The sequence below is a fragment of the Paenibacillus methanolicus genome (assembly GCF_008124765.1).
GTDB lineage: Bacteria > Bacillota > Bacilli > Paenibacillales > Paenibacillaceae > Paenibacillus_Z > Paenibacillus_Z methanolicus.
This window is the reverse complement of the sequence record NZ_VNHS01000001.1, coordinates 864,422-979,764: the sequence shown is the minus strand read 5'-3', so window position 1 is coordinate 979,764 and position 115,343 is coordinate 864,422. Positions and strand designations below refer to the sequence as shown.

General features: G+C 57.8%; 107 protein-coding genes, 1 pseudogene and 2 riboswitches (1 of these 110 cut by a window edge). Of the genes and pseudogenes, 73 read left to right on the top strand and 35 right to left on the bottom strand.

Annotated features, from left to right (window positions below; genetic code table 11):
• Both BCM02_RS03765 and BCM02_RS03760 read left to right on the top strand, forming a co-directional pair.
• A protein-coding gene (locus BCM02_RS03765; protein ID WP_148927687.1) for a response regulator crosses the window boundary here: on the top strand, window positions 1-931 show its 3' portion. Its footprint begins 623 nt before the window's first position; the window shows 931 of its 1,554 coding nt (coding positions 624-1,554); its start codon lies off the left edge, out of view; the stop codon is at window positions 929-931.
• Between the two features lie 22 nt (window positions 932-953).
• Entirely contained in the window at window positions 954-2,720 is a 1,767-nt protein-coding gene (locus tag BCM02_RS03760; protein WP_148927686.1) for a sensor histidine kinase, read from the top strand.
• Window positions 2,721-2,814: 94 nt separating this feature from the next.
• On the opposite strand, the gene BCM02_RS03755 is transcribed toward BCM02_RS03760, so the two are convergent.
• From BCM02_RS03755 to BCM02_RS03740, 4 genes are all read right to left on the bottom strand, one after another.
• A complete protein-coding gene (locus BCM02_RS03755) occupies window positions 2,815-3,282 on the bottom strand; it encodes a RidA family protein (protein WP_148927685.1) in 468 nt (155 codons plus the stop codon).
• A gap of 62 nt (window positions 3,283-3,344) precedes the next feature.
• Entirely contained in the window at window positions 3,345-4,955 is a 1,611-nt protein-coding gene (locus tag BCM02_RS03750) for an N-acyl-D-amino-acid deacylase family protein (RefSeq protein ID WP_148927684.1), read from the bottom strand.
• 26 nt (window positions 4,956-4,981) lie between these two features.
• Window positions 4,982-6,124, bottom strand: a complete 1,143-nt coding sequence (locus tag BCM02_RS03745) for an alanine racemase (RefSeq protein ID WP_148927683.1) — start codon at window positions 6,122-6,124, stop codon at window positions 4,982-4,984.
• A 2-nt stretch (window positions 6,125-6,126) separates the two neighbouring features.
• Window positions 6,127-6,783: a helix-turn-helix transcriptional regulator gene (locus tag BCM02_RS03740; protein WP_148927682.1), complete on the bottom strand. Its 657-nt coding sequence runs from the start codon at window positions 6,781-6,783 to the stop codon at window positions 6,127-6,129.
• 468 nt (window positions 6,784-7,251) lie between these two features.
• On the opposite strand from BCM02_RS03740, the gene hemA reads away from it, so the two are divergent.
• Window positions 7,252-8,586: a glutamyl-tRNA reductase gene (gene hemA, locus BCM02_RS03735; protein WP_148927681.1), complete on the top strand. Its 1,335-nt coding sequence runs from the start codon at window positions 7,252-7,254 to the stop codon at window positions 8,584-8,586.
• A 301-nt stretch (window positions 8,587-8,887) separates the two neighbouring features.
• The gene (locus BCM02_RS03730) at window positions 8,888-10,063 is read left to right on the top strand and encodes a M20 metallopeptidase family protein (RefSeq protein ID WP_148927680.1); all 1,176 of its coding nucleotides are present in this window, start codon (window positions 8,888-8,890) and stop codon (window positions 10,061-10,063) included.
• A 50-nt stretch (window positions 10,064-10,113) separates the two neighbouring features.
• On the opposite strand, the gene BCM02_RS03725 is transcribed toward BCM02_RS03730, so the two are convergent.
• Window positions 10,114-12,381 (bottom strand): glycoside hydrolase family 127 protein, encoded by a 2,268-nt coding sequence (locus BCM02_RS03725; RefSeq protein WP_148927679.1) that lies wholly within the window; start codon window positions 12,379-12,381, stop codon window positions 10,114-10,116.
• 137 nt (window positions 12,382-12,518) lie between these two features.
• Between BCM02_RS03725 and BCM02_RS03720 the strand changes: the two genes are divergently transcribed.
• On the top strand, window positions 12,519-13,412 hold the full coding sequence (locus BCM02_RS03720) for a helix-turn-helix transcriptional regulator (protein ID WP_148927678.1): 894 nt from the start codon (window positions 12,519-12,521) through the stop codon (window positions 13,410-13,412).
• Window positions 13,413-13,502: 90 nt separating this feature from the next.
• On the opposite strand, the gene BCM02_RS03715 is transcribed toward BCM02_RS03720, so the two are convergent.
• Complete coding sequence (locus BCM02_RS03715; RefSeq protein WP_148927677.1) at window positions 13,503-13,835, bottom strand: hypothetical protein; 333 nt, start codon at window positions 13,833-13,835, stop codon at window positions 13,503-13,505.
• A gap of 214 nt (window positions 13,836-14,049) precedes the next feature.
• Here BCM02_RS03715 and BCM02_RS03710 point away from each other — a divergent pair, with 214 nt between their 5' ends.
• Window positions 14,050-14,832 (top strand): squalene/phytoene synthase family protein, encoded by a 783-nt coding sequence (locus tag BCM02_RS03710; RefSeq protein ID WP_148927960.1) that lies wholly within the window; start codon window positions 14,050-14,052, stop codon window positions 14,830-14,832.
• Window positions 14,833-14,995: 163 nt separating this feature from the next.
• Here BCM02_RS03710 and BCM02_RS03705 read toward each other — a convergent pair whose 3' ends face one another.
• From BCM02_RS03705 to BCM02_RS35805, 10 genes are all read right to left on the bottom strand, one after another.
• Entirely contained in the window at window positions 14,996-15,256 is a 261-nt protein-coding gene (locus BCM02_RS03705; RefSeq protein WP_148927676.1) for an HPr family phosphocarrier protein, read from the bottom strand.
• Window positions 15,257-15,258: 2 nt separating this feature from the next.
• On the bottom strand, window positions 15,259-16,983 hold the full coding sequence (gene ptsP / locus BCM02_RS03700; protein WP_148927675.1) for a phosphoenolpyruvate--protein phosphotransferase: 1,725 nt from the start codon (window positions 16,981-16,983) through the stop codon (window positions 15,259-15,261).
• A 23-nt stretch (window positions 16,984-17,006) separates the two neighbouring features.
• Complete coding sequence (locus BCM02_RS03695; protein WP_148927674.1) at window positions 17,007-18,167, bottom strand: mannitol-1-phosphate 5-dehydrogenase; 1,161 nt, start codon at window positions 18,165-18,167, stop codon at window positions 17,007-17,009.
• Window positions 18,164-18,601, bottom strand: a complete 438-nt coding sequence (locus BCM02_RS03690; RefSeq protein WP_148927673.1) for a PTS mannitol transporter subunit IIA — start codon at window positions 18,599-18,601, stop codon at window positions 18,164-18,166. The genes BCM02_RS03695 and BCM02_RS03690 overlap by 4 nt, the downstream gene beginning before the upstream one ends.
• 2 nt (window positions 18,602-18,603) lie before the next feature.
• On the bottom strand, window positions 18,604-20,664 hold the full coding sequence (locus tag BCM02_RS03685) for a BglG family transcription antiterminator (protein ID WP_187434006.1): 2,061 nt from the start codon (window positions 20,662-20,664) through the stop codon (window positions 18,604-18,606).
• A 75-nt stretch (window positions 20,665-20,739) separates the two neighbouring features.
• Window positions 20,740-22,197: a PTS mannitol transporter subunit IIBC gene (locus tag BCM02_RS03680; protein ID WP_148927671.1), complete on the bottom strand. Its 1,458-nt coding sequence runs from the start codon at window positions 22,195-22,197 to the stop codon at window positions 20,740-20,742.
• A gap of 236 nt (window positions 22,198-22,433) precedes the next feature.
• On the bottom strand, window positions 22,434-22,592 hold the full coding sequence (locus BCM02_RS03675) for an aspartyl-phosphate phosphatase Spo0E family protein (RefSeq protein ID WP_148927670.1): 159 nt from the start codon (window positions 22,590-22,592) through the stop codon (window positions 22,434-22,436).
• A gap of 613 nt (window positions 22,593-23,205) precedes the next feature.
• A complete protein-coding gene (locus BCM02_RS35815; protein WP_246183178.1) occupies window positions 23,206-23,784 on the bottom strand; it encodes a zinc-dependent alcohol dehydrogenase family protein in 579 nt (192 codons plus the stop codon).
• A gap of 35 nt (window positions 23,785-23,819) precedes the next feature.
• The gene (locus BCM02_RS35810) at window positions 23,820-23,966 is read right to left on the bottom strand and encodes a hypothetical protein (protein ID WP_246183177.1); all 147 of its coding nucleotides are present in this window, start codon (window positions 23,964-23,966) and stop codon (window positions 23,820-23,822) included.
• Window positions 23,967-23,978: 12 nt separating this feature from the next.
• Window positions 23,979-24,218 carry an alcohol dehydrogenase catalytic domain-containing protein gene (locus tag BCM02_RS35805; RefSeq protein WP_246183176.1) on the bottom strand — a complete coding sequence of 80 codons (240 nt, stop codon included), beginning with the start codon at window positions 24,216-24,218 and terminating at the stop codon, window positions 23,979-23,981.
• Between the two features lie 103 nt (window positions 24,219-24,321).
• Between BCM02_RS35805 and BCM02_RS03665 the strand changes: the two genes are divergently transcribed.
• Entirely contained in the window at window positions 24,322-24,732 is a 411-nt protein-coding gene (locus BCM02_RS03665) for a winged helix-turn-helix transcriptional regulator (protein ID WP_148927669.1), read from the top strand.
• Between the two features lie 84 nt (window positions 24,733-24,816).
• Here the strand turns inward: BCM02_RS03665 and BCM02_RS03660 are convergent, their stop codons facing one another.
• Window positions 24,817-25,659: a helix-turn-helix transcriptional regulator gene (locus tag BCM02_RS03660; RefSeq protein ID WP_148927668.1), complete on the bottom strand. Its 843-nt coding sequence runs from the start codon at window positions 25,657-25,659 to the stop codon at window positions 24,817-24,819.
• Between the two features lie 122 nt (window positions 25,660-25,781).
• Between BCM02_RS03660 and fabF the strand changes: the two genes are divergently transcribed.
• The 5 genes from fabF to BCM02_RS03635 all read left to right on the top strand — a co-directional run bounded on the left by fabF (window position 25,782) and on the right by BCM02_RS03635 (window position 31,581).
• Window positions 25,782-27,023 carry a beta-ketoacyl-ACP synthase II gene (fabF, locus tag BCM02_RS03655; protein WP_148927667.1) on the top strand — a complete coding sequence of 414 codons (1,242 nt, stop codon included), beginning with the start codon at window positions 25,782-25,784 and terminating at the stop codon, window positions 27,021-27,023.
• A gap of 165 nt (window positions 27,024-27,188) precedes the next feature.
• Window positions 27,189-28,097 (top strand): NAD(P)/FAD-dependent oxidoreductase, encoded by a 909-nt coding sequence (locus BCM02_RS03650; protein ID WP_148927666.1) that lies wholly within the window; start codon window positions 27,189-27,191, stop codon window positions 28,095-28,097.
• Window positions 28,098-28,286: 189 nt separating this feature from the next.
• A riboswitch (FMN riboswitch) is annotated at window positions 28,287-28,437 on the top strand.
• Between the two features lie 164 nt (window positions 28,438-28,601).
• Window positions 28,602-29,561, top strand: a complete 960-nt coding sequence (locus tag BCM02_RS03645; RefSeq protein WP_148927665.1) for a DMT family transporter — start codon at window positions 28,602-28,604, stop codon at window positions 29,559-29,561.
• Window positions 29,562-29,709: 148 nt separating this feature from the next.
• Window positions 29,710-30,555, top strand: a complete 846-nt coding sequence (locus tag BCM02_RS03640) for an alpha/beta hydrolase family protein (RefSeq protein WP_342791295.1) — start codon at window positions 29,710-29,712, stop codon at window positions 30,553-30,555.
• Between the two features lie 36 nt (window positions 30,556-30,591).
• Window positions 30,592-31,581 carry a Gfo/Idh/MocA family protein gene (locus BCM02_RS03635; RefSeq protein WP_148927959.1) on the top strand — a complete coding sequence of 330 codons (990 nt, stop codon included), beginning with the start codon at window positions 30,592-30,594 and terminating at the stop codon, window positions 31,579-31,581.
• Window positions 31,582-31,897: 316 nt separating this feature from the next.
• On the opposite strand, the gene BCM02_RS03630 is transcribed toward BCM02_RS03635, so the two are convergent.
• Window positions 31,898-32,671, bottom strand: coding sequence for an alpha/beta hydrolase (locus tag BCM02_RS03630; protein ID WP_246183175.1), 774 nt, complete (start codon window positions 32,669-32,671; stop codon window positions 31,898-31,900).
• 258 nt (window positions 32,672-32,929) lie between these two features.
• On the opposite strand from BCM02_RS03630, the gene rnhA reads away from it, so the two are divergent.
• The 3 genes from rnhA to BCM02_RS03615 all read left to right on the top strand — a co-directional run bounded on the left by rnhA (window position 32,930) and on the right by BCM02_RS03615 (window position 35,890).
• Window positions 32,930-33,553, top strand: coding sequence for a ribonuclease H (gene rnhA / locus BCM02_RS03625; RefSeq protein WP_148927662.1), 624 nt, complete (start codon window positions 32,930-32,932; stop codon window positions 33,551-33,553).
• Window positions 33,554-33,656: 103 nt separating this feature from the next.
• Complete coding sequence (locus BCM02_RS03620) at window positions 33,657-35,597, top strand: ATP-dependent DNA helicase (RefSeq protein ID WP_148927661.1); 1,941 nt, start codon at window positions 33,657-33,659, stop codon at window positions 35,595-35,597.
• A complete protein-coding gene (locus BCM02_RS03615; RefSeq protein ID WP_148927660.1) occupies window positions 35,591-35,890 on the top strand; it encodes a DUF6509 family protein in 300 nt (99 codons plus the stop codon). Before BCM02_RS03620 ends, BCM02_RS03615 begins: the two co-directional genes overlap by 7 nt.
• Window positions 35,891-35,997: 107 nt before the next feature.
• Here the strand turns inward: BCM02_RS03615 and BCM02_RS03610 are convergent, their stop codons facing one another.
• Both BCM02_RS03610 and BCM02_RS03605 read right to left on the bottom strand, forming a co-directional pair.
• A complete protein-coding gene (locus BCM02_RS03610) occupies window positions 35,998-36,162 on the bottom strand; it encodes a mechanosensitive ion channel protein MscL (RefSeq protein ID WP_148927659.1) in 165 nt (54 codons plus the stop codon).
• Window positions 36,163-36,650: 488 nt separating this feature from the next.
• Window positions 36,651-36,947, bottom strand: a complete 297-nt coding sequence (locus BCM02_RS03605; RefSeq protein WP_148927658.1) for a putative quinol monooxygenase — start codon at window positions 36,945-36,947, stop codon at window positions 36,651-36,653.
• A 131-nt stretch (window positions 36,948-37,078) separates the two neighbouring features.
• Here BCM02_RS03605 and BCM02_RS03600 point away from each other — a divergent pair.
• The 4 genes and pseudogenes from BCM02_RS03600 to BCM02_RS03585 form a co-directional block, all read left to right on the top strand.
• Window positions 37,079-37,403 (top strand): annotated as a pseudogene (locus tag BCM02_RS03600) (SDR family oxidoreductase); the annotation flags it as partial.
• 235 nt (window positions 37,404-37,638) lie between these two features.
• Window positions 37,639-39,828 (top strand): PAS domain S-box protein, encoded by a 2,190-nt coding sequence (locus BCM02_RS03595; protein ID WP_187434005.1) that lies wholly within the window; start codon window positions 37,639-37,641, stop codon window positions 39,826-39,828.
• 113 nt (window positions 39,829-39,941) lie between these two features.
• Entirely contained in the window at window positions 39,942-45,665 is a 5,724-nt protein-coding gene (locus BCM02_RS03590; protein WP_148927656.1) for a HAMP domain-containing protein, read from the top strand.
• A gap of 70 nt (window positions 45,666-45,735) precedes the next feature.
• Window positions 45,736-46,584, top strand: a complete 849-nt coding sequence (locus BCM02_RS03585) for an SDR family oxidoreductase (protein WP_148927655.1) — start codon at window positions 45,736-45,738, stop codon at window positions 46,582-46,584.
• Window positions 46,585-46,706: 122 nt separating this feature from the next.
• On the opposite strand, the gene BCM02_RS03580 is transcribed toward BCM02_RS03585, so the two are convergent.
• Window positions 46,707-47,615: an AraC family transcriptional regulator gene (locus BCM02_RS03580; protein ID WP_148927654.1), complete on the bottom strand. Its 909-nt coding sequence runs from the start codon at window positions 47,613-47,615 to the stop codon at window positions 46,707-46,709.
• Between the two features lie 167 nt (window positions 47,616-47,782).
• On the opposite strand from BCM02_RS03580, the gene BCM02_RS03575 reads away from it, so the two are divergent.
• From BCM02_RS03575 to BCM02_RS03545, 7 genes are all read left to right on the top strand, one after another.
• Entirely contained in the window at window positions 47,783-48,631 is an 849-nt protein-coding gene (locus BCM02_RS03575; protein ID WP_148927653.1) for a sugar phosphate isomerase/epimerase family protein, read from the top strand.
• Window positions 48,632-48,674: 43 nt separating this feature from the next.
• The gene (locus BCM02_RS03570; RefSeq protein WP_148927652.1) at window positions 48,675-49,703 is read left to right on the top strand and encodes a Gfo/Idh/MocA family protein; all 1,029 of its coding nucleotides are present in this window, start codon (window positions 48,675-48,677) and stop codon (window positions 49,701-49,703) included.
• A 185-nt stretch (window positions 49,704-49,888) separates the two neighbouring features.
• A complete protein-coding gene (locus BCM02_RS03565) occupies window positions 49,889-50,536 on the top strand; it encodes a carbohydrate-binding family 9-like protein (protein ID WP_148927651.1) in 648 nt (215 codons plus the stop codon).
• A gap of 226 nt (window positions 50,537-50,762) precedes the next feature.
• A complete protein-coding gene (locus tag BCM02_RS03560; protein WP_148927650.1) occupies window positions 50,763-51,518 on the top strand; it encodes an ABC transporter ATP-binding protein in 756 nt (251 codons plus the stop codon).
• Window positions 51,515-52,537: an ABC transporter permease gene (locus BCM02_RS03555; RefSeq protein WP_148927649.1), complete on the top strand. Its 1,023-nt coding sequence runs from the start codon at window positions 51,515-51,517 to the stop codon at window positions 52,535-52,537. Before BCM02_RS03560 ends, BCM02_RS03555 begins: the two co-directional genes overlap by 4 nt.
• Window positions 52,538-52,601: 64 nt before the next feature.
• Window positions 52,602-53,261, top strand: a complete 660-nt coding sequence (locus tag BCM02_RS03550; RefSeq protein WP_148927648.1) for a TetR/AcrR family transcriptional regulator — start codon at window positions 52,602-52,604, stop codon at window positions 53,259-53,261.
• A gap of 179 nt (window positions 53,262-53,440) precedes the next feature.
• Window positions 53,441-54,037, top strand: a complete 597-nt coding sequence (locus tag BCM02_RS03545) for a spore coat protein (RefSeq protein ID WP_148927647.1) — start codon at window positions 53,441-53,443, stop codon at window positions 54,035-54,037.
• Between the two features lie 198 nt (window positions 54,038-54,235).
• On the opposite strand, the gene BCM02_RS03540 is transcribed toward BCM02_RS03545, so the two are convergent.
• On the bottom strand, window positions 54,236-54,538 hold the full coding sequence (locus tag BCM02_RS03540; protein ID WP_148927646.1) for a DUF3817 domain-containing protein: 303 nt from the start codon (window positions 54,536-54,538) through the stop codon (window positions 54,236-54,238).
• A 417-nt stretch (window positions 54,539-54,955) separates the two neighbouring features.
• On the opposite strand from BCM02_RS03540, the gene BCM02_RS03535 reads away from it, so the two are divergent.
• Window positions 54,956-56,671, top strand: a complete 1,716-nt coding sequence (locus tag BCM02_RS03535; protein ID WP_148927645.1) for a proline--tRNA ligase — start codon at window positions 54,956-54,958, stop codon at window positions 56,669-56,671.
• A 35-nt stretch (window positions 56,672-56,706) separates the two neighbouring features.
• Window positions 56,707-57,456 (top strand): SDR family NAD(P)-dependent oxidoreductase, encoded by a 750-nt coding sequence (locus BCM02_RS03530; RefSeq protein WP_148927644.1) that lies wholly within the window; start codon window positions 56,707-56,709, stop codon window positions 57,454-57,456.
• 72 nt (window positions 57,457-57,528) lie between these two features.
• Here BCM02_RS03530 and xerS read toward each other — a convergent pair whose 3' ends face one another.
• Together xerS and BCM02_RS03520 are read right to left on the bottom strand one after the other, a co-directional pair.
• On the bottom strand, window positions 57,529-58,629 hold the full coding sequence (xerS, locus tag BCM02_RS03525) for a tyrosine recombinase XerS (RefSeq protein WP_148927643.1): 1,101 nt from the start codon (window positions 58,627-58,629) through the stop codon (window positions 57,529-57,531).
• A 109-nt stretch (window positions 58,630-58,738) separates the two neighbouring features.
• Window positions 58,739-58,885: a DUF4023 domain-containing protein gene (locus BCM02_RS03520; protein ID WP_148927642.1), complete on the bottom strand. Its 147-nt coding sequence runs from the start codon at window positions 58,883-58,885 to the stop codon at window positions 58,739-58,741.
• Between the two features lie 390 nt (window positions 58,886-59,275).
• Between BCM02_RS03520 and BCM02_RS03515 the strand changes: the two genes are divergently transcribed.
• The 12 genes from BCM02_RS03515 (at window position 59,276) to BCM02_RS03460 (ending at window position 72,684) form a co-directional block, all read left to right on the top strand.
• Window positions 59,276-59,680 (top strand): hypothetical protein, encoded by a 405-nt coding sequence (locus tag BCM02_RS03515; RefSeq protein ID WP_148927641.1) that lies wholly within the window; start codon window positions 59,276-59,278, stop codon window positions 59,678-59,680.
• A 232-nt stretch (window positions 59,681-59,912) separates the two neighbouring features.
• On the top strand, window positions 59,913-62,720 hold the full coding sequence (locus BCM02_RS03510; RefSeq protein ID WP_148927640.1) for a glycoside hydrolase family 3 protein: 2,808 nt from the start codon (window positions 59,913-59,915) through the stop codon (window positions 62,718-62,720).
• Window positions 62,721-62,974: 254 nt separating this feature from the next.
• Entirely contained in the window at window positions 62,975-63,340 is a 366-nt protein-coding gene (locus BCM02_RS03505; protein ID WP_148927639.1) for an ArsR/SmtB family transcription factor, read from the top strand.
• Window positions 63,337-64,161 (top strand): hypothetical protein, encoded by an 825-nt coding sequence (locus tag BCM02_RS03500; RefSeq protein ID WP_187434004.1) that lies wholly within the window; start codon window positions 63,337-63,339, stop codon window positions 64,159-64,161. The genes BCM02_RS03505 and BCM02_RS03500 overlap by 4 nt, the downstream gene beginning before the upstream one ends.
• A 28-nt stretch (window positions 64,162-64,189) precedes the next feature.
• Window positions 64,190-64,612 carry a GNAT family N-acetyltransferase gene (locus tag BCM02_RS03495; protein ID WP_148927637.1) on the top strand — a complete coding sequence of 141 codons (423 nt, stop codon included), beginning with the start codon at window positions 64,190-64,192 and terminating at the stop codon, window positions 64,610-64,612.
• Window positions 64,613-64,851: 239 nt separating this feature from the next.
• Window positions 64,852-65,916 (top strand): XdhC family protein, encoded by a 1,065-nt coding sequence (locus BCM02_RS03490; RefSeq protein WP_148927636.1) that lies wholly within the window; start codon window positions 64,852-64,854, stop codon window positions 65,914-65,916.
• Complete coding sequence (locus BCM02_RS03485) at window positions 65,852-66,460, top strand: nucleotidyltransferase family protein (RefSeq protein ID WP_187434003.1); 609 nt, start codon at window positions 65,852-65,854, stop codon at window positions 66,458-66,460. Before BCM02_RS03490 ends, BCM02_RS03485 begins: the two co-directional genes overlap by 65 nt.
• Before the next feature lie 115 nt (window positions 66,461-66,575).
• A complete protein-coding gene (locus BCM02_RS03480) occupies window positions 66,576-67,535 on the top strand; it encodes an FAD binding domain-containing protein (protein WP_187434002.1) in 960 nt (319 codons plus the stop codon).
• A gap of 13 nt (window positions 67,536-67,548) precedes the next feature.
• Window positions 67,549-69,843: a xanthine dehydrogenase subunit D gene (gene pucD / locus BCM02_RS03475; RefSeq protein WP_148927633.1), complete on the top strand. Its 2,295-nt coding sequence runs from the start codon at window positions 67,549-67,551 to the stop codon at window positions 69,841-69,843.
• Complete coding sequence (locus BCM02_RS03470) at window positions 69,840-70,337, top strand: (2Fe-2S)-binding protein (RefSeq protein ID WP_148927632.1); 498 nt, start codon at window positions 69,840-69,842, stop codon at window positions 70,335-70,337. Before pucD ends, BCM02_RS03470 begins: the two co-directional genes overlap by 4 nt.
• A gap of 118 nt (window positions 70,338-70,455) precedes the next feature.
• On the top strand, window positions 70,456-71,109 hold the full coding sequence (locus BCM02_RS03465) for a cell wall hydrolase (protein ID WP_246183174.1): 654 nt from the start codon (window positions 70,456-70,458) through the stop codon (window positions 71,107-71,109).
• Between the two features lie 180 nt (window positions 71,110-71,289).
• Window positions 71,290-72,684: an immunoglobulin-like domain-containing protein gene (locus BCM02_RS03460; RefSeq protein WP_148927631.1), complete on the top strand. Its 1,395-nt coding sequence runs from the start codon at window positions 71,290-71,292 to the stop codon at window positions 72,682-72,684.
• Between the two features lie 77 nt (window positions 72,685-72,761).
• On the opposite strand, the gene BCM02_RS03455 is transcribed toward BCM02_RS03460, so the two are convergent.
• Window positions 72,762-73,370, bottom strand: a complete 609-nt coding sequence (locus BCM02_RS03455) for a P-loop nucleotide/nucleoside kinase family protein (RefSeq protein WP_148927630.1) — start codon at window positions 73,368-73,370, stop codon at window positions 72,762-72,764.
• A gap of 387 nt (window positions 73,371-73,757) precedes the next feature.
• On the opposite strand from BCM02_RS03455, the gene BCM02_RS03450 reads away from it, so the two are divergent.
• The 4 genes from BCM02_RS03450 to ytxJ all read left to right on the top strand — a co-directional run bounded on the left by BCM02_RS03450 (window position 73,758) and on the right by ytxJ (window position 78,865).
• The gene (locus tag BCM02_RS03450) at window positions 73,758-76,652 is read left to right on the top strand and encodes a 2-oxoglutarate dehydrogenase E1 component (RefSeq protein WP_148927629.1); all 2,895 of its coding nucleotides are present in this window, start codon (window positions 73,758-73,760) and stop codon (window positions 76,650-76,652) included.
• A gap of 86 nt (window positions 76,653-76,738) precedes the next feature.
• Entirely contained in the window at window positions 76,739-78,001 is a 1,263-nt protein-coding gene (odhB, locus tag BCM02_RS03445) for a 2-oxoglutarate dehydrogenase complex dihydrolipoyllysine-residue succinyltransferase (protein WP_148927628.1), read from the top strand.
• Window positions 78,002-78,209: 208 nt separating this feature from the next.
• A complete protein-coding gene (locus tag BCM02_RS03440; protein ID WP_148927627.1) occupies window positions 78,210-78,422 on the top strand; it encodes a cold-inducible protein YdjO-related protein in 213 nt (70 codons plus the stop codon).
• A gap of 107 nt (window positions 78,423-78,529) precedes the next feature.
• The gene (ytxJ, locus tag BCM02_RS03435) at window positions 78,530-78,865 is read left to right on the top strand and encodes a bacillithiol system redox-active protein YtxJ (RefSeq protein WP_148927626.1); all 336 of its coding nucleotides are present in this window, start codon (window positions 78,530-78,532) and stop codon (window positions 78,863-78,865) included.
• A gap of 81 nt (window positions 78,866-78,946) precedes the next feature.
• On the opposite strand, the gene BCM02_RS03430 is transcribed toward ytxJ, so the two are convergent.
• Window positions 78,947-79,558, bottom strand: a complete 612-nt coding sequence (locus BCM02_RS03430) for a LysE/ArgO family amino acid transporter (RefSeq protein WP_148927625.1) — start codon at window positions 79,556-79,558, stop codon at window positions 78,947-78,949.
• A gap of 129 nt (window positions 79,559-79,687) precedes the next feature.
• Here BCM02_RS03430 and BCM02_RS03425 point away from each other — a divergent pair, with 129 nt between their 5' ends.
• Window positions 79,688-81,145, top strand: coding sequence for an aminotransferase-like domain-containing protein (locus BCM02_RS03425; protein ID WP_342791294.1), 1,458 nt, complete (start codon window positions 79,688-79,690; stop codon window positions 81,143-81,145).
• A gap of 33 nt (window positions 81,146-81,178) precedes the next feature.
• Here BCM02_RS03425 and BCM02_RS03420 read toward each other — a convergent pair whose 3' ends face one another.
• Complete coding sequence (locus BCM02_RS03420; protein ID WP_148927624.1) at window positions 81,179-81,514, bottom strand: L,D-transpeptidase; 336 nt, start codon at window positions 81,512-81,514, stop codon at window positions 81,179-81,181.
• Between the two features lie 145 nt (window positions 81,515-81,659).
• Between BCM02_RS03420 and BCM02_RS03415 the strand changes: the two genes are divergently transcribed.
• The 3 genes from BCM02_RS03415 to BCM02_RS03405 all read left to right on the top strand — a co-directional run bounded on the left by BCM02_RS03415 (window position 81,660) and on the right by BCM02_RS03405 (window position 84,819).
• On the top strand, window positions 81,660-82,397 hold the full coding sequence (locus BCM02_RS03415; protein WP_148927623.1) for a GTP cyclohydrolase II: 738 nt from the start codon (window positions 81,660-81,662) through the stop codon (window positions 82,395-82,397).
• Window positions 82,398-82,442: 45 nt separating this feature from the next.
• Window positions 82,443-84,002 carry an FAD-dependent oxidoreductase gene (locus BCM02_RS03410; protein WP_148927622.1) on the top strand — a complete coding sequence of 520 codons (1,560 nt, stop codon included), beginning with the start codon at window positions 82,443-82,445 and terminating at the stop codon, window positions 84,000-84,002.
• A gap of 142 nt (window positions 84,003-84,144) precedes the next feature.
• Window positions 84,145-84,819: an NAD(P)H-dependent oxidoreductase gene (locus BCM02_RS03405; protein WP_148927621.1), complete on the top strand. Its 675-nt coding sequence runs from the start codon at window positions 84,145-84,147 to the stop codon at window positions 84,817-84,819.
• A gap of 108 nt (window positions 84,820-84,927) precedes the next feature.
• Here the strand turns inward: BCM02_RS03405 and BCM02_RS03400 are convergent, their stop codons facing one another.
• A complete protein-coding gene (locus tag BCM02_RS03400; protein WP_148927620.1) occupies window positions 84,928-85,878 on the bottom strand; it encodes an L-lactate dehydrogenase in 951 nt (316 codons plus the stop codon).
• A 175-nt stretch (window positions 85,879-86,053) separates the two neighbouring features.
• Here BCM02_RS03400 and BCM02_RS03395 point away from each other — a divergent pair, with 175 nt between their 5' ends.
• The 4 genes from BCM02_RS03395 to BCM02_RS03380 all read left to right on the top strand — a co-directional run bounded on the left by BCM02_RS03395 (window position 86,054) and on the right by BCM02_RS03380 (window position 88,589).
• A complete protein-coding gene (locus BCM02_RS03395; protein WP_148927619.1) occupies window positions 86,054-86,458 on the top strand; it encodes a Fur family transcriptional regulator in 405 nt (134 codons plus the stop codon).
• A complete protein-coding gene (locus tag BCM02_RS03390) occupies window positions 86,428-87,168 on the top strand; it encodes a winged helix-turn-helix domain-containing protein (RefSeq protein ID WP_148927618.1) in 741 nt (246 codons plus the stop codon). Before BCM02_RS03395 ends, BCM02_RS03390 begins: the two co-directional genes overlap by 31 nt.
• A 171-nt stretch (window positions 87,169-87,339) precedes the next feature.
• Window positions 87,340-88,284, top strand: a complete 945-nt coding sequence (trxB, locus tag BCM02_RS03385) for a thioredoxin-disulfide reductase (RefSeq protein ID WP_148927617.1) — start codon at window positions 87,340-87,342, stop codon at window positions 88,282-88,284.
• Between the two features lie 56 nt (window positions 88,285-88,340).
• The gene (locus BCM02_RS03380; protein ID WP_148927616.1) at window positions 88,341-88,589 is read left to right on the top strand and encodes a glutaredoxin family protein; all 249 of its coding nucleotides are present in this window, start codon (window positions 88,341-88,343) and stop codon (window positions 88,587-88,589) included.
• A gap of 113 nt (window positions 88,590-88,702) precedes the next feature.
• Here the strand turns inward: BCM02_RS03380 and BCM02_RS03375 are convergent, their stop codons facing one another.
• Window positions 88,703-89,476, bottom strand: a complete 774-nt coding sequence (locus BCM02_RS03375; RefSeq protein ID WP_148927615.1) for an SDR family oxidoreductase — start codon at window positions 89,474-89,476, stop codon at window positions 88,703-88,705.
• 204 nt (window positions 89,477-89,680) lie between these two features.
• On the opposite strand from BCM02_RS03375, the gene BCM02_RS03370 reads away from it, so the two are divergent.
• Window positions 89,681-90,262: an HAD-IA family hydrolase gene (locus tag BCM02_RS03370; protein ID WP_222870984.1), complete on the top strand. Its 582-nt coding sequence runs from the start codon at window positions 89,681-89,683 to the stop codon at window positions 90,260-90,262.
• 99 nt (window positions 90,263-90,361) lie between these two features.
• On the opposite strand, the gene uraA is transcribed toward BCM02_RS03370, so the two are convergent.
• The gene (gene uraA / locus BCM02_RS03365; protein ID WP_246183173.1) at window positions 90,362-91,645 is read right to left on the bottom strand and encodes a uracil permease; all 1,284 of its coding nucleotides are present in this window, start codon (window positions 91,643-91,645) and stop codon (window positions 90,362-90,364) included.
• Window positions 91,646-91,781: 136 nt separating this feature from the next.
• Here uraA and BCM02_RS03360 point away from each other — a divergent pair, with 136 nt between their 5' ends.
• The 3 genes from BCM02_RS03360 to BCM02_RS03350 all read left to right on the top strand — a co-directional run bounded on the left by BCM02_RS03360 (window position 91,782) and on the right by BCM02_RS03350 (window position 94,469).
• Window positions 91,782-93,050, top strand: coding sequence for an erythromycin esterase family protein (locus tag BCM02_RS03360; protein ID WP_148927613.1), 1,269 nt, complete (start codon window positions 91,782-91,784; stop codon window positions 93,048-93,050).
• Window positions 93,051-93,252: 202 nt separating this feature from the next.
• Window positions 93,253-93,444 carry a hypothetical protein gene (locus tag BCM02_RS03355; protein WP_148927612.1) on the top strand — a complete coding sequence of 64 codons (192 nt, stop codon included), beginning with the start codon at window positions 93,253-93,255 and terminating at the stop codon, window positions 93,442-93,444.
• 89 nt (window positions 93,445-93,533) lie between these two features.
• Entirely contained in the window at window positions 93,534-94,469 is a 936-nt protein-coding gene (locus tag BCM02_RS03350; protein WP_148927611.1) for a manganese-dependent inorganic pyrophosphatase, read from the top strand.
• A 122-nt stretch (window positions 94,470-94,591) separates the two neighbouring features.
• Here BCM02_RS03350 and BCM02_RS35800 read toward each other — a convergent pair whose 3' ends face one another.
• Window positions 94,592-95,074 carry a WGxxGxxG family protein gene (locus BCM02_RS35800; RefSeq protein ID WP_148927610.1) on the bottom strand — a complete coding sequence of 161 codons (483 nt, stop codon included), beginning with the start codon at window positions 95,072-95,074 and terminating at the stop codon, window positions 94,592-94,594.
• Between the two features lie 216 nt (window positions 95,075-95,290).
• Between BCM02_RS35800 and BCM02_RS03340 the strand changes: the two genes are divergently transcribed.
• The 3 genes from BCM02_RS03340 to BCM02_RS03330 all read left to right on the top strand — a co-directional run bounded on the left by BCM02_RS03340 (window position 95,291) and on the right by BCM02_RS03330 (window position 97,540).
• Window positions 95,291-96,250, top strand: coding sequence for a hypothetical protein (locus BCM02_RS03340; RefSeq protein ID WP_148927609.1), 960 nt, complete (start codon window positions 95,291-95,293; stop codon window positions 96,248-96,250).
• 75 nt (window positions 96,251-96,325) lie between these two features.
• Window positions 96,326-96,874, top strand: coding sequence for a GNAT family N-acetyltransferase (locus BCM02_RS03335; protein WP_187434001.1), 549 nt, complete (start codon window positions 96,326-96,328; stop codon window positions 96,872-96,874).
• A gap of 222 nt (window positions 96,875-97,096) precedes the next feature.
• The gene (locus BCM02_RS03330; RefSeq protein ID WP_148927607.1) at window positions 97,097-97,540 is read left to right on the top strand and encodes a hypothetical protein; all 444 of its coding nucleotides are present in this window, start codon (window positions 97,097-97,099) and stop codon (window positions 97,538-97,540) included.
• 8 nt (window positions 97,541-97,548) lie between these two features.
• Here the strand turns inward: BCM02_RS03330 and BCM02_RS03325 are convergent, their stop codons facing one another.
• Window positions 97,549-97,842, bottom strand: a complete 294-nt coding sequence (locus BCM02_RS03325; RefSeq protein ID WP_148927606.1) for a hypothetical protein — start codon at window positions 97,840-97,842, stop codon at window positions 97,549-97,551.
• 97 nt (window positions 97,843-97,939) lie between these two features.
• On the opposite strand from BCM02_RS03325, the gene BCM02_RS03320 reads away from it, so the two are divergent.
• The 6 genes from BCM02_RS03320 (at window position 97,940) to BCM02_RS03295 (ending at window position 104,403) form a co-directional block, all read left to right on the top strand.
• Window positions 97,940-99,460, top strand: coding sequence for a spore germination protein (locus BCM02_RS03320; RefSeq protein WP_148927605.1), 1,521 nt, complete (start codon window positions 97,940-97,942; stop codon window positions 99,458-99,460).
• 24 nt (window positions 99,461-99,484) lie between these two features.
• On the top strand, window positions 99,485-100,690 hold the full coding sequence (locus BCM02_RS03315; RefSeq protein WP_148927604.1) for a Ger(x)C family spore germination protein: 1,206 nt from the start codon (window positions 99,485-99,487) through the stop codon (window positions 100,688-100,690).
• Window positions 100,687-101,781 carry a GerAB/ArcD/ProY family transporter gene (locus BCM02_RS03310; RefSeq protein WP_148927603.1) on the top strand — a complete coding sequence of 365 codons (1,095 nt, stop codon included), beginning with the start codon at window positions 100,687-100,689 and terminating at the stop codon, window positions 101,779-101,781. Before BCM02_RS03315 ends, BCM02_RS03310 begins: the two co-directional genes overlap by 4 nt.
• Window positions 101,782-101,878: 97 nt before the next feature.
• Complete coding sequence (locus BCM02_RS03305) at window positions 101,879-102,436, top strand: hypothetical protein (RefSeq protein WP_148927602.1); 558 nt, start codon at window positions 101,879-101,881, stop codon at window positions 102,434-102,436.
• Window positions 102,437-102,448: 12 nt separating this feature from the next.
• The gene (locus BCM02_RS03300; protein WP_148927601.1) at window positions 102,449-103,510 is read left to right on the top strand and encodes a M42 family metallopeptidase; all 1,062 of its coding nucleotides are present in this window, start codon (window positions 102,449-102,451) and stop codon (window positions 103,508-103,510) included.
• A 296-nt stretch (window positions 103,511-103,806) separates the two neighbouring features.
• Entirely contained in the window at window positions 103,807-104,403 is a 597-nt protein-coding gene (locus BCM02_RS03295; protein WP_148927600.1) for a thymidine kinase, read from the top strand.
• A 110-nt stretch (window positions 104,404-104,513) separates the two neighbouring features.
• Here the strand turns inward: BCM02_RS03295 and BCM02_RS03290 are convergent, their stop codons facing one another.
• Window positions 104,514-105,941, bottom strand: coding sequence for an NAD(P)/FAD-dependent oxidoreductase (locus BCM02_RS03290; protein WP_148927599.1), 1,428 nt, complete (start codon window positions 105,939-105,941; stop codon window positions 104,514-104,516).
• Window positions 105,942-106,056: 115 nt separating this feature from the next.
• Window positions 106,057-106,156, bottom strand: a riboswitch (purine riboswitch).
• A 307-nt stretch (window positions 106,157-106,463) separates the two neighbouring features.
• Here BCM02_RS03290 and BCM02_RS03285 point away from each other — a divergent pair.
• Both BCM02_RS03285 and BCM02_RS03280 read left to right on the top strand, forming a co-directional pair.
• On the top strand, window positions 106,464-107,438 hold the full coding sequence (locus BCM02_RS03285) for a cation diffusion facilitator family transporter (protein WP_148927598.1): 975 nt from the start codon (window positions 106,464-106,466) through the stop codon (window positions 107,436-107,438).
• A gap of 21 nt (window positions 107,439-107,459) precedes the next feature.
• On the top strand, window positions 107,460-107,732 hold the full coding sequence (locus BCM02_RS03280) for a hypothetical protein (RefSeq protein WP_148927597.1): 273 nt from the start codon (window positions 107,460-107,462) through the stop codon (window positions 107,730-107,732).
• Window positions 107,733-107,817: 85 nt separating this feature from the next.
• Here the strand turns inward: BCM02_RS03280 and BCM02_RS03275 are convergent, their stop codons facing one another.
• Window positions 107,818-108,711, bottom strand: coding sequence for a LysR substrate-binding domain-containing protein (locus BCM02_RS03275; RefSeq protein ID WP_148927596.1), 894 nt, complete (start codon window positions 108,709-108,711; stop codon window positions 107,818-107,820).
• A gap of 158 nt (window positions 108,712-108,869) precedes the next feature.
• Here BCM02_RS03275 and BCM02_RS03270 point away from each other — a divergent pair, with 158 nt between their 5' ends.
• On the top strand, window positions 108,870-109,487 hold the full coding sequence (locus BCM02_RS03270; RefSeq protein WP_246183172.1) for an acyl-CoA thioesterase: 618 nt from the start codon (window positions 108,870-108,872) through the stop codon (window positions 109,485-109,487).
• Between the two features lie 69 nt (window positions 109,488-109,556).
• Here the strand turns inward: BCM02_RS03270 and BCM02_RS03265 are convergent, their stop codons facing one another.
• Window positions 109,557-110,162 (bottom strand): biotin transporter BioY, encoded by a 606-nt coding sequence (locus BCM02_RS03265; RefSeq protein ID WP_148927594.1) that lies wholly within the window; start codon window positions 110,160-110,162, stop codon window positions 109,557-109,559.
• Between the two features lie 99 nt (window positions 110,163-110,261).
• On the opposite strand from BCM02_RS03265, the gene BCM02_RS03260 reads away from it, so the two are divergent.
• The 5 genes from BCM02_RS03260 to BCM02_RS03240 all read left to right on the top strand — a co-directional run bounded on the left by BCM02_RS03260 (window position 110,262) and on the right by BCM02_RS03240 (window position 115,142).
• Entirely contained in the window at window positions 110,262-111,113 is an 852-nt protein-coding gene (locus tag BCM02_RS03260; protein ID WP_148927593.1) for an energy-coupling factor ABC transporter ATP-binding protein, read from the top strand.
• Window positions 111,110-112,846 (top strand): ATP-binding cassette domain-containing protein, encoded by a 1,737-nt coding sequence (locus BCM02_RS03255; RefSeq protein ID WP_148927592.1) that lies wholly within the window; start codon window positions 111,110-111,112, stop codon window positions 112,844-112,846. The genes BCM02_RS03260 and BCM02_RS03255 overlap by 4 nt, the downstream gene beginning before the upstream one ends.
• 119 nt (window positions 112,847-112,965) lie before the next feature.
• Window positions 112,966-113,430, top strand: coding sequence for a Fur family transcriptional regulator (locus tag BCM02_RS03250; protein WP_148927591.1), 465 nt, complete (start codon window positions 112,966-112,968; stop codon window positions 113,428-113,430).
• 211 nt (window positions 113,431-113,641) lie between these two features.
• A complete protein-coding gene (locus BCM02_RS03245; protein ID WP_148927590.1) occupies window positions 113,642-114,307 on the top strand; it encodes a futalosine hydrolase in 666 nt (221 codons plus the stop codon).
• A gap of 1 nt (window position 114,308) precedes the next feature.
• Window positions 114,309-115,142, top strand: a complete 834-nt coding sequence (locus BCM02_RS03240; RefSeq protein WP_148927589.1) for a 1,4-dihydroxy-6-naphtoate synthase — start codon at window positions 114,309-114,311, stop codon at window positions 115,140-115,142.
• Window positions 115,143-115,343: the final 201 nt, after the last annotated feature.

The following is a 115,343-nucleotide window of genomic DNA, read 5'->3' as shown; positions in this document are numbered from 1 at the left end:
CTGGAGCCGGGAGGCAGGCATCGCGCACGGCTGCAAAGTGGATAAGAATCGGGTCGCGCTTCTTCTTCAGCCCCATACCGGACACGCGGTTATCGAGCGACTCGTGGACCAGGTCAAAAGCGAGTTCGGCACGACGGTGACGGCAGGAATAGGCGGGAATTGCAGCGAAGTGAATGATATCGAACGCTCGTATCGCCAAGCGCTGGAAGCGGTGGAGCTGAAGATGTTCCGCGGCAAGGGCAAGCTGATTGAATTCGAGGACGTGCCGAAGTCCGAGATGGAGGATATTAAGCGATTCGATGTCCGAATGGATGCGCTGTTCAAAGCCCTTTCCAGCTATGAGCTCGTGCGTATCCACGATGAGCTGGACGCGCTCTTCCAAACCGCCAAGAACGCCAAATCGAAATTCACGGTACGCAACTATGCCTTCTATCTGCTGCTGAAGCTGGATGATTACCTACACACCGTGAACGAGGATTTATTCGAACTGTTGAACATGGATATGCGCAGCTTGGACATTATTTTGCAGCTGGAGACGATCGACGATATCCATTTGTGGCTGCGCCAGCGGCTGTACCAGATCTCGGAGCTGCTCAATTCCAAGCGCCAGAAGAAGAACTGGAAGCTGATCTCGGAGATCATCTCGTTCATACGGGACCGGATTCAAGATAATATCACGCTGCGCGACGTTGCCGAACAGTTCTCGTTCTCGCCGAATTATCTCGGTTTGCTCTTCAAAGAAGAAACCGGCAAAAACTTCAGCGAATACCTCATCATGCTGCGGATGGAGCGCGCGTGCGAGCTGCTGAAGAACACGAATTTGAAAATTTACGAAATCGCGGATCAGGTGGGTTACCGTTACTTGCCATACTTCAGCAGGCAGTTCAAAGAGACCTATGGCAAGACGCCGCTCGAGTACCGCAGAAAATAACTTGCTCATGGGACGGGGAGCTATGAAGTCGGATTCTTACAAGCGTTATTTGCCTTTTGGCCATAAATTGATGATCACCTATTGCGTGTTCATCATGATCCCCGTTCTGCTGGCCGGTTATGTAGCGAACGCGATTCTCGTCCGATCGATCGAGGAGCGGACGAAGGAGTCGAGCATCGGCACGCTGAAGCAAATGAAGGACAATATCAGCTATCGGATGCAGGACATCGTGCGCGTATCGGAGCTGATTTACTATGATACGACGTTAACCGAATATTTGCGCAACAACGAAGCGGGTTGGGTTAGCTACTTCACGACGAGCAAATATTTGATCCCGCGGCTTCAAACGCTGCTGGAAGCGGTCAACAGCAACATATGGATTTCCGTCTATCTCGACAACGAAGAAATTCACGAGGTGTATAATCGGCAGCTTACCGATCCGCTCGATGGGGGCAACAGCGCGTTCGATATATTCCATACGGAACGTATTTTAAGCAAACCGTGGTATACGTCGTTTCCGGAGGAGCATTACGGCCAGACGCAGCAATGGGCCCAGATCGATGAGGATAAGACGTTCGGTCATATTTCGCTGCTGCGCCGGATCGTCGACGCCTCGAAGCTATTCAAGGTCGACGAGATCGGCTTCATGCGGATACGGATCCGGCTGGAAGACTTATTCGAGAGCGTCGATTCTAGCAAAATCGGGGAAGGCTCGATGATCTACTTGCTCGATGAATCGGATCGCCTCATCTCCGCATCGGGACCGATCGATCGCTCCTCCGGTCAAACGCTCAGCGTGGCGCGGAAGGCGGGGCATATTATTATCGAAGAGAAAGTAGAGCCGCTCAATTGGCGCATCGTCGCTCTCATTCCTTCGGATATTACCGAGTCAGCCGCCCAAACGATTCGGATGTGGACGGTCGCCGCTTGTTTTATCGCGAGCATCGTCTTCGCCGCGGTAGGTTTGTTTATTTCCCGCTACTTCGCGCGCAAGGTCTCGAAGATCGTGCACGTGCTCGATTCGTTCCAGGAAGGGGATTTCTCCAAACGGATTCATTTCAAAGGAAGAGACGAGTTCACCCGAATCTCGATTGCCCTCAACGACATGGGACAGAACATCGGCTCGCTTATCCGCGAAGTCTACATGACGAACATTCAGAAGAAAGAGGCGGAGCTAGAGTCGCTGCAAGCGCAAATCAACCCGCATTTTCTGTATAACACGCTATCGTCGATCAGCCGGCTGGCTCGGTTCGGCGAAGTCGACAAGCTGCACCGGATGGTGTTGGATTTGGCGAAGTTCTATCGGCTGTCGCTGAATGAAGGACGAACGATCATCCCGATCCGCAACGAGATCGAGCAAGTCGAAGCCTATGTGAACATCCAGAAGACGAAGTTCGGCGACGGCATGATGGTCTATTACGATATCGACCCGGCTATCCACGATTTCTTGACGATCAAATTGATTCTGCAGCCGTTCGTGGAGAATGTGCTGGAACATGGGTTATATGGCGACCATATCAATCTTCGCATCGTCGGCAAGTTGGAAGAAGGGACGGTCGTGTTCAAGATCATCGACGACGGCGTCGGCATGTCGGCGGAAACGATTCGTCAGCTGTTCGACCCGGCGGAAAGCTTGAACGTCGGTTATGGAGTTCGTAACGTGCATCAGCGAATCCGGCTGCATTTCGGCGGCCAGTATGGCGTGAAAATCGTCAGCAAACCCGGGTTCGGCACCGCGGTCGTCATCCGTATTCCGGCGGAAGCGGCGGTCGAGCAAGCGGCGATGTAACGGCGACTTGCGGCATGCGAATTAATGAGGAAGAGAAAAGGCGCATCAGCTCGGGGCTGATGCGCCTTTGTTGTACCATCGCATGGCGGTGCGCTTATTCGGACTCGATTTCGACGATCAGTTCGATCTCTACCGGCGTATCGAACGGCAGCTCGTTCGCGGAGATCGCGGAGCGGGCATGACGGCCTTTCTCGCCGAAGATCTCGACGAGCAAGTCGGATGCGCCGTTAATGACGTACGGTTGGTGCGTGAAGCCGTCGGCGGAGTTGACGAAGGCCAGCATTTTGACCACTTGCTTGACGCGGTCGAGATCGCCGAGATGCTCCTTCAGGACGGAGATAAGGTTAATCATAACTTGTCTGGCCGCATCGTAGCCTTGCTCTACCGTCAGGTCTTTGCCGACCTTGCCGGTATACTTGAGTACGCCGTTAATACGGCAGTCGTTGCCGGATGTGTAGACAAGGTTATTGACCGTCTTCGCCGGTACATATTGCGCGACCGGGGTAGGGACTTTCTCCAATTGAATGCCTTTTTCTTCGAGAATTTGTTCAATGCGTGCCATGAATAATTCGCTCCTTTATCGTTCGGATTGGATTTGGGGTAAGACGGAATGCGTGCGAGAATTTAATGATGAGTTTTGCACGAACAAGCGTGTAGGAACGACCCGGCCAGCGCGCCGGTATGCCGGCCGCCGCGCACGGTCATTGCGCCGCCTACGATAACATGAGTCAATCCGACCGGCGTCTGAATCGGCTGCTCGAACGTGGCCGTGTCCCGGAACGCCTCCGGATCGAAGACGGTAATGTCGGCTTTGTGGCCGGGGACGAGCAATCCGCGTTTGCCCAGTTTGAAGCGCTGAACCGGGAACGACGTCACTTTGCGGACGGCCTGCTCCAGCGAGAGTACCCGGTCGTCGCGGACGTACTTGGCGAACAGCCGCGGGAATGTGCCGTAAGAACGAGGATGAGGCTTGCCGGTCACGCAGCCCAAGCTGTCGGAGGCAATCAGCGAACGATCGTAACGGATGACTTCGCGCACGTCGTCGTCGGACATGTGGAAGTAGACGATCGACACTTGACCGCTCTCTTCCAGCAGCAGATCCATCATGACGTCCTCGGGATCGATGCCGCCGCGTTCTGCCGCAACTTGGGCAACATGTTTGCCTTCCAGCGACTTATTGCCGGACGTGTTCACCGCCGATACGAAGACGCTCTGCCAGCCCGTCGAGCAGACGAGGTTGTCCCAGGTCGTCTGTTCCTCGCGCAGCTCGCTCTTGATCTGCTCGCGTAGCTGCGGATTGGCGAGACGGGTCAACGTGGCTTGAATGCCGCCTTCGAGCACCCAAGGGGGCAGGATCGTCGTCATGGACGTGGAGCCCGCGGTGTACGGGTACACGTCGCAGGTGACATCCATGCCGCGCGCGCGGGCGGATTCAATGAGCTCGAGCGCGGTCATCGTCTGACCCCAATTGATGCGTCCGGCGGCTTTCAGATGGCTAATATGAAGCGAGATGCCGGCGCGTTCCGCGATCCAGATGACTTCCTTAACCGAGGCGATCAAACTGTTGCCTTCGCCGCGAATATGGGTGGACAGCAGGCCGTCGTACTTGGGCAGCACGCTGCACAATTCGGCCAGTTCCTCTTGGCTCGTATAGCTACCAGGCGCATACAGCAGGCCGATGGACAATCCGATCGCGCCCGCGCGCATGCCTTCCTCCAGCAGCGACTTCATCCGGGCGAGCTCGCCGGCTGTCGCCGGCCGATTCTCGAAGCCCATGACCGCGATACGCAGCGCGCCATGCGCGACGTAGGTCGCGACGTTCTCCGAGGCGGAGTTGCGGACGAGCGTCTCGATGTAACCCTCGATCGACTGCCAGTTCCATGCCCAAGGCGTACTGCCGAGGACGGGCTGCACGTATTGCCGCAGCGCATCCGCAGTCGCCGGCAGGAAAGGGGCTGGCGCCAGGCCGCAGTTGCCTACGACCTCGGTCGTGACGCCTTGCAGCAGCTTGAAGTCGCTGGTCGGCTGATCCAAGACGAGCAGATCGGAATGGCAATGCCCGTCGATGAAACCAGGGGAGACGACCTGTCTGCCGACGTCGATCGTCTGGTCGGCTTCCTGGTCTACATAACCGACGGCGGCGATTTCGCCGTTCTTGATTCCGATATCGCCGACATACCAAGGATTGCCGGTACCGTCGACGATTTTGCCATTCTTAAGTACTAGATCCAGCATGGGCTTCCTCCTGTTCGCGCGGCCGGCTACTCGAGCATGCCGCGAGCGGCGACGTCGAGCTGGCGAACGCGGTCTTCTTCGAGCAGATAGACTTTGTTATGCAAGTTGATCGTGCTGCATATATGATTGGGGATCACGCGCACGCGATCGCCGGGCGCAAGGGATGTGCCCGGCGTTGTTCGGAGCATGCCATGCTCTTCGGACAGCCGTTCGAGCAGCGCGCCAGGCGCCTCGAGCACGTGGCCGAAGCCTCGAAGCTGAAGCGGGTTCGTATTCGGCTGCACGTCCGTCGCGAACGTCTTGCTGCCGCCGTCGATGACCGCATGACCTTCTTCGGGTCTGCTCGTGACGACGGTCGCCAAGACATAAGCCGCGCATTGGTCGATCGCGCACGTGCCGAACTCGACCAGCGTGCGATCTTGAAACACATATGTACCCGGACGAATCTCGGTGACGCCCGGCACGGTCGCCGCGTATGTGCCGGTAGGCGAGGAGCCTACGCTAACGTCCTGTAAGGGAATGCCAGCTTCCCTAATACGCTCGGCAAGCTCGACCATCATCGCACCTTCCGCCTTGCCAGCAGCCTCGATATCCTTCGTCGGTTGGCCGTCCAACAGCGCGCCGCGGAAGGTATAGATGCCCGTCAAACGGAGTCCTTCCAAGCCGTGAACGAGTCGGGCAAGCTCCAGCGCTCCTTCGTAAGGTGCACCGGTCCGCCGAAGGCCCGTATCGATCTCCAGACGAACCTGAAGCGGATGTCCTTCGCTAATCGCGACCCGGGAGAGGACGCGGGCGCCTTCCTCGCTGTCGACGCCGACGATCAGGTTCGCGATTCGCTTGCTTAATAGGATCGCGCGGCGAATCTTGGATTCGGCGATAAGCGGGTACGCGATGAAAATATCGTCGATGCCGCCGTCCGCCATGATTTCCGCCTCCGATACCTTCGCGACGGTAATGCCGTGCGCGCCCGCCTCGATTTGCATCTTGGCGATGAGCGGCATCTTATGCGTCTTCGCATGGGGGCGCAGCTTCACGCCCGCTTGTCTGGCCAATTGCGCGGTCTGCGCGATATTGGCTTCCATAACGGCCGCGTCGATTACGATGCATGGCGTCTCGAGCCCGGCGAGCGCGGGATGCAGCGGCTGAACGGTGCCTTGCGACTGCGTCATGATTAGCCCTCCTCGGATTCGGAAGCGGATTTGCCTTCGTCCAGATAGCTGTAGAGCGTATACTTCGAGATGTTCAAGTAGGCGCACACGCGCTCGCCCGCTTTCTTCACGAGGAAGGCGCCTTTTGCGTTCAGCGCTTGAATGAATTTCACCTTGTCGTCCTTCGTCATATGCGCGACCGGGCGGCCGACCGCGTCTTGCGCTTCTTGAAGTAGCGCGTCGAGCAGGTCGCCGACGTTCGAGACGAACGATTCGCGCACGACCGGGCTTCCGCCGCCGAAGGTAAGGGACTGCAGCGTCTTCTCGGCCACGGCCAGGTCGGTAATATCGAAGTTAATGCACAGCGAGCCGACCGTCTGTCCGCTCTCGTTCTTCATATAGAGAGAGGTGGAGCGCAGCAGCCGACCGTCCTTCGTTTGGGTCACGTAACCGGACTTCGCGTCGCCGCTGGCATGGCCGCTCAGAATTTCGAGGCCGAGATTCGTGCCGGGATCGCCGACTTTGCGTCCGGTAATATGCCCGTTCTCGATCGCTACGATCGTGCTGTCGTATTCGCGCTGCAAATCATGCAGGACGACTTCGCAGTTCGGGCCGAATTGGGCGGCAAGCCCTTTGACGAGCGAGGTCAGGAAGGGCAGTTCATCTTGTATGGATTCCATGATCGGCTCCTTTCTATAGATCCCTAATGCCGGATTGTTGCCGACACGGACGGCATGAGCCGCTTCGCCTTGTCTAAGCATATATAAGCTTCGCGTATATAAATGCTGACACGGAAGGCAAAGCAAGTTTCACCTTGATGGTAGCACATTTTTCCATACGTGCAAACTAATAATTTGTCGAAATAACAAAAAGTTTGATCGTAAAATTGCGCAAGTCTTTCGGAGAAAAGATAGGGACGGTTCGAGGATCGGTTGAGGCGAGGGACAGGGAAATGAACTTAGAAAAATTAGCTCTCAAACCGCGGTGAGTCAATGTTATTGAAGTCGGTTTGGCTGAAATATCGTTTGTTATTTATAATGATTATAAAATAGTATTGATTTTTGTCGCCTTCATGATATGATGTGTACAAGAGGCACGAAATTGGGAATAACGGAACATAGGAACGTAGCAGAAAGGCAGTGTAGCACATGCGCATCATCGCGGCAGGCTTAAACTATAAGACGGCACCGGTTGACATTCGGGAGAAGCTGGCGTTATCCGAACACGAGATCGCGGACATGCTGGCCGGACTTCGCGGCTCCAAGAGCATTCTGGAAGGCGTCATCCTATCCACCTGTAACCGGACGGAAGTGTATGCGGTGGCGGAACGGAGAGAGCAGTTCATGCTCGATCTCGCTTATATGATGGAACGAAAATATGGTTTGAGCAAAGAACAATTCGCGGCTTCGTTCTATATTCATGAGGATAACGCGGCGGTCGAACATCTGTTCAAGGTCACGAGCGGGCTTGATTCGATGGTTGTCGGCGAGACGCAAATTTTGGGCCAGGTACGGGATGCCTTCTTATACTCGCAAAGCCTTCCTGCGACGGGCGCCGTATTCAACCGGCTGTTCAAGCAGGCGGTGACGTTGGCGAAACGACTGCATACCGAGACGAGAATCGGTCAGAAGCCGGTCTCGGTCAGCTATGCGGCGGTGGAGCTTGCGGCGCGCAAGATGGGTTCATTGGCAGGCAAGCGCATCGTGGTCGTCGGCGCCGGGCATATGAGCGAGCTGGCCGTCAAGCATATGCAGGCAAGAGGAGCGGACGGGATCACCGTCGTGAATCGATCCTACCACAATGCTGCTCAATTCGCGGGCCGGCATGGCATCGCCGCCAGTTCTTGGGAGACGCTTCCCGAACTGCTGAGCGGAGCCGAGTTGGTGACGGCGGCTACCGGTGCCGCCGAGCCGGTCGTATCGGCGGCCATGCTGCGAACGGCAAAGTTGAACCGAAGCGAACCGCTTCTCATGATCGACATGGGCGTTCCGCGCGATATCGATCCGCTCGCGGACGAGCTGGACGGCGTGACGCTTGTCGATATCGACCGGCTTGGCGCGATCGTGAACGAAAATACGGATGCAAGAGCGAAGGAAGCGCTCAAGTTGACGCCGGTCATCCAGAAGGAACGCAACGACTTCGCCCAATGGATGAAAGAGCTCGGCGTCGCGCCGGCCATCGCCGCGCTGCGAGAGAAGGCGGATGCGGTGCGAGAGAGCGCGTATCAGGATATTCTCAAGAAACTACCGGAGCTGGACGAGCGAGAGCGGAAGGTGATCGGTAAATTAACCAAGAGCATCGTCAATCAGCTGCTGCGCGATCCGATCCTGAATATTAAGGAGCTGGCGACCGAACGCGGCGGCGAAGATGCGATTGAGGCGTTTACCCGTATTTTCGGGATCGAAGACGAGGCGAAACGATTGGCCGAACCGAATGCGGCGGAGTCAGCAGACGGCAGAGATATTCGGAATGCAATTGCATAATAAAAGTAAAAATTGGCATGAAAATAGTCTCCGGATAAGCTGGAGACTATTTTTTGTTGATTTCAGTCTTTTAATGTCGATTGAAATTGAGATTATTAAATAGTTATTCGATATATAAATGCTAAATAATTACATATAAAAATTATAAACATCTCATTTTGTACTTGATAAATGAGGTAGGCTGGTATAATATTCGGAATATTACAATTAGGAAGCGGATACAACGCCGTTTCAATGGCATTAGCGTGAGTGGATTACATATAACAAGAAAAAGAGAAGTTTCAGGAGAGGGCGTATGCGCATGCTGGAGGTTTTGTACAAGGAATTGGTGAAGAGCGAGGACGAAATCATCGGGTGGCGCCGCTACTTGCACCAGAATCCGGAGCTGTCGTTTCAGGAGACTCGGACGGCTCGGTTCATCGCCGATCATCTGAAGTCATTCGGATTGGAAGTCAAGGAAGGCGTTGGCGGCAACGGGATTCTTGCGTATCTTCGCGGCGGTTCCGAAGGTCCGACGATCGCGTTCCGCGCGGACTTCGACGCGCTGCCGATTCAGGACGAGAAGGACGTGCCGTACAAATCGCAGGTGCCTGGCGTGATGCATGCCTGCGGACATGACGGACACACGTCGGCGCTGCTTGGCGTGGCCCGCGTATTGAGCAACGTGCGCGATCAACTGAAAGGCAATATCGTCTTCATTTTCCAGCATGCGGAGGAGCTGCCGCCTGGCGGCGCCAAAGGCATGATCGAAGCCGGCGCTCTGGAGGGAGTCGACGCCGTATACGGCATCCACCTTGCATCCGATCTTCCGCTCGGCAAGATCGGACTAAAGGAAGGTCCCGCGATGGCGGCGGCCGACGCGTTCACCGTGCACATCTTCGGCAAGGGCGGACACGGCGCCATGCCGCACACGACCGTCGATTCGATCGTGGTCGGCTGCCAAGTCGTGAACGGCCTGCAGCAGATCGTCAGCCGTCGCGTGAACCCGATTCAACCCGCGGTCGTCTCCGTTGGCGTATTCCAAGCGGGTAACGCGTTCAACGTCATCGCGGACAAGACGAAACTGCAGGGGACCGTTCGCACTTTCAACAAGACGCTGCGGTCCGAGATCGAGGCGGAGATTCGTACCATCATCGCCGGCATTACGTCGGCGTACCATGCGGGACATGAGATTGAATATACGAACGGTTATCCGCCGGTCGTCAATGCGCCGGAGGAGACGGCTCGCGTACAGCGCCTAATTAGCAGCGTATACGGAGAAGAAGCCTTGCTCACGCTGGATCCGCAGATGGGAGCGGAAGACTTCGCGTATTATTTGGAGCAGCGTCCGGGCGCATTCTTCCACGTCGGCGCCCGCAACGACGACGAGCGTACCCACTACGCGCATCATCATCCTAGATTCGATATCGACGAACGCGCCTTGCTTATTTCGGGCAAAATGTTCCTCTCGCTCGCCTTGGATTACTTAACCGATTGAAAAAAGACAGCCAAGCGGGAAACTTCTCGCTTGGCTGTCTTGCATCTGACTTAGGGCATACGCACGATCCGGATACCCGCCACGGGCGCGACTTTGCGGCCCGGATGAGCGCGGAACGCGACCGGAATCGAATCTTGGCCGGCCGTGACGTCCAGCGGGATGTCATACACGTACGTGACGAATTTGTTCATCTCTTCCGATTCGACTCGTCCGTCCGCCAGCGCTTCGCCGCCGGCGAGCACGTCGAAGCCGAGCTTCTCGTCCGAAGAACGGATATACGTGACGGCCAACCGGACCGGCTCGTCAGGCAGCACGCGCATCGTGAACGCGAACCAGCCGCTTGGCCACGTATCGCGATATTTGCGGTTGTACATTTTGCCGAGCCCGACGTGCTCGCCCTCGAACGCATGGTCGCGCTCCGGCTGCATCTCGGCCGGCTGCACGGCATCGACCGTCTGGCGCTCGAGCCGCTGCTGCGCCTCGATGGATTCGCGATAAGCCGCTTCTTCGCCGCGCCAGCCTTCCGGGGTGAAGAAGTCCCAATAGACCGTGTAGGCGCGGTCGTAGAGTTGATAGAACGGCCGCAGCGTAAGGTCGCCGCGGTATGCGACGCCCGTCAGACGCAGGGCGCCGGGATGGTCCGGATCCGGCGAGAGCGCCGAAGTCAGCTCGGCCCGTCGTCCGATCAGCACGGAGGCGAGCGGCCACTCGGCGTCATCCGAACGATTGTCGGCAATCTCGCCAAGGTCGCCTGCAAGCACGAGCGGACCGTAGAGGAACGCGATCCGGTTCGGGTTGTCCGGCATCGTCTCGACCCGAACGGAGAACGGCATCACGTATTCCACCGTGTCGCCGTCCGTCCATTCGCGAGCAATGGAGACGTAGGAGGAAGGCACGGCTTCCCCGATCGGCCATGCTTCGCCGTTGACGCGGATTTGCATGCCGTTCTGCGCCCAATGCGGATATCGAATATACAACGTGAACGAGCCCGGAGCGGCATCGCCGTCCGACCGAACGACAAGACGTCCGCTGCCAGTCGTCGGGAAATCGGTTTCCTGCGATAACGTCACGCCTCGCTCGGCCCACTGCACGGAAGACGGTACGAACTGGTTGACGACGAGCGCGTCCTCCGATTTGAAATACAAGCCCGCGCCGTAGAGCGAATGGCTCTCCATGCCGGAGCCGACGCAGCAGGTGAAGTCTTCGAACTGACTGTTGAACGTCTTGTGACCGCCCATCTCGAGCGAGACGAAATAACAGACGCGTCCGTCCACGGGCTGCTGGGAAGCGAGCACATGATTGAACATGGCGCGTTCGTAGTAATCCGCGTATTCCGCAACGCCGTCCCAACGGATAAGGTGGCGCGTCAGCTTGAGCATGTTGTACGTGTTGCACGTCTCGCAGGTGCCTTCGCCCAGCCGGTCGTTCAGCATCCCCGGATCGCCGAAATGCTCGTTGTAGCTGTTGCCGCCGATGACATAGGAATGATGGTGGACGACGCGGTCCCAGAAGTAACGCGCGATGCCCGCATAGTGAGGCTTGCCGGACACTTCATACTGTCTGGCTGCCCCGATGATTTTCGGAATTTGCGTGTTCGCGTGCCGGCCGCCGAGCGTATCCCGCTCCTCGGCCAAGTCGTTCAGCACCTCGCCATGATAGAAGCGCTCGGCCAGACGCAGGAAGCGCGCGTCGCCCGTATCCGCTGCGAGATCGGCCAGCGCTTCGTTCATGCCGCCGAATTCGCAATGAAGCACTTGCTGCACTTGTGCTTCGCTGAGTTCGGCCAGGATGTCTTCGAGCCACAGGCCGAGCTTGATCTCGACCTCGAGGGCGCGCTCGTTCGACGCGTAGCGGTACGCATCGCGAAGGCCCGCATACAACTTGTGCATCGTATACAGCGGGACCCAGCCGCCGTTCAAATCGAAGCCTTGCGAGCGGATGTCGCCGGCTTTGATTTCCTGGAACAGCTCCTTGCCGCGCGGGATGCCGGATACGTAGCCGTCGCCATGCGCCTCTTGGCAGAGCGCCAGCTCGTCCACCACATATGCGGCTCGTTCCTTCAAGGCGGGATCGCCGGTCGCCGCATACATGAGCGAGCAGCCGGACAAGTAGTGGCCGAGCGTATGCCCGCTAATTCCGCGGGATTCCCAGCCTTCATAACGTGGCGCTTTCGGTTCGAGCCCGGCAAATTCGCGGAAACGGGACAATAATCGATCCGCATCCAGTTTGAGCAAGTAGTCTCGGTTCAAGTCCATGGCGTTCTTAAGCGGTCCGCCGTCAATGCGTACCTGCTTCAGATCAAAGGCGTTCAATTGCAACCCGTATCACTCCTGAAGTACTTGCGCCGCGAGAGCGGGCTAGTGTATATTTTATCAAAACATTATCATGGGATTGCCGATTTGTCGGTAGAAGAACAAGACCAATAGTGGACAAATCCGACCAGAAGGGGCAGGGGATGAAAGGATTGACGATCCCGCTCGCGCAGCCGGTCCGATTCCATGCAGCCGGCGAGTTCCTGTCGGAGACCGAGTGGAAGCACATGGAGCGCGCAATAGGGAATTATGAATTGATCATCGGCATCGAGGAGACGGCGTACATTCGAGAGGAAGCGAGCACGTTCGACGTCGGGCCTGGCGATCTGCTGCTGCTATGGCCGGGCAGGACGCACGGCGGTTACCGGTTATCCCGGCCGGGCGTGAAGTTTTGGTGGATTCATTTTGACGCGGAGGAGATGGAGACGCTCTCGGAAGAGCGATGGAAGCAAGAGGCGGAGGAGCTGCTGCACCGACCGCAGCGGGCGTGGGCGTCCGATCGGCTGTTCCTGCCGCAATTCATGCGGGGGATGCAGGCCGAGCGCGTGCCGATCTTGGTCAAGCAGCTCCTCCATGTCGCCAACTCGAACTACATGACGAAGCAGGCGGCCGATTATTTGCTCACGTCGCTGCTGATCGAGATTTCGGAGCATGCGCTGCATCGCTTCGAGAGCGGAGCGGCCAAGGCCGAGCGGGGCAATTTGCAGTTCGCCACCATCGCGGAATGGACGCGCATCCACGCGAGCTCGCCGCTGGCCGCTTCGGACATCGCGGAGCGATTCAACTATAACAAGGATTACCTGACGCGGCTGTTCAAGAAGCATACGGGCGAAGGGCCGCTCGCATTCATCCACAAGGTTCGTCTCGGCAAAGCGAAGGAGCTGTTGACGCGCACCGACCAGTCGATCGGGGAGATCGCGCGCGCGTCCGGGTTCCAGGACGAGAAGTATTTCATGCGGCTATTCCGGCAGTATGAGCGGATGACGCCGTCGCAATATCGGAATGCGTACCACCGGACGTTTCTGAATAATTTTTGACGCGCGAATGAGCCTGACCGCAGTAGGAGCGGCAGGCTGGGATTCGTTTGCTATCGGCGGCACTAGCTCACCGGCCAGTGCTCGCGGCGACTAATCGTCGATCGTAATGTCGGCTTCCGCCTCGGCGGTCATTTTGCGGCTGTCGATGATCCGTTTCTTGAAGACGCCTTCCTCATGGGAGATGATTTCTTCGTTGAAATGGATGTCCACGTTGCTCAGCGATACGTCCGACTCTTCGTTGGCCAACACTTCGCTGCCGAACTCTTCGGTAATATTGTCGAGCGCCTTGCGCTTGACGAACTGCGCGGCTTCTTCCTTGGCCGAGCGACTGTCGCGCTCGTTGACCTCGACCGATATTTTGCCGCTTTCGATATGCCGTTTGTAAGAGATGGGAATCAGCTCCTTTCTTTGTAAGATGGCCACAAAATTCCGCTCTCATGCATGCGTCCGGCACCGTGGAAAAGGGTAATAACACGTGCTCCGCAAAGTTGCATCGGCTTGTCTAATGTGAGAAAATCGTACCATATGAATGTTTTAGCGCGGAGATGCCTTTATCCGATATCATGATTCATTTGCCGCTGCACACTTGTTGACTTTGGAGGGAACACCTATTACGACTATGATCCATCAAGATGCCATGACGATGTTAAAGAAGACGAGCCGCACCTTCTTCATCCCGATCAGCCGTTTGGAAGGCCAGCTGCAGGAGGCGGTCGCTTCCGGCTATCTGTGCATGCGGGCGATCGACGAGATCGAAGACCATACCGACTTGGACGACGAATTGAAAATCAAACTGCTGCAGGACGTCCGCGACTCGTTCCGCTCCGACGAGCCCCTCGCGCGCGCGCGGGACGTGCTGGCGCCTTACAAGCATGATCTGCCGGAAGTCAGCTGGCAGCTGCACGAATGGGCCGGTCTATGTCCGTCGGATATCGCACCGACGGTGTATCGCTATACCGCGAAAATGTCCGACGAGATGGCGTATTGGGTGGACAAGAAGTGGATCATCGATACGGAAGAGGATCTGGACCGTTATACATACAGCGTCGCCGGCATGGTCGGCGAGATGCTGTCGGAGCTATGGCTGTGGAACGACGGCACGCAATCCGACCGGGGCCGGGCGGTAGCCTTCGGACGCGGCCTGCAGGCGGTCAACATTCTTCGCAACAAGGCGGAAGACGGCACGCGCGGCGTCAGCTTCTTCCCGAAGGGCTGGGGCATGGACGAGATGCTCGCCTACACGCGCCGTAATTTGAAGGAAGCCGACGCCTATTTGGCCGAGCTGAAGGAAGGGCAGGCGAAGGCGTTCTGCAAAATCCCGTTGGCGCTCGCGCACGCGACCGTCAAGCTCATCTCGGGCGGCGGCAACAAGCTGACGCGGGACGCGGTCTTGAAGATCGTGAACAAGCTCAGCGGGTAACCAATAGTTGGCAAGAGGAAGAGCGGGCGCGCGGTGCGTCCGCTTTTTCTTTGACATATTGGGCAAGGTAAAATGGGAGTGACGAAAAAAGTACGCAGCCTATGACGGCCGCGTACTTTTTTCGTTGTGCGCGAAGGAGAGCATACATGCGCTATGAGGACGATTATTCGTACATTTGGGTTAACAGGGCGCCGAGCGCTTCCATCGCTTGCTCTTCTTGCTCGCCGTCGATCTCGAGCGTTACCTCGTCGTGCTGGGCGATGCCGAGCGTCAAGAGGCCGATCGAGCTTTTGCCGTTCGCTTTTTTGCCTTTGTTCAGCAAAGTGACTTTGCAGGGAAAGCCGTTGGCGGCCTGGACGAACGTTTTGGCCGGCCGGACATGGAAGCCGGTCGGGTTGATCACGGTGAACGTTTGCGTAAGCATAGTTAATTCGCTCCTTTAAGCTGGTGTTGGACAAATTGCAGGACGTCTTCCTGCGAGCGCATCGTCAGCGCTTGTTCGGCCAGACGCGACCATTCGTGCTTGGATAATCCCGCGATCAGTTCGCGCGTCGGCAATACGGATCCCGCGCTCATGCTGAATTCGTGGAGACCCAGTCCGAGCAGGAGAGGAACGGCCGACGGGTCGCCGGCCATCTCGCCGCACATGCCGACCCACTTGCCTTCGCGTTCCGCGGCGCGGATGACCATGTTGACGAGGCGTAGAATCGTCGGATGACAAGGTTGATATAGGTAAGCGACCGATTCGTTCATGCGGTCGGCGGCCATCGTATATTGAATGAGATCGTTCGTACCGATGCTGAAGAAGTCGACTTCCTTGGCGAATAGATCGGCAGCGACCGCGGCGGAAGGCACTTCGATCATCATGCCGACTTCGATATGGGCGCCAAGCTCGACGCCTTCCGCTTCGAGCTTGGCGCGCTCTTCGGCCAAGACGCGTTTCGCTTCCAGCAATTCGTCCAGCACGGCGATCATCGGGAACATGATCTTGAGATTACCGAAGCGGCTCGCTCGCAGGAGCGCCCGAAGCTGGGTCCGGAACAGGTCCTCGCGCTTCAGGCAGAAGCGGAGCGCCCGCAGGCCGAGGAAGGGGTTGCTTTCCTTCGGCAAATTCAAGTACGGCAACTCCTTATCCCCGCCGATATCGAGCGTCCGGATGACGACGGGCTTGCCTTCCATTTTCTCCAGTACGACCCTATAGCTATTCATCTGCTCCTCTTCGCTCGGCAGCGAATCGCGCCCCATATAGAGGAACTCGGTGCGGAATAGGCCTATGCCTTCGGCGCCGTTCACCAGCGCTTTGGCGACATCCTCGACGCGGCCGATGTTGGCGGCCAATTCGACGCGCGCGCCGTCAAGCGAAGCGGTCGGCTGCTCTTTCAGCCGGGTAAGGGTGGTCTTGCGCTCGTCGTACCGCTGCTTCCTCGTCCCGTATTCGGCCAATTCTTCGTCCGTTGGATTCACGATTACGCGGCCTTCCAGCGCATCCATGACGACGAGCGTGCCGGTCGGCAGGCCAAGCAGCGATTCGCCGATCCCGACGATGGCCGGCACGTCCAAGGAACGGGCCATGATGGCGGAGTGGGAGGTGCGGCTGCCGACGACGGTCACGAATCCTTGCACCGCCTCGAGATTGAGCTGCGCCGTGTCCGATGGCGTCAGATCCTCGGCGACAATAATGCAGGTTTCAGCCAGGGTCGACAAATCCTGGTGCGGTTCGCCGAGCAGATGGCTGGTCACGCGGGAAGCGATGTCGCGAATATCGACCGCGCGTTCGCGCAGGAGCTCGTTGTCCATCGATTCAAGCATCGCGATGAACGTACCTGCGACTTCGCGAAGCGCGTATTCGGCGTTCACCGCCTCCTCGGCGATCTTGTCGTTCGTCGCGTCGATGAGCTCGGGGTCTTCCAGGAGCATCAGATGACCTTCGAAAATCTCGGCTTTCTCCGCGCCGAGTCGTTGCTCGGTCAGCTGTCGAATCTGTTCGAGCTCGGTTCTCGACTGTTCGATTGCCGCCGCGAACCGGGCTTGCTCCGCTCGTGGGTCGGCCACGTGCTCGCGCAGCGGAGCAGGGCGGGCGGGTTTCAAGGTGACGATGGGGGCAATCGCGTAACCGGGCGAGGCGGCGATTCCAGTAAGGTTATGACTCATGGCGTATACCTCCTTCTCTTCGGTTAGGCTTGCTCCCGAGGGCGCATGGATTCATAATGGCGGATGACTTCGGCATGAATCGGATGTTCTTCCGCGAGGCCGGTATAGCGTTCGATCGTCGCCGACAAGCCTTCGGCCTGCAGCGACTGCTGAAGTTCGGCAGCCTCGGGGTCGTCCGCGTAATCGAATCGCAGCGCGGCGGCCATGGCGGCGGCAAGCTGCGCGTAACCCAAGCCGTTCTCCAAGGCGAGCAGGGCAGGGCGGACCAACCGATCGTTCGGCGACAGCTTCCGGATCGGCGAACGGCCGACGCGCTCGACTTCATCGCTCAGATGCGGATTCGTGAACCGGCTCAGGATTTTGTCGATGTATCGGGCGTGTTCGTCCGCAGGGAAGCCATACTTGCGAATGAGCACCGCGCCGGTCTCATCGAGCACGCCGCGTACTTTGGCGGTTACCGTCTCGGCTGCCATCGCTTCTTGGATCGTTCGGCATCCGGCTAGGTAGCCGTGGTAAGCGGCGGTGCAATGTCCCGTATTGACCGTGAACAGCTTCCGTTCAATGTAAGGCTCCAAGCCATCCACGTAATGAACGCCGGCAATGTCGGAGAAGCCCGGCAGCATGGCAGAGCGGTCGACGACCCATTCATAGAATGGCTCGACGGTCACATGCAGCGGATCGTCATGGTGCTGAATCGGCACGATGCGGTCGACGGCGGCGTCGGGGAAGGCAATGTATCGTTCGAATGCCACATGCAGCTCGCCCGGGAGATGTCCGAGCACCAGCTCCTTCAGCTGGGTGCTTCCGCCGATCGCGTTCTCACAGGCGATCACGTGAAGCGGCGCGGGCTGTTCGGCTTGAAGGCGAAGCGCGATGCCTTGCGCGAGAGCGCCCGCGATATGCTTCAGAATGTGGACGCCGACGGCGGTCGTGACCAGATCGGCATTGGCTACCGTCTCGGCGACGAGCCGCGCGTCCTTGCCGTCGATCGCATCGACGCCTTCTACGCGGATTAGCTCATCGCTGCCATCCGCCAGCGACACCGTATAAGCACGCTTGGATTTAAGGGCGTTCACGAGCGCGTCGTTCACGTCGGAGAAGACGACCTCATAGCCGGCACGGGTGAGAAGGAGGCCGATGAAGCCACGACCGATATTGCCGGCGCCGAAATGAACGGCCTTCATCCTTCCATCCCCCTCTCGAAGATCGCGATCAGCTCTTCCGCGGAAGCGGCGTTCAGAATCCGGGCCATGTTCTCGTCATCGGAGACGAGCATGGCCACGTTGGTCAGGAGCTCCAGATGATCGTCCCCGGCGGCGGCGATCCCGATAACCAAGTTCGCCGGTTCGCCTTCGCCGAAATCGACGCCTTCGGGAAGCACGACAATCGACAAACCGGTCGAGCGGATCAAGGTTTTCGCTTCGTTCGTGCCATGCGGGATCGCAAGTCCTCCGCCCATATAGGTGGAGAGGGCGTTCTCGCGCTCGATCATTTTCTCCACGTACTCGGCCGGCACGTGGCCCGCTTGGACGAGCAGCTCGCCGGCAAGGCGGATCGCTTCGTATTTGTCGTTCGCAACGGCATTTAATTTTACTTTATCGGTCGATAGAATAGGCATGGTTAAACTCTCCAATCCATTTTTGATTTAATGACGTGCTCCAGCTCGCCGGCAAGAAAGACGCGTATCTGTTCTGTATCGCCGTCTTCCAGCAGCGCCATCGTTTCCGGCAGGAGCAGCAGGGCGCTAATTTCGCTTAAGATGGCAAGCGCGGACTTCGACAACTCGATCGGCGCGAGCATGAGCAGAAGCTGTCGCGCGCCTGCGCCGCCCGAGAGCGCGACCGGATGGTCGAGCCGGAACAGGAGCAGGAGCGGGAAGCGGACGGCGTCGCTGCGGGTATGCACGAGGGCGAGCTCGGTGTCGGGAATGAGCTGGCTGCCGTGCCGCTCCCGCTCGAGAAGTCCGTCGACTACCGGCGCCGTGTCGGTCAACGCGCCGATGTCGAACGCGTAGCCGCAGATGGCGTGCAGAATCGTCTCGAATTCGGTGCCGAGCGGCCATGTCAGCGAGATGGCGTCGAACCGCTCGATCAGCGCGTGCGCCTCGAGCGCGTGATCGCGAAGCCCGGCCAATCGGGCGATGGCATTCAGCTCCGAAGGCGCGGCGGACGGCTTGGCAAGGCTAGTTTCATCCCGAGCGACGGCAGGGGATGCCGCCAGATTATGGACGAACTTCCGAAGCCGTTCCGTCTCCTCCGCCGTGAGGAGGGGACTTAATTTAATGTAACGCTCCGGCTTAATGGGCAAATCAACGGTCGAGATAATGAGATCGTAATCCGACGGCGGAGTCCGGACGGCTTCGAACCAGGACACCCGCCCGATCAGTTCGATTTGCGGCAGTTCCTTCGTGATGCGGACCGCCAACATCTTGGACGAGCCGATGCCGCTCGTGCAGACGAGAAGGGCGCGTACGGGAACGGTCAATAGATTGGCGCGCTCCAGCGCCGCGCCAAAATGCATCGTCAGGAAGCCGATTTCTTCTTCGGGAAGCTCGTAACCGCTCAGCTTCCGTGCCGCTGCTTCGCGAACGGCCTCGTACAGCTCGGCGTAATCCCGTTTAATCTGAAGCAGCAGCGGGTTGCGAATTTGCTGTCCTTCCCGGATTCGCTGCAGGACGGGCTCCATATGATGTAGGAGACCTTCGATGAGCGAGCGGTCGCGCATTAGCGAGGCACCGAGCAGGTTCTCCACCTCTGCGACGAGCTCTACGACGATCTCGATCTGCGGGAAGTGCTCGGCGACCGGAACTTGCTCGGACGCGTCCCAACCGGATAGCAAGTGAGCCGCATACGCCAGCTCGCGCTCCGGCAAATCGGCGTCCAGGAAGCGCGCGTACGCTTGCGCCCGTTCGGCATCGCGCGGCGTCGGTTCCGCCGGCATCGCATCGACGATGCGGCCGCCGAGATAACGGGAGAGGGCGATCGCGAGGCGGAGGACAAGAAGCGTGTACGACTCTTCGGAAAGCTTCGTTCTGTGCTGCTCCTCCAGCCGCCATAGCGCTTTCTCGACGCGGAAGAAGCCTTCGAGCCCGATCATCTCCAGCAACCGGTCGCGAATCGGCGAATGTCCGGCGTCATCGGCTGGTTCGAACAAATCCGCCGGGTCGAGAAATTGGCGGGCCAGCCGGAAGATGAACCGCCGGATGGCCCGTTCGCTGCCTTGAAGCTCGACGCCGTAGCCGCGGCGCCGCTCAAGCGCGAGACCCGATCCGGTTAATAGCGATTCCCATTCGTCCAGATCGTGGCTGATCGTCGGAATCGCCGCTTGCAGTTCATGCGCGAGCGCAAACAGCTTCGTCGGTTCGGATTCTTCGATGAGCCGTAGTATCGTCAGTACTTTGCGTTCTTGCGCGCTATGTCCGAGGCCGGCCGCATCCGCATGCTTGAGCGTGCGGCGGAACGCGTCCAGTTTCTCGGGTTCGGCGTCTAGCGCAAGTCCGGAGCCGGATTTGCGCAGCAGGGCGATGCCGGCTCCGGACAAGGCGGTCTCGATATCCTGCAGCTCGCGGTGGACGGTTCTCGCGCTTACGCGGACGGATTCCGCGATTTCCGCGACGGTGATGCCGTCCGGCCGGTTCGTAAGCAGCGCCGCGATTTGGCGCTGCCGGTTCGACATTTTCATGGGCATCATCCTACGTCTTGGAATAAAAGAGCTGTAACGCCGATGCCAGCGGCGTCAGCGTTACAGAGGCGTACGTTACGACAACCGTTTGACGAGGTCGTCGTACTCCGGACTTTTCAGGAAATTATCGATCGAGATGTGTTCGGCGTTCGGCGCTTTCTGCTTCGCGCGGTCGGTCAGCGTCTTATGCGTGATGACAATGTCCGCGTCGGCGGGGATGTCGCTGATAGCCGTGTTCACGACGGTGACCGGAATGCCGGCGGTCGTGATCTTCTTCCTTAATATGGACGCGCCCATGGCGCTCGATCCCATGCCGGCATCGCAGGAGAAGACGATTTTGCTGACGTCCGCTTTGGCGCGCTGACCGGCGGCGGAAGGGACGTATGCCGCGGCAGCGGTTGCGCCTGCAGCCGAAGCCGTAGGAGCGGCAATGCCCGCGCTCTTCATTTCCTTCATCTTGGCCGAAGCTTGCTCCAGTTCGTCGTCTTGCTCGGTCTTGCGGGTCGTCTTAAGCAGCAGCGCCGCGACGATGAAGGAGACGAGAGCGCCGGAGATAACGCCGGTGAAGATCGCGAACATGCCGCCTTTAGGCGCCATCGCGATGTAGGCGAAAATACTGCCCGGCGACGGCGGCGCGACAAGACCCGCATTGAAGAGGGAGAACGTCGCCGTGCCGGCTACGCCGCCCGCGATCGCCGCCAGAATAAGACGCGGGTTCATGAGCACGTACGGGAAGTAAATTTCGTGAATCCCGCCGAAGAAGTGGATGATCGCGGCGCCGGGCGCCGATTGTTTGGCCGAACCGCGTCCGAAGATGCAGTACGCCAGCAAGATGCCAAGACCCGGACCCGGGTTCGACTCGAGCATGAAGATGATCGATTTGCCGACTTCCGATGCCTGTTCCAGCGCGATCGGGCTGAGTACGCCATGGTTGATCGCATTGTTAAGGAACAGAATTTTGCCCGGCTCGATAAGCACGTTGGCGAAGGCGAGCAAGTGGTTGTCGATCAGGAATTCGACGCCGTCGGCAAGCACGTTGCTGATCGCCTGAACGATCGGGCCGATCGCCTTGAACGCGATGACGGCGAGAATGCCGCCGATGATGCCGGACGAGAAGTTGTTGACGAGCATTTCGAATCCGGACTTGATTTTCCCTTCGACCGCTTTGTCGAATTGCTTCAGCACCCAGGCCGCGCCGGGACCGACGAGCATCGCGCCCAGGAACATCGGAATGTCGGCGCCGATGACGACGCCCATCGTCGCGACGGCGCCGATGACGCCGCCCCGCGTCCCATGGATCATCGTGCCGCCGGTGTAGCCGATCAAGAGCGGCAGCAGATACTTGATCATCGGGTCGACAAGCTTGGCCAGTTCTTCGTTCGGAATCCAGCCGGTCGGAATGAAGAGCGCCGTGATGAGTCCCCAAGCGATGAACGCGCCGATGTTCGGCATGACCATTCCGCTGAGGAAGCGCCCGAATCGTTGTACTGCCACCCGGACACCTTCTTTTTGTGGTTGTACGGTGTTGGACATCAGGTAATCCTCCCTTTATTTCGTCGCGCCCGCATCGTTAGCATCAGATAACGGGGATGACTCCATCCTAATGGAGAACGCTTACAGCTTCAATTCAAGGAAAACCAGGTTTCGTCAGTAACGCTGTTGCCAACATTTGAATTGGCGGCAGGCATAACAAAAAGAACCGGGGCATTAGCGGCAAGGGGCGCTTGGCTATTCCACGGCTCTCGGATGTTTGGCATATGTAGGGCAGATCATGCGGTTTTCGGCATTTGCATCGATTGCACGATGAGCAAATCCAGCTGCTGGCTCCAATAAATAACCTCGGGATGGAGCAGGTTCATGCCGTGCTTCTCCGCAACATCAACCATTTTCGAACGCAGCCGATTGATCATAGGATTCATTTCCGCCATCTGGGCACCATCCCTTTTCCGAAGTTATGAGCCTAGTATAAACCGCATATGTGAGAAAACAATTAGAAAAGCGTGAATATCAGGCATTGTTCCGAATGATTACCTCTCCATCCTCCATATACCCGCTCCAATTCGTATCAAAACAGATGGAAACAAGGCGGAACGGTTATCGCCGTCTGTTAGCGGCGATGGGAGTTACGTTCCGGAGACATAGAGGCTGGAGTATAGGCGTGAAACTTATACTTTCCTCTATGTCAAGGCGGAACGGTTATCGCCGTCTGTTAGCGGCGATGGGAGTTACGTTCCGGAGACATAGAGGCTGGAGTATAGGCGTGAAACTTATATTTTCCTCTATGTCAAGGCGGAACGGTTATCGCCGTCTGTTAGCGGCGATGGGAGTTACGTTCCGGAGACATAGAGGCTGGAGTATAGGCGTGAAACTTATACTTTCCTCTATGTCAAGGCGGAACGGTTATCGCCGTCTGTTAGCGGCGATGGGAGTTACGTTCCAGAGACATAGAGGCTGGAGTATAAGCGAGTATCATATACTTCCTTCTATGTAAAAAAACCATCTTTTGGCATATTGGATGCCGAAAGATGGCGGGCGGCAACGTTAGAAGGCGATGACGATTTTGCCGAAGTGAGCGCCTTGTTCCAACCGGCGGAGCGCGTTCACGGCGTCCTCGAAGGGATAGACGCCGTCGATCGCGGGACGGACTCGGCCGGCCGCAAGGGCACGATTCATCGCTTCGAACATCGCGCGGCTGCCGACATTAATGCCTTGCAGGGTGATCTTCTTCTGCAGCACGGCAATCAGATCAAGATCGCTCGCCCGAGCGCCCGACAATATGCCGACGATGCTGACCCGTCCGCCGGTTCGCACGGCGTTAACGGAGCGGCCTAGCGTCGCGGCGCCCCCGACATCGAGCACGTGATCGGCGCCTTCGCCGCCGGTTATCGCGCGTACGGTCTCCTCCCAGTTCGGGGTCGAGCGGTAGTTAATCCCGTGGTCGGCGCCGAGCGCCTTGGCGCACGCCAGCTTCTCGTCGCTGCCGGAGGCGACGATGACCGTCGCGCCATGCAGCTTCGCGAACTGCAGCGCGAAGAGTGGGACGCCGCCGGTGCCCTGTACGACGACCGTGTCGCCGGCTTTCACGCGGCCTTCTTCCACGATGGCATGCCAAGCCGTCACGCCCGCGCAGGGAAGGGCAGCCGCTTCCGGATCGGTTAGATATTCCGGTACGGAGACAGTCCGTTCTCGTCGATCGCGACATACTCGGCTAGCAGCCCGGGCAGCGGACTGCCAAGCGTGCTCCCGGCGTAACGGCGCTGCGGGGGACCCGTCAACCATTGTTGGGTGAATATGCCGCACACGCGGTCTCCGGTTTAAAACCGGGTGACGTTCGCGCCGACTTCGACGACCTCGCCGACGCCGTCGGAGACCGGGGTGAACGGGAGGGGCAAGTCTGGCGCGTAGAAACCGCTAATGACGCCCAAATCCCGATAATTCAGCGACACGGCGCGTATCCGGATTAGCGCTTCATGCGGTCCCGGCACGGGAATAGGTCGATCCGCCAATTGCAAATGGTCCAGACTAAATCCTCCGTGAAGCTCATACTTCTTCATGAACATCTCTCCTTCGTTTATCCGTATAGACACACTTTAATCTGCGAACTAAAATAAAGTAAGTAGGCACTTTAAAGTATCCAGATCGTCGGAGGGAGATGCGATGGGCAAGCGAAAAGCGGCGGAACCGGATATTTCGATCGCGAAATGCGGCTACAGATTGTTGCTGGAAATTATCGGGAGCAAGTGGGCGGTTCTAGCCATCTATGCCATGGAGGGCGGCGATGTCCGATACGGCGAATTTCTGCGAAGAATCGAAGGCATATCCAAAAAGATGCTCACGCAAACGCTGTGGCAGTTGGAACGCGACGGTCTCTTGGAACGGGACATTCACGATACGGTTCCGCCGGGCGTCGAATATCGGTTGACCCCGCTCGGGCGATCGCTGCTCGTCCCGCTGCGGCATATGAAGTCCTGGGCGATCGATCATTATCCGCTCGTTCGAAAGGCGCGCGACGCATTCGATCAGCGCGCGGACCTAGTCGCAGGCGGCGAGACGGAAGGTCAATCGTAATCGCAAGACGAGATGAAGGGACTTGGGATACGGCGGCCGAGAATGACGGCGGTATCCCAAGTCCCTTATTCGGCGTCGCGCCGGCTATGACGTCGCATCCATGAATTGCTTCAATTTCGCTTCCGTGTTCGACTCGGGGGCGGGCGTATAAATGCTGCAGCGCAGATCGCCGCCGCCGTGCGCTTGCAGGGAGGTTAGCTGGAAAAGCATCTTGCGCGCCTTGGCATGTCGAAATTCGAGCAGCACCTCCGGCGCGTAGCTAACTTGGGCTTGTTCCCAAAGACGTCTGAAGTCCGGGTGATCGTCCATCATGCCTCGCAGAAAGTGTTCATACCATTCATCGTCGACGTATTGGCCGTAATAGGAGCGGAACATGGCGAGGAAGCCGCCCGCGAACTGCTCCCAATTCACGGCTAACCGCTGGAATTCGCGGCGGGTGAAGAGCAGCTTGATCATGTTGCGCTCATGCTCCGGAATTTGTTCGAAGTCCATGAAGACGTAGGCTGCCGCGGCATTCCAGCCGACGATTTGGCATCTCCGGTCCGAGATGATGGCGGGACAATACCTTAGCTCGTCGATGATTTTGCGCAAGGACGGCGTCAGCCGTGGATTGTCTGCCGTAAGCTTGGCGACGCCTGCGCCGGTATCCGAGGCAAGGGCGTATATATATTTCCGTTCGTCGTCCGTGAGCCGGAGGGCGGCAGCGACGCTGTCCAGCACGGAAGCCGATACGTGAATATCCCGCCCTTGCTCCAGCCAGGTATACCAGGTGGAGCTGACGCCGGCGAGCTGCGCCACTTCCTCTCTCCGCAAGCCCGGCGTGCGTCTGCGCAAGCCGGCCGGAAGACCTGCCGTCTCGGGCGTGAGGCGGGCGCGAGCCGCCTTCAAGAATGCCGACAGCGCTTGCAGCCGGGTTGGTTGATGCATGCGGATCCCTTCTTTCTTGCCGTAAGCTGGTAGCGCTTATACTAGGATAAACAACAACTTGTAATAGGATAACATAGATGGCAAGATTACATCCATAAGAGGCTGGAAGGGGATGGATGGGCATGGAAAGAGTCGTCATCACAGGGATGGGCATTATTTCGCCGCTCGGCAACAGCGTGGATGAATATTGGGACAAGCTAATACGCGGCGTGTCGGGGGTGCGCGCGATCGAGTCGTTCGATACGACGGGCCATAAGGCGAGGATTGCCGGTACCGTGCGGGATTTCGACGCGATTTCGCTCTTCGGGGCGAAGGAAGCGAGGCGGATGGATCGATTCTGCCAGTTCGCGCTGGCGGCAGCCGATCAAGCGTTGGCTCATGCCGAGCTGGACCTCGCGCATATCGACAAGGAGCGTCTCGGGGTCTACGTCGGATCGGGCATCGGCGGCATCCAAACGCTGACGGAGCAGCATGCGACGCTGCTCGGCAGAGGCGCGGGCCGCGTCAGTCCGACGCTCGTGCCGATGATGATCGCGAACATGGCGGCGGCCATGATTAGCATCCGGCTGGGCGCGCTCGGTCCGACGCTCGCGCCCGTGACGGCTTGCTCGATCGGCAACACGGCGATCGGGGAGGCGTATCACCGCATCCAATCCGGAAGAACGGACGTCATCTTCGCCGGCGGTTCTGAAGCGGCCGTCTCCGAGATTGCAACGGCAAGTTTCGCGAACGCGACCGCCGTGTCAACCCGCAACGACGAGCCGGAGCGGGCGAGCCGACCGTTCGACGCCGGCCGCGACGGGTTCGTCCTCGGCGAAGGCGCGGCCATACTCGTGCTGGAATCGTTGACGCACGCCCGCGCACGCGGAGCGCGGATACTCGCCGAAGTGATTGGCTACGGGGCGAGCTCCGACGCCTATCATATGGTCGCCACGCATCCGGATGGCGAAGGCGCCTACCGTGCCATGCGAGAAGCGATTCATGAAGCCGGCATCCGGCCGGAGGAAGTAGACGTCATCAGCGCGCATGCGACGAGCACGGAATTGGGCGACCGCTCCGAGACGATGGCGATCAAACGCTTGTTCGGCGAAGCCGCCTACCGCATCCCGGTGACCGCGAACAAATCGATGACCGGCCATATGCTCGGCGCCGCGGGAGGAGCGGAAGCGATCGCGCTCGTGCAGAGTTTGCGGACAGGCATTATTCCGCCGACGATCAACCAAGAGACGCCCGATCCCGATTGCGATCTGGACGTCGTGCCGAACGAGGCGCGACAGGCCGATCTGCGAATTGGCTTGTCGAATTCGTTCGGATTCGGCGGTCATAACGCCGTCATCGTGCTCAAGCGCTGGGAAGTAGCATAGTAGAGGACAGGCGGTTGCCATTCACGATGGCGACCGCCTTTTTAGCGCATTCGAATAACCGTTGAAAATCTCCTCAAAGGGGAATGAAAATAGGCACGGCTGCCATATTTATCTTAATGCGGAGATAGCGAGCACGGGTTCGGACAAGTGAAGGAGGAGAGATTGATGCGTTATGATTGCGCGATTCTCGGCGGGGGGCCGGCCGGGTTGAACGCCGCGCTCGTGCTCGGGCGCGCCAGAAGAGAGGTGCTGCTGCTCGACGACGGTCAGCCTCGCAACCGGGTGACGCGGGCTTCGCACGGTTTTCTGACCCGGGACGGCGTGCAGCCGGCCGAATTCCGAAGACTCGCGAACGAGGAGCTTGCCCGTTATCCTTCGGTCGTCGCCGAGCGGCAGAAGGTCGTCCGCGTGAGCCGGACGTCTTCGGGATTTGCGCTGCATACCGCAAGCGGATCGCAATTCGAAGCCGGACGAATTCTGCTCGCAACGGGGCTCGCCGAGTCCTTCCCGGACATCGAGGGCTTCGGCGATTTCTACGGCAGCAGCTTGTTCAATTGCCCGTACTGCGACGGTTGGGAGCTGCGCGACAAGCGGCTCGTGCTCGTGTCTGAGAGCGCGGGCGCGTTCCATACGGCCAAGCTGCTCTATAACTGGAGCAAAGATTTGATCGTCTGCACGAATTGGCAGACGAATTTGTCGGCCGAACAGCAGATCGCGCTCCACCGCAAAGGCATCGTCGTCCATACGAAGCCGATCGCCGGCTTCGAGGGGAAAGACGGGCAGTTGGAAGGCGTCCGGTTCAAGGATGGGACGTCGATCGCGCGAGAAGGCGGCTTCGTGACGCCGAGATTCGCGCAGAAGAGCGACTTCGGCGAGCAGCTGGGCTGCGAGATGAACGCGTACGGCGCCATCGTCACCGACGCGTTCGGTCGAACGAGCGCCCGAGGAGTCTATGCCGCCGGCGATTCTTCGGTCGTCTCGCCGTCCCAGCTCGTCATCGCCGCCGCGGAAGGCAGCCGGGCGGCGATGGGCGTGAACGCCGATTTGACGGAAGACGTATTCCGTGGAGGCTAACAACCGAATCATCTGTTAGCTAGCGGCATCGTATATGCAAGGTCGTCGAACGGCGCAACAGGCAACCGCCGGAAGTCGCGTCCATGCGCCGTTATGTAATTCACGCTGCCGCGCTCAGAATTATAGGCTAGACAATTCGCAAACAAAGTAATAAACTATAGAAAGTGAAGTGGATGTACAAAATCTAATATCGATCTTCGGGGTAGGGTGCAATTCCCGACCGGCGGTAACTTTCACATGGAGGAAAGAAGCCCGCGACTCCTCTTCCCGTCAGCGGGCTGGGGACTGATTTGGTGCGAATCCAAGGCCGACGGTATAGTCCGGATGGTAGAAGATCAGCTGTAAATTTGCGAGGGACTCGTCTCTATACGCGCGTGTTCAAAGAAGCGACTTTTTGAACCGCCTCTATTCCGCAGGTTTATTTGACTGGCCCCGTTTTGCGCATGGCGCGCAAGACGGGGCCTTCTTCCTTCATGTCCCTGGGTCCAGAAGGGGTAATTATTCATGAGTACTGCATCGGTAACACCTGTATTGCGAACCAAGCGCGGCCTGCCCGCGTTCTGGCTCGTCGTCATCGGCGCCGCGCTATGGGGCGTCGATCCTTTGTTCCGCATTTTGCTGCTGGATCATTTGACCTCCACGCAGATCGTTCTGCTGGAGCACGCGATTCTGTTCCTCTTCGCCGCCCCCGTCTTATGGAGCCGCCGCGGCGAGCTTAACGGACTGCGGCTGTCGCATGTCGGCGCGCTGCTATTCGTGTCGTGGGGCGGCTCGGCGATCGCCACGATTCTGTTCACGAAGGGGCTGGCGAGCGGCGATCTGAACGCGGTCCTGCTGCTGCAGAAGCTTCAGCCGCTATTCGCTATTCTGCTCGCGCGCTGGCTGCTGAAGGAGCATCTGCCGCGCATGTTCGGCTTCTTGTTCGTGCTCGCGCTGCTGGGCACGTATCTGCTGACCTTCGGGTTCTCGCTTCCGCAGAGCGGCGCCTCCGACTTCATGCAAGTCGGCAGCATGCTCTCGATCGGCGCCGCGCTGCTGTGGGGCGGTTCGACCGTGATGGGCCGCTATATGCTGGGCAAAATGTCATACGAGACGGTCACGTCGCTTCGGTTCATGCTTGCGCTTCCGTTGTTGCTCGTCCTTACGCTGACGCAGAGCCAAGCCTGGACGCTGCCGGCCGAAGGGCGAGATACGGCGCTGCTCGTCATCAACCTTGCTCTCTCGGCGCTGCTGCCCGGACTGTTCAGCATGCTGCTCTACTATAAGGGACTGAGTACGGTAAAAGCCTCCTACGCCACGCTGGCCGAGCTCAGCTTCCCGATGGTCGGCGTCATTATTAACTGGGTCGTCTTCCACCAAATGATCTCGTTCCCGCAGCTGATCGGCTTCATGCTGATTTGGACGACGCTGTTCGCGATCTCGTGGCAGCAAGACGAACCGGGCAAGCCGGAACCGAAGCCGTGAAGTAAATTCCGCGATTGAAGAGCGCGCCTCGACAGAGGCCGCTCTTTTGTTTTCCGCGCGATCCGGCAAATTCGATTACCCGCGCGCAATCAAACTTTGGTAAGATAGTGAACGCGGTAAGAAACGATTTGCGGTAAGGAGGATGACTATGGCGCAACAGCCGCTCAAGACGGCTCCGTTCGAATTTCCTCTTGAGCACGATTTGACCCTGCGCGGCGAAGTGCGCGTGTCCGGAGAAGAAGGACGCAGACCGGTCGCGCTGCTCGTCCATGGTTTCAAAGGCTTCAAGGATTGGGGATTTTTCCCTTACGCCGCCGAGCAGCTGGCGAGAAGCGGATTCGCGGTCGTGACGTTCAATTTCAGCTGCAACGGGGTCGGTCATGCCGATTTCGACGAGCTCCACAAATTCGGACGGAATACATACAGCCGGGAGCAGGCGGATTTGACCGCGCTGCTCGAGCGCTGGCAAGCCGGCGAGTTGCCGCTGTCGGATCGGATGGACGCGGCGCGGACCGCGCTGATCGGTCACAGCCGTGGCGGAGGCAACAGCTTGATGTTCGCGGCAAGCCATCCGGAGGCCTTCCAAGCGGTCGTGAGTTGGAACGGGATCGCCGACGCGAATCTGTTCGGCGACGAATTCCGGGAGCAGGTTCTTCTCGAAGGGATCGGTTATGTGGAGAACGCGCGCACGAAGCAGCAAATGCCGATTACGGCGGCGTTCTTCGAGGATCTGGATCAGAACCGCGATCGGTTCGACATCGTCAAGGCCATTGCGCGCTTGCCGCTGCCGGTGTTGACGATCCAAGGCGATCGGGATGCGCAGCGGCTTGTTCTCGGACAGGAGCGGCTGCGTCAGGCTGCCCCGCATCAGCGGCACTTATTGATCGAAGGCGCGAACCATACGTTCGGCGCGATTCATCCGTTCGCCGGCACGACGCCGCATCTAGAACGCGCGCTCGAATTAACCGTCGATTTTCTGAAGGAATATAGGTAGCATACCTTATCAAATCAAGCTACAGGAGCGAATATGATGATTAGATTCGGCATTATCGGCACCAACACGATTACGGAGAAGTTCGTGAAAGCGGCAAGACTGGCGGAAGGCGCGGAGATCGCGGCCGTCTATTCGCGCACGGAAGCGCGGGCGAACGAATATGCGGACAAGCTCGGCATCGAGCACCGATTCACGTCCCTGGACGAGATGCTTCAAAGCGATGCGATCGACGCGGTATACGTTGCAAGCCCTAACGCCTATCATGCCGGCCACGCGATGGCATGCATGGAGCATGGCAAGCATGTCTTGTGCGAGAAGCCGGCCGCATCCAACGCGCGCGAGCTGCGCGAGATGATCGAGGCGGCCAAACGCAACGACGTCTTGTTCATGGAGGCGCTGAAGTCGACGTTAATGCCGAATTTTACGGCCATTCGGAACAATCTACACAAGATCGGGCGCGTGCGCCGCTTCTTCGCGAGCTACTGTCAATATTCATCCCGTTATGACGCCTACAAGCAGGGGACGGTCATGAACGCGTTCAAGCCCGAGCTGTCCAACGGCTCGTTGATGGATATCGGGGTCTATTGCGTGTACCCGGCCGCCGTGCTGTTCGGCAAGCCGAACGCGGTTCAAGCGGAAGCGTATATGCTCGAATCCGGCGTCGACGGCAACGGCAGCCTGATATTGAAATACGGCGACCTGGATGCGGTGCTGAGTTATTCCAAAATTTCGAATTCCTACGTGCCATCGGAGATTCAAGGCGAGGAAGGCAGCATCGTCATCAACCACATCAGCGAGCCAAGCCAAGTCCGCATTCATTATCGGGACGGCCGGGTGGAGGATATCACCGACGGGTCGCAAATCGAAGATAACATGATGTACGAGGTGCAAGAGTTCGTCTCCCTCCTCGCGCAGGGCAAGCTGGAATCCGAGGTGAACAGCCATGCCAGCTCGCTCGCGGCGATGGAAGTGATGGACGAAGCGCGCCGGCAGATCGGCCTCGTCTATCCGGCGGACGCGAATTAACGGAGAGCAGATCGGCTATAAGTAACGCTTTCGGTCATGAAACGCCGATTCCGCGCATAGATATGGTACGGGAAACGTAAGTCGTTATAGTTGGACATCGGCATGGGAGAGGGCCGGCTGAAGGAGCAAGACGAACGCATGGAGGGAATGCCATGAGTGCCGATCTGCTCATTCAACTGCTGATTCTAGTCATCATGATTATCGAGCTCGCCGCCAAATCCGACAAGTCGTAACCAAGCAAAAACCGGACGGAGCACGTGTTCCGCCGGTTTTTGTCTGCGTATATGATTGCATACGCGAGGATGTCGCATGCACGCTAATCGCGTCCGGCTTGGACGAGCAGACGCGCGAGCTTGTCGGGCTGCACATACGCCGGCGTCATATGATCGCCGTGGCCTTTGATGAGCCGGAATTGGCCTAGCCTGCTTGAGAAATGCGGGTGCCAGCCGGTGTCGTCGAATTGCGGGAGAACGTTATCTTCCGTCAGATAGAGATAACTCTTCGGCACTTGCAGCGCATAGAATCGCTTCAAATCCAATTGCTCGCGGAACGGGGCAGCCGGCTCGGGCGGCGAGTGGCGATGAATATAGTGCGCCGTCGGCAGGTCCGCGGTATTGACGAACGCATCTCGGAAGTAAGGGAATGGCAGCGCGATCGTGTTGTCCGAGGAGGCGGCAGCCAGCTGCAGGAAGAAGTCGACGGCTTGCTTGGGCAGGACGTCGGCCATCGATTGGCCGTCGTTCAGGACGAAGGCGTTCCAGAACACCAGCCGCTTGAGCCGATCCGGGACAAGCTCGGCCGTTTTCTGAACGATAGTACCGCCGAAGCTGTGCCCGACCAGCACGATATCTTTGAGCTGCTTGGCTGCGATGTAATCGCCGACGGCTTTGCTCATTTGCGCGTGGGAGACGTTCTTGTTCGGATCGCCTCCATGCCCGGGAAATTCCGGCGCATAGACCGTATGGCCCATCTGCCGCAGCGCGGCCGCCGCGCCGTTCCAGAAGCCGGCATCGGCCCATGAGCCGTGGACAAGCACGAAAGTCAGAGGCTCAGATCGGACGGGAGCCGTTTGGGCGGGATTGATACTCATCTCGGACATTCTCCTTTTTGCAGTAGATTAGACGCTATAGGGATAGTTATGCGCGCTTGATCGGAACGATGCGGTCAGACTTCGGGGCTTCGGCGGTTCATAGGGCGTGGATCGCGGAACACTAGCACAAGCGGAACGTTTCGGCGAATCGTGCCTGCTCTTTGCCGGATCCATTTGCTGACGCTATTCGGGAATAGAGTTTTTTGAGGATGAATGAAAGCGGGCGGGATGCCTGCAATATTTAATGAGGTGAAACCATTGGCGAAATCGAAATATTACGTGGTATGGGCGGGCCGCAAGCCCGGGATCTATACGACCTGGGCGGATTGCCAGAAACAGACGACGGGCTTCTCGGGCGCGCGCTTCAAGTCGTTCGAGTCGAAAGCCGAGGCCGAAGCGGCGTACGCCGGGGAAGCAAGCGAGCGAGCCGCGACGTCGGCGGCTCGCGGCGCGGGGGCTGCCGCATCCAAGGAAGAAATCATCGCGAACAGCATCTCCGTGGACGTCGGCAGCAAGGGTAATCCGGGCATCGTTGAATACAAGGTCGTCGACACGGTGACGGGCGCCGTTCTATTCGAGCACCCGCCGATCGCCAAAGGGACGAACAATCTCGGCGAGTTCCTCGCGATCGTCCATGGACTGCGGCTCATACATGAGCAAGGCTTGGACAAGATCGTCTATACCGATTCGCAGACGGCGATGCTATGGGTCAAGAACCGCGCGGTGAACACGAATCTGGCGCGCGATGCGTCGACCCGCGAGATTTGGACATTGGTCGACGAAGCGCTCGATTGGTTGCAGCGCCATCCCGCTCATGCGCAAGTGCGCAAGTGGAATACGGCGGCATGGGGCGAAATCAAGGCGGACTACGGACGGAAATAACGGCGACGGGAGAAGGCGCTTCAAGGCATCATTTTCCCGTCCGCTCGTTTTGCGGTATAATGGTGGAATGTTTTCAATGCTACGAGACGGAGGCACGTCCTGATTGAGTACTTATCCTTTTGATTTTGATCCGAAAGAGCCGTTCGTGCAGCAAGCGAGCGACTGGATTGCGGATGTGTTTTATGAGCAGCTGCCCGAAGCCGGGTTCGAAGTGCGCGACGAACAAATCTACATGGCGTTCCAGCTGGAGCGGGCCTACAACGAGAAGAAGACGATTTTGGCGGAAGCGGGGGTCGGCACGGGCAAGACGCTCGTCTATTTGCTCTATGCCGTCATGTACGCGCGATACACGCGCAAGCCGGCGATCGTGGCCTGCGCGGATGAATCGCTGATCGAGCAGCTCGTCAAGGAAGAGGGCGACATCGCCAAGCTGGCGCGGCACCTGAACTTGACGATCGACGCGCGGCTGGGCAAGTCGCCCGATCAATATATTTGCTTGAACAAGCTGGATGGCGCGAGATTCGAGCATGAAGAAGACGGGGAGCGGTTCCGGGACATCTACGATAGCCTGCCCGCGTTCGTGCGTCGGCCGGATTCGATGCAAACGTTCTTGCCGTACGGCAACCGAAAAGATTTCCCGGAATTGAACGACGAACAATGGCGCAAGATCGGCTGGGACGTCTTCCAGGACTGCCTCGTCTGCAGCCAGCGCCATCGATGCGGCCAGACGATCTCGCGCGAGCATTTCCGCAAGGCGGTCGACATTATTATTTGCTCGCATGACTTCTACATGGAGCATGTGTGGACGTACGAGGCGCGCAAGCGCGAGGGTCAGCTGCCGCTGCTCCCGGAGCATAGCTCGGTCGTATTCGACGAAGGCCATCTGCTGGAGACGGCGGCGCAGAACGCGCTGACCTATAAGCTGAAGCATGCCGTATTCGAGAGCATTATTACCCGTTTGCTGGAAGGCGAGGTACGGGAGAAGCTGGCGTACGCGGTCGAGGATGCCATCGCGCAGAGCGAGAAATTGTTCGACCTGTTGGAGAATAGCAGCCGCCGCGTAACCGGATCGAACCGCAAGGACGTCGTCATCACGGACGCGCTGTTACGGGAAGCGAACCGGTTCAGGTCGCTGCTCGCGGAGATCGAAGAAGAGCTCGTCTTCGAGAGCGGACTGTTCACGCTGGATACGTATCACCTGACGATCGTCGAGGAGCATATCGAGATGATCCAGCTGGCGCTTGGCCTGTTCGTGCAGCCCAAGCAGCTGATTAGCTGGCTGGAGGAAGACCGCGACGGCTTATCGCTCGTGATCATGCCGAAGAAAGTGAAGGAAGTGCTGGAGGAGCGGGTATTCAGCCGGAATATGCCGATCGTCTTCTCTTCGGCCACGATGTCCGTAGGCGGATCGTTCGATTATATGGCCGGCACGCTCGGCATTCGGGATTATCTCTCGTTCTCCGTTGAATCGCCGTATGACTATCAAGCGCAGATGAAAGCCGCGCTCCTGCCGGACCAGCCCGACACGGACAAGACGAAGATCGCCTTGGAGCTGCTGCGGCTGACGGAAGGACGGGCGCTCATTCTATTCCCGTCCGAGGAGCAGTTGCGGCAATTCCAGACGTCGGTCGGGCAGCACCCGGATGCGGCAGGTTATCGCTTCCTCTATGAAGGAAGCGCGGAGATCAGCTCGCTCATCTCGGCCTTCCAGCAGGACGAGCATAGCGTGCTGTGCGCGGTGACGCTGTGGGAGGGACTCGATATTCCGGGGCCGTCGTTGTCGCACGTCATCGTCTGGGAGCTGCCGTTCCCGCCGAACGATGCCGTGTTCGCCTCGCGCCGCGCGGACGCCGCCGATCCTTTCGAAGAGGTGGACATGCCGTACATGCTGCTTCGTCTTCGCCAAGGCATCGGCCGGCTCATCCGCTCCCGGGAGGACGAGGGTTATATTTCCATCCTGGGCCAGGCGCTTAATCAAGCGGAGGTGCGGTCGCGCATCGCGGCGTTCCTGCCTCCAGGGACAGAGAGGGACATCTTATGCTAACCATATCATCGTATTCGGCCGAGCTGGTCAAAGACCCGTTCGGCATCTTGCCCGGCACGCGGTATGAATTCGTCCTGAATCTCGACATTCCCGATGACGACGAACTGCATCATGAGCTAGGCGTGTACGCGCGCGTCGTGTACAAGGAGCAAGACGGAGAAGGGGCCATCGTGAAATACGATCTGCACGAGCGGTCGACCGACCGTTATCTGGATTTCGACCTCGAGGATGAAGAGGTGGCGATCTTGTTGTCGTTCTGCAAGGAACGGACGGCGGAAGCGGAGGGCAGCTAGCCGCGCTCCGAGCAGGAACGGCAGCAGCACCCGCGCGACATGCGCGGGTGTTTTTTTATGCGATATTTGGGGGACGGGAGGAACAAAAAAGACCTCCGTCAGGGGCCTCATTTGTACAGCATTCTTCGGTTTAACTGGACGTTGCTGCCGTATTTCTCGATTAAGCGAGCGGATTCGGACTTGACGTACAGCTGGATTTCTTTCAGTCGCTGGTTGACGGGACGGAGCGTTTCCTTTACTTTGCCGTCCACGATCACATCGAACACGATCAACGTTATTCACCTCCTTCTTCTAAGTCTGATCTGTTTCTAGCATAGCGCAAACATATGAAGCGGCTGTCAATCCAATGTTAGCTTGCGGTCAAATTTCGGCGAATATGTTACCCCCGCGTTAAACGCTTCGAACCGAAACACTGCCATATTATGCGGATTCGACACGGAAAAGACTAGCGGATTGGCCTGTTTTAGCGTTTTTTAAGATGAGTTTGACGAAATGGTGACAGGATGGAAGAGCAGAGAACGAGGCGAACAAACGTTAATACATAGGGGAGTTTGCGAGCGTTATGCAACATTCGCGCGAGAGGAGAAAGACGAAAAGCCCCTTTCGCGCGGCGGATCGTCGTGAACGAATTCGTTCGAACGCGCTGAGAGGGGCTTGTTTCAAGCATGTCGGTTTGTCGCCGATGCGGATCCTATTCGGCGAACGGAAGTTTCGATTGCGGGGTCATGAACCTGGCATACGATCGAAAACGGACGGCTTCTTACTGGGCCGGCGCCTGCACGACGAATATTTCCGGCTTGAACGGCGCTTGCAACCAACCGCTCGCGGCGGCGAAGAAAGACGTGAAATACTCGCTTTTGCCATGCAGATCGATCGCTTCTTTGCTCGCCCACTTCTCCACGAACAGGAAGGTGTTCGGGCGGTCGGCGTCCTCGTATAATTTGTAACCCAAATTGCCTTCTTCGCGGAGCGTCGCTTCGACGGTCGCGCGGGCTTTCTCTAGAAATGCTTCGCGATGGGCGGAGTCAATAACTAGCTCGGCGTGAATAATGATCATAGGTAGGGGTCATCTCCTGGCTGCCGGATCGGCGAAATGTGATGGTAAGCGGGTTATTTCGGTTATGGTTTGTATTGTACACCTCTGATAGCATGCAGAAAACTTAATGATATTAACCCTTCCTTCACGACGTGTTCGGATTCCTGGCTTCGCCGGGGACGTTCGCGTATCATGCGACCAAAGGAGCCGTCATCCTGATGTCGAAGTCGGCCGCGCTCGAGCTCGCGCCGCACCGCATCCGCGTCGTCGCGATCGCGCGGGGCGCGGTAGACACGCCGATTATCCAGGGCTACAAGGAGCGGTCTGATCGACAGCATGCGCGCGAAAGTCATGGGCGGCGAGCTGACGAAGCCGGAGTCCTTCGCGAATACCGTATACCTGGTGTCGCTCGAAGAAGCGGGCGCGATCAACGGTAGCGTCGTCATGGCCGACCAAGGGTACGCTTCCTTTAAATAATCGCTTGCGAGCGACGAGTAGACCTTCCTGCGCGGGAAGGTCTTTTTTGTTTGCATGCTCAGGAGCGAGACGCTCGTAGCTGCTACAAGATAGCGACTGTTGTTTCGCCGGTATGCAACAAATTCCGAATTGCTTAATATTGTACCGTTAATTATTTGTCTAATAAGGCAGGTACCTTCCTCGATATGTTGAATATTCCTATCAGACAGCGAGACAGAAGGGGGTAATGCGCGCTATGAACAGGGAACCTGGCATGCCGCCGAAAACGTTTTCGGAGCAACAAGCTTACTGGTCGCCGGATAGAGTACGGCATTATTATGTTCGGTTCGATGCGGACGGCGAAATCGCGTTCGCATGTCCGCATGCGATGAGCAAGTTTTTCGGCGGGAAATCGGGTGAAGCCGCGGTACCGGTTCCGACTCACGGCAGCGACTGGATGCGGTGCAGCTTGGCGGATATCGTCCGTCGCGCGGAAGCCATCGGCGGCGCGCGGGAGTGCGAAGCGACCGATCCCGACACGGGCGAAATCTACATGATTCGGGTCTATCCGGATGAGCGCGGCTACTCGGCGTTCATCGAGCGGACGCCGGCGCCCGGCACGCTGATGGCCTCGGCCGAGCAGATGGTGCAATCCCTCTTCGAGCATAGTCCGGATGCCGTCTATTTGCTCGATTTGAAAGGCAAATACATTCAAGTGAACGCATCGGCCGTGCGGCTATCCGGCTATTCGGCGGCCGAGCTGATGCGCCGCGATTTTGCGGGGCTGATCGTGCCTCAGGATTTGCCGCGGGTGCGCGAGCATTTCTACCGTGCGGCGGATGGGGCGGCCCAAAGCTATCCGGTCCGGATCATCCGGGCGGACGGCGCGACGCGCAATTTTATCGTGAACAATTTCCCGATCTACGATAGAGGTCAAATCGTCGGCGTCTATGGCATTGCCAAAGACGTCACGAGCGAATACGTCACCGAAGCGCTCTTGCGCAAAAGCATCTCCCTGCTCGAGCAATCGCAGAGCATCGCGCATATCGGCAGCTGGGAGATGAACGCGAAGAGCAAGCGGATGTACTGGTCGCAAGAGAGCTTCCGCATCTTCGGCATGCCGCCGTCGCGCGACGGCCATGTCGAGCACGAACGCTTGTTAGAGGCGGTGACGCCGGAGGATGCGAAGCGCGTGTTGGACATATGGCGGGATGGCTGGCGCAACCGGAGTTTCCAGACGGAGTGCCGCATCATTCGGCCGAATGGCGAAGAGCGCATCGTCTTCGTGAAAGGGCAAGTCAACGCCGCGGATTCGAGCCGCATGACGGGCATTATTCAGGACATCACCGTGCTGAAGAGCACCGAACGCCAGCTTCTGGAGAGCGAGCAGCGCTCCTGGTCGATCATCCATCATCATCCGGACGGCGTCTGCGCGCTGGATATGGACGGAACGCTGATCGGCGCGAATCCCTCGATGGCGCGGTTGACCGGGTATAGCGCCGATGAGCTTAATGGTCAGAGCTATTCCGTGCTGCTCACGCCTCCCGAAGCGGAGCGGGTATCCAGAGAATATTTGAACACCGCGGACGGCATAGCGCTCCAGCGCATCGATTCGGAGCTGCTTCGCAAGGACGGACAGGTGATCGTCGTCACCAATACGGTCGTGCCGATTATCGTCGGCGGCCAACGGGTCGGGACGTACGTCATTATTAAGGACATGACGGACACGCTCGAGACCGAAGAATTGCTTCGCAAATCGGACAAGCTGAAGGTCGTCGGGCAGTTGGCGGCGGCGGTCGCGCACGAAATCCGCAATCCGCTCACCGCGCTGAAAGGCTTCGTGAAGCTGTTGCAAACGCAGAACGCCGATCCGAAGCTGCCGTATCTGGGCATTATTCAAGAGGAGCTCTCGCGCATCGAGTTTATCTCGAGCGAGCTGCTGGTGCTGGCGAAGCCCCAGGTGAGCCGGGTTGCCGACGTGGACGTGCGGGAGGTGCTGGAGCAGACGATCATGCTGCTTGCCACGCAGGCGGTTATGAACAATATCGAAATCCGGCATTGCGCGGCGGACGAACAAGCCTATATATCGGGCGACGGCAATCAGTTGAAGCAGGTGTTCGTCAATTTGCTGAAGAACGCCATTGAAGCGTCCAGTCCCGGCTGTTCGATCGAGGTCGCGATCGAACGAAGCGAGGGAGAGCTTCGAATCCGCTTCGCCGACCAAGGGTGCGGCATGCCGGAGGAGATGGTGAAGCGACTGGGCGAGCCTTTCTATACGACGAAGGAAAAAGGCACGGGACTCGGTTACATGGTTATGCGCAGAATCATCGAATCGCATCACGGGCGGCTTGCGATCAGCAGCAGACAGGGCGACGGAACGACGGTGGAGGTCATCTTGCCTACACGTTTGCCGGATCAACCGCCGCAGCAGGTTCCCGCGATCTAGGCTTGAAGTCCCGTCGTACCCTCTCATGTGACAATGTTAATCTATTTTTAGTACAATAGCGTACATAGATACATATATATCCAACTTAATCAAACCTGGAGAGGACAATTCGGATGTCAGAGCAGGATCGGAATCTTGGCGGCGGAAGAGAACAGCTGGATACTTCAGAATTACTGAACGCGCTTATGGCGATGAAGAAAGGCGACTTCTCGCACCGCATGCCGTACGACTATACGGGCGTTGCCGGCAAAATCGCGGATACCTTCAATGAAATTATGGACATGCAGGAAGCATTGGTTAGCGAAATTCAGACTGTGGCGAGGGTCGTCGGCAAAGAAGGCAAGCTGTCGCGGCGGTTCGAGCATAACAATAACGGAGGATCGTGGGAGACCGCGGTCGAATCGTTGAACGGACTCGTCACCGACTTGATCCAGCCGACGAGCGAGATGGTGCGCGTGATCAACGCGGTTGCGCAGGGCGACTTGACCCAGAAGGTCGACGTCGAATTCGAGGGCAGGCCGCTGACCGGCGAGTTCCTTCGTTCGGCCAGCAACATCAACATGATGGTCAACCAGCTCAGCACCTTCGCTTCGGAAGTCACGCGCGTCGCGCGCGAGGTTGGTACGGAAGGCATTCTAGGCGGGCAAGCGGATGTGCGCGGCGTCTCCGGTACCTGGAAAGACTTGACCGACAGCGTCAACAACATGGCGAGCAATCTGACCGATCAGGTGCGCAATATCGCGGCGGTGACGACGGCCGTCGCCAACGGCGACCTGTCGAAGCAGATCACCGTTAACGCGAAGGGCGAGATCCTGGAGCTGAAAGATACGATCAATACGATGGTGGATCAGCTCTCCACGTTCTCCTCCGAGGTGACGCGCGTGGCGCGGGAGGTCGGCACCGAAGGCAAACTCGGCGGCCAAGCGGACGTTAAAGGCGTCTCCGGCACGTGGCGGGATCTAACGGAAAGCGTTAACTACATGGCGAGCAATCTGACCGAGCAGGTGCGCAACATCGCGGTCGTCACGACGGCGGTCGCCAACGGCGACTTGTCCAAGCATATTACCGCTGACGTGCAAGGCGAAGTATTGGAACTCAAGAACACGATCAACACGATGGTGGATCAGCTCTCAACGTTCGCCTCCGAAGTGACGCGGGTGGCGCTGGAGGTCGGAACGGAAGGCCGTCTGGGCGGCCAAGCCGAAGTAACCGGAGTAGCAGGCACCTGGCGGGAGCTTACGGAGAGCGTTAACTACATGGCGAGCAACCTGACGAACCAGGTACGCGGCATCGCCGAAGTGACGACGGCCGTCGCGAAGGGCGATCTGTCGAAGACGATCACGGTCGACGCCAAGGGCGAAATTCTCCAGCTGAAGAGTACGATCAACACGATGGTCGATCAGCTGAGCAATTTCGCTTCGGAGGTTACGCGCGTGGCGCGCGAAGTATCGACGGAAGGCAAACTGGGCGGTCAAGCGCACGTACAGGGCGTGTCGGGCACGTGGAAGGATTTGACCGACAGCGTTAACTTCATGGCCTCCACGCTGACGGATCAAGTGCGGAATATCGCGGACGTGACGACGGCCGTCGCGAAGGGCGACCTGTCCAAGCAAATCACGGTCAACGCGAAAGGCGAAATTCTCGAATTGAAGAACACCATCAACGCGATGGTGGACCAGCTCTCGACGTTCGCTTCCGAGGTCACGCGCGTGGCGCTTGAGGTCGGAACCGAGGGCATTCTCGGCGGTCAAGCGACCGTTCGCGGCGTAGCGGGCACATGGCGCGACCTAACGGAGAGCGTTAATAATATGGCCTCCAATTTGACGAACCAGGTGCGCAACATCGCGGTCGTCACGACGGCGGTCGCGAACGGCGACCTGTCGAAGAAAATCACGGCCGACGTCCAAGGCGAGATGCTGGAGCTGAAGAACACGATCAACACGATGGTCGATCAGCTCTCCACGTTCGCTTCCGAGGTATCGCGGGTGGCGCTGGAGGTCGGTACGCAAGGGAAGTTGGGCGGACAGGCCGAGGTAAAAGGCGTCGGCGGCACATGGAAAGATTTGACGCAGAACGTGAATAACATGGCCCGTAACCTGACGGATCAGGTACGGAACATTGCCGGCGTTACGACGGCCGTCGCCAAAGGCGACCTTTCCCGGAAAATCACCGTCGACGTCGAAGGCGAAATGCTCGAGCTGAAGAACACGATGAACACGATGGTGGACCAGCTCTCGACGTTCGCTTCCGAGGTCACGCGCGTGGCGCGCGAGGTCGGCACGGAAGGGAAGCTCGGCGTGCAGGCGGACGTGAAGGACGTCTCCGGTACGTGGAAGGACTTGACCGACAGCGTTAATAACATGGCTTCGAACCTGACGAACCAGGTGCGGAACATCGCGGGCGTGACGACCGCGGTCGCGAACGGCGACCTGTCGAAGAAAATTACGGTCGACGTCAAAGGCGAGCTGCTCGAATTGAAGAATACGATCAACACGATGGTGGATCAGCTCAACTCGTTCGCATCCGAGGTCACCCGCGTGGCGCGCGAGGTCGGCACCGACGGCAAGCTCGGCGGCCAGGCGCAAGTACGCGGCGTCGGCGGCACGTGGAAGGATTTGACCGACAACGTTAACATCATGGCGACGAACCTGACCGATCAGGTACGGGGCATCGCGAAAGTCGTGACCGCGGTCGCGAACGGCAACCTGAAGCAGAAGTTGACCGTCGACGCCAAAGGCGAGATCGCCGAGCTGACGGATACGATCAACAACATGATCGAGACGCTGGCGACCTTCGCCGATCAGGTCACGACCGTGGCGCGCGAGGTAGGCGCGGAAGGGAAGCTGGGCGGTCAGGCGAACGTGCCGGGCGCATCCGGAACATGGCTGGATTTGACGTATAACGTTAACTATATGGCGAGTACGCTGACGACGCAGGTGCGCGCGATCACGAACGTGGCGACCGCGGTGACCAAGGGGGATCTGTCGCGTTCGATCGACGTCGCGGCAGCCGGCGAGGTCGCCGAGCTGAAGGACAACATCAACGAGATGATCCGCAATCTGAAGGAGACGACGCGCATCAACACCGAGCAGGACTGGCTGAAGACGAATCTGGCCAAATTCTCGCGCATGCTGCAAGGCCAGCGCGATCTGCTGGCGGTCAGCCGGATGATTCTCTCGGAGCTGGCACCGCTCGTATCCATGCAGCACGGCGTGATCTACATCAACGAGAACGAAGGCGGAGAGCCGATGTTGAAGCTGTTCGCCAGCTACGCGTATCAGAACAGGAAGCATCTGTCGAACGTGTTCCGTCCGGGCGAAAGTTTGGTTGGTCAATGTCTGATCGAGAAGCAGCGGATCTTACTGACCAACGTGCCGAACGACTACGTCGTCATTTCCTCCGGCCTTGGCGAAGCGACGCCGCTCAACATCGTGCTGCTGCCGATTATTTTCGAAGATCAGGTGCTTGCCGTCCTGGAACTGGCCTCCTTCCGCGCGTTTAGCGAGATCGACATCGCGCTGCTCGATCAGCTGACCGAGTCGATCGGGATCGTCATGAACACGATGCAGGCGAACCGCAGAACCGAAGAGCTGCTCGTGCAGTCGCAATCGCTCGCCGAAGAGCTGCAGAAGCAGCAGCTGGAGCTGAAGGATACGAACGAAGAGCTGGAGGACAAGGCGAAGCTGCTCGTCATTCAGAAGGCGGAGGTCGAAAGCAAGAACAACGAAGTTGAGCTCGCCAAGCGTTATCTGGAGGAGAAAGCGGAGCAGTTAGCCACGACGTCGCGCTACAAATCCGAATTCCTGGCCAATATGTCGCACGAGCTGCGCACGCCGCTCAATTCGCTGCTGCTGCTCGCCGAGCAGCTGGCCGAGAATCCGGACAACAACCTGACCGAGAACCAGGTGAAGTATTCGTTGACGATTCAAGAATCCGGACTTGATTTGCTTAACCTCATTAACGATATTCTTGATCTGTCCAAAATCGAGTCCGGAACGGTGACGCCGGATTATTCCGAAGTATCGACCGCCGAGTTGGCCAATGGCCTGGACCGCACATTCCGGCCGATCGCGGAGGACAAGAAACTGGATTTCCGGATTATCGTGGAACAGGACGTGCCGAAGCAAATCGTGACGGACGTGAAGCGGCTGCAGCAAATATTGAAAAACCTGCTCTCGAACGCCTTCAAATTCACGGAACGCGGTCAAGTGGCGATGTATGTCCGTAAAGCCGACCACGGCTGGAGTCCGGACAATATCCATCTGGCGCAAGCGGACCACGTGCTCTGCTTCACGGTGAGCGATACCGGCATCGGCATCTCCGAAGAAAAGCAGCAGATCGTCTTCGAGGCGTTCCAACAAGCCGATGGCAGTACCAACCGCGAGTATGGCGGCACGGGTCTGGGGCTGGCGATCTCCCGCGAGATCGCCACGATGCTCAGCGGCGAGATTACGCTATCGAGCGTGGTCGGACGCGGCAGCACGTTCAATCTGTACTTGCCGGTGGAAGGCACGAACCATGAGCCGCATCCGAGCAAGTCCAAATACGTGCCGGAAGTGATCGACGTCGTCCCTGCGCACAAGACGAGAAGTTATACGTTGGAGTTGGAGAAGGGGATCGCGGACGACCGCCACGACATTCAGCCGGGCGATCGCGTCTTCCTCATTATCGAGGACGACTACAAATTTAATGAAATCCTTATTCAGCTGCTGCACAAGAAAGGGATCAAAGCGGTTGTAACCTCGACAGGCAGCAATGCGCTGGAGCTCGCGCGCAAATACCGGCCGATCGGAATTACGCTGGACTTGCGCTTGAAGGACACGGACGGATGGCTAGTCATCGACCAGCTGAAGAGCGATCTAGACGTGGCGCATATTCCGGTTACGGTCATCACGGTCGAAGAGGACGAAGTTGCGCTCAAGCAGAAGGGCGTGTACGATTTTATCCGTAAGCCGGTCACGAACGAAGAACTCGAGAACGCGCTGGATAAGCTGAACGGCTACGCCTCCGTCGAGGTGCGCCAGATGCTGCTCGTCGCGGGTCCGGAGGAGCGCCGCGCGCAGTGGGTCGAGCTGCTGGCCGGCAAGGACGTCCGCATCGTGACCGTCGATACCGCCCGCAAGGCTTTGAACCAGCTGAAGGCGAAGACGTTCGATTGCGTGCTGCTCGATAACGAGCTGCCGGACATGGAAACGCCGCGTTTCGTACGGGAGATGCAGAAACAGGCGACGAACAAATTCAAGCCGATCGTCATCTTCCGCAGCCGCAAGCTGCCCGCCGAACAAGAGCTGGAGCTGGAAGAATTGGAGAAGACAACGGTGTTGAAGGAAGCGAAGACGTCGCTGCAAATTATTGAAGAGACGTCGCTCTTCCTGCACCGCAAAGCCGAGAATTTGCCGGAATCGTCGAAAGAGACGGTCGTCAAGCTGCACTCCTCGGACGAGATGATCGCGTATAAGAACGTACTTGTCGTCGATGACGACATCCGGAATATTTTCGCCCTGACGACGATTCTGGAACGCCACAATATGCGGGTCATTCCGGCCGAGAACGGACAGGATGCGATCGATACGCTCAAACGGAATCCGGAGATCGACATCGTGCTGATGGATATTATGATGCCGGTTATGGACGGGTACGAGACGACCCGGTTGATCCGACGCGACCCGCAATTCGCGGGCTTGCCGATTATCGCGCTCACCGCCAAGGCTATGAAGGGCGACCGGGAACTGTGCCTCGAAGCCGGCGCGTCCGATTATATTACGAAGCCGGTGAACAGCGCGCAATTGCTGTCGATGATCCGGAGCTGGCTGGACAACGAAGTGAGCGCCGAATAGGGGCATGGAATTGGCACGATGACAGTAAATTAGCAACTGGCGTCAACCATAACCGACAAGGGGTGGCAGCATGTTCGAGAAGGATTTGCTGAAAGGGAAAGTCGTTCTGATTACCGGCGGTGGCACGGGACTCGGCCGGGCCATGGCCGAGAAGTTCCTTGCATTAGGCGCGAGAATCGGGATCGCGAGCCGGAGGGAAGAGGTTCTCGCCCAGGCGGCCGCCGAGATGGGCGGCGAAGGGCGCGAAGTGTTCTTCACCGCATGCGACGTCAGAGATCCGCAGCAGGTTGCAAGCATGATCGATGACGTCGAGCGCCATTACGGCGCGATCGACGTGCTCGTCAACAACGCGGCCGGCAATTTCGCAAGTCCCACCGAGAAGCTGTCCCCGCGCGCGGTCGACGCCGTGCTGAATATCGTGCTTCACGGCACGTTCTATGCGACGCTCGAAGTCGGGAAGCGGTGGATCGAACAAGGTCGCGGCGGGACGATGCTCAACATCGTCACCACCTACGCCTCGACCGGTTCCGGCTATGTCGTGCCGTCCGCCGCGGCCAAAGCCGGCGTGCTGGCGCTGACCCGGTCGCTCGCCGTCGAATGGGCGCCGCACGGCATCCGTCAAGCGGCGATCGCGCCGGGACTATTCCCGACGGACGGCGCGTGGAGCCGGCTCGCCCCGACGCCGGAGCTATCCGCGAAGCTGGTCAACCGCGTACCGCTCGGACGCGTCGGCGACAAGGAAGAGCTGACCAATTTGGCCGCTTACTTGATTTCGGATTATGCTTCGTTCGTGAACGGCGAAGTCATCACGATCGACGGCGGCGAATGGTTGAAAGGCGCGGGCCAATTCAACGATTTGGCCGAGGTGACGCCGCAGGAATGGGACGAACTGGCTGCCCTGACCCGCAAGGGGAAGTAATTTAATTCATGACATGAAGAAAACCTCTCGCTACGGCGGATGATGTTGTTCATCCTCCGGAGGAGAGGTTTTTTCGTTTTCTCGTTTTTCGTTTTCTCGTTTTTTGTGATCCGACAGCTTATTTATAAGATGCGCGCCAGTTTTCGGTATTCCCGGGGAGACAAGCCTTCGTGGCGTTTGAAGACGCGGCTGAAATAATGCAGATCCTCGTAACCGACCCGATGTCCGACGAGCTCGACCGTCAGATCGGTCTCTCTGAGCAGCCGGCGCGCCTCGCGGTGGCGAATGAATGCCAGGTATTCGCCTGGCGGCTTGCCCGCGATGCCCTTGAACAGCTTGGCCATGTGGTCCTCGTTCATATTGAGCTTGGCCGCGAGCGACTTGTTGCTCCAATCCGCGTCCGGCGCTTGTTCCATCGCCTCCATCATCTCGGCGATCCGGCTGCCGTGCACGGTGGCGTTCGCCTTCGTCCGCGCGAATTGCGCGCGAAGCAGGTGGGCCAGGATGTTCATCATCAGCGCCTTGCAGACGAGCTCGTAACCCGGTCGGCGCATCGCGAATTCGTGGACGAGCTGTTCCATGAGCGAGACGGCATAATGTCCGGGCGCATAGATCGGATTGTCCGAAAGCGGGGCGAAATCCGGCGCTACCGCCTCTATCGCGAATTTATCGGGCTTCGGATGTTCTTCGTTCACGACCATGTCGTCTTCGCCCTGCACGTCCAGCTCGTCGAAGAAGTCGAAGTGGATGCCGATGAATTTGGCATGCGGGTCGGATACGATCTCGTTCTGGTGATAGACGCCGGGCGATAAGAAGATGAGCTGTCCGGCCGACAGGTCGTACTGCCGGTCGTGCATATGCGTCCGCGCCGAGCCATGGCTCACGTAGAGCAGCTCGAAATCGTATAATCGGCGCAAAATCATTCGGCCTGGCGGAAGCGTCTGCGTCTGGGCGTAATGGATGCTGGGCGACCATTCGCGGTAAGGCGACAACCGGCGTTCCGCGTTCCGATCGTAGCGATGTTCGGGCATAGGGCTGTGTCACTACTCCTTCAATTGACCGGAATTGTCCAACTAATGACTGCATCCGCTAAATTCAGAATCGTTGAGTCCCATTATAATATAGATATCAAGCGATTTCATTAATGAATATCTGATTGTCGCAAAATACGGGATTGTGCAAATAGGAGGCGGAATCGATGAAGAAGGGCATTAACGTGTGGTCATTCCGGGATGGCATGCCGGCAGCGGATTGCATCCGACTGGCGAAGGCGGCGGGCTTCGAGGGAATCGAGCTGGCGCTGAACGAAGAAGGCGAACTCGGGTTGCAGACGACCGAGAAGGAAGCGCTGCGGATTAAGTCGCTGCTGCAAGAAGCAGAGCTTGCGATCAGCGGATTCGCTACTGGGTTGTATTGGTCGTATTCGATGACGAGCGAGTCGCCCGAGAAGCGAAGCAAGGCGATCGACGTATGTCGCAAGCAGCTGGAATTAGCCGCGATTCTAGGCGCGGACACCATCTTGGTCATCCCGGGAGCGGTAGGCGTCGACTTTATTCCGGGCAGCGAGGTCGTCGATTACGAACGGGCTTACGAACGGGCGCTCGAGGCGATCTCGACGTTGGCGAACGACGCGAAACAAACGGGCGTCCACATCGGCATCGAGAACGTATGGAACAAATTCCTGCTCTCGCCGCTCGAGCTTCGCGGTTTCATCGACGCGGTCGGCTCCGATTACGTCGGCTCCTACTTCGATGTCGGCAATGTCGTGCACAGCGGCTATCCGGAGCAATGGGTCCGCATCCTTGGCAAGCGGATCAAGAAGGTGCATTTCAAAGATTACCGGCGACAAGCGGGCGGTCTGCACGGGTTCGTCGATCTGCTTGCCGGCGACGTCGATTATCCGGCGGTCGTGGCGGCCTTGGAATCGATCGGCTATGACGGCTACGTCACCGCCGAGATGATCCCTTCCTATGCGCATCACGGCGACCAGATTATTTACAATACGTCGGCCGCTATGGATGCCATTCTGGGCAGAGTACAGCGTTAACGCACGAATGGAGCAACAGCCGTCACCATAAGGAGGAGATCGAATGGTAAAAGTAGGATTGATCGGCTTCGGTTTCATGGGCCGCATGCATTTTGACAATTATAATCGGCTCGCGTCGGAAGGGTTTCCCGTCGAGCTGAAAGCCATCTGCGATATTCGCATCGAGGAGCTTAAGAACGGCAAGGCGGACGGCAATATCGCGACGGCGCAGGACGTTTATGATTTGTCGACTTATCAGCTGTACGACGATATCGAGACGATGCTGGCGAACGAAGAGCTGGACGTGATCGATATTACGCTCCCGACGCCGCTACATGCCGATCTGACCTGTCGCATGTTGGAACGCGGCTATCACGTGCTGTGCGAGAAGCCGATCGCGCGGACGCTGGCGGAAGGCGATCGGATGGCGGAGACGGCCGAGCGTACCGGCAAGCAACTGCTTATCGGGCAATGCTTGCGGTTCTGGCCTGCCTACGAATATTTGAAATCGTGCGTGGAAGACAGGCGTTACGGCGCGGTGAAAGCCGGTTTCTTCTATCGCGGATCCGGCGCGCCGCAAGGCTGGTTCCTCAGCGGCGAACTGAGCGGGGGCTGTCTGCTCGATATGCACATCCACGACACGGACATGATTCATTGGCTGCTCGGCAAGCCAGATCGCGTGTCGACGATCGGCAGGAACGTCATACCCGGCAGCGGACACGATATCGTGTCGACGCAGTATGCTTATCCGGGCGGCGCCGTGATCAACGCGCAGGCGGATTGGACTTACGCGGGCGAGCATGGCTTCATCATGGGATACCGGGTCAACTTCGATACGTGCACGATCGTCTTCGAGCGTGGCAACGTGAATGTGTATCCGGCGGGCGAACCGTCCTTCAGCCCGGAGCTTGCGGCCGATGACGGGTATTACCGTCAGATCCGTTACTTCTTGGACGTGATCGAGAAGGGCGGGACGAACACGGTCAGCACCGCCGCGTCCGCCGCGGGAAGCCTGGCGATTATCGAGGCGGAGCAGCAGTCCGCCGATAACGGTTCGGCTTGGGTCGAGGTTCGGGCAGCCGTTCGCGGATGATGAATTCGTTGAACCCATCTCGCGGAGACGAATGAGCATCAGCCGGCTTCCTATCGAAGTCGGCTGATGCTATTTGCGCGGAACGAGCGATGTTAATGCCGTTAATGAACGCAACAAACGACTGACAGATGCGCCGGAAATCGATATGATTAGAGGTGCCGGAACGTCAGGAAGGGGGCAATCGAATGACGGCGAAACATCTGCCGGGAGAATACGTTTATCGATGCAAGCGAATTCCGGAGCGCGGCTACATGTACTTAAGGCCTCAATCCGTGCCGTGGCATCTGTTCGAGACGGTGCCGCTCGTCGACACGGCGACCGGTCATCCGCCGCTCGAACCGACGCGCGTAAGCGCATGCTGGGACCGCGAATTTCTGCATATCCGATTCGTTTGTCAGGATGCCTATATGATATCGATTTACAAAGACAGGGACGATCCGCTCTATGATCAGGATGTCGTCGAAATTTTCATAGACGAACTTGGCACGGGAATGGAGTATATGGAGATTGAAGTCAGTCCGAATAACGTCATTTTCGACGCGATCATCCGGAACGATGGCAACGGAAATATTGTCGGTGCCGACCGCGCGTGGGATATCGACGGGTTGGAGACCGAGGTAGCGGTCACTGCGGCCAATACGCGAATTTACGATGTTCGCATTCCAATGAGCGCATTCCGTAAGCCGATCGAAGCCGGCGATTGTTGGCGGGCGAATTTCTACCGGATCGACGAGCAGCCGGACGGAAGTCGCGAATATCAAGCATGGAGCCCGACCGGCGCCGTGAATTTTCATCTGTCGCAGACATTCGGATGGCTGAAGTTCGTCGTGTAAAAGGTTATATCCCAGAAGGGGCTGCGTCTGGTAAACAGATGCGGTCTTTTTGCGTAAGCGACTGCCGAGAATGACGGAGTAGCCGTTTCGCTTTGTCGGCTGAGATTCCACAGGACATGCCCGAAATGAAAATGAGTGATTACTCACTTTACGACAGCGGCATGTGGTGCTACAATGACCTTAGAAATGAGTGATTACTCACATTTTTGCGAAGGGTGTGACATCCATGGCGACGAGCGTAAAGGTCAGCGGCGCAAGTGAGACGGTGTTAGCGATCGATAGCGTCACGCGGGCATTCGGCAGCCGCACGATCTTGAACGGGATATCGTTAGATGTAAGAAAAGGCGAGCTGCTTGGGCTGTTGGGGCCATCGGGCTCCGGCAAAACGACGTTAATCAAGCTCATTACCGGCATCGACAGAGCCGATCGAGGCGATATCCGGCTGTTCGGGGAGCGGATGCCGAAGCTTGCGATGCTGAACCGGATCGGTTATATGGCGCAGTCCGATGCGCTTTATAACGAGTTGTCGGCCAAGCAAAACTTGCAGTTTTTCGGGAAGCTGTACGATTTGAATGGGGCGCGCCTTGAATCTCGTATTCAAGCAGCCATGAGTATGGTTGATCTGCTGAATCATCTCGACAAACCGGTCGCGGCGTACTCCGGCGGCATGAAGCGCAGGCTATCGCTCGCGATCGCGCTCCTCCATGAGCCGGAATTGCTCATTCTGGATGAGCCAACGGTCGGCATAGATCCCGTATTGCGTCTAGCGATCTGGCAGGAGCTGCTCGCGATGCGCGATAAGGGCACGACCATTATTTTAACGACCCACGTCATGGACGAAGCGGACCGCTGCGATCGGATCGGGCTGATTCGCGAGGGGCGTTTGACTGCCGTCGACACGCCGGAGGCGCTTAAGCGCATGAGCGGCAAGGCGACGATCGAGGAAGCGTTCATCGCGCTCGGGGGAGGTGCGGGGCAATGAGAATACGCGCGCTCGCGGTGCGGATCATGCAGCAGTTCGTCCGGGACAAAAGATCGCTTGCCCTTATTTTCCTCGCGCCGCTGCTGGTTCTTACGCTGATGTATTTCGTGTTCAACGGGCAGGCGGCCGAACCGGACGTCGGCGTGACCGGCTTGCCGCCATCGATCGTGGCGAAATTGGAGTCGGCCGGGGCGAACGTGACGGTCTACGACAATCGCGAAGCGGGGATGGAGGGGCTGCGAGACGGCGAACTCGACGCCGTGCTGGAGATGGCGGGCGGCAGCCCTTCGATACTCCTGGAAGGAAGCGATCCAGCGGTTAACCAAGGCGTGCAAATGATTGTTCAACGCGCAATGGGACAGACGGGCGGGGGAGGCGTGCAACCGGACATTACGTATTTACACGGCAAGGCGAACTTGACCAGCTTCGACTCGTTCGGTCCGGTGTTGGTCGGTTTCTTCTCCTTCTTCTTCGTCTTCCTGCTGGCAGGCGTCTCGTTCCTGCGCGAACGAACGACGGGGACGTTGGAGCGCCTGCTGGCTACGCCGGTTCGCCGCGGCGAAGTGGTCGCCGGCTATTTGAGCGGGTTCGGCTTATTCACGCTGCTGCAAGCGGCTCTTATCGCCGGTTATGCGATCTACGTGCTCGGGCTCTATATGGATGGCTCGATCTGGCTCGTGCTGCTCATTAATCTGCTCTTATCGCTGACGGCGCTTACGCTTGGCACGCTGCTATCTTCTTTCGCCAGCACCGAGTTCCAAATCATCCAGTTCATTCCGATCGTCATCGTGCCGCAGGTGTTCTTCTCGGGGTTGTTCAGCTTGGAGACGATGAATCCGTGGCTGCAGAAGCTCAGCTTCTTCATGCCGCTCTATTACGGAGCCGATGCCTTGAGAGGGACGATGATTCGCGGCGAAGGATTGTCGGACAACACCGTTAACGTGCTCGTGCTGCTCGGCTTCTCGATCGTGTTCGCGCTGCTCAACGTGGCGGCGCTTAAGAAGCAACGGTCGATTTAACATCGCGTCAGGCCCATGCTATCATGGGGGAAATATGGTTGATAGGCAATAGGAGGAATCGCAAGTGTCAAACGCATACGAACCTTGGATCGAGGAGCTGCTTCGCGTCGAATCGGAAAGCCCGCGCATGACGGAGAAGCAGCGGCGCATCGTCGAATCGGCCGTCGAGGTGTTCGCGGAGAAAGGTTTCGCCGCTTCGTCGACGAGCGAGATCGCGCAGCGCGCGGGCGTGGCGGAGGGCACGATCTTCCGTCACTACAAAACGAAGAAAGACTTGCTGCTGTCGATCGTCACGCCGGGCATCGTCAAGCTGCTCGCGCCGTTCCTGCTCCGCGAATTCAAGAACGTGCTCCAGACCGGATACGACAGCTACGAGCAGTTCCTGCGGGCGTTTATCGATAATCGAATCGCGTTCGTGGAAGAGAATGCGAGCATGCTCAAAATCGTGCTGCAGGAGCTGCCGTTCCACCCCGATCTGCAGCGGACGCTGGAAGAGCTCGTCGTCACCCAAGTGCTCGAGCGGGTCACGCGCGTAGTGGAGAAATTCCAACGCGAAGGCCAATTAATTATGCTGCCGACGAGGACGGTCATCCGCTTATCCGTCGGCACCATCATGAGTTACGTCCTCGTCCGCGCGCTGCTTCTGCAGCGGGGCGCGGAATGGGACGATGAGGCCGAGCGTAAGGCGACCATCGATTTTATAATGAAGGGGCTTGCTCCTTGATATTGCGAAAGAGACCTGCGGGATGCGCATCCGGGTCTCTTTTTTTATTTCATGATACATAAACGAAGCGGTTTCCAACCACAATACAATGGGCTTTCAACTGACCGATGCATGGCGCCGTATGTTTTGCGGCGACCATCGTCGATAACCGGCCTAATCAATCCGAGGAGGAACCATCCATGAATTCGCAATTCCAAGCGCAGCAGCAGTTCGGCACGGCGCAATACGGCGCACACGAGATTCTCGAAATCCACGAGGTGCTGGCCGCATCCATCGACGCGATCAACCTGTTCCAGGTTTATCGTCCGTTCGTTCAAGATCCGCAGCTGGCGCAAATTTTGGACAATCAACTTCAATTTATGACCCAAGGCTACCAATCCTTCATTCACTTGCTCAACGGTCAAGGCGCGGCGCAGCCGGCGCAATTCCGCGCGCCGAAGAACGTGCAGCCGGTGCTCGGCCTGCGTCAGCCGGCTCCGGCGGCGCCGAACCAGCCTGGCGAGCAGCTGGACGATCGCGACGTCGCTTGCGCGGCGTTGAACTGTCACAAGAACGGCGCCGTCAAGAAAATGATGGCGGCCCAAGAATGCACGAACCCGCAGTTCCGCGCGTTCTTGCAGCAATCGGCGGTGAACTGTTCCGAGCAGGCGTACGAGCTGTGGCAATATATGAATCAAAAAGGGTTCTACCAAGTGCCGACGCTGCAAGAGAACACGACGCAAACGATGATTCAGTCATTCGCGCCGGCGCCGCAAGGAGCTTTCGCAGGCCGCTAAAACCACGCTTAACAGAAGAGCCTCCCGCGAAGAATCAGCTTCTTCGCGGGAGGCTCTTTGGCGCCGGCATCGGGCAATAGACGTTTCGCCGGGAAATAGACGCGCTTTTATTTCCCGGGCGAGCGCATGACTCGACACATTCAGGGACGATTTTCGCCCGGATGTCAAAAATTAGCCGGCCCTCTACAACCAGACCACTTAGCGACCGGATGGATTCCGGCGAATTTGAGCATCCAGCAGAAAAGTTCCGAACGGAATAAAGGCAAGTATAAAGCCCAGCGCGTCCCGTTTCCAAGGCCATCTGGCCTCAATCGCGGCATGGATCAGCGCCAGCATATAGAGTCCGAACAACGCCCCGTGAATGCCCCCGACGATCGAGACGGCCCTGGGCATGTCCGCCCAATACTTCAGCGGCATGGCGATGAACAACAACACGAGAAACGATAACCCCTCCACGAACGCGATCAACCGAAATCTTCCAACAGCCGTTCTCAACGTCATTAGTGACAGCCTCCAAGATGATATCATTTCATTCCCTTAAATATTACGATAGCGTCTTCGCAATGGCGTTGACTTGTTTGACAAATTGGTGTACTTTTAAACAAATATTCGCCAATAACGCCGAACAAGGAAATAAGCTTATCAACGCCACGCCCCAGAGAAGGAATCCTAGGCTGAGAGATTCCCGCGCGGCATAAGCATCCCGCCTTGTAAGTTGCCGCAGCGAACCGCGTTCGCGCCAAGTATCCGCGGCCGGGGCATTCCCCGTTACCAATGCCGAGAGGACCAGAATGACCCATGCCGCGCGATCAAGCCATGGGACTGGTCGAATACGGGGTGGTACCACGAGCGCGCTCGTCCCTTTACCGGGGACGGGCGCGTTTATTTGCGTTTTCGGCGCCTAGAAGGAGAGATCGCATGAAACAGAGTCAATTGTTTGCGCCTACGCTGCGCGACATTCCGGCGGACGCGGAAGCCATCAGCCACCAGCTGCTGCTGCGGGCTGGCTGCATCCGTCAGGTTGCCGCCGGCATCTACTCGCTGCTGCCGCTCGGCAGGCGGGCGCTGCAGCGAGTCGAGGCCGTGATCAGGGAAGAATTGGAGGCGGCAGGGGCCAACGAAGTGCTGCTTCCGGCGCTCCAGCCGGCAGAATTGTGGCGGCAGTCGGGAAGGTACGACGTCTATGGCGAGGAGCTGATCCGTCTTACCGACCGGGGTGGCAGGGAATTCGCGCTCGGTCCGACGCACGAGGAAGTCGTCACGTCGCTCATCGCCCAAGAGGTGTCGTCCTACCGGAAGCTTCCGCTAACGGTATATCAGATTCAGACCAAGTTCCGCGATGAACGGCGTCCGCGGTTCGGGTTGCTTCGCGTCCGCGAGTTCCTCATGAAGGATGCCTATTCGTTCGATGCCGATTGGGAAGGCTTGTCGCGCAGCTATGAGACGATGTATGAAGCCTACCATCGCATTTTCAACCGGCTCGGCCTCCGTTTTCGCGCCGTGCTCGCCGATGCGGGCGCCATCGGCGGCGAAGGGGGCACGCACGAATTCATGGCGCTCGCGGATATCGGCGAAGACACGATCATCGCTTGTACCGCTTGCGAATATGCGGCTAACCTGGAGAAGGCCGAAGCCGCGCCGCTAGCAAGCGCGATTACCGCTGCCCATCAAGAGGAAGGGGAGCGCATGCTTCAGAAATTCGCGACGCCTTCCATCCGCACGATTCAGCAGCTGGAGGAGCAACTCGGCATCAAGCCCTCGCATGTCTTGAAGACGCTGCTCTATCTGGCGGACGGCGAACCGGTAGCGGTTCTTATACGCGGAGATCATGAGGCCAATGAGACGAAAATCATGAACGCGCTTGGAGCCGCCTCGCTCGAGATGGCCGATGCGGAGACGGTGCGCAAAGTGACGGGCGCGCCGACCGGCTTCGCCGGACCGGTCGGGCTTGACGTCCGAACGATCATCGACCGCGAAGCTGCTGCCATGCCGAGCGCCGTCGCGGGCGCGAACGAGGCGGATCACCACTACCGCAACGTCGTACCCGGTCGCGATTTCCGCTTGGACGAGGTGGCCGACCTGCGTAATGTACGGGCGGGCGAAGCGTGTCCGCATTGCGGCCGGGAGCTTGCCGCTCATCGCGGCATCGAGATTGGTCACGTGTTCAAGCTCGGAACCAAATACAGCTCGGCCATGCAGGCTTCGTTCGCGGACGCCGAGGGCAAGGACCAGCCGTTCATCATGGGCTGCTACGGCATTGGCGTCACCCGCCTGTTGTCTGCTATGATCGAACAGCATCACGACGAACGCGGCATCATCTGGCCGGTCGAGGCAGCGCCATTCGGCGTTCATCTTCTGCCCGTCTCGATGAAGGACGACGGGCAGCGGGAGATTGCGATGCAACTGTACGCGCAGCTGCGCGCCGCCGGTATCGAGCCGCTGCTGGATGACCGGGACGAACGGCTAGGCGTGAAGTTGAAGGACGCGGACCTGATCGGTATCCCGGTACGTATCGTGATCGGGAAGGAAGCCGCGGAAGGACAAGTAGAATTTAAGCCTCGCGTTCGCACTGACACGGATCTTCTGCCGGTCGACGAAGCGATCATTCAGGCCATGGCGTACTTGGGGAAATAGCTCTGTTCCATTAGGAAAGGGAAGGAAGGCGAAGGATGTTTACGTTCGAAGGACAAACGGTGCTTATTACCGGCGCAACCGGCGGAATCGGGCGGCATCTGTCGTACGGTTACGCGGCGGCCGGTGCCCGGACGATCATGACCGATAAGGATGGAGCCGCCGGACAACAGCTTGCGAAGAAGATCAGGGAATCCGGAGGCCAAGCGGAATTTATCGCGGCCGATCTTAGTTCGCCCGCGCATATCGCAGCGTTGTTTAACGGCGTGAATGAGCAGGGCGGGACGCTGGATATTCTCGTCAACAATGCGGGCTTCGGGATCTGGAAGTCGCCGCTCGAGCTGAGCGTCGAGGAATGGGACAGCGTCATGAACGTCAATCTGAGGGGGACGTTCCTGTGCGCAAGGGAAGCGGCGATCCGGATGAAGGCGCAGGGCAAGGGGAGAATCGTCAATATCGCCTCGACCCGAGCGGCGATGTCCGAACCGAACGGCGAAGCGTATGCGGCAACGAAGGGCGGTATTGTCTCGCTGACGCATGCGCTGGCCGTGTCGCTCGGCGGTCATGGCATTACGGTGAATTGCATCAGCCCGGGATGGATCGAGAACGGGGACTATGACGCGCTGCGTCCGGCCGATCATGAGCAGCATCCTTCCGGACGGGTGGGCAAGCCCGACGATATTCTGAAAGCCTGTTTCTATTTGACGGGAGCGGGCAATGATTTCGTGACCGGCATTAATTTGACGGTCGACGGCGGCATGACGCATCGCATGATCTACGAGGAATAACAAGAGAGCGCGCCAGGCGAATGGAGGCATTCGTCTGGCGCGCTTTTGCATTGCGGAAGTTCGTATCTTGTGCTAGCGACTTTCCGTCGATTTGGCTTCTTTCTGGCGGTCGATCGCTTCCGACATCGTTTTGTCCGTCAGATGGGCATAGATTTGCGTCGTCTCCGGGGACGCGTGACCAAGCTGCTCTTGCGTCATATAGAGATCGTTGCGCAAATAATAATCCGTCGCGAACGAGTGGCGGAGTTTATGTACGGATAGATACGGTTTGCCGAATCGCTTGGCGTATTTGATGACCATCTCCTGAATCGCCCGTTTCGTCATGCGCGAGCCTTCCGTCTTGCCGTTGGCGATCGCGAGGAACAGCGCCTTCTCGCGTCTAGGCGCCTTGTAACGGCTATCTCGCAGCGCCATATACTGCTGCAGCTCGCGAATGGCCTCCTGGCGGAAGTAGACCGGCGTCTTGAACGTGTCGTCGTTCTTGCCTTTGCGGAAGACGTACAGCAGCTTCTTCTTCATATCGAAATCGTCTACGTTCATGTTGACGACCTCGGAGACGCGCAAGCCGGAATTCAGAATGAGGCTGATGATGCAAGTGTCCCGAACGCGATTCTGCGTATAGGCGTAGATCGCCTGTTTATTATCCGCGACCTCATTAGCGTAATCTTCATGGATGAACCGGATAAATTCGTCGATCTCGTTCTCCTGCAACAGCTTGCCTTCGAGCTTGGCGGCCGTATCTTTCGGTTTGCTGGTTCGTTTGATCGAGACCTTCGCCATCACGTTGCGCTTGAGCAGCGGGTAGAAATTGTCGTCCTCCGCGATTTGGCTCAAATAATGAAACAGCGAGCGGAGCGAAGACAGCTTGCGCGTAATCGTCGTGCGACTGTTCGCGTGCTCCTTGCGGGTAGCCAGAAACATTTTGAAATGGTCGATGCTGTCCATATGCAGCCGCTCCAGCTCCTCCAGCTTCACGTCGCGCACGGCGGGTCCTTCGGCGAGCCCCTCGGCCAGCAGCCAGGAGAAGAACGTCTCGTAATCGCGCACGTATTCGAGCAGCGAAGAGGGCGAGAGATCGGGCAGCTTGTAGCCGATGAATTTCTCGACGTACCAAGGCATGCTCGGCACCTTGCGATCCAGCTCCTGCCGGTCCTTGATCTTGATGATGTTCATGCGCTTCACCTCTTGTCCCTATTGTAGCAGAGGCGAGCGGTCGTTGGAAATCCGCGGGAATCGGAAAAAACGGCAGTTCGGGCGAAGCCGATTCTGCCGTTCGCGGGTATTACGGATTGTTGCCGTGCTGTTTGGTCGGCAGCTTGGAGGATGGCGTTCCCTTGCCGTGAATCGCCTTGTTCTTCTGGGCTTTCTCCTGCGTATCGTGCAGCTTCTCCACGAATTCGCTCGTCGAGCCGTTCAATGATTCGTTCATCGTCGCATTCCGTCCTTTCGCCGAAGCGTCGTTGGATTAGGCGTCAAGGAAGCTACGCGCCAGCAATGGCAGTCGATTGCTTCAGCGGTAGGATGCCCGGATCGGCAGGCGCGGAAGCGTGCCAATTTTCACCGTCGGCGAAGAATGTGATGGATGCCGCATTCAGAAACGTTAGTCCGTTAATCGGGAAAATTCAAAATGACAATTCCCCCGCAACCCCGAAAGTTTTTGATTCGTTGTGATAAAAATTGCATCATTTAGGGTATACAACATATACATATCAAATGCCTGACGACGCAAGGTGAAACGGTTATCGCCGTCTTTGATGACGCAGCGCGTTTCAATTCAAACGGAACGTTAGAGCTTACTTGGCAGGAGTGTATATAACCCATGATGATGAAAAATATATGGAATCCGTCGCATAACGAAATTCGCCGCTGGGCACGCGAAGGGACGAGCCTCCCGCATCCGCATTGGGCAGCCACGCTCATCGACTTCAACAATTTGCCGGTCTTGATCGAACTCGCCGGCGACGACGGCTGCAAACATCAGTCTTTCTTCCAAAAATGCTTGTACGCCTTCACCGGAACGGTGATGGAAAAGCATAACTTGCACGAGGTTCAGCGTCTGGAGACGACGCTTGAAAATATGGAGAATTTCGACCAGCCCGATTCGATCCGGGAATGGATCGCGTTCTCGCAGGGGATGCTGCTCGGCGAGGGCGAGGAGCTTCCGGTTTGGGAGATGGCGCATGGAGCAAGCCCGTTGTCCATGTACGTCGCCAATGAAGCTTGAAGAAGCGCCTGCGACGGTTTGCACGCCGCATTTCCCCCGAATTAGCAAGCGAGGACCGTTTCGCCGCGGGGCGAGACGGTTCTTCTTTTTGGTCGCCGCATAGAGTATCGTCCCGTATCCAAAAATGACATGAAAACACCACTAATCGCTCCCGTTCTGTAAAAACCCGCGTCTATGGTACACTCACCCTATAGCATAACCTGGCTTTAGGCCGGGGATAGGAGTGTTTAACATGGCTAATACGACCCAATATCCGTTCCAAGACGCGTCCCTGCCGCTCGAAGCGCGCGTGGAGGACCTTGTCTCCCGATTGACGCTAGACGAGAAAGTGCGGCTGATGCCGCAATATATGGCCGCGATCGACCGTCTCGGCATCGGCCCATATAAGCATGGCACGGAAGCGGCGCACGGCATCGCGTGGCTCGGCGAAGCGACTTCGTACCCGCAGCCGATCGGCTTGGCCTGTACGTGGGATACGGAACTGCTAAAGCGGATCGGTTCCGCCATCGGCGACGAAGCCCGCGTTTTCTATAAGCGCAATCCGGCAATCAACGGCCTGACGCTCTGGGCGCCGACGGTCGACATGGAGCGCGATCCGAGATGGGGTCGCACCGAAGAAGCGTACGGCGAAGACCCGCATTTGACAGGCGAATTGTCGGCCGCGCTCGTCCAGGGCATTCAAGGCGATCATCCGTTTTATTTCAAGGCGGTCGCGACGCTCAAGCACTTCCTGGGCAACAACAACGAGATCAACCGCGGCAGCTGCTCGGTATCGATCGATCCGCGCAACATGCACGAATATTACTTGAAGGCATTCGAGCCGGCGTTCGTCAAAGGCGGGGCGCAATCGATGATGACCGCCTACAATTCGGTCAACGGCACGCCGGCGCTGCTGCTCGAGGACGTCAATCGTATCGTCAAGGAGAAATGGGGCATGGACGGCTTCGTCGTCAGCGACGCCGGCGACATGATGGGCATCGTGAACGATCACCATTACTATGAGACATACGCGCATGCGGTGGCTGACACGATCAAAAGCGGCGTCGACTCGATTACCGACGAATTCGAGCCGGTCTGCGCGGCGATCCGCGAGGCGCTTGCGCAAGGACTGCTGGAGGAGTCGGATCTCGACCGCGCGCTCCGCAACACGTTCCGCGTGCGCATCCGGCTGGGCGAGTTCAATCCCGAGGACAACCCGTACGAAGCGATCGGAGAATCCGTGCTGCTGTCTTCCGAACATGCGGCACTATCGCGCGAAGCGGCGCGCAAGTCGGTCGTGCTGCTGAAGAACGAAGGCGGCTTGCTCCCGTTGAATGCCGGGAAGTTGAATAGCGCGGCCGTCATCGGACCGCTGGCGAACATCGTCTACCGCGACTGGTATTCCGGCACGTTCCCTTACAAAGTTACGCCGTTGGAAGCGATCGGGCGCAAGCTGGAAGGCAAGACGGTCGCATTCGAGGACGGCAGCGATCTGGTTCGCTTCGCTTGCGCGGACGGCCGCGCGTTGACCGTCGAGAATAACGACGCGCTCGGCGTCAAAGCGGTCCTAGGCGAAGGCGAGATTTTCCACGCCACGGATTGGGGATGGGGCGCGCATACGTTCATCAGCCGCACGACGGGAAAATACGTCACTACGGCGAACGACGCAACGCTGACGGCCGGCGCAGACGACATTTGGGGCTGGTTCGTGAAGGAAATCGTGAACGTGCATCCGCAGGCGTCCGGCGAAGTAAAGCTGACGTCGTGGAACAAGCGGGCGCTCGAGCTGCGCGGCGACGAATTGGCGTTGTCGGATCGTCCGGGCGCGGATCATGCCGCTCCGCTGCGCGTGATTCAAGTGAAGGACGGCTTGGCCGACGCGGTGCGCGCTGCGAAGGAAGCGGAAGTCGCGGTCGTGGTGGTTGGCAACCATCCGCTCATTAACGGCAAAGAGGAGATCGACCGCCCGGATCTGACGCTTGCGGAATCGCAGGAGCGTCTCGTCCGCGAGGTGTATGCGGCGAACCCGAATACGGTCGTCGTCGTGGTCGGCAGCTATCCGTTCGCGCTCAACTGGGTCCAAGAGAACGTCCCGGCGATCGTCTACGTGTCGCACGCAGGTCAGGAGCTGGGCAACGCCATCGCGGATATTTTGTTCGGCGACGCCGCCCCGGGGGGCCGTCTGAACATGACGTGGTACAAGTCTTCGGAGCAGCTGTCCGACTTCATGGAGTACGATATCCGCAAGGGCAAGAAGACATATCAATATTTCGACGGCGAAGCGTTGTATCCGTTCGGCCATGGCTTAACATACGCGACGTTCAACTATGGCAATCTGCGACTGAGCGCGGATAGGCTGCAAGCGGACCAGACCGTAACGATCTCGGTCGACGTGACGAACGCGAGCGAAGTGCAGGCAGAAGAGGTTGTTCAATTATACGGCCGTGCGATCCAATCGCGCGTGGAGCGCCCGATCAAGTCGCTGCTAGGCTTTGCGCGCATCGCGCTTGCCGCGGGAGAGACGCAGACCGTTCAATTCGAATTGAACGCCGAGGCGCTCGCGTTCTGGGACGTCACGCGCGACCAATATTGCGTCGAGAACGGTGCTTACGAAATTCAAGTCGGACGTTCGTCCGCGGATATCGCGGTTGCGGCTACGCTTGAAGTGGAAGGGGAGACCGTTCCTGCCCGCGATTTGAGCGATTGGACGAGGTCCGAGAATTACGACGAATACGACCGGCTCTATTTGGATGAAAGCAAAGAAGGCGGTACCTGCGTCGTGCCGGCGGCGAACGGCGCATGGTTACTCTTCCGTGACGCAGAGCTCGGCGCCGGGGCCGCGAGATTCGAAGCTCGGGTTGCCTCAATCAAAGGCGGCGGACGCATCGAAATCCGATTGGGCGACGCGGGAGGCACGCTCGTCGGCGAGACGGAAGTAAGCGCCAGAGGCAGCCAGGAGTGGCATACGGTCGCGTGCGAATTGACCGGCGCGAGCGGCCGACAGGATATTTGCTTGGTTCTGTCCGGCAACGTGCGGATTAGCCGCATTCGCTTGCAATAAGCTGATTGGTTTGCGTCCCCAATCCAAAGATTGGGAATGCAGCATTCAGCTAGAGAAGCTGATTGGTTTGCGTCCCCAATCCAAAGATTGGGAATGCAGCAATTAGTATTCGGTTATCTTGTATTTTGAACAAGCCGCCTCGCAGGCGGCTTGTTCGCATTGGACCGCGAAGCGGCCAGCTAGCGCCCTGCATCCTTCTTGCGAAATATGCTATAATGCAAGACAGACCAATGGACATGGCGGGTGAGAGATATATGGAGAAGACGGCGATGGAAGCATGCGAGGCGACATGCGAAGGCACGGTTGCCGATCTGGCGGCAATACGGGGCAAGCTGGTGACCGAGCAGTCCGCGGCGCAGCTGGCCGATCTGTTCAAAGCATTGGGCGACCCGACCCGCGTGAAAATCATCCATGCGCTGCAGCAAAGCGAGTTGTGCGTGCATGATCTGACGCAGGTGCTGGAGATGGGACAATCGGCGATCTCGCATCAACTGCGCTTGCTGCGCAATCTTCGGATCGTCAAGCGCCGCAAAGTCGGCAAGACGGTCTTTTATTCGCTGGACGACGATCATGTGGAGCAACTGTTCATGCTGACGCTTCAGCATTTGACCCATCCATGACGGACGCGGAGAACCGGGTGAGCCGCCGAAGATGGCCAATGCTTAACGCGCCGGGCGCGGCAATCCTGATTGCGGCGCTCTTCGTGTTCTCGGGAATCGCGTACATGCTAATCCGGCCGGATGGCGACAAGCCGGACGGATTTCGCGAGTACGCGTACAGCCGGCACGAGTCGCCGGACGGCGTCAAGATCCATCTGCTGAAGACGTCGCCGGATAATATTAAGTTCGAGCGGGTGAACGCGAACGTGGCGGATACGGCATTCTTCGGCGTGAACGGCGGCTTCTTTTACGAGAGGGCGCTACTGAGCATTGCCGTGCATAACGACGTCCCCGTGAACGCGGCGTCCGGTTACGGCTCGGGGGAAGAGAACGTCAAGTATGCGAGAGGCACCTTAGTCTGGGATTCGGCGGCCGCGAAGTTCAGCGTGCAGACGGTGCGAAGCGCAGCCGATATCGAGGTGACGGATCGGCATCGGTATTGGGCGCAAGGCGGCATTAGTCTTGATTTGAGCCCCGGTCCCGAGAGTATGTGGCGTTGGAAGGCGGACGCCGAGCGGATGCCTTTCCCGGATGACCGGCGCCTGCGGACCGCGGCCGTATACGATGATCGCGGACGTCTGTTGCTGATCGTGAGCGAGAATGCCGCGACGGCCTCGCAATTTAGACAAGCCATAATGGAATACGACAAGCAGGATAGCGATGCGGCGCTGCTAGGCGGCATTTTTCTCGACGGCGACGGCTCGTCGCAGCTTCGAAGCACGGAAGCCGTACTGCCGGGAGACCGCAGGTCGGTCGTGCAGATGATCCGTTTGCTCCGTTGATAGATTACGTGAAAAGGATGAAGACAGCATGATAACGAAACAAGCCCTCTCCAAAGACGAGCTGGAAGCCGTCTACAAAATTAGGAAGATCGTCTTCGTGGGCGAGCAAGGCGTGTCTGAAGAGGAAGAATACGACGAGCATGAAGAGCGCGCCGAGCATGTGCTCGTGTACCATGAAGGCCAGCCGGTCGGGACAGGGCGGACTCGCGTCGTGGAAGACTTGGCTAAGATGGAGCGCATCTGCATATTGCCTGAATACCGCAAGCTGGGTTTGGGCCGGCACATCATGGATGCCCTGGAGACCCTAGCGCAGGCGAAAGGGCTGAAGAAAGCGAAGCTGCACGCGCAGACGCACGCCGAGCCGTTCTACGAGAAGTTGGGTTATAAGCGAATCTCGGACGTGTTCATGGAAGCGGATATTCCGCATGTCGCCATGGTGAAAGCACTCTAATTCAAAGGTAGTAAATTGTCCTCGCAGAGGCGGATGTCCATATTGGATGTCCGCCTCTTTGTTGCGCGTTAGCCGAACATGGAGTTTCGGTAGAGATGAATGTTTAATATTCGTAATCAATGTTATGTAATCTTACATATATATTGATTAAACGAATTCATTGCACTATTATGTAAGGAATACTAACATTTATTTCTGGCAAAACCGGCACATCGGCCGTTAAGATGGGGGCGTTGTCTATGGATTATCAACCTATTCTACAAGCGATTCGTCAGGAGGACGCGCCTGCCGTGCTGGCGACCATCGCGTCGGTGAAAGGTCACGCCTATCGCAAGACCGGCGCGGCGATGCTGTTCCGGCTGCAATCCGGTTCGATTGGCAGCATCAGCCCGGGCTGTCTGGAAGCGGATTTACTAGCGCGCGTGCCTGATGTTTGGCGTACGGGGGACATGCGGCGCGTCGATTACAATATGAATCCCGACGAGGATGCCATATGGGGCGAGTCGGTCGGATGCGGCGGCGCGATCAGCGTAATGCTAGAGCCCGTGCGCGGCCACTTGTGGGATTGTTTGACGGAAGCCGGACGACGTATGGAACGAGGCGAGACCACTCGGCTGATCCGCGAGCAGCGCGGCGGATTGCTCCATTACCGCCTGGAGAGCGGCGATGCCGCTGAGTCGGCAAGCGAAGACCCGCAATTTCCGCGGACGCTGCTCGTGCCGAGGCCGCCGCTGCTCCTGTTCGGCGCGGGCGAAGACGCGATGCCGATCAGCCGGCTGGCGCAGGAAGCGGGCTTCCGGGTCATCGTCGCGGATTGGCGCGAAGGATTGTTGAAGCGGGAGCGTTTCCCTGGCGCGGAGCTGGTTGCTGGCGCGCCGGAGGCGATCATCGCCGCGGCGGGCATCCGGCGAGGAGGATATGCGGTCATCGGCAGCCATCAAGCGCACAGAGACAGCGTCATGCTCGCGGAGCTCATCCAATTGGAGATGGCGTATATCGGCATCATCGGTTCTCAGCGGAGAATTCAACTCGTGGTTGATGGCTTGGATGGTTCGCGGTTGGCGCCTATTCACGCGCCTGCGGGTATACGGATCGGCGCGGAAGGGCCGTGCGAGATCGCCGTCAGCATCGTCGCGGAGCTGATCGCCGTTCGCTCGCAGCGGCGCGCCTTACGAGCCAAAGGGGGACACGGCAGTGAAAATCGCAGGCATTTATTTGGCAGCTGGATCCAGCAAACGAATGGGCGAACCCAAGCTGTCGCTCGAGCTTTCGCCGGGCATTACGCTCGGCAGCCGCGGGCTTAAGGAGATGTGTCGCTGTGGCATTAGTCCGATCGTCGTCGTCGTAAGACCCGATGACCCGCTGCTGTGGCTGTGCGAACGAGAAGAGGCGAGGACCGTTCTTCCGGAACTTCGCATTGCGCCCTGCCGGGATGCGGCGCAAGGTCTGTCTCGTTCCCTGCAAGCGGGCATCGACGCGCTTCGCGGCGAGAACCCCGACGCCGTGCTCATCTCGCTCGCCGACCAGCCATTCGTATCCTCGTTGCAGCTTCGCAGACTGAAGAAGATCTACCAAGGCAGCCCCTTCCTCGATTACGTGGCATCGGGCAAGGGACAGACGCCGATGCCTCCCGCTATTCTAAGCCGTTCCCTGTTTCCCGTTCTTGGCGATCTGGAAGGGGACGAAGGCGCCAGAGGACTTTTTCGCAATCCGGAATACCGGGGAGCCGTCGCTCGGTTCGTCGCCGAGTGGGCGTTCGTAGACGTGGATACGCAGGAGGATCTCGAGCACGCCCGTATGCTGTGGCAGGCGATCCAGACCAAAGCGAAGAGCGGTACCTATCGTTGACAACGATGCATTAGCAATCTTTCACCTATATCATGCGGCAATGGCACTTGACGGTGAATCGGCATGCCATAGATCCAGGGATAGCGATTTTAACGCAAACAAGGAGGCGATTCGCATGCCGAACACGCATCCCGGCATGTCCGTTATGCCGACCGTATGGCGTCCCCAAGAGATCGGGGAGGCTTATCGGATGAAACAATCGTTAGGCGAGACTGCCGTTTATGCGGCGGGAGGCACGCTGCTGCGCACGCAGTGGGAGGCGGGGACGGCTGTCTTGCCGGCGCATTTGATCGACTTGAGCGCAGTTCCAATGCTGGCGGGGTATGCGTTGGAACCAAGCGAGCTTGTAATCGGCGCTTGCTGCCCGCTCGCCGCGCTGCGCAAAGATCCGCTCGTCCAGACGGCATTCCCGCTGCTCGCCGAAGCCGTCCGCAATATCGCGGCGCCGTCGATTCGCAATTTGGCTACGTTAGGCGGTAATGTCGTATCTCGAATCGGAGACTCGCTCCCCGCGCTGCTCGCGGACGAGGCCGAGCTGATCTGGCTGGGGAAGAATGGCATGCAAGCCGAACCGCTGGAAGATTGGCTGGCTGCTTCCGGCAGCGAACAGGCGGGACGCGTCCTCGTGCAGATTCGAGTGCAGCATGGCACGGAGAGCGTGAATGGCGCAGGCACGATGAATGACATAAGGTCAGCTCCTCTGCTGAAGGTGGATTCCGACCGATCGGCTTCCGTACGCATCTACCATAAGGTCGGCCGCAGAGAAGCATTCACGCCTTCGGTCGGGTCATTAGCGATTTCGGCGGGAATGGAACATGCTGCCGGCAAGCTGAAGGAAGTGCGCATCGCGGCCGGCGGCGGGCAGACCATTCCGAAGCGGCTTGAGCGGACGGAGCGGCTGCTTGAACGGCATGCCGACCCGCTCGGAGAAGATTGCGCGGCCGAGGTTCACCGATCGGCGATGGACGAATTCGAGCCTGTCGGCGATTTATTCGCTTCGCGCGGCTATCGCAAGATGACGGTGGCGAATTTACTGGTTGCCGAGCTTTGGCGCCTACGGGAGCGTTTTGCATAAGGAGTGAGGAGAGATGGCGTTGAACCGGGAAACTAGCGGCGGGAGATGGCGGATCAGGCCTGACGGGCCTGCCAAGGTGACAGGCGCGTTAACCTACTTGACGGATATGAGCATGTCCGGCATGCTGCATGGCCGGGTGCTGCGCAGCTCGCATCCTTATGCCCGCATCAAGTCAATCGATACGTCCGAGGCCGAAGCGCTGGAAGGCGTTCATGCGGTATTGACCTGGCGCGACGTACCGGGGCTGAACGGCTATGGGATCGCCGTGCAGGATCAACCCGTGCTGTGCCGAGATTACGTGCGTTACGTGGGAGACGCAGTCGCGACGGTCGCCGCGGATACGCCGGAGCTGGCGGATTACGCGCTGTCGCTCATCGAAGTGGACTACGACGCGCTCGCGCCGGTCGATGATCCCGAAGCGGCCCTGGCCGACGGCGCGCCGAAGCTTCACCCGCACGGCAACGTGCTGCACCGCGCCGGATATGAACGGGGTAATATTGCGGATGGGTTCGAGGGCTGCGCGCATATCGTGGAAGAAACCTACATCACGCCTAGGCAGATGCACGCTTATATGGAGACGGAAGGCGGGCTGTTCGTTCCCGAACCGGACGGCCGGTTGACGGTTTACGCCCCGACCCAGCACGGTCTGATGGACCGGCTGCAGCTCTCGCGCATTCTAGACCGGCCACAGGCGAGCATTCGCATCGTATCGAGTCCCATCGGCGGTTCGTTCGGCGGCAAAGACGAGCTGAACATTCAACCTTACGGCGCGCTGCTCGCCTTGCATACGGGCCGTCCGGTTAAAATCCACAATTCCCGCTGGGAATCGGTGCGCGCCGGCTTGAAACGGCATCCAATGAAAATCAGAATGAAAACCGGCATCGATGCGGACGGCCGGATCATGGCGCACGACGTAAATATTATCGCCGATACCGGGCCGTACGCGACGCTAGGCGCCGAGGTGCTGAATTTCGCGGTCGAGCATGTCATAGGGCCCTACCGTTACGAGCATTTGTACGTGTCCGGCGTGTCGGTCCATACGAACAACGGAATGTCGGGCGAGTTCCGCGGGTTCGGCGGCAATCAAGCGATATTCGCGCTGGAAGGACAGATGGATCGGCTTGCGTATAAGGCGGGAATCGATCCGTGGGAATTCCGGCAACGAAATAGGAGACGCGCGGAGGATCCGGGTCCATTCGGGCATCCGATCGCGCAGACGAACGGCGCGGAGCAAGTCTGGCGCACGCTTGCGGAGTCGGCATTATACGCAAGGCGAGAGCGCCTTGCGTACGCCGCTTCCGCTCCTTCGTCGCCGCCATGGATTCGCAAAGGAATCGGGGCCGCGTTCGTCATGCACGGCGCCGGCCTCGGCTTCGGCATTCCCGATCCGGCCGGCGGCAGGCTACGGCTGGCGGCGGACGGGAAGATCGAAGCGCTGTTCGGGTACGAGGAATTCGGCCAAGGGCTGATCGCAACGTTGGAGCTGATGCTGATCGAAGAGTTCGGCTTCGCGCCGGACGACTTCCGCATCGTCATCGGCGACACCGATCGGGTGCCGGACAGCGGATCGACGACGGCGTCGCGCGCGACCAGCATGATGTGGCAGTCGCTGCAGCGGATGCGCGATCCGTTCCGATCGGCGCTGCTCAAGGCGGCGGCCGCGCAGCTGGACCGGCCGGCGGAAGAGCTGGCGATCGGCGAAGGCGGCGTGCGCGAGAAGAGCGGAGAGAAGCGCTTGCTTCTCGCTTATCAGAATCTTGCCGCCGGTTCGAGCGAAGAAATCGCGGTCGAGACCAATTTCATCTTCCCGGCCTCGGACACGAAGCGGATCGGCGCCCACTTGCTGTATACGTACGCCGCCGTCGCCGTCGAAGCCGAGGTGAATACGCTCACCGGCCGCGTGCGCGTCACGGATCAATTCCACGCGGTTGCGGCAGGCCCGGTGATGAATCCCCAAGGCTATCTCGGACAAATCGAAGGCGGCAGCAGCATGGCGCTCGGTTACGCGCTGACGGAAGAAGCGATCATGGACGAAGGCCGCTATGTGACGAGAAATTTCGACACCTACTTGATCCCGACGATCGCGGATTCCCGAGGCGGCTTCGAGGTCGTGCCGATCGAGGAGCTGCCGGAAGGCGACCCGCACGGGCCAAGAGGCGTGGGAGAAATTGGATCGGTAGGTCTTGCTCCGGCCATCGCGGAAGCCGTCTTCCAAGCTGTAGGCACGCGGATTTCAAGACTCCCGATCGATCCATCGGAACTGCAGAAGCCGACGGATGCCCTTAGGAAGGCGGTGAAAGACCGATGATCGAACCATCCGAGAATACAGGTGCGAAGCAGACGCTGCAGTGCACCTTGAACGGTTCGCCCGTCGAGATGGACGTACAGTTGAGCAAACGGCTGCTTCATATATTGCGCGACGATCTGGGGCTGACGGGGACGAAACGTTCCTGCGAAATCGGCCGGTGCGGCGCCTGCATGGTGCTCGTGGACGGCAAGCCGGTTAATTCCTGCCTGACGATGGCATATCAATGCGAGGGCAAATCGATTACGACGATCGAAGGGATTTCGGGTGACGGCATCGACCCGATTCAACAGGCGTTCCTGGCGGAAGGCGGCTACCAATGCGGCTATTGCACGCCGGGTATGGTCATCTCGGTCATAGCGCTCCTGCACGAGAACGCGAGCCCGAGCGAGGATGAAATCTCGGAGGCGCTGTCGGGCAATCTATGCCGTTGCACCGGCTACGGGGGCATTATAAGAGCCGTTAAGTCGGCCATAGCGACACGGAAGATGGAATAATTAATATCATTAATAAAACATTAATAAACTCTCAGGAACCGCATCTCGCGGCGTCCCCGTGCTAAGATGTTGCTCGTTAAGACAAAACAAGCATCTTGCATAGGGGGATTACACGACGATGATCAAACGCGCTATGGTCATGTTAATGGCCTGCATCATATTTACGGCATCGACAGCTATCGCTTCAGAACGCGCTCATGCGGCGACGCCGGCGACGCTTCAATTGGGAAGCTCGGGAGTCGACGTGCCGGATTTGCAGTTCCGTCTGCAGCTGCTCGGTTACTATACAACGACGATCGGAACGAAATTCAATCTCTCGACTCAAGTGGCGGTGCGCCATTTCCAACGCGCCTACGGATTGCCGGTCAACGGCATTGCCGGACCCGCAACCTGGACGAAGCTGAAGAAGTTGACGGTCAGCAAGCCGGAACTGGCGAAGATGGCCCGCGTGATTTACGGCGAGGCTAGAGGTGAGTCCTATACGGGCCAAGTGGCGGTAGGCGCGGTAATTATGAACCGTCTGCAATCGCCGCTGTTCCCGAACACCATCACGGGCATCATCATGGAACCATACGCATTCACCGCGGTAGCAGACGGTCAATATTGGCTGCTTCCGAATCAAACTGCTTTTACGGCGGCGCGCGCGGCGGTGAAGGGCAGCGACCCGACGGGCGGCGCATTGTTCTACTACAATCCGGTCACCGCGACTTCCACGTGGATGAATTCTAGGACGGTCACCACGAAGATCGGGCGACACTTGTTCACGCTTTAATTAATAACATTAATCTATAATATTTAACGAGATTAAAAATCCGCAGAGTTGCGGGTTTTTTTTATTTTCTGCTTGTCCATTCGCGCAACATTGCGCTGTCCGGAAGCGTTCAAGATGGTGAAAGCGTTTTGGCGTATTTTCCCATACGGACATCCATTTCGTATAAAAGGAGCGATGAACGTGAAAAGATGGCTGATCGGATTTATGGCCGCTGCAATGATCGTATCCGGAGGTAGCGTCGTTGCGGCCGATGGCGGATCATCCAAGCATGGCGGCAAACCGGAATATTCGGAGTTCTGCCAAGATATTTTGGCTTCGCTGCAGGAGAAGTTGAACAAGACCAAGGATGATCGCACCAAGTGGCAAATTCGGTATTACATCGATTATTTCAAGAAAGAGTGCAGCTCGAACGGCAGTCCGACGACTTCCGACAGCGCGAAGGTCGCGAAGGACAAGGAAGCGCTTCGAATCGGTTATCGCGAGGGCGATTCGGCAGGCAGCGTGACCGGTCCGATATCGCTCCCGACCCGCGGCGCGAACGGTTCCAAGATCGCTTGGCGGTCTTCCGATAGATCGGTTATCTCCGACAACGGCCAGAAGGTCACGCGTCACGCCAATGCGGATAAGAGAGTCAAATTGACGGCAACGCTGCAGCTGGGCCGCGCGAAGGAAACGAAGACATTCGAGGTAACGGTGAAGCGTCAAGGCTTGTCGTCTCAACAGAAAGTGGCGCTGGACGCGGCCGCGCTTGCCATCTCGTTCAACGGCGGCGACCGCAGCGACAACGTGACTCAAGCGCTCAAGCGGCTCCCGCTGAAAGGCAGCAACGGAAGCGATATCAAATGGTACTCCAGCGCGCCGCAGGTCATATCCGAAGACGGGCTGACCGTCAATCGCCCGGCTAACGGGGCGGGGGATGCCGCCGTGCGGCTGACGGCGATCGTTCGCCAAGGCAGCGCCGCGCAGGTGAAATCGTTCACCCTGATCGTCAAGCAACTGCATGTATCGGATGCGGATCGCGCAAGACTGGATAAGAGCAAGCTGGCGATCGATTTCGGCGGCAGCGATAATGCCGGCAGCGTAACCCGTCCGCTCGACAAACTGCCGACGACCGGCGAGAACGGATCGACCATCGTATGGTCGTCCAGCATGCCGACCGTATTGTCCAACGATGGCAAAACATTGGCGCTCCCGAGCGGGACGTCGTCGATGAAGATCTTCATGACCGCGATTATTACGGCAGGCAGCTACACGGACGTCAAAGTATTCGAGCTGACCGTCAAATCCGCATTGACCGATGCCGAAAGGGTTGCCGCGGACATGAACGCGCTGCTCGTGCAATTCGGCTCGGGCGATCATATTTCCAGCGTAACGAAAGCGATTGGCCTGCCGGATAAAGGCGTGAACGGCAGTTCGGTATCGTGGCGTTCCAGCAATCCAAGCATTGTCTCCGACGACGGCAAGACGATCAATCGTCCCGCGAACGACACGCTCGTCTATATGTTGGCGACGGTCCGGCACAACGATGTCTCCGATGTCAAAGTATTCTCCTTGATCGTGAAAGCGAGGACGTAATTCGCGTTTCAATCCGATTCGACCGTTTGACGAAACGAAAGCCGGGCAACCCTAGAAGGGACCCGGCTTTTTTTGGCTTATGTAGCTGGAATCGGAAGCTCGTTCATGACGAAATCGTATAAGTGCTGTTCCTTGCGAGGCGACAGCGAACCGCTGTTGTCGAACACGAGAATCGAGGAAGCGGGAAGGTCCCAATTGATTTGCGGCACGAAATCCACTCGTTTCGCGAAATCGTCCCAATGATCTAACTTCCATTGATCGCGCTCGGATTGGCGATCGATAATCCGAAGCTTCTGAAGATCCATATCCTCGAGCGTGACGACGATGACTTTCACGTCGACCTGCGATTTTTTTAACTTGGCGGCGGTAAGGACTTCTTCGATCCACTGCTTGTTTTTAAGCTCGGCGGTGAACGGGGAGATCATGAACACATTCTGGCCGGCGGCCAAATTTTCGATGCACACGTCTGTTGCGGTATTGTATTCCAAATCGCGAAGGTGCTGCTTATAGAAATCGGAGTCCCGATCCTTCGGATCCAGGCCGTTCATCTCCAGCATGCGTTCGACGAAACGTCCGCCGATCGTGTCCCGATCCAGAAAGGCCGCGGGAATTTGTTTGCTCAACATGCGCGCGAGCGTCGTCTTGCCCGTGCCCGCCACGCCAACGAAAAAAATCAATTTTTGCAATCTGTATGCCTCCATGCTGTTAAAGTTCTTAACCATATTAACAGAATCGCATACTTGCAACCAAGCGAGAGTTTAGAGAGCGTTTTCATTTATATCCGCATCGGAAGATGCGACACAGATCTATCGGCCGGCTGTTCATCCCGTATATGCAGGTAAAATTAGCACAACCCATCTGTTTTCGAGATGAATTGCATCTAAGGTTACTATTTGTAAAAACGCTTGCTTTTCATTACGATGATGATGAGCTTTATTGTAAAGAAACATTGAAGAAATTAGGCAAGTCGGAGAAAGACGGTTTACCAAGCCAATGGTTGAGCAAAGTAATAGCAGGCTAATTCTAAAGAGAACTAATGTTGTGTACGTTACACAATGCGGAGGTTAACAGGCATGACGGTCAATTCATCGAATCGCCAGTCGCCCTGGCAATTGTACTACGGCCCTAACATGGGCTACATTCAAGAGCAGTATGAGAAATTTACGCAAGACCCGTCTTCGGTAGACGCCGCTTACCAGGACATGTTCCGTCAATGGGGACCTCCTCCGGTAACGGAAGCGCAGGCCGGAACGGCGGGCATCGCGCCTGCGACGGCAAGCGCTCCTGATCCGGCGTATTATAAAAAGCTCGTCGACGCAGGCAAGCTGGTCATCAACATTCGGACGCAGGGCCACTTGGCCGCGAACATTTATCCGCTTGGAACGGATTCGCCGCCGGATACGCGTCTGCTTGAGCCCGAAACGTATAATTTAACCAAAGAGGATCTGGCGGCTTTCCCCGCCGCGCTGATTTGGGAAGATGCACCGGAGTCGATCAAGAACGGATGGGAAGCGATTCAAGAATTGAAACGCGTATACACCCAATCCTTCGGATTCGAGTTCGGCCATATTCATGCGGAAGACGAACGCAATTGGCTCACTCGCCAGGCCGAGACGGGGATGGCGGCCAAGCCGTTATCGTCCAAAGAACGCACGGACCTGCTGAAGCGTCTGATGGAAGTGGAGAACTTCGAGTCGTTCCTGCACCGCTCGTTCGCCGGCAAGAAGTGGTTCTCGTTGGAAGGTAACGACGCGCTCGTGCCGATGCTCGACGAGATCGTGCGCGAAGTCGCGCATGACGGCGCGAAGAACATTATGATGGGCATGGCGCATCGCGGACGCTTGAACGTGCTGGCTCATGTTCTTGGCAAACCATACAGCAAAATCTTTACCGAGTTCCTGCATGCACCGCACAAAGAACCGTCCGAAGGCTCGGCCGGCATCAACTTCGGCTGGACGGACGACGTCAAATACCACCTCGGCGCGCATCGCTCGGTGAAAGCCGGCGAGACGGTCGAGACGCGCATTACGCTGGCGAATAACCCAAGCCACTTGGAGTACGTGAATCCGGTCGTGCAAGGTTTCGCGCGCGCGGCTCAAGACGATCGCACCGCGGCTGGCTATCCGACTACCGATTTCGAAGCGGCTGCTTGCGTCGTCATGCACGGCGACGCCGCTTTCGCAGGGGAAGGGATCGTTGCGGAGTCGTTGAACTTCAAGAAGCTGATCGGTTACGAGAATGGCGGCACGTTCCACATTATCGTCAACAACCGGATCGGCTTCACGACGCACAGTAGCGACTCCCGCTCGACTTACTATGCGAGCGATTTGGCCAAAGGATTCAATATCCCGATCGTTCACGTCAACGCGGACGATCCTGAAGCTTGTCTGGCGATCGTACGCATGGCATGCGAATACCGCCATAAGTTCAAGAAGGACTTCTTGATCGATTTGATCGGTTACCGCCGTAACGGACATAACGAGACGGACGATCCGGACGTCACTTCGCCGCTCGTGTATCAGAAGCAGCGCAAACATCCGACGGCCGGCACGCAATACGCGGAAGCGCTGAAGAGGCGCGGCCTCGTAACGGAAGAGCAAGTCGCGAAGATGAAGGAAGAGATCGTCGCGAAACTTCAAGAAGCGCTTGAAGAAGCGAAGCGTCCGCAGGAGGCAGGCGCCAAATCGTTGCCTGCCGCCGTCTCCGATGCGCCGCCGCGCCGCCGTTCCGCCAATACGGCTACAGCCGTACCGCTCGCGAACTTGAAGGCGATCAACGACGAGCTGCTGAAGTGGCCGGAAGGGTTCAACGTATACGGCAAGCTGGACCGGATCCTCAAACGCCGGGCAGCCATGCTGGACGAAGGCGGCAAAGTCGACTGGGGCCATGCGGAAGCGCTCGCCTTCGCGACGATTCTCGCCGACGGCAAGCCAATCCGCGTCTCCGGACAAGATTCCGAGCGCGGCACGTTCGCGCATCGCAACCTGGTCATGCACGATACGGTTACGGGTCAGAAATTCTGCCCGCTGCACGTGATGCCTCAAGCGAAAGCGTCGTTTGCGATTTACAACAGCCCGTTGTCCGAGGAATCCGTTCTCGGCTTCGAATACGGCTATAACGTGTACTCTCCCGAGACGCTTACGATCTGGGAAGCGCAGTTCGGCGACTTCGTGAACGCCGCGCAAGTCGTCATCGACCAATTTATTTCGTCCGGCCGCGACAAATGGTCGGAATTCTCGAGTCTGGTCATGCTGCTTCCGCATGGTTACGAAGGCCAGGGGCCGGAGCACTCCAGCGCGCGCCTGGAACGTTTCCTGCAGCAAGCCGCCAACGAGAACTGGACGGTCGCGAACTTGACCAGCGCATCGCAGTATTTCCACCTGTTGCGCCGTCAATCGATGCTGTCCGAGACCGTAGAAGCAAAGCCGCTGATCATGATGTCGCCGAAGAGTTTGCTGCGTAATCCGAAGGTCGCGTCCGATCCGTCCGCGTTCAGCGATGGTTCGTTCCTGCCTGTACTGGAGCAACCGGGTCTAGGCGGCAAGCCGGAAGCGGTCGAAAGACTGATTTTCTGCAGCGGCAAAATCGCGATCGACCTGGACACGGCGATCGACGCCTACAAGGAAGATCTGAGCTGGCTCCATATCGCGCGCATCGAGCAGCTGTACCCGTTCCCGAAAGTCGAGATCGAGCGCCTTATCACGCGCTTCCCGAACCTGAAGGAAATCCTGTGGGTACAAGAAGAACCGCAAAACATGGGCGCATGGAACTTCGTGGAACCTCGCCTGACCGCACGCGCGCCGAAGGAGGTTCCGGTTCGTTACGTCGGCCGTCAGAAGCGCTCGAGCCCGGCAACCGGCTTCACGGAAGTGCATCAGCAAGAACAACAGCGGATCATTGCCGGCGCATTCGACCGGAGTTCGCTGACCAGCAAAGGCAAATCGCGCGAGCCGCAGAGCGCGCGCTAAACATATCGGCCGCCTAAGCGCGGAACATCGCTCGAATAGGAGCAACAGTTACGGTTTGTTCGCATGAATTGAAGGAGGATTTCGGGATGAGCGAGATTAAAGTGCCTGAGATGGGCGAATCGATTACAGAAGGTACAATTGCCAAGTGGATCGCGAAAGTAGGCGACAAGGTTAACCAAGGCGACGTGCTGGTTGAACTCGAGACCGACAAAGTTAATTTGGAAATCAGCGCCGAAGAGAGCGGCGTCTTGGCAGAGATTATAAATCAAGAAGGCGAGACGGTAGCGGTAGGTTCCATTATCGGACGCATCGGCGAAGCAGCAGCGGGAGGGGCTCCGGCCCCTGCGGCGCAAGCGGCGCCTGCACCTGCGGCGGCAGAATCTGCAGCTGCTCCGGTAGCGGTAGCTGCGGCAGCTCCTGCGGCTGCGCCGGCAGCAGCATCGAACGAAGCGGCATCGGTCGCGGCTACGCCGGCTGCCCGCAAGCTTGCTCGCGAACGCGGCATCGATCTGGGTCAAGTGGCAACGGCAGATCCGATCGGTCGCATCGCGAAGAGCGACGTCAGCGGACACTCGGAACGCAAAGTAGAAGTCGTGCCTGCGGTAGTAGCGGCACCAGCCGCGGCCGCTCCGGCAGCCATTCCGGGCAAACCGGTTGAGCGTCGCCCGATGTCCCGCCGTCGTCAGACGATCGCGAATCGTCTGGTCGAAGCGCAGCGTACGGCAGCCATGCTGACCACGTTCAACGAAGTCGACATGACGGCGATCCTAGACGTTCGCAAACGCCGCAAGGACGCGTTCAAAGACAAACACGACGTCAACCTGGGCTTCATGTCCTTCTTCACGAAAGCCGTTGTCGGCGCGCTGAAGGCGTACCCGCTGCTTAACGCGGAGATTCAAGGCTCCGACATTCTCGTGAAGAAGTTCTATGATATCGGTATCGCGGTATCGGCGAAAGAAGGTCTCGTCGTACCGGTCGTTCGCGATGCGGACCGTCTGAGCTTCGCCGGCATCGAGAAAGAAATCCTCGACTTGGCAGGCAAAGCCCGCAACAACAAATTGGATCTGTCCGACCTGCAAGGCGGAACGTTCACGATCACGAACGGCGGCGTGTTCGGTTCCCTGCTGTCGACGCCGATTCTGAATGCGCCGCAAGTCGGTATTCTCGGCATGCACAAAATCCAGCTCCGTCCGGTCGCGATCGACGCGGAACGCATGGAGAATCGTCCGATGATGTACATCGCGCTCTCGTATGACCACCGTATTGTCGACGGCGCGGAAGCGGTTCGTTTCCTCGTGACGGTGAAGGAATTGCTTGAGGATCCGGAATCCTTGCTCCTGGAAGGGTAATTGCTCGTCGTTTGCATGGACAATCAAGCCTTCGATTTGCAGCTTGCTGCAGGTCGAAGGCTTTTTCACTGGCATTGCGAACGATGAGAACCTAAACCTGGCGAAAAAAGCGCTTGTTGACAGGTGACACTTTTGATAAGGGGGTATCTTTTGCAGGGGGCCGCGGTTACAATAGAACAGTTGAAAAGCCATTGCGAGGTGTGTTGACGTGACAGAAGAACAAGATAAACCGAAATTGGTGCCGACCAAGATTTACAAGTGTAAGGATGCCGAATGCAAAGCATGGGTACGCGAAGAATTGGCGGCGGCAGAACCGGTATGCCCGATCTGCAAAGGTCCGATGCACCGGAGCATTCGCCACTTGCCGGCGCTCCAGAACAAAATCAAAAAGCAAAAGCCGGTTAAAAAGGACTTATTCTAGCGCGCGATGAAGGAAAAAGATTCTTGGCACCGCATTTTGATTCCTGTATAGTTGATTCTGAAAGAAATCTTTAGTGTATTACATATAGTAAGTGGGAGGTGCGTCTTATGTGGAAGGAAATCACGACGCTTGAAGAATGGAACGACATGCTGGCTCAATCGGAAGCCAAGCAGCAGCTGATTTTGAAGCACAGCACGCGTTGCCCGGTCAGCTCCAGCGCATTGGAGGAATACGAGGATTACTTGAAGAGTAACCCGAACGCGAATACGGAGTACTACCTCGTCAAAGTAATCGAATCAAGACCGGTCTCGAATCAGATTGCCGAGGACCTCAAGGTGACGCATGCGTCTCCGCAGATTATCCTGTTCAAGGACAAAAAGAATGTTTGGAACAGCTCGCACTGGTCGGTGACGAAGAAACATATCGCGGCCGTCCTGGACTAATTGAATACGAAGAACAAACCCTCCTGCACGCGATCAGGAGGGTTTGTTTATTGTGGCGAGAGGCCGGATGAAGAGTCCCGTCTAACTTGTAAGTCCGTAAACCATGTACGCCGCAATTCCCCACATCATGAGAGCCGAAAGCTTATTGAGCACACCGAGGAAGGCGCCGCTACCATCGAGTTTGCCTACCTGACGCCCGGCGAACGCAAGCGAAGCGAACCATATGGCGGATACAAGCATGCAGATGGCCGCGAACGCGATTTTATCCATGCCCGTATACTGCAGCGAGTTGGTGCCGATGACGCCGACCGTATCTAGGATCGCATGCGGATTTAACAGCGAGACGGACAAAGCAAACACGATTTGCCGGCGAACGGGAAGCTGATGGCGATGCTGATCGGCTGATTGGGGGCGACTTCTCCACATGGAGATCCCCATCACGGTCAAGAAGACGGCACCGACGAGCAGGAGGCTGATGCGGACCCAATCATGAACGAGGATGATCAGCGAAACGCCCGTTACGGCCAAACCGATCAGCAGCATATCGCAGAAGGCGGCGGTCGCGACGACCGGCAGCACGCGGCGATATTGCGGACTAACGGCGCCTTGATTGAAAATAAACACATTTTGAACGCCAAGCGGAAGGATAAGGCTGAATGAAAGGACAAGCGCATGGAAGATGACGGTTTGCACGGAGAGGCCCCCTTATGTAGATGATGTTCATTGTAAGGGAACCGGGTCTTCCTGTCTCCAACCAAATGGATGGCATCCGAACCAACCAAATCGTATAATAAGGCAAAATCGTCCTTTGGGGGTTTAGTCATGATGAATCCTATGGAATGGCAGCCGGACCGCGCTTCACAAGAGCCGCTGCATCGTCAGATCGAACACTATCTCAAACAGAAAATGACGACCGGAGAGTGGGCGCCGGGCATGCGTATTCCCGCCCAACGTCAGCTCGCGGACATGTTTCGCGTTAATCGCAGCACGATCGTAACCGCTGTGGACGAGCTGATCGCGCAAGGACTGCTGGAAGGCAACGCGGGCGGCGGGACGCGGGTCGTCAGCACGGTATGGGACTCTTTGGCAGCCAAGCCGATGTTGAACTGGCACGACTATATCGAGGCCGGAACGCAGCAACCGAACTCCCAGATCGTGCAGATCATCAACCATGCGGAATTCCAACCGGGCATCATTCGTCTGGGGACCGGGGAATTATCGCCTGAGTTGCTTCCCGTTCAACGCATGCAGGATGTCCTCGCCAAACTGTCGACGCGCGCAATGACGCTGGGTTACGAGGAAGCGAAGGGCAGCATGTGGTTGCGCGAGGCGCTGTCCAATCGAATGGCGGGACTGGGCGTCGAAGCTCCGTCTTCGTCCATTCTCGTCGTCTCCGGCGCGCTTCAGGCGCTTCAATTAATTTCGATCGGCCTGTTGGAACCCGGTTCGTCGGTTATCGTGGAAGCACCGTCGTATTTGAACTCGCTTCACTTGTTCCAGACTGCCGGCGTGCAGTTAAATGGGCTTGGAATGGATGAGGAGGGGGTCATCGTACAGGATCTTGCTCATCGCAGGCAGACCTCCCGCGATTCGATTATGTACACGATACCATCCTTTCATAACCCGACGGGTATCGTCATGTCGGAAGGCAGACGCGACGAGTTGATCGCGCTTAGCGAACGGGAGAGGCTCCCGATCATCGAAGATGACGTCTATCGCGATTTGTGGTTGGACGAGCCGCCGCCGCTGCCGCTCAAGGCTCGAGATGCGGCGGGGAACGTGCTCTATATCGGCAGCTTCTCCAAATCCGTGAGCCCGGGTCTTCGCATCGGTTGGATTACGGGACCGAAGACCGTTATCGATCGGTTGGCGGATATTAAAATGCAAACCGATTACGGCTCGAGCTCGTTCTCGCAGGCGATTGCGGCGGAATGGTTAACGAGCAGCCACTATGACGATCACATGGCGGAACTGAGAGCCGCTCTGCGAGAGCGACGGGCTCATATGCTGGGGCTGTTGGAGCAGCATTTGACCGGATTGGCGGAATGGCGCAAGCCAAGCGGAGGCTTCTATGTGTGGCTGCGATTGAATGACGGGATTTCGGCGACTCGCTTGTTTCAAGACGCGCTGCGGCAAGGCATCCTGCTTAATCCCGGCAGCATCTACGACCGTACGATGGGGGCCTTCCTCCGGTTGTCATATGCGTATGCCTCGCACCAAGAGCTCTCGGACGGAATCGTGCAGTTAGCCCGTCTAATTCAAACCCAAGTTCGTGCGTGAACTTCTGCTTCTAAGCTTGCAGCCTTTGCCGCGTTATCTCCGAATCGTGACCCTCGTTCCGACAGGCGCCAACTTCGACAACGCGAGCACGTCGTCGTTATACATGCGCACGCAGCCCTTGGATACCATTTGGCCGATCGAAGCGGGATCATTCGTCCCGTGAATGCCGTAATGCGGCTTGGACAACCCCATCCACAGCACGCCGAACGGTCCGCCGGGATCTTCCTGTTTGTTCACGATGGTGAATTCCCCCGTCGGCGTCTCCGTCAACATGCGCCCGATCCCGACGGGGAAGCCGCGGATGACTTTATCGTCCTTCAGCAGGTACAGCATCCGATCCGATAGATCGACGATAATCCGGTTCGCCATGGTTCATCGCCTCCTCGGGACAGCATATGCGCGCGAGGGCATATTGGCTAGGTACAACCGCCGAGGGCCGTCATCCGCTCATATTTCAGGGGAAGATTGGCATAATAAACGGGAAATGGATACGTAGGAGGCTGCGCGGACTGCGATGACGACGACACGGGTGCAACACCTTTTAGCAGATAAAATTAAGCTGCTGCCCAAGGGTGGCAACGCGATCTACTTGGTGGGACCGATTAATCTGCCGATCAACCTCGAGGGCGAGACGCTTCAATTCAAGTGGTATTGTTGGCTCGTATGCGAGGACACGTCCGGCGGACCGGAGACGATCATTAAGAAGCTGTCTTCGGCGAATTTGGCGGAAATGCAGCAGTCCAGCGTGCTGGTGTACGGCGATTTCGCTCAGGCGGACGAGGCGCTAATTCGCATGCACAGCATTTGTCATACGGGCGATATCTTCGGCAGCAAGCGGTGCGATTGCGGGTATCAGCTGCATCAGGCGCTCGACATGATCGCCAAACACGGGGCAGGCGCCCTATTTTACTTGGCCAATCACGAGGGCAGGGGCATCGGCTTGTTCAGCAAAGCGATGGCGTATGTCCTCCAGGAGAACGGGTTCGATACGGTCGAAGCGAATTTGAACCTTGGTTTCGTGGATGATGCCCGCAGCTACGACGATGCGATTCATGTACTGCAGCATTTGCGCGGCAAGCCGGTCAAACTCATTACGAATAATCCCCGCAAGATCGAAGCGCTGCGCGAGGCAGGCATGGCGGTGGATGACCGGGTCCCGCTCTGGGGCGACGTCTCGGAATACAACGAGAAGTATTTGCAGACGAAAATAAAACGTTCGGGCCATCTGGAAGAAAGTTGCTGCAACGATTAATCGGGGTAATAGCGTAGAGAGCGATACATCTGGAGGCGATAACCGATGGAAAAGACGGATACGTTGGGCGCGAAGCAAACGAGGGAGCTGCCGAATTTCCCGAAATCGTTCTGGAAGGAGACGTCCATGTCGCCGGCGCAGCCGGTGCTCGGCAACAATATGACGGTAGACGTCGCGATCGTGGGAGGCGGCATTACCGGTATTCTAAGCGCGTACCGATTGTCCAAGGCAGGGGTCAAAGTTGCCCTGCTCGAAGCGGATATGCTTCTTGGGGGTACGACGGCGCATACGACGGCGAAGTTGACCGCGCAGCACGATTTGATCTACGACAAGCTCATTCGCAATCATGGCGAAACGAGCGCCAAGCAGTACTATGAAGCCAATAACGAAGCGATCGCCTACGTGAAGGCGTTAATTCGCGAGCATAACATCGAATGCGGCTATTCCGAACAAGACGCGTACGTGTACGCCCAGTCGGTCGATACGCGCAACAAGCTGGAGAAGGAAGCGGAAGCTTACGCGAAGCTCGGGATGCCGGGTGGCTACACGGACAGCATGCCGCTAAACATCCCGAATCATGGCGCGGTCGTGATGAAAGGACAAGCCCAGTTTCATCCGCTTCAATTCGTGTCCGCGCTCGTGCCGTCTATTCTGGAAGCGGGCGGGCTGATATTCGAACAGACCACCGTTTTAAAGATCGAAGAGGAAGGGCCGCGTCCGACCTTAATAACGGAGCGCGGTTTGCGCGTCATGGCCGAGCATGTGCTCATTTGCTCGCATTTTCCGTTCTATGATAAGCACGGGCTTTATTTCGCCCGGCTCCATGCGGAGCGCTCTTATGTGCTTGGCGTGCGAACGAACGCGTCCTATCCGGGCGGCATGTATTTGAGCGCCGACGAACCAAAACGCTCGATTCGAACGGCCGATAGCGCGGACGGCGGCAAGCTGCTGCTGATCGGCGGCGAAGGCCACAAGACCGGACAAGGCGTGTGCACGATCGATTATTACGAATCGCTGCGTCAATTCGCGCTTAGCCAATTTCAAGTCGAGGAGATTCCGTACCGCTGGTCGGCCCAGGATCTGGTAACGCTCGACGATATTCCATACGTCGGGAAACTTACCGAGGATCGGCCTCGCATCCTGTTGGCGACCGGGTTCGCGAAGTGGGGCATGAGCAACGGCGTGAATGCGGCGGCGATTCTCGCGGACGCCGTTCTGGAGCGGGATAACGCTTACGCGGAACTGTTCAGTCCGCAGCGCTTCCATGCCGTGCCCGATATCAAGAACGCGGTCGTGCAGAATGCGGACGTATTCAAGCATTTGGTCGCCGGGAAAGTCGAACTCGTCCGTCAATCGCCCGATGAGATCGGGAATGACGAAGGCGGCGTCGTCACGATCGCCGGCAAGCGGGCGGGAGCCTATCGGGACGACAAAGGCAAGCTATACCTCGTCGATACGACGTGCACCCATATGGGCTGCGAAACGGAGTGGAACGAAGGAGAACGAAGCTGGGATTGCCCGTGCCACGGTTCGCGATTCGCTTACGACGGCGAAGTGCTGGAAGGCCCGGCTTCCGAGCCGCTGCGACGCATTATGAAATCCTAAGAAAAGTCCGCGCTTCCTTGAAGGAAGCGCGGTTTTTGCGTATCGGGCGGGATAGGACGCCATGCCCCTCAACTTGCCCTCCTTTTCGTTTTATTTTACGATGGGTAATGGTAGGTTCTTGATCGATAAGGAGGCGTTATTCATGAACGATCCATCCGCCATTCGCGAGCATTTGATGTCATCCTTCTACTTCCGTCATGCGACGAAAGCGTTCGACCCTGAACGCCGCATACAGCCGGAGGACTTCGAGGTCATACTAGAGGCGGGTCGGTTATCTCCGAGCTCCGTCGGATACGAACCATGGAAATTCGTCGTCATTCAGAACGAAGCGCTGCGGGAGAAGCTGCGCGAAGCGTCGTGGGGCGCGCAGAAGCAGCTGCCGACGGCCAGCCACTACGTCGCGATTCTAGCCAGACGGGACGTGCGTTACGATTCCGACTACGTGGATTACATCTGCCGGACGGTGAAGGCGATGCCGGAGTCTATTTTGGCCAAAGTGCCCGAGACGTACAAGGCATTCCAGGAGGATGACTTCCATCTGCTGGACAGCGAACGGGCGCTCTTCGACTGGTCATGCAAGCAATGCTATATCGCGCTGGCCAATATGATGTCGTCCGCGGCGCTGCTCGGCATCGATTCGTGTCCGATCGAGGGCTTTAATTACGACCGCGTTCACGCGATACTGGAGCAAGAGGGGCTATTCGAAGACGGCAAGCTCGACATCGCCGTCATGGTCGCGTTCGGTTATCGCGCCGCGGATCCGAAGCGGCCGAAGACAAGGCGGCCGGCAAGCGAAGTCGTCCAGTGGGTGGAATAGAAGAATGACCGAACGGCCCGGCGCGAATCGCGACCGGGCTGTTTCTATTCGCGGAATAGCCGTTTTGGGACCCGCGCACGGAGGGGATTTGAAGCCGGTTTTCGTTCCTTATAAGCCAAGCGGCGCCGCTGCCGTTCGAATGACGGAACTCGAGTAGGCGAGCAACTGCCGTTCCTTCGACGTTAAATTCAGCTCGACCAGCTCCTTGACGCCTTGACGGGTCAAGATGGCGGGAACGCCGAGACATACGTCGCTTTGTTCGTATTCGCCGTCGAGGATGGCCGAGACTGCCATGACCTTGTAGTCGTCGTTCAAGATGGAACGTACGATCGCGGCGATCGCGTTCGCGATGCCATAGTGGGTTGAGCCTTTCCCTTGCAGAATCTCCCAGCCGGCATTGCGCGTTTTCTCCGCGATATCGTCCAACTTCAGATGGCCGAACCGCTGCGGATGCTGAGCTAGGATGTCGAGAATCGGTTTGCCGCCGATCGTCACGTGCGACCAGGCGGGGAACTGAGATTCGCCATGCTCGCCGAGCACATAGCCGCTTACGCTTCTTGGGTCGACCGGCACATATTCGGACAGCAGCGTCTTCAACCGGGAGGAATCGATCGAGGTGCCGGTGCCGATGACGCGGCCGCGCGGCAGGCCGGAAAGCTTCCATACCATGTAGGTAACAAGATCGACCGGATTCGCCGCGGCTACGAAGATGCCGTTGAAGCCGGCTTTCATAATAGAAGGGATCAACGTCTGGTAGATTTTATGCGAGCTGTCCAGCAGGTCGAGCCGGGTCCCGCCGGGAATGGGATTCGCTCCCGCGCATAGCACGACGACGTCGGCATCGCCGCAATCGTCGACATCTCCCGCGCGCACCTTGGTTCGGGCATGCGTGAAATCCATGCAATGCGACAAATCCAGCGCATGCGCCTTTGCCCGCTCGGGCGTTCTGCCGATTAAGACGATCTCTTCGCATATCGATTGATTCACGAGCGAATACGCGCAGCTCGCTCCGACTAATCCGACGCCGATAATCGCGACTTTACGTGTTTTGCTAGTCATCGATGGACGCCTCCGCTCTGACTGACCTAGTTTTTCTACCAGTATATGTGGCAGCGTGATGGTTTTGTCATCGTGATGTGAAGTTTTATTACGCCAAAGTGTGGAGAATCCATTGACACCGGAAGGAAGAGGGAATAAACTTTAAAATAAGTTTAAACGTGGAGGTTAACGCCGAATGAGCCGGAAAGGTCAGCTGACAACGCCAAGGCGGACGATTTATCATATCGTTATGGACTCCTCTGACCATCCGACGGCCTCCGACATCATGGATCGTCTAAAGGTAAGAGGCGCCAATTTCGCTTATGCGACGGTGTACAATTCGCTCCGTTATTTAACGGAAGAAGGATTGATTCGCGAGCTGAAGCTGGAAGGCGACGCCAGCCGCTACGACGCGAGAATGGAGAATCACCAGCATGTGCTGTGCATAAGCTGCGGCAAGCTGGACGAAGTATTTATCGAGACGCCTCAATCGTGGTTAAGCACGATCGCGACCGCGACGGGGTACGACATACAGGAAGAGCAATTTCTATTCAAAGGGGTGTGCGGTTCATGCAGAGAACAGAGGACGACCGTGCAGTGACGGAGATGCAGGCGGCATGGACGGGGTTGCCCGATGCATTCGACGAAGGCGACTACTGCAACACCACCCGCCGCATTATTATCGTAAGTCCTCTCCCGGCTTCCTTGCGCGCGCTGGTAGCCGCGCTCACGACGCGGTGCTACGACGTGCTCGTCTTCCATCACGAGCACGATCCGGCGCTGTCGATGCTGCAGGCCGACCTGCTCGTCGTCGACCGCACGCGCGGAGGCTTCGGGGAGAAGGTGCAATATGCTGGCGGCGGCGCGCAGCTCACGCTCGTTCACGGAGAAGAGGAGGCGATGGGCGAGAACGTGCTCGTATGGCCGCAGCCGCTGGAAGGCGCGCTTGCCGTCATCGAGCGGTTAGCCGAACAAGGCCAACCTGCCAATGCATCAGCTCCCGAACATGGCGAACAGCTGCTGCTGAAGGACATCGCGGTCGATTTGAAGCGGATGACGGTGCAGCGGGCGGGGCAGCCGATCAATTTGACGAAGACGGAATTCGATATGCTCAAGGCGCTGCTGACCAGCGGCGGAAGCGTATTGACGCGCCAGGATATTATGGAGCGGCTCTGGGGCGACGGCTATTTTGGCGGAAGCAACTCCGTAGACGTGCATATTAAGAGCTTACGCCACAAACTCGGCGACGACCCGAAGAAACCGTACTATATCGTGACGGTTCGCGGCGTTGGATACCGAATTGCGGACTAAAGGCCGAAATCTTCACGAAACCTTCATGAGATCTTCATGAAGGTTTCATTTTGTCTTCATAAAGACTTCATGCATCATCATGATTCGCTATGGTATCCTTTGAATGTAAGCACGAGAGCTAAACTAAGTTTAAATTTAAAAATGTTGGAACCATGGAACGGAGGAACTATCATGACAGTCTACAAAACCATTATTATCGGAACCGGCCCCGGCGGCCTTACATCTGCAATCTACTTGGCGCGCGCCAACCTGAGCCCGCTCGTAATCGAAGGTCCAGAACCAGGCGGTCAATTGACGACAACGACGGAAGTCGAGAATTTCCCGGGCTTCCCGGATGGCATCATGGGCCCTGAACTGATGGCGAACATGCGCCAGCAAGCGGAGCGTTTCGGCGCGGAATTCCGCTCGGGCTGGGTGAACAGCGTCGACCTGTCGAAGCGTCCGTTCACGCTGAACGTGGAAGGCATCGGCGAGCTGCAGGCGGAGTCGATCATCGTATCGACCGGCGCATCGGCGAAGTATCTCGGCATTCCGGGCGAGCGCGATAACGTGGGCCGCGGCGTCAGCACGTGCGCGACTTGCGACGGTTTCTTCTTCCGCGGCAAGAAAATCATCGTAGTCGGCGGCGGCGATTCCGCGATGGAAGAGGCGAACTTCCTTACGCGCTTCGCTTCCGAGGTCGTGCTGGTGAACCGACGCACGGAGCTTCGCGCTTCGAAGATTATGCAAGATCGCGCTCGCGCCAACGAGAAAGTCAGCTGGAGCCTGAACCGCACGCCATTGGAAGTCGTAGCGGACGATAGCGGCGTGAAAGGCTTGAAAGTGCTGAACAACGAGTCCGGCCAAGAAGAAATCATCGAAGCAAGTGGCATCTTCATCGCGATCGGCCATACGCCGAACACGAAATTCCTCGGCGGTCAGATTACGACCGACGAGACGGGCTACATCCTCGTTCAGCCGGGCACGACGCTGACGAACGTACCGGGCGTGTTCGCGTGCGGCGACGTGCAGGACAGCCGTTACCGCCAGGCGATCAGCGCCGCGGGATCGGGCTGCATGGCGGCGCTCGACTGCGAGCGTTATCTAGAAGAGGTTGAAACGCACGTACACGCGTAATCTTTGACCCTCAATTCTATTCTTTGAACACCTTGAACATAGAGGAGAGATTTCGAATGTCCGACCAAGCGCAAGCGATTGTTTATTCCAGCACGCACTGCAACTACTGCAAGAACGTGAAGCAATATTTGAACGACAAGGGCGTAGCTTTCGAGGAGCGTAACATCGATCTGAACGAAGCTTACGCGGAAGAGCTGTGGAACACGGGCATGCGTTCCGTGCCGGTAACGGTCATCGGCGAGTACAAGATCCTCGGCTTCAACCAAACGCAATTGAACAAAGCGGTAGCCGAACTGCAAGCATAAGCGACTTAAAGCGTACTCCTAACATTAGACAAGCGTTATCCCAAGCAAATAGCCATTCTCCGTCTATCTATCGTATTCGGAGGATGGCTATTTGGCGTTGGCGTACGATAGGCTTACCTGAAGCCGCCGTCGGAATGGATGATTTGTCCGGTGATCCAGGCGGCATCGTCGCTGGCGAGGAAGGCGATCAGCTTGGCCGCGTCCTCGGGTTTCCCGATGCGACCCATCGGGAAGCGGGTCAGCAAGTGGGCTTCGAGCTCGGGCGTCATCCAACCGGTCGCGGTCGGACCGGGATCGACGGCATTGACCGTGATGTGCCGGTAGGCGAGTTCGGCCGCAAGCGAGACGGTGAACGCGGATACGGCGCCTTTGGTCGCGGCGTATGCGAGATTGCCCGGCATTGGCCCTCTGTCCTGTCCGGATGTCAGGTTAATGATGCGTCCGCCTTTGCGGTTGTCCAACCGTTTGGCAAAGACGGTCGATAACACCGCAGTCCCCCGAAGATTCACTTGATAATGCAGATCCAGATTGTCCGCGGAGAGCGCCTGAAAGTCGATGTCGATGCTGTGCGTCGCATTATTGACGAGCACATCGGGGAGACCCAGTTCGCCGATGATTTGGTTAAGCAGCCTCTCAGGCGCTGCCGGATCGGACAGATCGACGCTCGCGTGCGATGCGCGCACTCTCAGAGCGCGGAGCTCCTCGGCTAGCAACTCCGGGTATCCCGGGTCTGCATCGGCGAAACCGAGCTCCCGATCATAACTCGCGTAATGCGTGAAGAAGATATCGGCCCCCTGCCCGGCTAGCTCGCGGCAGACGGCGGCGCCGATCCCGTTCGGTCGGCTCGCGCCGGTGACGATGGCGATTTTGTGCCGTAATCGATTCATGGGCTATCCCTCATTTCATCTCTCGAATGCAAGTAGTTGAGCGCTGCTCATATTGAGGATGATGATGTCGTCCACTTCGCATTTTAGCATGGCCAGGGAATCATTACCATATCGTTGGTCCGTTCGGCCAGTCTCGCTTGTCAATTATGGATTTCCCTTTCTATAATAAGGACGAGCGTTCAATCTAAAGGCGGTGGCATACGATTGCGTACACAACTCATACTGGATGCGGGTGGCGTCCTCGTCAGCAACCTGTCGCCGATGTTCTGGGAGCAACTTTGCGATCGCTCATCGATATCATACGAGTCGATCGTACCCCACTATAAAGCAACCATGAGCGCGCCGTTGTGGAGGGGAGAGGTGACGGAAGCCGAGTTCTGGAACTGGATGGCCGGCGGTTATCCAAGCGTGGACGTGTCGTCGGCCCGTCTACTGCTGACGGCGAATCTGGCGAGGCTACCTGCCTTGAACCGGCTTGCGGAATGGCGTGCGCACGCGGATCTTCATCTGCTCAGTAATCACCGGGCGGAATGGCTCCTCCCCGTCTTGGCGAAGGAGCTGCCGTTATTCGCGAGCGTCACGATATCGAGCGAGGTCGGTTGCGCCAAGCCGCAGCCGGAGATTTTTCGCCGAGTTGCTTCGAGACTTCCTGCTGGCGCGCCGGTGTTGTTCGTCGACGACCAGTCGCATAATCTGCAGGCGGCAATCGAGCTAGGCTGGATGACCCTGAAGGCGGATGCGGACGGCCGTTGGGTGGAGGAGGTCGCGCCTATGCTTGGATTTTAGGCGCAAGGTACGGGAAGTCGAGCAAAGCAAAAAGGCAGCTGGAAACGTCGGTCTACCCGGGTTTCATGCTGCCTTTTTCAATTCGCAAGCGCAAGGCTATTATTTCTCGTTGCCGATGTTGAGGACTTCGATCAGCTTAAAGATGAGGCTGAGCACGATGGCCGCGATCGTCGCCAGCACCATGCCTTTCAGCTCGATGCCGCCCATCGTCAGCTTCGTGCCGCTTAGCCCGATCACGAGCACGACCGTCGTCAAAATGATATTTTGCGGTTTGCCGTAGTCCACCTTGGTCTCGATCAACATCCGGATGCCCGCAACCGCGATGACGCCGAACAGCATGAGCGAGACGCCGCCAAGCACCGGTTGAGGCACGACCGAGATGATCGCGGACAACTTGCCCAAGAAGGAGAGCACGATCGCCAGAATCGCCGCTCCGCCGATGACGAATACGGAGTAGACGCGGGTCAGCGTCATGACGCCGATATTCTCGCCGTACGTCGTATTCGGCGTCGAACCGACGAAGCCGGACAGAATCGTCGAGATGCCGTTGCCGAGCAGCGAGCGGTGAAGGCCGGGCTCCTTGGTCAGCGGACGGCCGGTAATATTCTCGGTTACGATGAGGTGTCCGATATGTTCGGCAATGACAACGAGCGCGGCAGGCAGAATCGTCAGGATCGTCGCCAGCTTGAACTGCGGCAGCGTGAACGTCGGCGCCGCGAACACGCTTGCTTCGGAGACGGACGTAAAATCGACCATGCCCATCGCCCATGCGAGCACATAGCCGGCCACGAATCCGATCAGAATCGGGATGATCTTCATGAAGCCTCTGAATAAGACGTTGCCGAGAATAATGATCGCGAGCGTCGCGGCGGACACGATGACCGCGTCCGGATCCGGGCTCCATGCCGGATCGACCGGGGCGCTAGGCGATTGAATCCAGCCCGCCATGCCGGCTGCCGTCGGCACGAGCTCTAGCCCGATGATCGCGACGATGGCGCCCATGGCCGCCGGCGGGAAAATGACGTCGATCCACTTCGTGCCGACCGCTTGGACGAGCAGACCGAATAGCGTAAAGACGACTCCGACGACGATAAAGGCGCCGAGCGCATACGGATAATTCTCTTCGGCGTTGCCGCCGAGAACGGCCAGCACGGGCGACAGGAACGCGAAGCTCGAGCCGAGGTAAGCCGGAATTTTACCTTTACAAATGAGTAAGTAGAGCAGGGTGCCGATACCGTTCATCAGCAGAATCGTGCTGGCATCGACGCCGAACAGCACGGGGACGAGGACCGTCGAGCCGAACATCGCGAATAGATGCTGCAGGCTGAGCGGGATCGTCTGGATAAGCGGGGGACGTTCGTCCACCTGAATGACTCGTTCCACGGGTGAGTTCCTCCATTGCGAGAATTGTCGAAATTGCTTTGAACATCTTACCAGAACGGCGATGGCTTGGCATCCATTTTTTTTGAGAGCGGCTTGGGAATACTGTCTTCGTTCAAGTTGAAAGGGGGACGAATTCATGGCAGATCCGTTACTGGTGCAATCCATCCGCCGGGATGCGAAGCCGTTGACGCAGGCCGGCGATTACGATGCGATCGTGGACGCGGTCGGCGATGCCCGCATCGTCTTGCTCGGCGAAGCGTCTCATGGCACGAGCGAGTTCTACACGATGCGCGCGGAGATTACCAAGCGTCTGCTGGAACGGAAAGGATTCCGGATTATCGCGGTAGAAGGCGATTGGCCGTCCTGTTATGAGATTAACCGCTGGATCAAGAATTATACCGGAGCGGCCGCAACGGCGCGGGGAGCGCTCGCGGGTTTCGGCAGATGGCCGGAGTGGATGTGGGCGAATGAGGAAATCGAGACGTTCGCGCAATGGCTGAAGGCATTCAACGGCATTCGCGAAGGGAATGATCGAGCCGGGATTTACGGCTTCGACGTATACAGTCTATGGGAATCGATGGAGGAAACAATTCGGTATTTGCGCAACACGAATTCTCCGGAGCTGGATCAAGCCATCCGCGCTTACGAGTGCTTCGGGCCGTACGGACGGGACGAACAGGCTTACGGCGCCGCGGCCGCTTACGCGCTAGGGGAGTCATGCGAGCAGGAAGTCGTCGATCTGCTGCGCGATCTGCGGATGCGCCGTATGGGCACGAATCTGAAGGATGAAGAGTCGCTGAACGCGGTAATGAACACGCTTGTCGCCGCGGATGCCGAACGCTACTACCGTGCCATGATCCATGGCGGCCCCGATTCATGGAATATTCGCGATACGCATATGACCGAGGTCATGGCCCAATTAATGAATGCTTACGGGGATGATGCCAAAATCATCGTGTGGGCGCACAACACCCACATCGGAGACGCGCGGGCAACGGATATGGCGGACGAAGGCATGGTGAACGTCGGCCAGCTGGCAAGGGAACGCTTCGGCGCGGAGAACGTGTTCGCGATCGGTTTCGGCACCTATGAGGGGACGGTCGTCGCGGGCCGAAGCTGGGGGGCGCAAGCCGCGGCCATGCGGGTGCCGAAAGCGATGGAAGGCAGCTGGGAGGATGCGATGCACGAAGCGGGGGTTGCGAGCGGTTGGCTGTTATTCCGCGGCAGAGAATCCGATTATGGCGAACGCATCGGCCATCGCGCGATCGGCGTCGTCTATCAGCCGCAATACGAACGGTTCGGCAATTATGTCCCTTCGACGATGAGCGCGCGGTATGACGCTTTCGTGTTCGTGGATCGGACGAACGCGCTTAAACCGGTTGTTCTTGAGCCTGTATTGTCCTGAGCAAAGAGAGGGTGCGTAACGTAGAATCATCATTTCGCGTACCGGAATTGCGGAATTTTGAACATCTTTTATGTTATCGGCGTTCCGCGATTCTGGTACAATGAAGTGGACGTGCCGAGATAGCGCGCACTCGTCATACATAACTGCGTTTTGGCGTTAGCTCTGCATTTTGACAATCCGCGATTACCGAGAGGAGTCCGTCATGACACGACAGTATGCCATCGATAAAGCCAAAATCTTCTTCCGCGAGCAAAACCGCTCTTTCTATGTCGTGCAAATGGAGGCGTCGGAGTTCGAGGTCATGGACAAAGCGGAGCTTGACCGCGTCATGGAAAGCGGCAAAATCAGACGCGATGCGATTATCTTCAGCATGGAGAGCGATCCGAACGAATAGTCCTTGATATCGATTCTCACCTTGAACTGATTACCAATCTTAGGTATACTTTTATCGCCAAATATAAACATGTAAGGAGATCAGAATTCATGGAAAAAGTACTCATCTTCGGACATAAAAATCCGGATACCGACACAATCTGCTCCGCGATCGCCTACGCCGATCTCAAAACGCAGCTCGGCTTCAACGTTGAGCCGGTCCGCCTCGGCGCGGTAAGCGGCGAAACGCAATTCGCGTTGGATACGTTCAAAGTCGAGGCGCCTCGTCTCGTCGAGACGGTCGCGAGCGAAGCGAAAGGCGTCATCCTCGTCGATCATAACGAGCGTCAACAAAGCGCTTCCGATATCGAGCAAGTGCAAGTGCTTGAAGTTATCGACCACCACCGCATCGCGAACTTCGAGACGGCGGGCCCGCTGTACTTCCGCGCGGAACCGGTCGGCTGTACGGCGACGATTTTGAACAAAATGTACAAAGAGAACGGCAAGCAAATCCCGCCAGCGATCGCGGGTTTGATGCTATCGGCGATCATCTCCGACTCCTTGCTGTTCAAATCGCCGACTTGCACGGAGCAAGACGTGGCGGCAGCGCGCGAGCTGGCCGACATCGCCGGCGTGAACGCCGATACATACGGTCTGGACATGCTGAAAGCCGGCGCCGACCTGAGCGACAAAACGATCGCGCAGCTGATTTCTATCGATTCCAAAGAATTCAGCATGGGCGGGGCGAAGGTCGAAATCGCGCAAGTGAACGCGGTTGACGTGAACGACGTGCTCTCCCGCCAAACGGAACTTGAAGACGCGCTGACGGGCGTTATCAACGAGAAAGGCCTTGATCTGTTCTTATTCGTCGTAACGGACATTCTGAACAACGACTCCGTCGGCCTTGCGCTCGGCGCGAAAGCCAATGCGGTCGAACAAGCCTACAACGTGTCGCTGTCGAACAACCAAGCGATACTGAAAGGCGTCGTATCCCGCAAATCGCAAATCGTGCCGGTTCTGACCGAAGCATTCAACAAGCTGGCCTAATATCGCTTTACGGCAAGAAGCAGCCTGGAACCTATCCGGGCTGCTTCTTTGTCAAGACATTGGGCATCTGCGCGATCTTTATGAAATGCTGCCTTCCTTCTGAAGATATGAGACGCGGCAGTTTAGTCGGACGAAGCTCTTCTCCGCGCGCCAGCCAATCCGATCAGACCGAGGAGTCCGAGCCAGCCCCAATCGAAGTCGTTGGCTCGCTCGCCGCCCAACGTGCCGCCAAACGGTCGAATGCCTTCTGTCTGCATAGCCCGCTGATTCATGATGTAACCAGGCGTGCTGCCCGACAACCCCCGCTGTTGGGGCGCTAGTGGCTGGTTCCCATTGCCGGCAGGCGTGCTAAGTAGTCGAAAGTTGCCCGGCCGCGTCCCTTGTTCGACGATATAACCGGGCGTGCTGCCGGAGAAACCGAGCTGATCCGTGCTGCCGAAACCGGCGCCGTTCGATGTATCGGATGGCGCATGCAGCCGATAAGAAGAATCATTCGTTGCGTTGATTACTACCGCATTAGCGGTAGAGCCGTCCCAAACCGTGAATTGCAGCAATAACGGGATAACCGCAGTCAAGCCGGCTATGCGCTTGAGGCGCGTCATCATCTTCATCCAACTCCTTTCGGTTATAGTGTGCATCTCCGGTCATGCCTGCTATTCGGGCAAGCGCACGCTTACGATCGCAATCGCTTGGTGCTGCCGGCATCCGTAAGATTTACCTGCGCGCACAAATGATTCAACATGTAATCCGCCGTCCATTGGCGCAATCTAATCAAGGCCCGCCGATGTCGGGTCAAAATTAGAAGCTGGAGGGATCTCATCTTGAATCGAAAAGCGTGCTTGTTGGTCTGTGGCTTGAGCTTGTCCGCCGTACTGTTCACGGGTTGCGGCAACAACAACAACGACAATGACGTGACCACGAAGAACACGGGACGCGTGAACCGATTGTCCACGCACAACGAGGATGGGTACAACGACAGACGGATTTTGACAAGAAGCGCACGAGATAACGAAGGCTTACTGGGTACGCGCAACAACACGGGGCGATACGGCGTAAACAATGTCGATAACGACACGACGCGCGTGGACAACGATATGCGCAGAGCTGGCCGCAATCTGGGCGATGCAACGCGCGACGTCGGTCGCGGAATTGCGAACACGACGCGCGAAGTAGGCGACGACCTGGGCGACGCCGCTCGCGGTCTGATGGGGATGGGTACGCGGGATAACGACTACCGTAACCGTAACGGTACGACCGGCGCAGGACGCAATGTCGGCGACGCGGCGCGCGATCTCGGCACCGGGATTGTTGGCACGACGCGCGAGGCCGGCCGCGATCTCGGTCGCGCCGGTCGCAATCTCGTCGGCATGAACGGTAACGGCATGACGGGCGGCAACGGAACCACGAATGGTTACGGCACGAACGTCACCGGCAACGGTACGGGGACAGGAACGTACAGCATGACCGGCAACAACGGCACTCGTCTTAACGCGACTACGAACAATCAGAACGAATTGAAGCTCGGCAGCTTGACGATCGTCGCTAACCGCGGCGGCAACAACGGCCGAGGCGGCAACGGCATGACAGGCAACCTGTCCGGCCAATCCGGCCGCGAGACGTCAATGCGCAACACTGGCGAAGGCCTCGTGCTTCAAGTTACCGATGCGAAGTCGATCGAAGCGATTCGCCGCGTGAACCAGCAGCTGAGCGGTACGAACGCGAAGACGAAGGCGAGATCGATCGCCGAGGATATCAAGTATATTCTTCGTCACGCGAAATAACGCGTTAGGTACGACGTGCACGGCCATGATCCCTTGCGGATCATGGCCATCTTACATACAAACGAGGGTTGCGCAATGGAACTGACGACAATGAGCGAATTGGACGCATCTTGGTGGCAGCGAGCAAAACCGATGTATATGAACGCGTTCGGCAATCATGGCGGAAAGACGGAACAAGTAATTCGACGCATGTTCGAGCGGAAACTGGCCTTTTTTCACGTGGTTCATGAACAGGGCGAAGCTTACGGCATGGCATTCTCTTCGATCTCCAGCGACCGCAAGGTTCTCGTGATCGACTATTTAACGGTCGACGTATCGCGACGCGGCCGCGGCGATGGCAGCGCGTTTGTTCATGCGCTCATGGAATGGGGGAGAGCGCAAGGACTGCAAGCGGTCATTATCGAAGTCGAATCCGATCCAAGCCCGGACAACGAAGCGCGCATCCGTTTCTGGGAACAATGCGGATTCGCGATTACGGAGTATGTTCACCACTATATATGGGTGCCGGAGCCTTACCGGGCAATGGTTGCGAAGCTCGATTCTCGCGCCGATCTTCCATTCGAAGACGGTCAGAAACTGTTCCGTTATATCACCAATTTTCATCGCAAAGCCTATGCCCGATAGCCGTTCATTGCACGACTCCTTAGGCGGCATTCGTTCCTCCGACATTCGCCGCCCCGACGCCGAAAAAAATGTTCCATTCCTGCTGCTGTAAGTCTTAGAAAATCATGCGCGTCTGCCGAAATAGTAGATAGGGCGTTATTCGTCGTCTGCAGGCGCATGAAGGAAAAATGGCGAAAGGTGTAGAATGTTTGTAGAGAGGAATAAACCGAAGGAGCCGGTAGCATGAAATCGTATTTGGAAACCTTCTTTGAACGGCTCAAAAAGGGCGAGTTCATTAATCATCCGAACGTCCATCCGCTCCATCAGGGCATGGCGTATACATGGAAGGACGAGCAGCGAGGCGCTCATCTGCTGTTTTTGCCGTTCGAGCAAACCGGGTTGGCGTATTGCGAGCCGAATCCGAACCCGGGTAACATCGTCAATATAGCCCCGTTGTATCTAGGCGAGATTCTAAGCGAAACTTCGATTCTGCGCGGCACGGACTTGCACAAGCCCAAGACCGAAGCAGATGCGCTGGCCGTCGCATACAAGAATGCTTATGAGATCAACAAGCAAGCGGAGGCGCTCGGAGGCAGTTTCGAAGATTACATTTGGAAATTCAAGCAATTATGCGCGTTCTTAACGTATTATAATTCCGTCGTCACGGTGCAGCCGCGCGCCAAATAATAAACGGCTCATGAAGACTCCGAGCCTGCCGAGGACCCGCCTTCTGGCGGGTTTTTGGCGTTGCCGCCGTTCCACGCGTTATCCTCGTCTTGGGCGGTCGGTTGGCCTGCGCCCGTATCGTTCTTCTCCCGGCGGAGCGGATTGCGGCTGCTCATCGTAAACCAGACAATGCCCGGAAGCGTAAAATTAAATAGAAACAAAGCCCAGGCGAACCCCTGCACGAACCACGCTGTGTTCACCACGTATTCATAGATCCACCAATGGTACATCAGGCTTGCGCGCTCCTCGAATAATAGTGACAATAGTGTCTCCCGGATCGGTAGTCGTTAGTCAATCGAATAGCTCTACCTTGAACTGGAAATACCAATGGAAACGCATCGTTCGGGAGAGGGGATCGTCATGACCGTTCAACCGTTATTGGATACCGCCATAACCGACTCCCTACAAACTAACGTGGATCTGATTCAACGGATAATGGGACAGAGCGTGGATTTCATCAAGCGCGACTTCGACTTCCATCAAGAGACTAACCGGCAAGGCGTCTGTTTCTATACGGACGGGTTGATCAGCAACACGGAGCTCCAGCATATTCTCAAAGCGATTCTCGTCCACAGCCAAGAACTACCGGCGGAAATTCTGTTGCAAGCGGATACAGTGGAAGAACTGAAGCGGCGCCTGATGACGAACTGCTCCCTCCGCGCCATTCGCAAAATCGGAGAAGGCGTGGATGGCATTCTCGGCGGGGAAACGTTATTCCTAATCGACGGGTTCGCGGAAGGACTGCTCGTCGTCACGAAAGCCTGGGAATCCCGAAGCATTACCGAACCGGCAACGGACAACGTGGTCCGCGGGCCGCGCGACGGCTTTACCGAGAATATCCGCACGAATACCGCGCTCGTCAGGAGGCGCATCAAGGACCCTAGCCTTCGGCTGGATTCGCTCATCGTCGGCACGAAGACGAAGACGGACTTGAACGTCGCCTATATGGAAGGGATCGTCAAGCCGGGTTTGGTCGAAGAAGTGAAAGCGCGCATCCATAAAATTAAAATCGACGGCGTGCTGGAGAGCGGATATATCGAGGAGTTGATCGAGGATGCGCCGTTCTCTGTCTTCTCCACGATCGGCACGACCGAACGTCCGGATAAAGTCGCCGCTTCCCTCCTCGAAGGCAAAGTCGCGATATTCGTCGACAATACGCCTGTCGTGCTTACCGTTCCGACGTTTTTTTGGCAGTTCTTTCAAGCGTCCGACGACTATTACTCCAGATATTGGGTCGGATCGTTCTTCCGGATCGTCCGGTACATCGCGTTCTTAATCAGCCTGATGCTACCTTCCTTATATGTCATGCTCGTCTCGTTTCACCAAGAGATGATTCCGTCCATGCTGGCGTTCACGATCGCTTCGGGCAGGGAAGTCGTTCCGTTCCCGGTGCTAGTCGAGGCGATCATGATGGAGCTGGCGTTCGAGCTCATGCGCGAAGCAGGACTGCGCATGCCCAAGCCCGTCGGACAAGCGGTCAGCATCGTCGGCTCGCTCATCATCGGTCAGGCGGCGGTGCAGGCGGGTCTCGTATCGCCGTTCATGGTCATTATCGTCGCGGTTACGGGCATCGCTTCCTTCGCCATACCGAACTATTCCGCTTCCTTATCCATTCGGCTGCTTCGGTTTCCGCTGATCATCGCTTCCGGCATGCTGGGCTTGCTCGGTTTCGCGGGCATGTTCTTCATCGTCGTCATTCATGCGCTGTCCATCCGTTCGTTCGGCGAGCCCTATCTGGCGCCTGCCGCGCCGTTCCGGCCATCTGATCAGAAGGACATCGTGCTGCGTTTGCCGTGGTGGAGCAATAAGAGCCGGCCCTCGATCGCGGCCGATGCCAAGCGGCAGCAGGATGGCGCCATGCCGAAGCCACCCGAGTCCTAATTAATCTTAGCAGAGGTGAGGATCATGAATTGTCGCTCGATCGCGGTACTGGTACTGGCATGGTCGGCTGTCTCGATTCTGATCACCGGCTGTTTCGGCAAGCAGGAGATTAACGATCTGGCCATGGTAACCGCCGTCGGGCTCGATTTGTATGGCGACAATCAGGTCAGCTTGAGCGTGCAAATCGTCAGACCGGCGGATGCGAGGGGCCAAACGGGAGCGCCGTCGGGCGGCACGGGGGAACCGATCTATTCGATCCAGTCGCAAGGCCGGACGATCTTCGAGGCAGCGCGCAATTTGGCGCGGTTCTCGTCCAGAAGGGTCTATTGGGCGCATAATTTCGTCATCGTGATCGGGGAGGACTACGCGCGGCGAGGTATTGCCGATATGATTGATTTCTTCACCCGCAATCATGAACTGCGCATGTCCACCTGGGTCGTGGTGACGCCGGACAAGGCAAGCGAGGTTATCGCGACGATTACCGGCATGGAAGTTGTCCCCGGCGAAGCGATCGACAAGCTGTTCCGCTATAACCAAATCGTCGCCGAGGCGCCGGGTTCCAACATGATGCGGCTCCAAGAATCGTTCTTGGCGACGGGTGCCGAGCCGGTGCTGGCCAAGGTCCAATTAAAGCCGCGGGGCATCTCCAACAAGAAACCGAATCAATTCGGATCGCTGAAGCAAGTCGTTCTCTCGGGAGCGGCGGTGTTCAAAGGGGATAAGATGCAGGGTTGGCTGTCGCCGAAGGATGCGAAAGGGCTGCTGCCTTTCATCGAGAAGGTCGATTCCGAGATTGCCATCGTCAATTGCCCGAACGAGCCGGGCAAAAGAACCACGCTGGAGTTGAAGAAATTGAAGCAAACGATGAAGCCGGGCTGGAAGGATGGCAAGATTACGCTGCGAATTAAGCAGAAGATCGACGCCAATCTCGTGGAACTTGGCTGCTCGAATTCATATGCGGTTGTTCGCGAACAATTGGAGGTCAAGCTCCGGCAGCAAATGGAAGATCAGGTGAAGAACATTTTCGACATCGCTCAGCAGCAATATCGGACGGACTTCTTGAAGGCGGGACAGACGTTTCATAACCGTTATCCGCAGGAATGGCGCAAGGTGGCCGCTGAATGGGATGATTATTTTGCCGAAGCGGACGTCACGGTGCAAACGGATGTCAAGCTGACCAGCCCGGTTCTGAAATTGAAGGAACCGACAAGCGGAAAGGAACTGAAGTGAACGTACGGATAACGAACGGCATGCTGCTTGCGCTCGTCATGAATGTGATCTATGCCAAAGCGATCGGAATTACGCAAGGTATTATTGCCCGCGAGGTGGCAAGCGATATGTGGCTCTCCACGCTGATCGGCATGCTTCAAGGTATCGCGGCGGCATGGCTGACCGCCCGCGTCATCCGAATGGGCGGGCAAGCGTCGATGATCGATATCGCGTCCAAGGCGGCCGGCAAGTGGGCGGGCAAGCTGATCGCGGCCGTGCTGCTCCTGTTTTTCACGGGGGCGTTCGCCACGGTGCTCGTGACGTTTACGTACCATCTGATGGATTATTTTCTGCCGGAGGCGCCGGTCATTCTATTTGTCGTGGCCGCGCTCGCCGTCGGGTTGTACGGAGCTTATCACGGTGTCGAGGTCATGGGACGCATGGCGTTCGTCGGCGTATTCTCCATCCTCATTCTCAACATCCTCGTCATGATGGGTTCGATCGCGGAATTCGACGTCAAGAATCTATTGCCCGTCATGGATAGCGGATTGGCGCGGACGGTGTGGGCGAGCAGGCATTTCGATACGGACTGGTCGCTGGCGACGATGATGATCGCCATCTTGCTGCCGCATGTGAAGAAGCCGCAGCGATGGGGAAGGGCGTCCGCGGTGAGCATTCTGTTCGCCGGACTTACCGTTGCCATCTGGCCGATTCTGGAGACGGGGGTGTTGTCCGCCGAAGCGACCCGGGAATATATCGTCGCCTGCATGCAGCTGGCCAGAAGCGCCCACATCGGGTTGTTCCTTCATCGGTACGAGATGATAATGGTTGCCTTCTTCGCGACTTCCTCGCTCATCCAAATTATGATGTCCCTGTTCTGCGCTTCGGTGTGCGCATCCAAGATCGTCGGCGTGAACGATTACCGCCTCTTGCTGCTCCCGACGGCCTTGCTGCTGGGGGGAACCGGGTATTGGATCGTAGCCGACCATCTGCGCGCCATGATCTTCACGGCCGATTATTGGCCTTTGTTCGCGGTTCCCGTCGCGATCGGCATCCCGCTGCTCATCGGTGGGATAAGCATGCTGCGTAGAAACAAGGAGCCTGCCGTCTGATCTTGCCCGAAAGAGGAGGGGGTTGGTCGTTTGACCGTAGTGGACGGATGACTCATAATGGGGAGGACATGGCAGGGATAGAGGAGGCGTATACCGGATGAGAATTTTTCGCCTGATGCTGCTTGCTTTCTTCATTGTCCTGGCAGCGGCGGCCTTAACGGTGTATCTGTATGCGGCCCCGCGCGAGGAGTTGGACTTGTCGTATCAACCGGTGCCGCTGATGGAGCGAGCCGTGGAGATGCTGCGGAGGCAATCGCTGGAGCTCGTGCTGACAGAGGACGATCTGAACCACCTGGCCAAACGGTCGTTGTCGCTCCATCCGAACGTTCGTCCGAACGTGCAGGTTACCGGGGCTGCGTTCGAGCTGAAGGGCGACCGGATGATCGCGGACGTGAACGCGAAGCTGTTGGGATTCTGGACGGTCGGGCTGCAGGCGGTCTATACCTTCCGGTGGGAAGCGCCGAATTTGATCGGCACGCCGATCGAGATGAAGGCGGGAGATATCGCGCTGCCGAAAGAACGGATCGGCGAGCTGGTCATCCCGATAGGGGAAGAGCTGCCGATTATTAAGCTGGATGAGGTATATCTGAAGGATGGGCAAATTCATGTTCGAATTCATAAACCAAGCTTGTCCGATTTGAAACGACTTTTGTAGGAGGCATCATTCATGACCCCAATTCCACCCCCCGAGCTGAATCGGGACTACATATTGAAGACGCTGGAGCGGCTTCTCGGCACGCCGAGTCCGAGCGGCTATTGCAAGGAAGCGATCCGATTCGTCCGCGAGGAAGCGGATAAGCTCGGATACCCTTCGGAAGTGACGCCCAAAGGCAATGCGGTCATTACGATCGAAGGAAACGGAGGATCGGCGGAAGCCGGCACGCTCGGGCTGACGGCCCATGTCGACACGCTCGGCGCGATGGTCCGCGCGATCAAGCCGGGCGGCACGATCCGATTCACGAGCGTCGGCGGCTATATGATGCACTCGGTGGAGGGGGAATATTGCCTCATCCACACGAGAGACGGCAGAACTTATGAAGGCACCGTGCTGCCGATCAAGCCTTCCGTGCATGTCTATACCGACGCTAGGGATATGAAGCGTGATGAAGCCAATATGGAGATCCGTATCGACGAGCCGGTAAAGACGAAGGAAGACGTGGAGAAGCTGGGTATCGCGGTCGGCGACTTTATTTCGTGGGATCCTCGAACGCGCATGATGCCGAACGGCTTGGTCAAGTCGCGCCACCTGGACGACAAGGCGAGCGTCGCCGCACTGCTCGGCGTGCTGGAGTGGCTGAAGCGGGAAGGAAAGCAGCCGCGGCGCACGGTGAAGGTGATCATCTCCACGTACGAAGAGGTGGGGCACGGCTCCTCGTATATCCCGCCTGACATTACGGAGATGCTGGCGATCGACATGGGCGCGCTCGGCGACGACCTGTCGGCGACCGAATACGACGTCTCTATCTGCGCCAAGGATTCGACCGGGCCGTACGATTATGACATGACGTCCGTCCTCATCGGACTCGCGAAGGGAGCGGGCATTCCGCATGCGGTCGATATCTACCCGCACTATGGCTCGGACGCTTCCGCAGCGCTCCACGGCGGCAGCAATATTCGCGCGGCGCTGATCGGTCCCGGCGTGCATGCTTCGCATAGCATGGAACGCACCCACGCCGACGCGATCGTGAACACCGGCGCGTTGATTGCTTTATATATGATGCAAGGCTGATTGGTTTGCGTTCACAATCGGGAGATTGGGAATGCAGCATTCAGCCAGAGCCGAGGCTGATTGGTTTGCGTTCACAATCGGGAGATTGGGAATGCAGCATTCAGCCAGAGCCAAGGCTGATTGGTTTGCGTTCACAATCGGGAGATTGGGAATGCAGCATTCAGCCAGAGCCGAGGCTGATTGGTTTGCGTTCACAATCGGGAGATTGGGAATGCAAGCATTCAGCCAGGGGGTGCGCCAGGCATGGAGTTGCGGTATAATAGCACGTATCGACAATTTTCATGGGGGCGTAACCATTGGCTCAGCTTTATTACAAATACGGCACGATGAACAGCGGCAAGTCATTCGAGATCATTAAAGTCGCGCATAATTACGAAGAACAAGGCAAACCGGTTCTGATTTTCTCTCCTTCGGTAGACACCCGCAGCGGTTCGGAGCAGGTCGGCTCCCGCGTCGGATTCCAGCGGCCGGCCATCCCGGTACATGACGACACCGATCTGTACGAAAGCGTGAAGGCGTACCAGCCTAATCCCGCAACGAAACAAATTTATTGCGTGCTCATCGACGAGGCGCAGTTTCTGAAGAAGCATCATGTCTTGGAGCTGACGCGCGTCGTCGACGAGCTGAACGTGCCGGTGATGGCGTTCGGCTTGAAGAACGACTTCCAGAACCAGCTGTTCGAGGGCAGCTATTACTTGCTCGTGCAGGCCGACAAGATCGAGGAGATCAAGACGATCTGCTGGCATTGCGACCGCAAGGCGACGATGGTCATTCGGTACCGCGACGGACGTCCGGTGAACGAGGGCGAGCAAATTCAAATCGGCGGCAACGAGGACTACAAGCCCGTTTGTCGTAAGTGCTATAATCAAGCGTTCGTCGCCCCGTCCGAATAGGGCAGGCGGCATAATAATAAAGGCTGAGCGGGGTTGCGTGGGCAACCTGCTCAGCCTTTATTCTATTCGGCGTATCTATCGATTTAATCGCGATCGCCCGCTTGCGTTCCTTACTCGCCGATCATCCCTCGCGCGATCCAGACGCCAGCCGCGCCGGCTTGGGCGAGTCCGCGCGTGATACCCGCGCCGTCTCCGCCGCAGTAGAGCCCGCGGATCTCCGTCTCCAGGCTCTCGGTAAGCTTCGGACGGGCGGAGTAGAATTTCGCTTCGACACCGTAGAACAGCGTATGCTCGGAGGCGATGCCCGGCGTTACTTTCTCCAGCGCTTCGACCATCTCCACGAGACTTTTCATCGTGTTATAGGGCAGCACGAGACCGAGATCGCCCGGAACGGCTTCCTTCAGCGTCGGCTCGAGGAACCCTTCGCGGATGCGGCTCTCCGTCGACCGGCGGCCGCGGATGATATCGCCGTACTTCTGCACGATAACCCCGCCATTGGATAAATCGTTCGCCCGTTTGCAAATTTCGCGCGCGTATTCGTTCGGCTTGTCGAACGGCTCCGTGAATTTGTGCGAGACGAGCAGGGCGAAGTTCGTATTCGGCGACCCGAGCGCAGGGTCCTTGAAGGAATGGCCGTTCGCCGCCATGACGCCGCTGTGATTCTCGACGACGACGTGACCGGACGGATTGCTGCAGAACGTTCTGACGCGCGTGCCGACCGATGTATTGAATATGAACTTGCCTTCGTACAAATGCTCGTTGATCTCGCGCATGACGACGTCGGACGTCTCGACGCGCACGCCAACGTCTACCTGGTTGTTGTACATTTTGAGCCGGCGTTTCTTTAAGATCGACGTCAGCCATTCCGAGCCGTCCCGCCCAGGGGCGATCATGACGCGGTCGGCTTCATGCACGTCGCCGTTCTTCAGCTCGATGCCGGTGATGCGATGCGCGCCGTCTTCCTTTACGGTCACGATATCTTCGACCATCGTCTTGAAGGTCATATCGATCCGCGTTTTCAAATATTCATAGATCGACTTCAGAATCTCCAGATTCTGCTCGGTACCCAGATGGCGCACCTGCGCGCGCAGCAGCTTCAGTCCGGCCGCGTAGCCCCGCTGCTCGATATCTCGGATCGTCTCCGTCGTCGGATCGGTGATCGCCGGCGTGGCGCCATGCTCGAGATTAATGGCATCGACGTATTGAATCAAGTCGAGCACCTTGGAAGGGGCGAGGCAGTCCGTCAGCCAGCCGCCGAATTCGGTCGTGATGTTGAATTTGCCGTCGCTGTATGCGCCCGCGCCGCCGAAACCGGCCGTGATCGAGCAGGCCGGCAGACAGCCCGCGAAATCCTTCTTGCCGGCGGGCGGCGGGCACAGCGTGATCTTCTCCTCCAGAATCGGGCAGCTTCTCCGATAGATGTCATGCCCTTTATCCACGAGCAGCACCTTCATATGAGGTGCCTTCAGCGTCAATTCATAGCATGCGAAAATTCCGGCCGGACCGGCTCCTACTACAATCACATCGTACTTGCTCACGGTTCATCGTCCTCCAAAGGGCTTAATAGTTAGAATAAAAGGGTGTCTGCCTAATCAATGATCTCGCGCCGCCGGATGATGGGAACGCAAAAAATCCTGGCGCCGAACGGGTATGCATCAAAGGCAACCCGTTCGTAGCCAGGAATTTGTGGTTCCTTGTAGAGACCCCCGAACCGTATTATCGAGGATATACGAACAGTCGTAATATGTGTTTGTCGGTTGTTGCATGATTGATCTTAATAGACGAAGGCGTATATGTCAACAGTTGATTGCGCAAACATTCGTGTTTTAGGTTATCATTTCGTAATATGGCCAGTTAATATAGGTGAAGTTGATCAAAATCCGAACATTAATTATTCATCCAAACCTCATCCAAACCTATCGGCGAAATCTGCGGCTCGCATGCAATCAGACCTAACACGATCCTCGAATGGATAAAAATCGGGTTCGCAAGGCACGATGAAGTGTATAGGTAGATGAATGGACCGCGAGCTGCGTCCAAACACGGGAGGTGACCTTGGCATGAGCGGATTCTGGCAAATGGTCAAGAAGGGCAATACGTCGTCGGCCGTGGCGGCGCTGGGGAACGCCGGACTGGCCGTCTTGAAAGGGATCGCCGCCGGCATAAGCGGGAGCGGCGCCATGTTCGCATCCGCGATGCACTCGGTCGCGGATGCGGTGAACCAGGCGTTCGTCTTTACGGGCAGCGTTCTCGCGGAGAGAGCGCCGACCAAGCGGTTCCCGACGGGCTTCGGCCGGGTCATCAACATATTCTGCATGATCGCGGTCATCGTCGTTACCGTTATGGCGTACGAGACCGTGCTGGAAGGCGTTCATCTTCTGCAGCACCCGGCCGACGCCTCGAACTTCTGGTTGAATTTCGGCGTGCTCATCGTCGCGATCGCGGTGGATGGCTTCGTGTTGATCAAGGCGATGAAGGAAATCGTCAAGGAGACGAGGGCGGACATGGTGGGCGGCTTCGCGATGGCGGCCATCCGGAACGTCGGACGAGCTGCGCCGCCGACGCGGCTGGTCTTTTACGAAGACGTGGTGGCTACCAGCGGGGCGCTGCTTGCCTTGATCGCCGTTGTGATCGCGGAATTTACGACCTTTCGCCTGTTCGACGGGATCGCGACGGTTGTGATCGGAATCTTGATGGTCGGCGTCGCGTTCAAGGTCGGTTACGATAACATGGTCGGCTTAATCGGCGTTGCCGCGCCGCTGGATATCGAGATGCGCGTCGCAAGCGTCATTCTGGACGATCCGGACGTCACGGATATTAATAAAATGCGCATATTGCAGGAGGGTCGTTTCTATCATGTCGAAGGTTATATCGAGCTCAGGCCAGGCTTGACGCTCGCCGTGGCGGACGACATTAAATTCCGCGTACGCGACAAGCTGCTCGCGACGCCGGATATCGCGGACGTGACGCTGGGCATTATTGAGGATAACGGCGTGCGCGATTGGCGGCCATCCGGCGAAGAGCCGGGTTCATAACGATCTAGGAGGTCCGTAAGGATGGAGAATGAGAAGAACGAAGCGAAATTCAAGCTATCGGAAATGGAGCACGAGTTGGCGGAACAGCTCGAGAACGGACCGATGAACGCCGAGTCCGACCGGGACGAACGGGCGCGCGTCAAACTCCCGGCCAAGTACGAAATGCGCGTTCAAACCGAGCATGACCCGGTGGCGGAGGAAACGAAGCTGTTTCGTTCCATGGCCAGGGAAGTGGATGCGCGGTACGACAAGTATGCGGCTCCGAATAACGAAGAGTCAACCGGCGATAAGTAACGTCGGCGAATGGAAAACACTTGCGAAGAGGACAGCCCGCATCGACATGACGTTGATGCGGGCCGTTTTTATGGGCGACAAGCAATTAGCGTTTTCTCTCTTGGAGCGCTTGTTCCACATGCCGGATCCATTCTTTCGCGGCGAACGACATAGCACGGTCCTTGCGCCAGATCATCGACAACCGCCACGGGATCGCCGGCTCGACCGCGATAGCGGCGAATCGGTTCGGATCCAGCTGACGGCAGATGCCTTCCGGCAGAAGCGTAATGCCGTATCGCGACGCGATCATCTCCGTCATGAAATCCCACTGCGAGCTTTCCAGTACGATGCGCGGTTCGTAACCGGCCAGCAAGCATTGTTCCTTGATCAAGTGATGAAGCGTGAAATCTTCCCTGAACATGACGAACGATTCGTCTTCGAGCTCATGAATCTGCACGGATTGGCGGTTCGCGAAGGCATGCTGCTTGTCCGTGACCAGCAGCAAATCCTGATGGAGGCAGGGCATGATGCAAAACTTGGCCTCGTCCTTCACCGGCAGGATCACCATACCGAAGTCCAGCTCGCCCTGCAAAATATCCTCTTCCAGCCGCTTGCCTCCCCGTTCGGTCACTTGCAGGCGAATGTCCGGGTAGAGCGCGAGAAAACGTTCGATAACCGGCGGCAAAAAAGTGCTGCCGATCATCGGCGGAATGCCGAGATGAAGCTTGCCTTTCTTAAGGGTCATGACTTCCGCCAAATCGCCGGACATACGCTCGACGGATTGCAGAACCTGACGCGCCGATTTGAGCATGGCCGCGCCGGCATCCGTAAGCTCGAGCGGTTTGGCCGACCGGTCGAGGAGCAGGACGCCCAATTCCTCCTCGAGCAGCCGAACCATTTTGGACAGCGAGGGCTGGGTAAGATGAAGTTTGCGCGCCGCTTGCGTGAAGCTGCCGGCTTCCGCCACGGTTACGAAATAAAGCAGTTGTTTAAGATCCATGTTCTCGCTCCTGTAATTCCGATGAAGTGATGACGACTTAATTGCGATGATTATAACCAAAAAGCATGGACTCGATTCGAAATATGTATTTTACCTATAACAGGGGCGGATGTAAACTAAGCGATATCCCAAACAACAAGAAATCAGGTGCAGCTATGATGAAACTGGAAGAATTGGCGATTGCCATGCATACTCGACCCGCCTCGGCGTCGTTAACGGTTAAGGACGCGATCGTCCTTCCGCCCGACACGAATCACCATGGCACGATATTCGGCGGGAAGCTGATGGCTTATATCGACGATTTGGCGACGATCGCCGCGACGCGGCACGCGAGAAGACCGGTCGTGACCGCGTCGACCGACTCGGTCGATTTTCTCCACCCGGTCAAAAAAGGCGATGCGGTTAGTTTGTCCGCATTCGTCACGTGGTCGCACAAAACGTCCATGGAAGTGTTCGTGCGCGTCGTGACCGAGGACTTATTAACCGGCAAGCGCAAAGTGTCGGCTACGTCGTTCTTGACGTTCGTCGCCCTCGGCGACGATAATCGGCCCGTGGAAGTGCCGGGCGTGCAGCCCGAATCCGACGAAGAACGGCTGCTTTTCAACACGGCGCCGGAACGGAAGGAAGCGCGGCGCATCCGGCGGCAGGAGAGCAAGCATTTCGCGGATTTCATGGGGACCGACGACGTTCGCCACGCGCCGGCGAGCTCGCGCGCGGCTGCCCATTCCCGCAAAGGCAATCATGCGTTCGCGTGCGCATGGGAGTCGGAATGGTAGAACGAACGGACCGATAGAAGAAAAGCCGCAGCGGCCGCTGCGGCTTATTTATGTATCGCGACTGTCCGCCTAAGGACGAAGCTTCGGCAGGCGAGGACGCAGGATCGGAATGAGCGCGGCCGCGACGATCGCTTTGACCGTGTCGCCGAAGAGGAACGGATAACAGCCCTGGACGTAAGCTTCGCTCATCGACATCTTGGTCACGTGGGACAGCCACGGTATTCCGGTCGTGTAGAGAAGGGCGACGCCAAACACCATTAAGCCGAAGAAGAGGAGTACCGTCTTGCCCTTCGTAAAGGCGCTTCCGGATCGGAATAACTTGTCGCTGACTAACCCGACGAGCAACGCGGCGAACGGGTACATCCAGATGTATCCGCCTGTCGCGCCGGTCAGCAGAGAGATGCCGCCGTTGCCATGGAAGAGCGGAAGTCCGGTAGCCGTAAGCAGGATAACGACCGCAATGCTCCAGAAACCGTAGAACGCGCCGAGCAGGCCGCCGGCGAGCATGATCGTGAGCGTCTGCAGCGTAATCGGGACGGGCGTAAAACCGAGCGGGATCTTCAGCCAGCTGGACGCGACGAACAACGCCGCGAACAGCGCGGTAAATACGATACCCCGGATCGTGTAAACCGTTTGGTTCGTTGAAGCGTAAGCGGTCGGTGATGAGGTGGACATTGTCAAATCTCCTTTCGAATGTTAACCTAGTTGATAGAATGATGGTTAACAATTCGGATTCTACCACGGTCTGCCAACCTTGAGAAGAGGGAATTTTAAATGACGCTTATGAACATTGCCGACGGAGCGGCGCATGATTTGCAGATAAGAGACGTTCACGTCGCGGGAGCAGGCGAGGCCGAAGCGCAAGCTCCGCTGAGGCTGCGCGCGGTTACTCTGACGCTTTCGCCCGGAGAATGGATTTACATAGCAGGAACGAACGGCAGCGGGAAATCGACGCTTGCCCGTATGCTGGCAGGTCTCAGCATGGAAGGCGTAAGCGGCGCGATCGATCGCGGGTTCGCCGGCGAATATCCGGCGCCTTACGTCATGCAGCAGCCCGATGCGCAGCTATTCGGCGAGACGCCGCGCGAAGAAATAATGTTCGCCTTGGAGTGGATGGAGTTGAAGGCGGACGAGATCGACCGGCGCACGGCGGAGACGCTTAGCCGGACGGGACTTGGGCGCGTGGCGGATGTTCCGTGGGATCGACTATCCGGCGGGCAAAGGCAATTGGCGGCGATCGCGGCCGCGGTCGCGGCGGAAGCGCCGATGCTCGTGCTGGACGAAGCAACCTCCATGCTGGACGATCAGACGCGGGCGATCGCAAGCGAACTCATACGCGAACGGCACGCGGCGGGGAGCGCGATCGTCTGGGTTACGCAGCGGTTAGACGAGCTTATGCCCGAACAACGGGTGCTGGCCATTAAGGACGGAGAGTTAAGCTTTGATGGCCGCGCAAGAGATTTCTTCTACGGATGGGACGAGGCGTCAGGCGTATCGCCATGCGAAGCCAGCGGTCTGCAGCCTAGCTACTTGATGCGCCTGGCGCTTGCCATGCGCACCGAAGGCTTGATGCAGGACCCGCTGCCGATGACCGAAGCGGAGTGGCGGGAGGTCGTTAACTTATGAGAAACAGCGAATATTATATGCCATTAAAGATTAACAACATTAAAGTTAATGGTATTAATGAGTATGGCGAACCGCTGATCTCGAACGAATTGCGTTTGGAGCCAGGCACGATTACCGTCCTGATCGGCGCGAACGGTTCGGGAAAAACATTTCTGCTGGAGAGCATCGCCGGTCTTCGTCCGGAATCCGACATCGAGGCGACGTTCGGCGACGACCCGGTTTGGCAGAAGAAGGGCAGGCGCCGTAGGTTGAATACCGCCGGCCTGATGGCGTACGGCTATGCGAGCCAGTCCCCCGAGGAGCAGTTGATCGCGCGTACCGTGCGAGACGAACTGGCTTTCGCGCTTAAGCCCTACGGATTGCCGGAAGCGGCGGTCAGGACGAGAACGGAAGACGCGTTGAAGACGGTCGGATGGGACGAGTCTTGGCTCGGTCGGGAACCGCAGCATATGAGCGGCGGAGAGCGGCGCCGGGCGGCGCTCGCGTGTTTGTTCGCGGTGCCGGTCCCTTGGATACTGCTGGACGAACCGACGGCGGGACTCGACGCGGCCGCGCATCACGATCTGGCACGCGCGTTGAAGAGGCGTGCAGCCGAAGGACAGGGGATCCTGTTGATCTCGCACGATACGGACTGGGCGATTCCGATCGCGGATCAAGTGCTGCTCATGGGACGAGATCGCTCCATCCGGACGAGCGTGCCGGAGCAATTGCTCGAGCATCCCGAATGGTTCGCGGAATGCGGCATGGGCATCCCCGCTTGGTTGTACGTGCTTAGCGGCTTGCGGCGCCTAGGCGTCGAGGTCAGCGTAAGCGCGACGACCGAATCCACGGCTGCCGCGGCGGCTATCGCGCGCAAGATGAACCCGGAGACGTCAACCGGGTCGATCGAGAAAGCGCAAGAAGACCAGGCGGCGCGAGTTGCTTCTGCACACAATGAGACGGCACCGCATAGCGAGCTGTATGCCGCCGTATCTCAAGCGCCGCGGAAGGACGAGCGCGCGGAGTCGCCGCTGGCAAATTTCGACCCGCGGTCGGTCTGGCTCGGTTACGTGCTGCTATCCACCGCGATTCTGCTGCAGAAGTCTTGGCCAGGCATTGCGGCCGGCGCCGTGATTACGGCGGCCGCAATAGCCGCAGGTCGCATTCCGCTACGCCGATGGCACGGCGCGATCAAGGCGATGCTGACCTTCTCCTTTACCGCCGCGCTCATCGCAGGCTTCGAGGGAGGAAGCTTGGGCCTTACCTGGGATATCGACGGTTTCCTTGCTTCGATCCAATCGCTGGCCAGGCCTGTTCTGGTCATGCTACTCGGGTTCGGCCTGCCGATCGTCATTACGCCGCTGCGCCTGCGACGCGCCTTGGAGCAGACGCTCGCCGTACGCGGACACGTGCCGCGCGTCGGACAGACGGCAATTCTCACGGTGACGCTGCTGCTTCGCTTTATCCCGGTGCTCCTTGCCGAGTGGCAGCGTTTCGCCAAACAGAGTTTAGCCCGCGGGAAGACGGCTCGCTTCAAGCTTCGCAAGCTGCCGGGACAGCTGCGCGAGTCCGTGCTGCCGTTCATGCTGGCCCTCTTCCGGATCGCGGAGCAGGCGGCCAGCGCCTTGGAAAGCCGCGGCGTCGGACGCAGACCATATCCGACCGTGCGGCGGACGCTTCGCTGGCGGCTGAAGGACTTCGCATTGACCTTGTCCTGTCTGTTGATTCTGCTCTTGTTCGGGTATTACGCCTAACCGCCCCGCAGCTAAATCAGCCGCGTTTCCGCCTCGCTTGTCTGAAAAAAATGGCGAAATCATTCGATTGCTGATAAAATGAGAGATGCTAGCGGCGAAGGGAAAGGGAGAGAACGAAGATGGCACATCAGCACGATCAGAGCCATGCGCATTCCGTATTGGCCCAAGATATGCTTGCCGTTATGGCTCGGAACGGATGGCGAATCACGGAGCAGCGCAAGACGCTTGCCCATATTTTTTCGGATCACGATGGCTATTTATCGCCTAAGGACGTTTACGACCAGATGAGCGCGAAGTATCCGAGCGTTAGCTTCGATACCGTATACCGGAACTTGAGAATGCTCAGCGAGATGGGCGTGCTGGAGCAGTTTTATTTCATGGAAGGCGGCCTGAAGTTCAAAGGCAGCTGCCTGTCCCATCACCATCACCATTTGATTTGCGTCAACTGCGAGAAGACGATGACGTTCGACTATTGTCCGATGGAGCAATCGCTTGATCTGCCCGGCAATTATCAAATTTTGAATCATCGCTTCGAGATTTACGGCATTTGCGAAGAGTGCCGCAAGGAAGGCGCGCAGCCATAATAGGACGTGCAGGAAGCCGGGGTTTGTGTCCCTGGCTTTTTTTGACATCTTCCATCGGCTAGGATCTGCACGGGGCGGTCTCGGTCGCGGCATGCGAGGCGCCGCTCGTTTGAGACGGCGAGAGAATTGCGCTATCATGGTAACATTGCGTTGGCGGTCCGGCCGCGGTTAGACTTGGATCGCGCAAGTGGGGAAAGGGGAATGAATCAACATGGAGAACGTGCAGAGAGCAGAGGAAGCCAGATGCCTGATCGTGACGTCGGTGGAGGCGGAATTAGAGGCCGTGAAGCGCGGTCTTGGCGGCAGCGAGCGGTTCCATATCCTTGTAGGCGGCGTCGGACAAGCCGCCGCCGCAGCCTCGACGGCTGCGGCGCTCGCATTGGGCCGATACGAACGAGTCATTACCATGGGGATCGGCGGAGGCTTCCAAGGCGCGGCCGATATTGGCACGGTCGTCGTGGCGAGCGAAATCGTCGCCGCGGACTTGGGCGCGGAATCGGCGGACGGATTTATGCTGATCGACGAGCTTGGCTTCGGTTCCGCGCGTATGACGGTTGATGAATCGATGTCCAGACGGATTGCCGCCGCGTTGACGGCGAGAGGGATCGTAGCCGCATATGCGCCGGTCCTTACGGTCAGTACGGTAACGGGGACGGCCGATACGGCGGCAGCGCTGGTTGCCCGCATTCCGGGCGCGGCCGCGGAAGCGATGGAGGGCTATGGCGTCGCGGCCGCCGCCAAGCTAATGAAAGTGCCCGTATTGGAGATAAGAGGGATCTCGAACGCGGTGGGACCGCGCGATCGGGATGCGTGGCGAATTAAAGACGCGCTGCAGGCGCTTGAAGCAGCCGGCGCGGCGCTTACGGGGGTCATCTAAGATGAAAATCGCATTCTCGCCTTGTCCGAACGATACGTTCGTTTTTCACGCGCTCGTGCACGGATTGATTCCGGGGGCTTCGGATTGGGACGTCATGTACGCGGATATCGACATCACGAATAAGCTGGCAGCGAGCGGAGACGGACTTGAAGTCATGAAAATTTCCTATGCGGCGCTCCCTTGGGTGCTGGAAGATTATCAACTGCTGCCATGCGGCGGCGCGCTTGGCCGCGGGTGCGGCCCGCTCGTGCTGACCAAGGACGGCAACGACGATCCGGCATCGCTTGCCGGCAAGCGCGTGGCGGTCCCGAGCGAACGCTCGACCGCATATCTGTTGTTCCGTCTGTGGGCGGCGCAGAAGGTGCCCGGCGGCATCGGCGAAGTGATCGTCATGCCTTTCCACGAGATCATGCCTGCCGTCCGGGACGGTCGCATCGACGCGGGCCTTGTCATACACGAAGCAAGATTCACGTATCCGGAGTACGGCTTGACGCTCATGGCCGATATGGGCAGCTGGTGGGAATCCGATACGGGACTCCCTATTCCGCTCGGGGCGATTATCGCCAAGCGGTCGCTGACGAACCCGGAGCAGATCGCAACCTGGATTCGCGAGTCGGTCGCGTATGCGTGGGCGCATCCCGAAGCATCGGATGCCTATGTGTTGGAACATTCGCAAGAGATGTCGCGCGAGGTGGCCAAGCAGCATATCGCGTTGTACGTGAACGATTTTACCGCCGATCTGGGCGAAGACGGCTATGCCGCCGTCGAATCGCTTCTCGGCCGAGCAGCGAAGGAAGGACTCGTGCCCGAATTCGACCTTTCCTTGCTGCGTTAACATCGTTGGCAAGGGCGGGTAAGGATAGAACCTAGAACCGACAAAGCCCCTGTTTTGCCCTTGCGGCGAAACGGGGGTATTTTGCTTATCTGCGGAATGAAACGCGTTGCTCTACCTGAACGGAAGAAAACTGCGCTTACATCTTGTCTTTGGTTGTCATGTCTGTCGTTCCTCGCCATATATCTGTAATGAAACCGAACA

Coding starts and splice junctions, on each gene's coding strand:
- BCM02_RS03760 (WP_148927686.1), top strand. CDS start 954: ATGAAGTCGGATTCTTACAAGCGTTATTTGCCTTTTGGCCATAAATTG.
- BCM02_RS03755 (WP_148927685.1), bottom strand. CDS start 3,282: ATGGCACGCATTGAACAAATTCTCGAAGAAAAAGGCATTCAATTGGAG.
- BCM02_RS03750 (WP_148927684.1), bottom strand. CDS start 4,955: ATGCTGGATCTAGTACTTAAGAATGGCAAAATCGTCGACGGTACCGGC.
- BCM02_RS03745 (WP_148927683.1), bottom strand. CDS start 6,124: ATGACGCAGTCGCAAGGCACCGTTCAGCCGCTGCATCCCGCGCTCGCC.
- BCM02_RS03740 (WP_148927682.1), bottom strand. CDS start 6,783: ATGGAATCCATACAAGATGAACTGCCCTTCCTGACCTCGCTCGTCAAA.
- hemA (WP_148927681.1), top strand. CDS start 7,252: ATGCGCATCATCGCGGCAGGCTTAAACTATAAGACGGCACCGGTTGAC.
- BCM02_RS03730 (WP_148927680.1), top strand. CDS start 8,888: ATGCTGGAGGTTTTGTACAAGGAATTGGTGAAGAGCGAGGACGAAATC.
- BCM02_RS03720 (WP_148927678.1), top strand. CDS start 12,519: ATGAAAGGATTGACGATCCCGCTCGCGCAGCCGGTCCGATTCCATGCA.
- BCM02_RS03710 (WP_148927960.1), top strand. CDS start 14,050: ATGACGATGTTAAAGAAGACGAGCCGCACCTTCTTCATCCCGATCAGC.
- BCM02_RS03705 (WP_148927676.1), bottom strand. CDS start 15,256: ATGCTTACGCAAACGTTCACCGTGATCAACCCGACCGGCTTCCATGTC.
- ptsP (WP_148927675.1), bottom strand. CDS start 16,983: ATGAGTCATAACCTTACTGGAATCGCCGCCTCGCCCGGTTACGCGATT.
- BCM02_RS03695 (WP_148927674.1), bottom strand. CDS start 18,167: ATGAAGGCCGTTCATTTCGGCGCCGGCAATATCGGTCGTGGCTTCATC.
- BCM02_RS03690 (WP_148927673.1), bottom strand. CDS start 18,601: ATGCCTATTCTATCGACCGATAAAGTAAAATTAAATGCCGTTGCGAAC.
- BCM02_RS03685 (WP_187434006.1), bottom strand. CDS start 20,664: ATGAAAATGTCGAACCGGCAGCGCCAAATCGCGGCGCTGCTTACGAAC.
- BCM02_RS03680 (WP_148927671.1), bottom strand. CDS start 22,197: ATGTCCAACACCGTACAACCACAAAAAGAAGGTGTCCGGGTGGCAGTA.
- BCM02_RS03675 (WP_148927670.1), bottom strand. CDS start 22,592: ATGGCGGAAATGAATCCTATGATCAATCGGCTGCGTTCGAAAATGGTT.
- BCM02_RS35805 (WP_246183176.1), bottom strand. CDS start 24,218: ATGAAGAAGTATGAGCTTCACGGAGGATTTAGTCTGGACCATTTGCAA.
- BCM02_RS03665 (WP_148927669.1), top strand. CDS start 24,322: ATGGGCAAGCGAAAAGCGGCGGAACCGGATATTTCGATCGCGAAATGC.
- BCM02_RS03660 (WP_148927668.1), bottom strand. CDS start 25,659: ATGCATCAACCAACCCGGCTGCAAGCGCTGTCGGCATTCTTGAAGGCG.
- fabF (WP_148927667.1), top strand. CDS start 25,782: ATGGAAAGAGTCGTCATCACAGGGATGGGCATTATTTCGCCGCTCGGC.
- BCM02_RS03650 (WP_148927666.1), top strand. CDS start 27,189: ATGCGTTATGATTGCGCGATTCTCGGCGGGGGGCCGGCCGGGTTGAAC.
- BCM02_RS03645 (WP_148927665.1), top strand. CDS start 28,602: ATGAGTACTGCATCGGTAACACCTGTATTGCGAACCAAGCGCGGCCTG.
- BCM02_RS03640 (WP_342791295.1), top strand. CDS start 29,710: ATGGCGCAACAGCCGCTCAAGACGGCTCCGTTCGAATTTCCTCTTGAG.
- BCM02_RS03635 (WP_148927959.1), top strand. CDS start 30,592: ATGATTAGATTCGGCATTATCGGCACCAACACGATTACGGAGAAGTTC.
- BCM02_RS03630 (WP_246183175.1), bottom strand. CDS start 32,671: ATGAGTATCAATCCCGCCCAAACGGCTCCCGTCCGATCTGAGCCTCTG.
- BCM02_RS03615 (WP_148927660.1), top strand. CDS start 35,591: ATGCTAACCATATCATCGTATTCGGCCGAGCTGGTCAAAGACCCGTTC.
- BCM02_RS03605 (WP_148927658.1), bottom strand. CDS start 36,947: ATGATCATTATTCACGCCGAGCTAGTTATTGACTCCGCCCATCGCGAA.
- BCM02_RS03595 (WP_187434005.1), top strand. CDS start 37,639: ATGAACAGGGAACCTGGCATGCCGCCGAAAACGTTTTCGGAGCAACAA.
- BCM02_RS03590 (WP_148927656.1), top strand. CDS start 39,942: ATGTCAGAGCAGGATCGGAATCTTGGCGGCGGAAGAGAACAGCTGGAT.
- BCM02_RS03585 (WP_148927655.1), top strand. CDS start 45,736: ATGTTCGAGAAGGATTTGCTGAAAGGGAAAGTCGTTCTGATTACCGGC.
- BCM02_RS03580 (WP_148927654.1), bottom strand. CDS start 47,615: ATGCCCGAACATCGCTACGATCGGAACGCGGAACGCCGGTTGTCGCCT.
- BCM02_RS03575 (WP_148927653.1), top strand. CDS start 47,783: ATGAAGAAGGGCATTAACGTGTGGTCATTCCGGGATGGCATGCCGGCA.
- BCM02_RS03570 (WP_148927652.1), top strand. CDS start 48,675: ATGGTAAAAGTAGGATTGATCGGCTTCGGTTTCATGGGCCGCATGCAT.
- BCM02_RS03565 (WP_148927651.1), top strand. CDS start 49,889: ATGACGGCGAAACATCTGCCGGGAGAATACGTTTATCGATGCAAGCGA.
- BCM02_RS03560 (WP_148927650.1), top strand. CDS start 50,763: ATGGCGACGAGCGTAAAGGTCAGCGGCGCAAGTGAGACGGTGTTAGCG.
- BCM02_RS03555 (WP_148927649.1), top strand. CDS start 51,515: ATGAGAATACGCGCGCTCGCGGTGCGGATCATGCAGCAGTTCGTCCGG.
- BCM02_RS03545 (WP_148927647.1), top strand. CDS start 53,441: ATGAATTCGCAATTCCAAGCGCAGCAGCAGTTCGGCACGGCGCAATAC.
- BCM02_RS03540 (WP_148927646.1), bottom strand. CDS start 54,538: ATGACGTTGAGAACGGCTGTTGGAAGATTTCGGTTGATCGCGTTCGTG.
- BCM02_RS03535 (WP_148927645.1), top strand. CDS start 54,956: ATGAAACAGAGTCAATTGTTTGCGCCTACGCTGCGCGACATTCCGGCG.
- BCM02_RS03530 (WP_148927644.1), top strand. CDS start 56,707: ATGTTTACGTTCGAAGGACAAACGGTGCTTATTACCGGCGCAACCGGC.
- xerS (WP_148927643.1), bottom strand. CDS start 58,629: ATGAACATCATCAAGATCAAGGACCGGCAGGAGCTGGATCGCAAGGTG.
- BCM02_RS03520 (WP_148927642.1), bottom strand. CDS start 58,885: ATGAACGAATCATTGAACGGCTCGACGAGCGAATTCGTGGAGAAGCTG.
- BCM02_RS03515 (WP_148927641.1), top strand. CDS start 59,276: ATGATGATGAAAAATATATGGAATCCGTCGCATAACGAAATTCGCCGC.
- BCM02_RS03510 (WP_148927640.1), top strand. CDS start 59,913: ATGGCTAATACGACCCAATATCCGTTCCAAGACGCGTCCCTGCCGCTC.
- BCM02_RS03505 (WP_148927639.1), top strand. CDS start 62,975: ATGGAGAAGACGGCGATGGAAGCATGCGAGGCGACATGCGAAGGCACG.
- BCM02_RS03500 (WP_187434004.1), top strand. CDS start 63,337: ATGACGGACGCGGAGAACCGGGTGAGCCGCCGAAGATGGCCAATGCTT.
- BCM02_RS03495 (WP_148927637.1), top strand. CDS start 64,190: ATGATAACGAAACAAGCCCTCTCCAAAGACGAGCTGGAAGCCGTCTAC.
- BCM02_RS03490 (WP_148927636.1), top strand. CDS start 64,852: ATGGATTATCAACCTATTCTACAAGCGATTCGTCAGGAGGACGCGCCT.
- BCM02_RS03485 (WP_187434003.1), top strand. CDS start 65,852: ATGGGCGAACCCAAGCTGTCGCTCGAGCTTTCGCCGGGCATTACGCTC.
- BCM02_RS03480 (WP_187434002.1), top strand. CDS start 66,576: ATGCCGAACACGCATCCCGGCATGTCCGTTATGCCGACCGTATGGCGT.
- pucD (WP_148927633.1), top strand. CDS start 67,549: ATGGCGTTGAACCGGGAAACTAGCGGCGGGAGATGGCGGATCAGGCCT.
- BCM02_RS03470 (WP_148927632.1), top strand. CDS start 69,840: ATGATCGAACCATCCGAGAATACAGGTGCGAAGCAGACGCTGCAGTGC.
- BCM02_RS03465 (WP_246183174.1), top strand. CDS start 70,456: ATGATCAAACGCGCTATGGTCATGTTAATGGCCTGCATCATATTTACG.
- BCM02_RS03450 (WP_148927629.1), top strand. CDS start 73,758: ATGACGGTCAATTCATCGAATCGCCAGTCGCCCTGGCAATTGTACTAC.
- odhB (WP_148927628.1), top strand. CDS start 76,739: ATGAGCGAGATTAAAGTGCCTGAGATGGGCGAATCGATTACAGAAGGT.
- ytxJ (WP_148927626.1), top strand. CDS start 78,530: ATGTGGAAGGAAATCACGACGCTTGAAGAATGGAACGACATGCTGGCT.
- BCM02_RS03425 (WP_342791294.1), top strand. CDS start 79,688: ATGATGAATCCTATGGAATGGCAGCCGGACCGCGCTTCACAAGAGCCG.
- BCM02_RS03420 (WP_148927624.1), bottom strand. CDS start 81,514: ATGGCGAACCGGATTATCGTCGATCTATCGGATCGGATGCTGTACCTG.
- BCM02_RS03415 (WP_148927623.1), top strand. CDS start 81,660: ATGACGACGACACGGGTGCAACACCTTTTAGCAGATAAAATTAAGCTG.
- BCM02_RS03410 (WP_148927622.1), top strand. CDS start 82,443: ATGGAAAAGACGGATACGTTGGGCGCGAAGCAAACGAGGGAGCTGCCG.
- BCM02_RS03405 (WP_148927621.1), top strand. CDS start 84,145: ATGAACGATCCATCCGCCATTCGCGAGCATTTGATGTCATCCTTCTAC.
- BCM02_RS03400 (WP_148927620.1), bottom strand. CDS start 85,878: ATGACTAGCAAAACACGTAAAGTCGCGATTATCGGCGTCGGATTAGTC.
- BCM02_RS03395 (WP_148927619.1), top strand. CDS start 86,054: ATGAGCCGGAAAGGTCAGCTGACAACGCCAAGGCGGACGATTTATCAT.
- BCM02_RS03390 (WP_148927618.1), top strand. CDS start 86,428: ATGCAGAGAACAGAGGACGACCGTGCAGTGACGGAGATGCAGGCGGCA.
- trxB (WP_148927617.1), top strand. CDS start 87,340: ATGACAGTCTACAAAACCATTATTATCGGAACCGGCCCCGGCGGCCTT.
- BCM02_RS03380 (WP_148927616.1), top strand. CDS start 88,341: ATGTCCGACCAAGCGCAAGCGATTGTTTATTCCAGCACGCACTGCAAC.
- BCM02_RS03375 (WP_148927615.1), bottom strand. CDS start 89,476: ATGAATCGATTACGGCACAAAATCGCCATCGTCACCGGCGCGAGCCGA.
- BCM02_RS03360 (WP_148927613.1), top strand. CDS start 91,782: ATGGCAGATCCGTTACTGGTGCAATCCATCCGCCGGGATGCGAAGCCG.
- BCM02_RS03355 (WP_148927612.1), top strand. CDS start 93,253: ATGACACGACAGTATGCCATCGATAAAGCCAAAATCTTCTTCCGCGAG.
- BCM02_RS03350 (WP_148927611.1), top strand. CDS start 93,534: ATGGAAAAAGTACTCATCTTCGGACATAAAAATCCGGATACCGACACA.
- BCM02_RS35800 (WP_148927610.1), bottom strand. CDS start 95,074: ATGATGACGCGCCTCAAGCGCATAGCCGGCTTGACTGCGGTTATCCCG.
- BCM02_RS03335 (WP_187434001.1), top strand. CDS start 96,326: ATGGAACTGACGACAATGAGCGAATTGGACGCATCTTGGTGGCAGCGA.
- BCM02_RS03330 (WP_148927607.1), top strand. CDS start 97,097: ATGAAATCGTATTTGGAAACCTTCTTTGAACGGCTCAAAAAGGGCGAG.
- BCM02_RS03320 (WP_148927605.1), top strand. CDS start 97,940: ATGACCGTTCAACCGTTATTGGATACCGCCATAACCGACTCCCTACAA.
- BCM02_RS03315 (WP_148927604.1), top strand. CDS start 99,485: ATGAATTGTCGCTCGATCGCGGTACTGGTACTGGCATGGTCGGCTGTC.
- BCM02_RS03305 (WP_148927602.1), top strand. CDS start 101,879: ATGAGAATTTTTCGCCTGATGCTGCTTGCTTTCTTCATTGTCCTGGCA.
- BCM02_RS03300 (WP_148927601.1), top strand. CDS start 102,449: ATGACCCCAATTCCACCCCCCGAGCTGAATCGGGACTACATATTGAAG.
- BCM02_RS03285 (WP_148927598.1), top strand. CDS start 106,464: ATGAGCGGATTCTGGCAAATGGTCAAGAAGGGCAATACGTCGTCGGCC.
- BCM02_RS03280 (WP_148927597.1), top strand. CDS start 107,460: ATGGAGAATGAGAAGAACGAAGCGAAATTCAAGCTATCGGAAATGGAG.
- BCM02_RS03275 (WP_148927596.1), bottom strand. CDS start 108,711: ATGGATCTTAAACAACTGCTTTATTTCGTAACCGTGGCGGAAGCCGGC.
- BCM02_RS03270 (WP_246183172.1), top strand. CDS start 108,870: ATGAAACTGGAAGAATTGGCGATTGCCATGCATACTCGACCCGCCTCG.
- BCM02_RS03265 (WP_148927594.1), bottom strand. CDS start 110,162: ATGTCCACCTCATCACCGACCGCTTACGCTTCAACGAACCAAACGGTT.
- BCM02_RS03260 (WP_148927593.1), top strand. CDS start 110,262: ATGACGCTTATGAACATTGCCGACGGAGCGGCGCATGATTTGCAGATA.
- BCM02_RS03255 (WP_148927592.1), top strand. CDS start 111,110: ATGAGAAACAGCGAATATTATATGCCATTAAAGATTAACAACATTAAA.
- BCM02_RS03250 (WP_148927591.1), top strand. CDS start 112,966: ATGGCACATCAGCACGATCAGAGCCATGCGCATTCCGTATTGGCCCAA.
- BCM02_RS03245 (WP_148927590.1), top strand. CDS start 113,642: ATGGAGAACGTGCAGAGAGCAGAGGAAGCCAGATGCCTGATCGTGACG.
- BCM02_RS03240 (WP_148927589.1), top strand. CDS start 114,309: ATGAAAATCGCATTCTCGCCTTGTCCGAACGATACGTTCGTTTTTCAC.